We start from the raw sequence: 115,343 nt of genomic DNA, 5'->3' as shown, positions 1-115,343 counted from the left end.
GTCGGTCATTCAACGCGTACGTGTGCCCACGGGGCCGCGTGCTCGGCCGGGCGTGCGGCTCCGGCACTGGTCAGCGTGAGCGGGTAGGTGCCAGGCCGGGCGTCGCAGGCGATGGTGACGGCGGCCGTCAGCCGGGGTGCCGTCATCCGCATCCGCCCGGCCTTCTGCAATACCGGGGAGTTAATGGTGTCGCCGTTCACGGCCTGTCCACTCGCTGCCGTGACGGTCAGCGTGTCGCCGGGATGCACGGACCGGACACTGCCGAGCGGCAGCGGCAGCGGTGCCGGTTCGGCGGCAGAGGCCGGGCCGACGGCCAGGAGGGGCAGCAGGAGCGGTAGTGCCACCACTGCCGCGGTGCGAATCGGTCCATTGCCATGCCTGTCTGCCTTATGACGCCACGTCAAGCCGCATGTGACGCTACGCTACCAACCATCACACCGAACATATGTGCGATTATATGGGATCGACGTCGCCCGTCGTTCGGCTTCCTCCAAGACGGAAAGACACCTCGTTGCGTTCCAGTTCTAGATGGATTCCGGCCCTGGCGCTCGGTCTGTGCGCGGGCATACTCGGCACGGGCCAGGCGCCTGCCGCGACCGGTACTCCCGTGCCGTCGTCGCCTGCCCCCTCGGCGACGCCGACACCCGCGCAGCCCAGCCACCCGCCCGTAGCCCCGACCTCCTCCGGCGGCCCAAGCCTGAGCGAGGAGGAGAAGTACTGGACAGCCAACCGCATGGACAACGCGGTGCCGCTCGACAGCCCACCCCGCCGAGCCCCCGCAGCCTCGGCGGCGCGCATCGGCACGCGCAGCAGGCCGCCGGCCGGCACGCCCCGTCCCGAGCACTTCGGCGGCCACCCGATGGTGGGCACGTTCTTCTACGACGGCAAGCCCTTGGGCGGCAAGAGCACGTACTGCACGGGCAGCGTGGTGCACACGGCCGCCCATGACATCGTCCTGACCGCCGGGCACTGCGGCCGCGGTCTGCAGAGGGCCACCCACCGCATCTTCGTGCCGCAGTACCGCGACGGGCTGTCCGCCGCGAACCAGCCGCGCGGCGTCTTCGCGGTGTCGCAGATGTACATCGATCCGCGCTACGAGGCCAACACCAAGAAGCCCACCTCCGACCTGGACCTGGCCTTCGCGCAGGTCGATCCCAACAGCCGGGGCAAAGTGGAGGACGTGACGGGCGCTCTGACGTTCACTCCCACCACCAAATACACCCACAAGGTCACGGTGATCGGGTATCCCAGCTCCGAAAGCGTCAATTCGAAGCACCAGGCGATCCGCTGCCCCGTCACCACCTCGCGCCTGCCCGGCTACCGGCAGGTGCGCATGACCTGCACCGGCTTCTACGGAGGGGTCTCCGGCGGCCCGTGGATCGAGGACTACAACCGCTCCACCGGTACCGGCAAGGTCGTCGGCAACACCGGTGGGTACAACGGAGGTGGCAACGACGCCAACGACGCCTGGGTGACATACGCGCCCATCTACGGCAAGGACGCCAAGGACCTGTTCAACGACGCCGCCGCCCATCGCACGGTGGGCGCGAGACCGCCCTACCAACCGTCGACGGACAGCCCGGTCCTGCCCGGTTCGGCGGGCACCTGGACACACGCGCGAACCATCACGGCCGACGACTTCACCGGGTCCAACCGGTTCGACCTGATGGTGCGCTGGTCCGACACGGTATGCCGAAACCGAGCGTCATCCGTGCCGGGTCACTTCACGAAGCGGTACTTCACGTGGGTGGCAAGGGGCGTGTCAACCACCCTGACCGGCTCAAGGTTCCGCCGCCCGGTGCCCAGTCCCTCGAAGAGCAGCAGTCCCTCTCCGAGGAGCACGGGCACCACGTGCAGCTGAAGCTCGTCGATGAGCCCCTCCCCGAGATACTGCTGCACCGTGCTCGCCCCGCCCGCGATGTCGACGTTCCTGTCCCCGGCGGCGGCCTTCGCCCGGTCGAGGGCGCTGTGGATGCCGTCGGTGACGAAGGTGAAGGTGGTGCCGCCCTCCTTGACCAGGGTCGGCCGGGGACGGTGGGTGAGCACGAAGACCGGGGCCCTGAACGGCGGGTTGTCACCCCAGAACTCCTCACCCGTGTCGTACATCATCCGCCCCATGACCACCGCTCCGGTGGCATCGAACCACTCGCGCATCAGCGCGGAGTCACGGTTCTCCTCCCCGCCGGTCATGCCCTGCCGCTGCCGCCAGCTCGCCAGGTTGTGGATCCACTCGAAGAGCGGCTCGGCGCCGTCGCCTGCCGGGTTGTCGATGGCGACGTTGGTGCCGGCGATGCACCCGTCGAGGGAGATGGCCATGTCCGCGGTGACGGTCACGATGGGTTGCTCCTGAAGTCCTGGGATGTGCTGCCTTTACTCTCACGTCGATCGGGAGCCGACGTATTCGACATGCCCGGGGACATTCGACAGCTCCGCCCGCCAGAGGGTGCCGTCGCGGCGGTGGAACGCCAGGTCGGATTCCCGCCAGCTTCCGACACGGGTCCCAGCAATGCTCAACGTCATGAACCGACTTGAAGGAAACGTGGCCTTGATCACGGGCGGAAGCCGGGGTATCGGTGCCGCTGTGGCATTACGACTGGCCGAAGAAGGTGCCGACCTCGTCCTGACCTATGAGAACAACGCGGAACGCGCCGGCGAGGTCGTGGAGCAGATCAACGCCAGGGGGTGCCGAGCTCTTGCCGTCCGAGCCGACAGCGCGGTCCCTGAGGCACTCACCGCCGCGGTGGACGAGGCCGCCGCGCTGTTCGGCAGACTCGACATCCTGGTCAACAACGCCGGGGTCTTCCTCGTCGGCCCACTTGAAGACCTGGGGTCGGCAGAGATCGACCGCACTCTGGCGGTGAACGTCCGGGCGGCGTTCACCGCGTCCCAGGCCGCAGTGCGTCATATGGACCAGGGCGGCCGGATCATCAGCATCGGCAGCAATGTCGCCGAGCGTGCGGTCTTCCCCGGACTGGCGCTGTACTCGATGAGCAAGACGGCTCTGGTCGGGATGACGAAGGGCCTGGCCCGGGAACTCGGCCCGCGTGGAATCACCGTCAATCTGGTGCACCCCGGCCCCACCGACACGGACGCCAACCCCGCCGACGGGCCGAACGCCGAGATGATCGCCGGCTTCACCGCTGTTGGCCGCTATGCGGAAGCGGCCGAGATCGCGGCCACCGTCGCCCACCTGGCAAGTGCGGACGGCGCGTACATCACTGGAGCCTCGATCCACGTCGACGGCGGCTTCACCGCCTGACACGCGAGCTCTGCTCCAGCAACCAACTCTTCGCCGACCGCGGCCACGACACCAGGCTGGACATCCAAGAAACGTTCCTCGAACGGGCCTGCCCCTCATCACCCACCGACAACTTCCTTCGACGAAACGGGCCCGCGCTCCACGATCGGGTGTGCGCGGTGAGCGCGCGCCGATCGCGGAACCCGGGCAGGACCGGGCCAGGATGACGGGCAGCGGGACGGAACCCGCAAGATCCCGCCCCGTGGGGTCAGTTGACGCCCGTCGGGCACCGTCCGACGCCGGACGGCGCTACCGAGCATCCCGTGTCCGTGTTCACGCGTCGAGTGTCTTCTTCAGCGCGGCCAGACCCTCGGCGTAGATGCCGTGGAACAGGGTGATCGCTTCGTCTTCGCTTGTCCCTGCGGGTGTGAAGGTGCCGGACCACTCCACACGGCTCTGCCCGCTGGACACTTCGTGCACGGTGAGGGTGGAGCGGTAGTCGGTGACGGGGAACGGGGCCTGGAGAATGGAGTAGCTGTACGTGCGCGCCTGGTTGTCGAACGCTTCGAGGCGTTCGACGATGACGCCGCCTTCCTCGTTCTCGAGGCTGCGGACGCGGCCGCCCTCACTGAGCGCGCTCGTGGGAATGTAGGGCAGCCAGTCGGGCAGGGAGTCGAAGCCGCCGATGAGCTGCCAGACGCGCGCGGCGGGCACGGGGATGTCGATGGTTGCGGTCGTAGTTGCCATGGTCGTCTCCTGAACAGGTGAGGCAGAGGTCAGGCGCTGGGTACAGGGGCGTCCTGAGCGATCAGCCCCTCCGCGCGCAGAGCCGTCCAGAAGGCCGCCGGGACCCTCTCGCCGAGTGCGGCGACGTCCTCCACGATGCGGGTCGGCCGGGAGGCACCGGGAATGGCCGCGACGACCGCGGGGTGCGCGAGGGAGAACTGCAGCGCTGCCGCCTTGATGCCGACGCCGTGCTGCCCTGCGAGTGCCTTGATGCGCTCCACCTTGGTGATGATCGGGGCGGGGGCCTTCTGGTACTCGAAGTGCTGGCCGCCGGCCAGGACGCCGGAGCTGTACGGTCCGCCGACGACGATGTCGACGTTCTGGGCCTTCGCGGCCGGCAGCAGCCGCTGCAGGGCGCGCTCGTGGTCGAGCAGCGTGTAGCGGCCGGCGAGGAGGAACGCGTCCGGCTTCGGCTCGTCGAGGTCCAGCGTCAGCTCCAGGGGCTCGACCCGGTTGACCCCGAGGCCCCAGGCCCCGATGACGCCTTCGTCGCGCAGCTTCTGCAGTACCCGGAATGCGCCGGTACGGGCGGTCTCGTACGCGGCGAGCCACTCGTCGCCGTAGAAGTCCTGCGCGACGTCGTGCACCCACACGATGTCGAGGCGGTCCGTCTTCAGTCGCTTGAGGCTGTCCTCGATGGACCGCAGCGTGGCGTCGGCCGAGTAGTCGTTGACGATCTTGTTGGGGCGTCCGTGTTCGAACAGTCCGCCCTTCTCGCCCAGGTCGCGGGCGGAGGGGTCCTCGATCTCGTCGAGGATGACGCGGCCGACCTTCGTGCTCAGGACGAACTCGTCGCGGGGGCGGCCGGCCAGGGCTTCACCGAGCCGGATCTCGGACAGGCCCGCGCCATAGAAGGGCGCGGTGTCGAAGTAGCGGATGCCGTTGTCCCAGGCGGCATCCACGGTGGCCGCGGCCTCCTCGTCGGGTATGGCCCGGAACATGTTGCCCAGCGGTGCGGTGCCGAAGCCCAGGCGGCCGGGCAGGGAGGACTTGATGGCCATGGTGCGGATCCTTGCTGTACGAGTTGCGACGGATGTGACTTATGCGCTGTTCGCGCGATCCGTCGGTCTGACTCGTTCGAGGCTAGGATCTAAACTTGAGACTGTCCAAGACTTACTTGGACATACTTGAGTCCCTAGAGGTCTAACATGCTTGACCTGCGGCAACTCCGCTATTTCGTCGCCGTCGCCGAGACCGAACACGTCGGCCAGGCCGCCGAGCGGCTGCACATGTCCCAGTCACCGCTCAGCCGGCAGATCGCGCAACTCGAGCAGAACCTGGGCCTCGCCCTGTTCGAACGGGGCCAGCAAAGAATCCGGCTCACCCGGGACGGCCAGGTCTTCCTGGCCGAAGCCCGTGCGCTCCTGCGGCATGCTGATCGTCTGGAGAACCTGGGCCGACGGCTGGGCCGCGGAGAAGAGGGCGGCCTGTGCATCGGCTACGTCGCAGACGCCATGCACACCGGCATCCTGCCCGGCGCACTGCGCGCTCTGCACAACGAACGCCCCGGCATCCACATCGCTCTGTACAACCTTCCGCCCATCGAGCAGTTCGTAGGCCTGCGGCAGCGCAGCCTCGACATCGCGCTCGTCCATGAACCTCCGACCGCGGATGACCCTGACCTACTGGCCGCACCCCTGCTCGAGGACCCGCTGCTCCTGGCCCTGCCCGCGGGGCATCCACTCGCCGACCAGGAAAAGGTGACTCCCGGGGACCTCGATGGTCAGCCGTGGATCGCAGTCGAGAATGCCCAGGACCCCGCCTGGCGGGACACATTCGTCGCCACCTGCACGGCAGCCGGCTTCACCCCCGACATCCGCCTCGACGCCGCCGAGCCACTGACCGCGCTCGGCCTGGTCGCCTCCGGACTCGGACTCGCACTCGTGCAGAAAAGCATGGTGCGCGCCACCACCGAGGATGTCGCGGTGCGCGAGCTTCCCTGGTACGACACATGCATCCAGCTGTGGGCCGCATGGCACCGAGTCGACCTGCGGCCCCTGGTGACATCGTTCCGCGCCACGGTCCTGCGCACCAGCAGCACCGCCTAGTTCTAGGGCCTGCCTCCACCACCTCGGCACGCCGCCGCCGTACCCGAGCCACCCTTGCCACGAGTTCGGGCCGGGCCTCGGATACCGCCCGGAAGACGACATGCTCGGGACCGTACCGTTCTAGGACCTCGGAGAGCCGCTCGGCAGGGTCCGCTAGATCTCCGGCCGGAGTACTGGTCAGGTCGCAATAGGTGATCGCGTCTACCAACTCAGGCTCGGCGGGCCCAAACTCGGTGAGCGCATCGTCCAGCCCAAGTTCAGATGCTTCCCACGGAGAGGACGTGTGGAAGGCCACGATGCTGCACAGCCGCGGGTCACCCCCCATGACGTCGCGCAAGTACCGGGCCCCGTCGATCATGTGGTGTCCGGTATCGACGGCGGCCCGGGCATACCCGACGTCGTGCACGATGGCGGCGGCCGCCAACCGCTCGGCGTCCTCACCCAGCGCTGGTGCCAGGGTCAATGCCTGGGAGTAGACCCTCTGAGAGTGGGCCCACCGCCGCGGCAGACTGTCGGCCAACAGCGACTCAGCAAGGTCGTGGGCCCACTTGACCAGTTGCATTTTCCACTGCCTCCGAGGCAATCGGGAGTTCAAGAAGGAGAGCTGACGAACGACCAACACCGTGCCGCGCCTCGACGTGGCCGGCGGTCTCCAGTTCACGCACGGCGCGGCGAACCGTGCCGCGAGACACCCCGTACTTCTCGACGAGGTCCGCTTCGCTCGGAAGTCGCGTACCCGCAGGCAGGTCGCCCTTCCGGATCTGCTCCAACAAGTCCGCCATGATCTGTTCGTACGGTGCGGTCCCAGCGCTCCCGGCGACACTGCGTCCAACGCCAGCAACGGTCTTGATGTCCCCCGATTCTTCGAGGGCATGCAGAGCACGCCGCACCGTCGTACGGGCCACTCCGAACTCGCGCCCGATCTCGGCCTCGGACGGCAACCCGTCGAGGTAGGCCCCAGCGGCAATCCGCTCGCGCAACGCCTGAGAGATCACCTGATACGTCCCGCGTGGGCTGGGGCTCGGCACGCATTCCTCCTTCGGAGTCCGTTGTGTTCCAGCTTCCCACGCACACCAGTGCAGGTGGAGTGTCCCGGCTGTCCGGCTGTCCGGTTAGGCCTGTGAACTGCGAAGATGGACCGGACAGCCGAGATCGGAGCTGTCCGGTGTGTCCGGCCTTAGCAATCGCACTCTTTCGAGCCTAGGCAGTCTTTCCGATCATCAACGAACCTGTCACCGTGGGGACATGACGGGCCAGTTAGCGGTGCGCATCGTTGATGGACACGTAGTCAGAGAACCTGGCGTCGGGCCTGTGGCCATGGTGTGGCTCCCGCTGCACGGGCAGGTCAGCGCCGCCTCAGCGGCGCGTACCTCGGGGGCTCCGAGGATGGCGCCGAAGCCTCTTACGGAGCTGTTTGACCGTGAATCCCGTTGGGTTCTCCGCGCTGAGGAGGCATTCAAGGCGATGCACCAGGCCAAGGGCACTGCCAGTCTTGCGGACGCACTGGACGCCGTATTCCGCGGGGCGTACGAGGCAACGCCGCTGGAGGACGAGAGCTAGCGTCGTTTGCGCCGTGCTGCTCTTCTCCGCTGCTGCCGAGGCTGCGCCCGTAGCGTGCCGCACAGCGGCTGACCGGAGGTCTGGACGTGGCCGAACGCCGATCGTCCATCGCTGAAGGTGTGGTCGGCCGGGTCTTGGCGGTACGCGCGGGTCATGGCGCGGCAGAACTGGGCGGACGGCAGGGCGCCCTACCAGGTCGAGGTGGACTTACGCAGCGACACAATGGTCACGATCCGTACGTGCCAGTGGCCCCAGCCTGGCTTGAGGAAGGGGCGGGCGAGCGGCTCGGAGCCGTCCAGGGCAGCCGACGAGGGGCACCGGGGGGGGAGATGCCCCGTCGGGCGTAGGTGGGGTCGTCAGCGCGCCAGTCTGAGACGTGCCGTCTCTGCGGCATGGGACGCGGCTTCGATCAGCCCGAGTTCGCCGGCGAGCGTCGATACAAACGCATCAACCGCCTCGATGGCGCGGCCCTCCATGGTGTCGGGCTCAGCAAAGTACGCCGCGAACTCTCCGGCGCCGATGGTCGCCAGGGCGGGCCGACGAGCCTGATAGTCCGCCCACATCGGCCGATAGACGGCGCGCACCCGGTCGAGCTCCAGTTCGTCGATCTCCTCGTGCCGAAGGCGGCGGATCGTCTGCTGTCTGGCCTTCCATATCGCGATGTGGTACTGGACGGGGACGGGCCCGAACGGGCCCGGAAGGGCTCGTTCGATCCTCGGCATGCCGGGCTGAACTGGCCAGGGCGAGTACAACTCCGTGAGGACCGACGTCAGTCTGTCCACGTCGATCCGCCCGGTCCGCTCGCCTTCCTCGAGGACGAGCTGAGCGGCGCGCCGTTGCTTGAGGCTGGCTGAGGGGTGGGCGAGTTGCTCGACGATTGCGCGGACGTTCTCGCTTCGCCTGACGGCAGTCGTCTGGCCAGTGGCGCGCGCATGGGTACGCCAGGCTCGGCGCGCCTGCGGGGTGAGGACCACCGTGTCGTCGATCAGCCACAGGTACAGCACGACGCGGACCAGCGAGCGTTGCGGGATGCGCCCCAGCGGGGAGCGCTCTCGAGCTTCCAGAAGTCTGGTGAACAACTCGCGTTGCTCGGGGGAAAAGACCCGCGGATCGCTGCCGTGCGCGCTGGTCTTGCGTGGCTCGGGGTTGGCGAGCATCCCGTCCTCGACCCAGGAGGTCACCATCCTGGGACTGGCTTTCACTCCCAGGGCGAGCGCGTCGGCGACCAGATCGGCCGAAGTTCCCTCGACCCACGCGTTGGCCCGATTCCCGTTCATGGCGCCGAACTTACATCGAGATTCGAGCTCCGGGAGCTGCATTCAGCGGACGTCAGCCATAAGGCTTGGGGCAGCAGAAACTGCGCCCCGCACCGTATCCCGGCCAGGAACAAGCGGTGCGGGGGCAGTCGACTCATCCCCTGAACGGAGACCGTCATGTCCCACCGTACGCACCGCCCCGACGTGAAGCGGCAACGCACCCGCCATCGTCTTGTCCAGGGCTTCGGGCAAGCAGCGTTCTATGCCACTTCCACCACGTTGGCCGGTGTTCTGGCCCGCGCGCTGCTCCACCTGCTCCGTCTGTCTGTCTCGTCATGCTGACCGAGCGTCCGGCGCCTGTTACCGACGGGCGGGGAGTCGGCCACGCCGGAACCCGGGATCTGCCTTACCCGTGATCAGTATTTAGCTTCTTCAGAGCACGGGCGGTGAGCTCTACTGCGATCAAAACTGTGGCTGTGTTGGAAACGGTAACGGCAACTTTGTTGTCGTGCTTGACGTCAAGGAAGCGGACGCACTTCTCGCTGCGGAAGTCATTGGCGTCCTCATGTTCAAGGCGGATTTCGATCGTGCCAGGGCCGGGCATCGCGTAGGCGACGGCTGGCAGTGGCTTGGCAGCGCGGTAGATGCGGACGTAGGTCGGGTCGCGGGGTGCTTGCTCGTTGGGTTTACGTAGGTCGCCGCTGAGCTCTCCGCTCTCTAGGACCCGGCGTACATAGTCGTCTGTGTTGGCTGCTGCTTGTGTATCCGCTTTCTCTCGTCCCCATATGAGTTGCATGATTCGGTACTGCTGGTCTGCGGGAAGGTGTCTCAAGAGGGCCCCTGCTTCCTTGGTCGCCAGTGCAACGGGATTTTACTGATCAGTCAACTCATGAACCCCTCTCAGGGAAGAGTTCGTTCAGGTGTAGCGCATGGCGCTGACGGTGGGGGCGTCTCGGCTGGGTAGAAGCCGAGACGCCCCCGGGAACTGGACTACGTGGCTAGTAGGACTCCGTTAGGTTGCTCTGGCTCTTGAGTTTGGGCTGGTGGTGGCTGTTCTGGGCAGGGGGCGGTGGCAGGTGGTGCAGGTGCCGGTCCAGCAGTTCAGCAGGCCTTGGATGGCGTCGAGGATCTGGTAGAGGGTGAGTCCGCTGTATCGGCTTTTGGGGCCAGGCGCTGTTCGGTGAGGAACGCGTGGGCGGCGGTGACCAGGGTGACATGGTGATGCCACCCCGCCCAGGAACGTCCCTCGAAGTGGTCCAGGCCGAGGCCGTGTTTGAGTTCCCGGTAGTCGTGCTCGATCCGCCAGCGGATCTTGGCCAGACGGACCAGCTCGGGCAGCGGTGTGCTGGTGGGCAGGTTGGACAGCCAGTAGTCACTGGGTACTTCGGCTTCCTCGGGCCATTCGGCCAGGAGCGTCGCCTCGGGCAGGACACCGTCCCAGTGGCCGTGTTCGGCGGTGGCGGCGGCCCGGGCCAGACGGCGGGCCCTGACCCCAGCCGGCCGCACCCGCACTGCCAGCAAGTGCGAGCGCATCGGCCCGCGGGAGCCGTCACGCCAGGTCACCTCAGTGAACGCCTGCCGCCCCCGGCTGGCCGCCAGCGCGGACAGCGGGGACGGCTTGTCCCGGTAGCGGGGCTGCGGCTTGCGGCCGTGGCCCGACCACGGCGGCGCGAGGGGCTCGGCGCCGTGCGGGTGGACGGTCACGTCCGAACGGACCGCCACGACATAGCCGATGCCCCGCTCGCTCAGGCCGGCCCGGAAGTCAGCGTTCTGCCCGTAGGCGGCATCGGCCACCACCACCGGCGGCACCAGACCCCACCCGGCCAACTCGTCGATGGTGTCCAGGGCCAGGCGCCACTTCTCCCGATGCCCGACCTCCTGCGGAATCCCGGTCTTCTTCCGCCGTCCGGCATCGTGCGCCCACTGCTGGGGCACGAACAACCGCCACTGCAGCGGACAGGACGCGGTGTCGGAGACCGCGTGCACGCTCACCGCGACCTGGCAGTTGGCCTGTTTGCCCAAAGCCCCGCAGTACTGAGGGGCGACCGCCACCGACTGATTCCCGTCCTTGGGGAATGACACGTCGTCGACCGCCCACGCGTCCGGGCCGATCTGCGGCACCATCCGCTCCGCAATCCGCCGCCGCACAGGCACCGGATCCCAGGTCGACTGGTTCACGAACTGCTGCAGGTTCTGCTCGTTGCCGTCCGGCAGCCGCTCTGCCATGGCCTGGATGGACTTGCGCCGCCCGTCCAGCATCAGTCCGCGCAGATAGCAGTCACCCTTCGCCCGCTGATCCTTGCGCGGCACCGACGCGAACACATCAGCCACGAATAACGCCAACTTCGCCCGAGCACGGTTCACTTCATGTGCGTCCACACCCCCACCATGCCCTCAAACAGGACCGCGAGACAGACCTAACGGAGTCCTACTAGTGTCCTGCGCCAGTAGTTGATCGTTAGAAGTTGCGTGACTTCTACTGCTGGTGCGTCAGCTCCTCGTCGGGGCCCGAAGCTGGAACCGTTGCTGCTGTCTGATGACGAGCGGGCGGTGTTGGAGCGGTGGACGCGTCGGGCTACATCGGCCCAGGCGCTGGCCCTGCGCGCGCGGATCGTGCTGGCGTGCGCGGGCCCGGAGGTGCCGCCGATCGTCGCGGTCGCCCGGGAACTGCGGGTGACCGCGGACACCGTCCGCAAGTGGCGCCGACGCTTCCTCGCCGAGCGGCTGGACGGGCTGGCGGACGAGCCCCGGCCGGGCCGGCCGCCCACCATCAGCGTCGATCAGGTGGAAGCGGTGGTGGTCACCACGCTGGAACAGCTCCCGAAGAACGCCACCCACTGGTCGCGGACATCGATGGCGCAGCACAGTGGTCTGTCGAAGTCGACCGTGGGCCGGATCTGGCGGCAGTTCCAGCTCAAGCCGCATCTGGCGGACACCTTCAAGCTGTCGACGGACCCGTTGTTCGTGGAGAAGGTCTACGACGTCGTGGGCTTGTACTTCAACCCGCCCGAGGGTGCGGTGGTGCTGTCGGTGGACGAGAAGTCGCAGATCCAGGCACTGGACCGGTCCCAGCCGGTGCTGCCGATAATGCCGGGCATGCCCGAGCGGCGTACGCACGACTATGTGCGCAACGGCCTGACCACGTTGTTCGCCGCGTTCGATGTCGCCACGGGTGAAGTCATCACTGCCCTGCACCGCCGGCACCGGGCCGTGGAGTTCAAGAAGTTCCTGATCCGGATCGACAAGGAGGTGCCCGCGCACTTGCAGGTCCACCTGATCGTGGACAATTACGGCACCCACAAGACACCCGCGATCAAGGCTTGGCTGGCCAAACACCCGCGGTTCGAGCTGCACTTCACCCCGACCGGCTCGTCCTGGATCAACCAGGTCGAGCGGTGGTTCGGCTACCTCGCCCACCAGATGATCCGCCGCGGCGCACACAAAAACATCCAGGCCCTGGAAGCCGACATCCGGGCATGGGTCAAGGACTGGAACGAAGCCCCCAAGCCGTTCGTCTGGACCAAGACGGCCGAAGAAATCCTCGACTCCCTCGCCCGCTTCTGCCGACGGATCTCTGGCGCAGGACACTAGAAAATCTGTAGCAGTTGTCACCCCCATGTGTTTCCCCGTTGACGCATCTCCCCCGGCCCCGCGCCGAGGGCTCTCTTCGAGGCAAGCACACCACCATGCACAGGGTCAATCCCTAGAATTGAGTACAACTCGGGCACAACATCAGGCGTCCGCGAGGAGACGTCGTCCAGGACGTCCCGTACATGGCCGAAAACCTACGCCCGGTCCGTTGCAACCGGCGTGTGTCGGACCGCCGTTCGGGATCGCCCGCCACAAGTCCGAAAGCGGCCGGGCGGCATACCGCTGACACCCGAGTCCGGCGTTGGTCAGTCGGACTGTTCGGGCCCCGTGGACGGGGTGCTTTCGGCTGGCCCCCCGAAGTCCGGGCTGGTGAAGTCCGGGCTGGTGAAGCTCGGGCGCGGACCCGCCGCGGGTCCGCCGTCGGGGCTGCTGAAACCCGGCCGGTCGTAGCCGAGGTGCGGCATGCGGCCGGTGGTCGGTGTCGGTGACGGACGCGTCAGTGCCGCCGTGGCCGGATCGGCGAGGGCCTCCCGGAGGAACGGCATGATGCCGCGCTCCAGCAGGGCCTCGCGCCAGGCTTCCCTGGCCCGGGCCACCTCCGCGTCGAGCTCGCCGGGCGCTCCGGCCTGGAGCGAGGACGAGCCGTTGCGCAGAGCGGTGAGCAGCAGCCCGACCGCGGCGACCAGGATCGCGGCCGCCGTGACCGCGCCGAAGACCCACCCGGTGGTCAGCAGGGTCTGGGCGAACGCCAGCTCGGGGGTGAGGACCTTCAGGATGAATCCCACGAGCAGGAAGATCGCCGCGGCTGTTCCGGCGAGGACGGGCGCGAGCACCGCGACGACGGCGATCGCGCCGGCTCCGGCGGTCTCGTCGTGCTCTCCGAAAGTGGCCGCGAGCCCCGTCGCGCCCGCGTCCGGCTCTACGGAGGCGGGCGCGTCGGCGGACCATGGGGTGGACGGCGCCGGACGGCCCAGTTCCTCGCGGACGTTGGCATAGTGCTGGTACTCGGTCGCCGCGGCCGCCGTGATGAGTGCGGTGGCGTTGAGCGCCATGGTGCGCAGCTGTTCGGTGTTGAGCCGCTGGCCGACAGCGGCGAGTTCGGGGCGGTGTGGGGCGGAGCGCAGCGCCTCATCGAGGATCCGCTCGTATTCCTGGCGGTCCTCGCTCAGCAGATACTGCGGAGCCGGGTCCTCCCACCGCGAGCCGTGTCCCTGGCGGTCCTCGCCCGGCTCGCGGGGCGGCACGCCACCGCCTTTGTGCCCAGGGCGTCCCTCCTCTTGCGCGCGTGGTCGCGCGCTCGGTGTGTGCGGTGGTGGGACGGGGCTGCTCGTGCGGTCGGTGAACTGTGTTTTCGGCTCCCCTTCCGACTCACTCCGTACGGATGCGTCGGACGCCTTCGCCGGGTGCACCCGGATGCCCCGGACTGAAGTCAGCAGACGGCGTGCAAGGGGAGGTCGGCGCGGGCTCGCGACACCACTCGGCTTTGCCGCAGCGCGGTTCGTGTCGGTTCGGGTTCCTTCGGGCGGTTCGGAAGTGCTGGAGGGCGAAGGAGTTGGCGAGATGACGGTCCGTACCCGAGTGTCGACCGGCCTGAACGACCCGGTGGGCGGCCGAAAGCCTGGTGAGCGGCGCGAGATGACGGCCAGGACGCGGCCGGCGAAGGATTCAGCGGCCGGCGTCATACCTGCCCCCCTGTGGCGCGGTGATGCCTGTGTCCGGCTGCGCACTGTCTGCGGGAGGGCCTGCTGCCTGTGGCCGGAGAGGAACACCGTTGGCGTGGCCGTAACCGTACGTCTGCTGTGCTTGGCCCTGAAGGGCTTGCTGTTGTGCCTCCTCGGCCACACCGCCCAAGGCGGCCCGGCCGGCGCTCTTGACCGCCAGTGGCACCAGCGTGGCGAGCTGTTGGACGGCGGACAGTGCCCCTAAGCCGACCATGTAGGCCACGAGCGGGTTCACGCTGTGCGGGTAGGTCGCGGCGAGGGCGCCCGTGGGGGCCCCGCTCACGAACAACCGCAGCACCGCGGCGACGCAATAGCCCGGCCAGCCGGGCGCGGGCAACTGCTCCTCGCCGGGCCGTACATCGGGCCGGCGCCGAGGAGGCTCGATCGTGTCCGGCTGCACGTTCCATGGCATCTTGCGGTGCCACTTGACGGACTTGATGACGTCGACGGCCTCCATGGTGGCACCACCAGCCACCCCCACCCACGCGGCCATCAACCAGTCCATGAGCTGAGATTAGAAGGCCGCGCAGTGTCAGGGAACGACCTCGCAGTATTCGCCAAAGTCACACGGCATCTTCACCCTGCGTGATCACGACGGGCAACATCACCGGCCACGCCGACTACACGGAGCAGGGCAGCATGATGCGGTCCGCCGGGGATCATCGCCGTCCACGCAGCACCCGCGGGCGCCGTCCGCCGTGCTACGTCGATCCCGGCGACCAGCAGCTATTGAGGTTCCCTGGGTCGGTTGGACCTCGGCCCAGCCGGCGTGACAGGCCGGGCTCCAGCGCAGCGTCAGGGTCCGCCCGAGCGCCCGGAGACGGTGCACCGTGACCGCGTCCTGGTCGCACCGCTGCCGATACGGATCGAGTCCCCGGCAACCGACCGGACGGCACGGCGTACCCGACCGGGACGCCGTCGGGTGCAGCGGCCAGGGCCAGGTCGGCGCGCCGGCCGGCGCACCCTGCGGAACCGGCGCGTAGTCTCCACCCCAGTGATGCCATACCAAAACGGCCGCCAGCGCACACACCCGACCGCCGCGGCCGCCGCATGCCGTCGGCCGCGACGCCGCTTACTCCCCCGCAGGAACGGTCGCTTCCTGCCCCGCTCCGGTCTTCGGCGACGGGCCCCGGTCCAGTGCCCTACGGAGTCGGTCGGTATCCGCCCAGACGTCGGCAGCCGCTTCCCAGACCACCCGTAACCTGCCACGTTCCGCTTGCCCCAGCCGGCCCAGCGCGTCGACGGCTTCCCAGGGAGGCAGCGAGCGGCCGCCGAGGTAGCGAGCGACCGCCGAGGTAGCGCTGCCAGGAGCTGACGCTGAATCCGGTCTTGGCGGCGAGCGACGTCAGGCTCAGCTCACACCGGTCCTTGCACGGCCGCAACTCTCCCACCAGCCGCTGCAACTCCACCGGTGCGTCGTCGCGTTCGCGCCGCCGACGGGCTGCCGTCCGCTCCTCCCACCCCGCAACGGCAGCGGGCCTGCCCCACCGCGCCATCGTACGAGCGCGCCGAGCCACTGCCGTCCGGGTCCGCTTTCTGGCACCGCTCCCGATCACATGGAATGGGAGAGCTGTTGACGCACCCATTCAGGATCGGGGTTGACGTGCGGTCGGCCCGCCACGACGACGGTCGGCACGGTCTCATTGCCATCGTTGGCCGCCCTGACCGCTGCCGCTCCAGCCGGGTCACGCCAGATGTCGACCCAGTGCAACTGGCGGGCGCTACGGCCCAACCGGATGCGCAGCCGCAGGCAGTACTTGCAGCCCGACCGCCAGAAGACGACCGGCCGGCCGTCGACCGCGCTGCGGCGTTGTGCCTCCAGCGCACCGATCGACCTCGGGAAGATCAGAGGTGAGTTGACGCCTGCGAGCAACACAAACGCCAGCAGGAGCGCTGCGGCTGCGCCGGGTTTCCCCCTGAAGACCAGCCCCGTCGCAACGACTGAGCCACAGAGCACAAACAGCGTCGGCAAGATCCAAGCGCGCGTCATGAGGACTCAGGCTATCGGCGAGCCGAAATGCAGCTCCAACCAGGCCGCTCACCTGGGCGTTCGCCGGACGGCCGGGCGGCCTTCGGCCGATCGTGTGCTCCGACCAAGGATGCACGTGACCACGACGAAGGCCGTGAGGGTGAGTCTGCTTCCCGGGGCCGATCCGGGGGAAGCGTTCGCGGTGGCGGCACGCTTCGGACATTGGTGGCCGAGCATCGACGCGGGCACGGCGCCAGGTACGAGGCGTTGAACCGCAGGCTGCCAACGGACGCCTAGGGAGCGTCCTTTGATCATCTCGGATCAGGCCGCGGCGCATGGTGATCGTGATCCGAGAGAGGCGCGTCGGCGAGGGACGGCCGTTATTGCAGCCATATCCCGTCGCGCATGATGACTCTCCCGCGTAGTTCCGGCTCGCCGCGCCAAGCGCGCACGGTCCTCGGGACGACTCGTAGATACAGAAAGGAACCCTCTTCCACGCGTGGATCCCACCCGAACTTGTCGGCGAACGCCTCCGCTGCGCCTCCGGGCACCTCTTGGTCCGGGAAGCACTCCGCCTCACCTTGGAGGAGCACTACGTCGAAGGTGTCCGGTAGTGCCAGGCGCACGCGCGGCTCTTTGCGGACGTTCCGCGCAGTCACGGAAGTGGCGCTGGTGCACATCCACACTGCTCGCCCATCCCACAAGAACCACAGCGGCACCTGGTGCGGCCCGTGATCAGGGTGAGCCGTCGACACCCATACATCCCGCTCGGCAACGAGCCGCTCCAGAGCGTCGCGCATACGCTCCGCCGTCTGGCGGCGAACGATTCCCGTGGTCTCCATGAGGACCGACCCTAGCCAAGCAGGCACGAAGCGCGCCTGAGGCGCAGGACCTACTCCCAGCGACCGATGCCACCGAACTCGATGGGCAGGAAATCGGCGGTCCGCCTCCTGGGTGGCCGGGCCGGCTCGAGTGGGCCGCCGATCGGTGGCCGTCTTTCACATGGCTGTCCGGCCGAACTGGTGTGGCCCCGCCCGGGAGCGTGGCCGTCGGGAACAGTGGACTCGGCGGGGCAGCCCGTCCCCGGGAAGACACGGCTCGCTGACACCTCGTACCGGGGTCCGGCACTCGGCACCCGGTGGGCCGTGTTGATCGCCCACCACGGCATGTCGCCGATCCAGTCCCCGACACCGCCGGGAGGAGGGTGGGTCAACAGGCCCGGGAGACAAGCGCCTTGTACTCCACGTCGGACAGGTCTGTGGCCTGTACGTGGGCCTGGACACCGTCGAGCAGGTTCCGGAGCGTGCCGTAGCCGGAGGAGTGCGCGATCCTCTCCTCGGCGTTCGTCCCCGCCGGGCACCAGGAGATCAGCACCGTCTTCTCCTGACGGTTCCCGTCCGCTGTGGCGAAGTGCAGGTCGTGGACGACGTACCGGGGCTCGTCGGGCGGCAGGGCTTTCAGTAGTTCGTCGTGTGTCAGGTTTCCCTTGGCGTCGGGGATGACGGTCTCCAGGTTGTCGCTGAGCCGGTAGATCACTGTGTTGATGTCCCGCCTGCTTTTCAGCTCCTGGAAGGCGCTGATACAGCTGTCGTCCACTGGGATACCACCGCTCACGACGAGTCCTTCTGATCATTGGGAGAGCAGGCCAAGCGGATCAACGAACCGGCTCCCCGGGAGGTTCTGGCCCGCTTGCCCGGTTCGTTGCGAGGGACGATCGTGATCAAGCGGTCAGGCCCTGTCCCTCCTGGTCTGGCCGCACTCGCGGCGGTGGTCCAGACGCCCGGCGTCAGCGGCTTCTTCGGCCGTACGCCCCTGCTGTACGCCCCTGGGCCCCTAGGCCGGGCCCTCGCCCTCACCTCCGCGACCGAGCGAGGCCCCGGCCCTCGACCTCAGCCCTTGCCGAAGTGCTCCGCGGGGAAAGCGCCCGCTGCCCTGAGGGTTCTGGTGAAGGCGCCGGCCAGCTCGGTGAGGCGCGCGGTGGCGGCAGGGCCGAGGTGGTCGTACGGGGCGGCGTCGAGGCGGTCGGTGAGCGCTTCGGCCTCACCGCGCAGGGCCGCGCCCGCGTCCGTGAGGTCCCCCGCCTCATCCAACAGCCCGCGCTCGCACAGCCGGTCCCGGGTGGCGGACCACTGCTGCGCGGACCACCCGCGGGTCCGCATGAACAACGCCGACGTCGGCGCCGTACCGGTGGCGTTGTGCAGGACGAGGGCCTCGATCCCGGACAGTCCGGCCACCGCCAGAGCGGCGAGGTGGCCGTCGCCCCGGTGCTCGCGCAGCAGCGTCGCGGCGTGCCACAAGGCCAGGTGCGGTTGCTCGGGCACGGAAAGGACGGCGTTTGCGGCGTACAGCGGCCGCGCCTCGCGACGGCACGCCTCGGTGGCGCGCAGCGCCAGCTCGGCCGTCTCGACCATCTCCTTCGACATGAGGGCCTCCTCCCCGAGCAGCCGTCGTAGCGTCCCGTCCGCGCCGCGCAGCCGGGCCGCGAGGACCGCCTCCGGCGTGGTGACGGTCCACGCGGCGGGGATGTACCGGGCCACGTGCTCGTGGTTGAAGTTGTAGAACGTCGCTGTGACGGTGCCCGCGCCGACCTCTCCGAGTGGGGCCGCGCGGCCCGCGAAGTAGGCCATGGCGCCGCGCTCCAGTCCGAGCGCCGCGAGTTCGTCCTGCTGCTCCGGTGCGAAGTACACGGATGTGTGCACGGGATTGACGACGTTGTGGCAGCGGCGTCCCGCGCTGGCCTCGAATGCAGTCATCTCGAATGAAGTCATCAGGACGAGCCGCCCGGAAGGATCGGCCGACCGTACCCGGGCCTCACTGGCCGGCCCACGGTACGAGGACGGCTCGGGCGAGCGTGTGCTGGAGGATGAAGAAGCTGAGGGCGGCCGGGGTCGACTCCGGGGTGATGCCGAGGGCCGTCACGGACGGTATGTCGAGTGCGTTGACTGCGATGTAGTAGCGGTGTCTGCCGGTTCCCGGCGGTGGCGCGGCGCCGACGTAGGCGGTCGCGCGTACATCGTTCGAGACGTGGAAAGCGCCGTCCGGCAGGCCGCCGTTGCCGGGCGTGCCGGCGCCGGCGGCGAGGGACGTCACGTCGGCGGCGATGTCGGCCGCCGCCCAGTGCCAGAAACCGGACGGGGTCGGGGCGTCCGGGTCGTACATCGTGACGACGAAGCTGCGGGTGGCGGCCGGGAAGCCGCCCCACGACAGCTGGGGGGAGCGGTCCTCGGCTCCGGCGGCGCCGCTCATGGCGGCGAACTGAGCCACCGGCAACGGACCCCCGTCGGTGACGTCCGCGCTCGTGACGGCGAACTCGGGAACGGCGGGCGTGGTGTCGTACGGACTGCTCATCTGGTCTCCCAATCAAGCCAGGCTTGCACCTTCTGACTTTCAACAATCAACCATACTTTTAAAAATGCTGCCAGCTGTCAAATGTCGTAGGATCCGACCCGTGGCGAGAGAAGCCGGGCAGCAGACCCGCAGCGAGGTGGTACAGGACCGCATCCGGGCCGACATCCTGGGCGGCCGGCTCAGGCCTGGCCAGCGGTTGAAGTTCCCCGAGCTCAGCGAGCAGTACGGGGTGAGCACCGGCGCCGTACGCGAAGCCCTGCTCAAGCTGGTCGCCAAGAACCTGGTCAGCTCCGAGGCGCACCACGGTTTCCAGGTCACCGACGTCACCGCTCGCGGGCTGGCCGACCTGACCGACACCCGCACCGAGATCGAGTCCCTCACCCTGAGCCGCGCCATCAGCGAGGGCGGCCTCGCGTGGCAGGCTCAGGTGCTGGCCGCCCACCACACTTTCGAGCAGACCCCACGCGGCGACGGTGACCAGCCCAGCGAGGACTGGCTGATCGCCCACGCCAACTTCCACACCGCGCTCCTGGCCGGCTGCGCCAACCCCCGGCTACGCGACCTGGCCGCCTCCCTGAGAGAAGAGGCCGAACTGTACCGACGGTGGAGCCGACCCACACCGGCAGAGACGCAACGCTGGACCGACCAGGCCGTCCACAAAGAACACCGCGACCTGCTCGACGCGGTCATGGCCCGCGACAGCGAGCGGGCCGACGCCATCCTGCGCCGCATGATCAGCTCCACGTCCGGCATGGTCCTGGACACCGAGCCGCACACATGATGCCCGGCTGACGATCGTTGCGAGGTGGAGTGCGGCGGCCGTCCGCCGAAGCTCGACCCGGAGGACCGTGCCGGCCACGTATGAGGAGCGGTCACTGAGGGGCCAGGCTGCGGCCTGGACGATCTCCTGCGGGTCGGCCGTGCGGCGCAGCGGGGTGTGCGCCGTGAGTCGCGCTCGGAGACCTGGGGATCCCTCTCCCAGGTGCGTATCATCTCGGTCGCCGTGGCGCCGGGGGCGATGGCGTTGACACGAATGCCTTCCGCGCCGTAGGTGACGGCGGCCGACTCGGCGGGCTGTTGACCGTCCGTTTCATCGCACCATAGGCGGGCAGCTCGGGTGACCCATCAGGCTCCCGACGGACGAGCGAAGTCGCGACACAGGTGTTCTTCCAGATCATTTGAGCATGCGGACAGACTGAACTGTTGAGATCGCGGCATGATCGAAGAGAGCCGCGGGTTCGCACGACAGCCCAGGTGGTGCACGTCCAGCCCCATAACATCCGTCACCAGGGAACAGGGTGAACGGGGCAGCGAGCACCTCGCCGACAAAGAGGTCCCCCCAGGATCGCGCGCCGCTGGCCGTAGGGCCGGGCGAGCAGCTCGGTGCCCCCGGTCTCAATACGTCGAAAACGATCAGGTAGGCGGGGCGTTCGACCGCGGCCTGGACGGCGCTGCGGCCCAAGGCACCGAGCCCGGCGCTGCAGCTCCCCGAAACGCAGCCGTCCCTCGTGCAACCCAACGAGCTCACCGGGCTGGCGTCTGGGAGCCCGAATCCGGTTCCGGCTGCTCGACGGGGAGCAGCGCGCGCAGGCTGCCGAAGACCCAGGTGTCGACGGTCTCGGGGTAGCACTTGATCCAGTCCGTCGGCGGGAGCTCGTGCGGTTCGTCCAGCCCGTGGCACCACTGCGAGATGATGTTGCCGCCGTGCGCGAGGTCCTTCACTGCGGACCGCAGTTTGACGGCGTGTCGCAGGATGCGGTCGCTGTTCGGGGTACGACTCATGCTCTGTGCGCCGTGAACTTCGGCGCCGCCGGATTCTGCCGGTGATCTCCCGCAGGGGCCCCGAACATTAAGAGCCTGGGAAAGCTCCGCTACGTTGTCGAGCAGACCTTTGCCCTGCTGCACCAGTTCAAGCGCCTGGCCGTGCGGTGGGAGCGACGCCTCGACCTCCACAATGCCTTCGTCTCGCTGCGCTGCGGCCTCATCTGCTGGCGACGGCTCAACAAGGCTGCCGGACCGTGATCGCGGAAGCCCCCGTGGCGGCAAGTTCCCTTGTAGAGGGCGGCGAGTACGCCGGGGCACCCTTCGCGCGCTCGCTCGCTACTCACCTGTCTCGTGCTCCGAACGATCCATGGCCGGAGGCTCGTTGTAGGTGATCACGACCGGCGCGTTTGCCTCCGCCCGTACGCGGTCCGACGCCGTCGCGATCTCCTCGTAGGTCCATTCCCTGTACAGGCGCTCCCCGTGGGCATCGGTGATGTCGATGACCACGCTGGTCCACTCCTCGGCGGGCTGTTCGGGGACGAGTCCCAGCTCGTACGTAGCGTCCTGGAGGAGGGATTCGGTGACGCGTATACCGGTGAGCCTCTCGGCCAGAGCGAGGACCGCCGCCTTCCGGTCGACGTCCGGGGCGCTCTCGTCGTGCTCTCCCTCGGAGGTCAGAGGGAAGCCGACTTCCCGCAGCAGGGGGACCAGTTCATCGGGGGTGTTGCCGTCGCGCGACGAGGGGCCCTCGAACGTCGTACGGAGCTCACCGTCCTCGAACCAGTGGAAGAGGTGGATGGGCTTGCCGCCGTTGGTCGAGTGCGCCACGACCCGGCCGCCCTTCGACAACGTCTCCACGCACGGCGCCGCAATCCCCAGGCCACCGTCGAAGCCGAGGACGAGTGTCCAGTCGTCGTTCTCGCCCGGAGCGCTGAAGGCGCCCGCGACGTAAGACTCGTCCCAGTAGTCGTAATCCACCTCGGCGCGGTGAGCGTCGTCCGCCTCGATCAGCCCGGCCGTGCCCTCCCCGGTGCCGCGCGGCTCCGCCTCCATCGCGCGCAGCACCTCGCGCGGGGTCCGCCCCCGTATCAGTGTCAGGGTGTATCCGCTCTCCAGCATGTGGCGGAAGAGCGGCGAGGTGCGGATCCAGGCGTAGTCGCGCGCGGTCACCAAGTTCATACGGCGCAGTGTGCCTGATGCCTCTGACAACGCCCGGTACAAGCTGGTTCTTACAGCTGGAGCTGGTCCTCGGGTCGCGCCGCCAAGTCCGTGTCAGCAACATGATCGTGTTACGAGCTCTGAGCGCGGAGCCTCACCGGAGAGTTGGGAAGAGTCACTTCGAAGCGAACTCTTCGAGCGGTACTCTCACATCAACGCGGGCAATTCTCCGCGTGGTCGAGCCTCGGTGCAGCAAGTGACCGTGGAGGTTGCGGTGCCCGTTCGCGTACCTGAAATGAGAGGACCGCCGACAGTCCCGTGCTGCGGTACTCGACTCTTCCCATCCGAGAACCGCAAGGCTTCCTCTCTGGTGAGCGATCCCAAAGAGAGCCAGTGGAAGGCTGATTGGCCTGCCGGTGCATCCCCCGTCGCCGGCAGGCCATCCATCAGCCACTGACTCTCGTCCTGGAAGGCTCAACATGGAAGCTGCCGGGTGGGTGACGGCCGCCTTGGCCGGCATCGCAGGAGTGGTATCCCTTCTCGGCTACCTCTTCGATCAGGTGCCGCCGCTGTCGCAGAAGGCGATCCGGGCCGTCCGCTCCCTCCGTGCCCTTCGCGAGGAAGTGAAACGCAAGTAACGCAAGTGATGTGAGGCCGCCACACCGGGACCGGTGTAGCGGCCTCACCGTTGCGCGCCTCCAAGCCACCTACCAACTTCGATGTCAGATCAGCGACATCTGTTCGCCTTCGCCGGGCCTCTTCGGCGGTACGTACTCAGGCGGGGCATCCGGCGCGTTGCGCTCCGTCCGCAGCCGCTTCTTCCCTCGGATCGACCCGATGGTGTTCAGCGCGCGCGGTGTCGTCCCCATCGGCTATGCCGCCCTCGCCTTCGCCCTCGGCGTCCTCTTCCGCCGAACCCTGCCGGCGATGGCCACCACTCTCGCCGTCTTCACCGTGGTCCAGATCGCCATGCCCCTGTGGATCCGGCCCCACCTGGGCGAGGTCCGCGACCTCCGCCGTCAGCGTCGTCGGCAGCGCGGGGTACTGCGGTGCCGGCGCCGGTGGGACCTCCGTGCCAACAAGGCCCCTCGGATAGCTGTTGCCATCTTCTCGGTGCGGCTCACGTTTACCGGGAGTGTGGCGGTACCGCTCTCCGCTTCCGTGTCGTGACGTGCATCACCTGGTGGCGGGTGCGGAAAGTTGTCGGAGGCTTCAGCCGCCATTCCGCTTCACATGAATCACACAGGTCCCGCATGAGATGTGCACATGAACGACGTATTCCGGAATGGTTCTCGTCTCCCCGGAGCGGTGTGTGCGTGTGCCTGTAGGCCCTGAATTTTCCCTGTTCTGTTCACGTGTTCTGTGTCTATGGTGAGCGCCGTGTGCGGTGGATCTTGACCAATCCGGACACACGCGTCTGTCATTCGGCGACCGGGGGAACACCGTCGCCCACGGGGAGGGGCTGCTTCGCCATGCCGTCATACCGGCCGTCCGCGCACGCTGGTCCAGCCCGCGCTGTGCGCCCCTGACTCCCGCTCAGGACCGCTGTTCTCCCCTTGTCTTCGACCGGGCCTGACCGGGCCCGCCCCCCTTGAACGAAGAAGGAGATGCTCTGTTGCGCCCCAGACCGTGGTTCCGTATGCCCGGAACACGAAGATCCAGATTCTTCACTCCCGTCGTCACGTCCGTGGCCACCCTGGCCGTCCTCGGCGGCCTGGCTATCCAGCCCGACCTGCTCGGCCGTGGAGCGGACGCCGACCCGGCAGGCGCCTCCTACGACTGGAATGTGGACACGGCTGCCGAGCAGTTGCGGCAGGACCAGTGCCTCATGGCCGATGTACTGCGGCTGGGCGGCCCGTCCATGGCCACGACCGCGCAGGACGGCCTGAACCAGCCCGCGGACAAGCTTCATACGCTGGCCGACCGCAAGAGCTGGGAGAGGACCCCGCTCGCCACCGCGTACCAGACGGACCGGGACACGGCGGGCAAGGAGCTGGACGCCCTCCACGCTCTGCGGACCGGATGGCAGAAGCCTCTCGACGGTCTGACGAACCCGGCCGGTTTCACCGAGACCGACTTCCACTGGCCACCGGGGTCCCCGGGAGACGGCAAGGAGGACTTCTACGGCCAGACCGGTCTGACGAAGTGGACCGCCGACCGGTTCTGGAAGAACGACGGCGACTTCTACGCCGACTCCACGCCCACGGCGGACGCGGCGACCCTCAAGGCCGTCGACGACCTGGGCAGCCCCCTCTACGGCAAGGACCCCGACCCTGTCGGGCTGCCGACCGACGAGTGGAACCGGGCCCTCGCCGAGCGGGACGCGTTCAAGCAACTGCACGGTGTTCCAGGGGAGAACGCGGGCGCGGACAACGCCCGTATGTTCCTGGCGTCGGGGGGATTCCCCCGCACCGCCCCGCAGCCGGGCACGGCGGAGTACCGGATCGCGGTCGAGGACCTGAAGTCCCGGTTCGCCGCGTGCGCGTGGCGTGACCCGATCGATCCCGACAACGTCCTGGGCGACGTCTCCGGCACGGCCGCCACGGAGTGGCAGCAGGAGATCACCGCTCAGGCCACGCAGCGCAACCAGATCCTGAACGCCAACAAGGACGCCACCAAGTCCCTGGCGACCGGCGCCAAAGCGCTGGGTGACCTGCTGGGGTACTCGTGGGTCGCCGACCACCTCGCGCGCTGGCAGGACTACTGGTCCGCGGGCGGAGCCGGCTGGGTCGGCGACGCCCCGGCGGTGATCGAGGTGCACGCCGCGCAGGGCAAGTGCCTCGACGTCGAGGGCGCGAAGAAGGACAACGGCACCCCCGTCCAGCTGTACACGTGCAACGGTTCGGCGGCGCAGGAGTGGAAGGTCTACGGCGACGACCGGGGACTGCACCTGCAGAACGTCAACTCCCTCAAATGCCTGGACGTTTCGAACAACAACCCGGCCAACGGCACGAAGATCCAGATCTGGACGTGCAGCGGCTCCCCGGCGCAGACGTGGGAGTTCAACCTCCGCGCCACCGGCAGCCTGCGCAACGTCGGCACCGACAAGTGCCTTGACCTGCACGAGTACACCAACGGCTACAACTCGTGGCTGTACACGTGCAACGGCAGCGGGCCGCAGCAGTTCGACGTCACACCCTCCGGGCACACCGGCACCGTGCCGCCCAAGGCCCAGTTCGACAAGGCCAAGGCCGGCATCACGGCCGCCCAGACGGCGGCGAAAAAGCAGCTCGACGTCCTCAGGACCCAGCTCACCGCCGTGAAGAAGGCCGCCACCGCCTCGAACACCGCCGAGCAGGCCTCCTACACCATCGCCGACACCAACGGCGCGCCGCGGGGACGCGGTCTGCTGGTCGGGCAGCAGAAGGCACAGGTCACCCAGGGTGCTGCGGCCGCACTTGAGGCGATGGTGAAGGCCGGCGAGACCGCCGAGGCCGCCACCCGCGCCTCCGGCGGCGACAGCCAGACCATCGCCGAGCGCGCGCTCGCCCAGGCCGCGCAGGTGAAGGCGGAGTTCCGCAAGAAGGCCGCGGAGAAGGCCGAGTTGCAGGCCAAGGCCGCGGCCGACGCCGCGAAGGTGCACCGCGACAACGCCAAGAAGGACAAGGAGACCGCGGAGGCCAAGCTCACCGAAGCGGTCAAGGCGGAGGGGGATGCGAAGGCGGCCGCCGCCGACGCGCACGCCAAGCGGCTCGCGGCGGAGGCCGAGGAGAAGACGGCCAAGGCGGAGAAGGAGAACGCCGCCGCCAGCCGCGCCGAGGCCGCCGAACACCGCAAGAACGCAGAGTCCCAGGCGACGAAGGCGAAGGACGCCAAGGACAAGGCGGAAGCCTCCGAGAAGACCGCCGAGGACCGGCGCGACGACGCGGTCAAGGCGAAGGACCACGCCCAGTCCCTGCGGGACGACGCCTGGGACGCCGAACAGAAGGCCGACGCGGCCCGCGCCAAGGCCGACGCCAAGGACGCCTACGCCGACTCCCTCGACTCCGGTGACGCGGCGACCGCTGCCCGGGCCGCCGCGAACGACGCGGACAAGGCGGCCGACGACGCCGAGACCGCGGCGGGCAGGGCCCGCTCCGAGGCCGACGCCGCCACCCGGGCGGCAGCCGACGCGGATGCCGCGGCCACCCGCGCCGAGGCCGCCGCCAAACGGGCCCGCTCCGACGCCGACGCAGCCCAGGCCGACAAGCTGAAGGCCGACGCGGCGGTGAAGACCGCGACCAGCGCGGTCGCCGACGCCATCAAGGCCTCCCAGGACGCCGCCGCCGAGGCCAAGACCTCGGTCAAGCTGGCCAACGAGGCCCAACAGCACGCCAAGGACGCCAAGACCCAGGCCGACGCCGCCAACGCTGAAGCCGTCAAGGCCGTCGCCGCAGCCGCGAAGGCGGCCGGCTACGCCCACGTCACCGCCCAGGCGGCCGTGGACGCCGGCCAGGCAGCGGAGCAGGTCGCCAACCCTGCCAACGACGCCATCCAGCTCGGCTCCCCTTATATCGACACCGACTCCGCCGCCGGCCTGGTCGTCCTGACCGGACAGGCATCCAAGTCCATCGCCGGCCAGCAGCGGGCCGTCGCCGAAGCACACGCCAAGAACGCCGCCGCCGAGGCCCAGGCCGCGAAGAACCTCGCCGACCAGGCACAGGGCGACGCCAAGGAGGCCTACCAGCACGCGGCCAACGCCGCCCAGTACGCCGCCGACGCCCGCACCTACTCCAAGGACGCCCTCGGCTACGCCGCCGACGCCGCAACCGCCGCATCCAAGGCAGCCGCCTCACTCGCCCGCACCATCGACTACGACAAGCAGGCCGCCGAAGACGCCGCAGCCGCCGACAAGGCAGCCGGGAACGCCGAAAGCTACGCCAAGGACGCCCGCGCCTCCGCCGACCAGGCCGAACTCGACGCCTCCGCCGCACGGGCGGCAGCCTCCCAGGCCGAACAGGACGCCAAGGACGCCCGCGCCGCCGCCACCCGCGCCGACGCCGCCGCAACCGAAGCCGAACAAGCCGCCAAGGACGCCGACACATACGCCAGACAAGCCCAGCAAGCCGCAACTGAGACAGAGAACAAGAAGAACGGACAGCAGATCCAGACGGGGACCATCCTCGACTCGGACGGCCACATCGGCAACGTGTTCTATGTAGTCGACCACTACGAGAACGTCGGCGAGCCGGAAACCCTGTCCAAGACGTCGGCCTGCGACGACTGGAAAAGCAGGATCGTCTACACGGGCGACTGCACTATCACGGCGCAAATCACCTACAAGGCGATCCTCGACCTGTACCTGTGCGACACCGAAGACTTCAACCCGGAGTACAACATCTGCCCCTCCGAGGCGGCGGTGTATCTCGGCCAGCAGCCGTCCAAGGAGATGACCAAGGAAGTCACGCACAACATCACGATCGCGGAGTTCAACGCGAACGTCGACCCGATCGACATCCTCTTCGGCAGCTGGATTGACTGCGGCAAGAAGATCGGCTCGATGCTCAAGATCTCGGGCAGTGGAGGAAACTGGGGCGGATGCGGCTGGGCTGCTTTCGACGTCGCCAGCCTGTTCGCGGGCAAGATCGTCCGGCCGATCGCCGACGCGATGCGTGCCGTGGATGCCTCCCTGCGAACCGGCATCGGCATTGCTGACGCTGTGAAGGCGCTGCGTACGCTGAACCTCGACGCGCAAGCAATGGCGCGGATCGAACGTTGGGCGGAGATTGCAGAGAAGACGCGTACGGCGTGCCCGACTAAGACTCCCCCCAGCACCACACGCGGACTGATTGCTGGAGCCTCGGCCAAAAATGTCCAAGGCGGCAATGTTGGCTGCATTGTGACAGCCGTGGAGGGTCTCGAATCTGCGGCAGTAGCTGTTGGAAAGTTCAAAAAGCCGGGAAACATGAGCGGAGCCCTGTATCTGGAAGGGCTTGACGAATGGCTTGCCGTATCGAGTGGACGTGGAAATCTTCCCGCAGGCTACATTCGACCTTCGGGTGCAGGAGACTTCTACCACCATCTAGAGGCTCAAGCAGCAGCTGCAATGCACAGGACAGGAAGAAAGTTTGGGCGCCTCTTCATCAGTGGCGACTATATCTGTGGCGCATGCGCCGACAGGCTCCCGAAATGGCTTCCTAAAGATGCGGTTCTCGAAGTGACCTACCGCACGAGTGACGGAGCGATAGAGACTGTCCCATTCACCGGAGTAGGGTAGAAAAGCGACCGACCCCGACAGGTCTTCCTGTCGGGGTCGGAGCCGGTTACTCCCGATGACATCGCTTCGCTGCATCTACTCGATGCGTCCAGATTTCAACCAGTCGAGGTTGGAAATCTTGTCCAGATAGGTCATGGCGGCAGGCTCCTTGCTTCCGATTTGGATCTGCACATACCCGGACTTAAGGCCCCACGGAGCATGATCCTGAAGCGCTGGGCCGACATCCGCTATCAGCGAATCACCCATGAATACTCGATGTCCAGCACGCGGCACTCGCCACCCGCGGAAAGAAACTTCCGTCATAGGTGCCAAAATTTCTGAAAGCAGCTCCTCTTTCACTTCGTCGCACACCCTTCGGGATGTGGCATTGTGGGCTGCTTCATTGAGGGCGTTGTGAGTCAAGAATTCGGGAAGGCTCTCTGCGCACTTTCCCCATTCTTCGTAGAGCTGTCCCTCGTAGACGTCCGTGGGGCTGCCTGGATCGAAAGCCCATACCTCATCGCCAGCGTCTGTCATGAAGATGGCTTTTCCGTCTTCTATTGTGATTTCCTTTGGTGCCCTCATTCTTCTTAGAGTCATGAGCGGCCTTGTCCATTGAGAGGAGAGCTCATGCCAGTCCTTCAATGGCTCAGGCAGCCATGCATGCGGGCCCGACAAGCGGCTTGACGAGGCGTCGGGCGGCCCGTACCAACTGGTGAGAAATTGCGCCAAGTCGACGCTCACGGGATCAATCATGAGGTGATTGTCTCACGGATGGGATGGGGGATATGGGTCCTGCTTGATGCAACCGCATTCCAGTCAAGGTAAGTGGCAAAGTGGCCCTCCAGGCCTACCTACCCAGCCTGTGAATCTGGGCAACGCACGTCCCAGCCCTGCTCTGGGCAGTGGCGCTATGGAGAGCGCCATCGCTGGGACACTCGCAGAAGCAGCGGGCCCTGGAGACCACGTTTCTCAGCCTGGCTGTGGCGATGACCTTCGCGATACCTGCCGTCAGCGAGAGGGCGGACGCCCTCACGGGCGTAAGCAGCCTCGGCTACCTCATGAAGCACATGCTCGGAGTCGTCTCGGCAGCTGCCCTCCTCGACTTCATCATCGTGGTGAAGCGGCCCGAAGGATGGCATCAGCGGCTTCGGCACATCATCGCGGCCATGTGTCTGACGCTGATGTCCGTTGCCTTCGCCCTTGCGCCCAGTCAGGGTCGGGAACCGGACGAAAACTTCAGCGAACACCGTCCGTCCACCTGGGCACTTGCGCATGTCGGCCTCTTCGCCATGTACATCGGCATCGCGATGATCTTCACGACCATCCTCTTCGCGACTGCAGCCCGTCACTCCAAGGACCGATGGGTTCGCACCGGCCACTCGATGCTGAGCTTGGGCGGAGCACTTGGCGTCCTCTACGCACTCCAACGCTTGGGCTACCTTGGCCGTGTCGCCCGAGGGCCCATCACGGCGGCAGACTTCGAGCACGCCGCCATGGTCTCAACTGCCCTGAACCGGCGGGTCGCGCCGCCCACCGACGACCTGAAGCCACGCGTCGGCGCTGCGTACCCGCATCGCGGAGCTGGGCGGAGCCGCCGCCGTCAATCTCTCCGCCGGCGTCACGGACGTGATCCTCCTGGCCGACGGGGCAGGGGACCGCCGCATGCCCCACATCACGGCACGCGGGTTGCCGGTCCACGACGCCCACTGGCTCACCACGCTCACGTCGCCATCGGGCAACACCGAAGAGGCGGAGAGGAGCGACCCGGCATTCCTGGGACCCTTGCGGGCCGGGAGGGCGCGCATCCTGTCCGCGACCGTGCGGCACGAACGCGGTCGCTGGTTCGTCTCTTTCCAGGTCGAGACCGCGCGGGAGATCCGGCGCGTCACCCGCCCTGACGTCGCGGTCGGGATCGACCTCGGCGTGAAAACGCTCGCGGTCCTGGCCGACAGCACCGGTGAAATCCGCACCATTGCCAACCCCCGGCACCTCGACACAGCGCTCAGGCATCTGCGCCGGGCCTCCCACGTCGCTTCCCACCGCCGGACCGGCCAGAAGCCGTCGAAACGGTGGGAGAAGGCCGACCCGCCGCAACAAGGTGCATCACCGGGTGGCGAACCTGCGCACCGACGCCCTGCACAAGCTCACCACTGCCGTGACCGCCGAGTTCGGCAGCGTCGTGGTCGAGGACCTCAACGTCGCCGGGATGCTCCGCAACCGGCACCTGGCCCGCCGGATCGCCGACGCCGGGTTCGGGGAGATCCGCCGTCAGCTCACCTACAAGACCCTCAGGAACGGCTGCCGCGTCGTGGCCGCCGACCGCTGGTTCCCCTCCTCCAAGACCTGTTCCGGGTGCGGCGCGGTGAAAGCCAAACTGCCGCTGCACGTGCGGGCCTACGAATGCGACGCCTGCGGCCTGGTCATCGACCGGAACGACAACGCGGCCCGCAACCTCGCCGCCCTCGCAGCAACAACAGCACCAACTGGTACCGGAGTGGCCGCAGACCAGGACACCGCCAAGGTGTCGAAGCCTCGTGGAGCCGACCACAAGACCCGCACCACCCGCCCCCGCCGCACGACGGGGACGGGGCGGGCAGGCGGCGCAACCCTGCCGCACCAGCGGCAGACAGAAGCGAGAGACCGTACTCAAGCCCAAGCCCCCAGGCTTCGGTGATGTGACGGACCATCCAGGCCGAAATGCCCGGATTGCCGAGACCTGACTACAATCTCGGCAACGGCGTAGTCCAACAGCTGTGCCAGGGCTTCCCGGACGAACCGGCGGCTGCTGGCGCGTTTGGCCTCCACGACCTCGCTGCCGTCCGGCAGGGCCAGATGCAGGTCGGTGATCCCGGCGGGGGTGCGCAGTCGCTGCGGCCGGTCGACGCCCAGGAAGCCGACGTACTCCTGTACCAGGAACGCCTCCGTGCGATGGACGATCAGCTCGCGCTCCTCGAGGCGGTAGCGCGTGCTCGGTGTGCGCAGGACCTCGCCGTCGACGATGTCGGTGTGGGTGCGCAGGGCGCGGGCGACGGGTTCTTGAAGGCTGTCGTCGTCGCGAGCCTCGCTCTGTGTCTCGATGCCCAGGCCGTCCAGGACGGTGGCGGCCTTCTCGGGGTCCAGGATGCGAAGGCCCATGAAGTTGTCGCCTGCGTTGAATCCGGGGAGGTCCCAGATCTCGGTGTAGGGGATCTCGACAGGAGTGAACGACAGAAGGCTGTAGACGTTGTGCCAGCTGCCGTTGTCCTCGTCGGCGCCCCACATGCTGTCCGCGAAGGCCGCGTTGCGAAAGAGCGCGCCGATCTCGCCGATGCCGCGCACATGGTTCAGGCCGGTGAACAGGACGACGTCTCCCGGGCTCAGGCGCTCCATCTTCCGGTCCTGACGGCCCGTCGCCCCCCAGAACCGGGCGGATCCACCGGGGTGGAACCCCTGCAGTTGCTCGCGCTGCGAGGGGGTCAGAAGAGGTGCGCGCACGGTGTCGGTGAAGTCGACGACGTTGTCAAGCGTGTCGCGCCAGTGCTGGCGGGCTGCAGGGTTGCCGTAGGACGGTTGGATGACAACGAGCGGCACGCGAACCTCCGGTACATGACGGCGTATCCGATCAAGGATGTCATCCACCGTCGACAGGCGCCCGCGTGATCGTCGGGTCTTGCCGCCAACTGTCCCCAGCCGATGGTGCCCGGAGGGGGCATTTGGCGTGTGGGTGTTGCCGACGGCGCCGTCGGCAACACCGAATCGCGACTCGGTCCGGGCCTTCCCGATTCGTCGTCCGGCCGAGAAGTGCGTGAGGGTGTCGGCCTCCAGATCTCGCGGTGCCTGCCGAACAGCGCCGGCGCCGGGGAGCGGTCCGCCGCTGTTCGGCAGGTGCGCAGCCGCTCACGTCGCGGGCACCGTCCGACGCACCGAACACATTCAGCGCCGATCCCGAATGAATTGCAACATGCCCGGTCGGACCTGTCGGCGATCGGAGAACTCTTCGGTCGGCTTCTTCCGGATCTCGTCAATCCACCTTCTAGACACCGAAGTTCAAGGGATCCCAAGAATGCTCGGTGAACTTAGGATTTCGCGATCGCAGCCACGAACTCCGTCTCGATATGCAAATTTGCGACCGGTCGGAGAGGTCCGCATCGACGTGAGCGAGCGCATCCCGGCTAAGACAAAAGTGCATGAACTTCGCGATACCCGCACATCGCCCGAGTTTGCCATCAACCCGAAATATTACTCAACTGTGGGCCAATACTGACTGCCCGTCACAAGGCTGCCTATCAGGGTTGATTGAACCCCCTCCAAAGGTCCCGTCTGGCGTCGGTGACCGTTGTCAAGGGTCCTTGCTCGGATCGAATCGCATGGTTAGGGTGTGCTCCGATGGGAAACCAGCCACTTCACGGCCGGTTCCGTAAGCCCGGGGGGGCCGTCGCACATATAGAGCCGCGCTGCGCTTTTCTGTCGCCATGTCAGCGATAGGGAACGCCTTTCGAGTCGAGCCTTCCGACGGGGGTTATCACGTCCGGCATCGAGGGCTGTTTTTCCCATGCGATCGGGGTATTTTCTTTCATGTCTGATTTCGAGCTCGAGGCGGACGGCGTCGTCAAGGTCGTCGAGGAACTGTCGCAACGGGTTCTCAACGTCTACCGGGCCGATCCCGGCCATGTCCTGGAGCACGCGAACAACGAGCGGCGCATCACACAGGGCGGCTACGGCGAACGTCAGATCTATGAGCTCGTCCAGAACGGCGCGGACGAGAACATGGAGCGCCAGCCCGGCGTCGTAAGCACAATCCATGTCCTTCTCGCCGACAAACACCTGTACTGCGCCAACACCGGCACACCGATGACCCCGGGCGGCGCCGACACGATCCTGCGCATGGCCGTGTCACGGAAACGGACCGGGAAGATCGGACGCTTCGGGGTCGGTGTCAAGTCGGTGCTGAGCGTGTCGGACACCCCTCGCTTCTACAGCGCGTCCGGCTCGTTCGGCTTCGACAAGGACTGGTCGGCCCGTGTCATCCGGGAAACGGTCCCCGACCTCTCCAGGCTGGATCCCACCCCGGTGCTGCGGATGGCGCAGCCACTGGACCTGGAGGCGGAGCGTCGGCGTGACGAGCGACTCGACGAGCTGATGACGTGGGCGTCGACGACGGTGGTGCTCCCACTGCACGACGGGGCCGAGGACCGGCTGGGGCGGGACATCGTCAACTTCCCTGCACATTTCATGCTCTTCTCGCCCCACGTGGACCGCCTGGTCCTGGAGGACACCCGTACCGGCCACGAGGTGTGCCGGGAGATCACACAGGACACGCAGGGCGTCGAGCACCGTGTCGTGGAGCAGCGCGACGGTGCTCCACGCAGCAATGAGCGCTGGTTCGTCTTCAGCATCGACCACGAACCCAGTGCGAGCGCCGCACGGACGGCGGGAGAGCTGCACGATCGGCCTGTCGTCACCATCTCCTGGGCTGTCCCCGACAAGGGTGTCCCGCAGCGCGCGAAGCGTGGCACGTTCTGGGCCTACTTCCCGACCAACTACGACACGACTTTGACCGGCCTTCTCAACGCGCCGTGGAAGACCCCCGAGGATCGCCAGAATCTGACCAAGAGCGATTTCAACGAGGAGTTGGTGACCAGGGCCGCGGAGCTCGTGGTCGACTCGATCCCCGATCTGTACGAGGAGAAGGACCCGGGGGCCTTCCTGACCCTGCTCACGGCGCGTGGTCGCGAGGCCTCCCAGTGGGGCGACGAGATGCTCAGCCAAAAGGTGCTGCAGGCGGCCGCCCGTCGGGCCTCCCTGCCGGACCAGGACGGGATTCTCCGACTCCCCGGAAAGCTGCGGCTGCATCCGGAGAATCTCGCACCGGCCTGGCTCGAAGGGTGGGCGTCCCACCCGGGGCGTCCCAAGAACTGGTGCCACCACAGTGTGGAGGGTCGCGACAGGCGATCGAGGGCGAGGGACATCCTCGACCAGGCTGGCGTCGCTGCGTCCCCGCTGCGCAATTGGCTGGAGGCACTGGCCTCGGACCGCAGTGTGGAAGGTGCCAAGTGCGCGCTGCTGCTGGCGGCGTCTATCGTCGAGACCGGCAATTCGGCTCAGGCGGCCGAAGCGCGAAGCGCGAAGATCCTGCTCACCGAAGGCGGCGCCTTCCGTTCCCCTTCCGAGGGCACGGTGTTTCGTCGGCACGACGGCGTGCGGCTCGCCTACGACACGACGGTGTACCTGCACGACGCCATCGGACAGGACCCCGAGACAGTCCGCGCGTTGCGGATCCTGGGGGTGGAGGAGGCCAACGCGGCCGGACGTCTGCGGGCCGCCGTCACCGCGGGCTTCGACCGGTATCGGAACAACGACTGGGAGGACTTCTGGACGCTGACACGCACCGTCGAGCGCGACGAGGTGGTCAAGGTCGTCAAGGAGCGCCACCCCGCACCGGAGACGGTGCTCAAGGTGCGCACCGCCACCGGCCAGTTCCGCCTCGTGCGCAACTGCATCCTGGCGGGACCCGTCGTGCCCGCGGACGGACTGCGCGACGCCGCGGTCCTGATCGACCCGGCCTTCCACGCGGCCGACACGGAAGTGCTCAAGGCGCTCGGCGCGGTGGATCGTCCGGTGCCCCGGATGAACCCTCGCTCGGATCCCTGGTTCAACGACTACAGCGCTGTCATGTACAACCAGTTCTGCGCGTGTCTTCCACCCAACAGTTCCCGTCCTCGGCCGTCCTCCGTGAGCCTGATGGGTCAGGACCCTGCCGGGCCTCTGCACCTCCTGGCGGAGCTGTCCGCGGAAGGCAAGGCCGCCTTCGTACGAGAGCTGCCCGACCCTGGGCTCGTGCCCGACTGGCGATGTTCCCGAACCTCCGGTCAGGGGGGCGACCTGAGCGTCGAGTCGCCTTTGATCTGGATGCTCCGCGAGCGGGGCATGCTGGCCACCTCTCTTGGTGTGAGGCGGCCGAAGGCCGCAGTGAGTCCCGAGCTGGAGGTGGACGACAGGCTCCTGCCCGTCGCCGAGGTTGCTGCAGCCCACGCACGTGCGCTGCGGCTGCCCTCCAAGGTCCAGGACGTGCCCCCTGCCTTGTGGAGCGAACTGGCTCTGCGCGCGGACTCGGGGACCGACATCGGATTCGTCGGAAGCGCCTACGCGTTTCTCGCAGGCTCCGGCCCCTCGGACAACCTCGGAGACGGGGCACGCCTGTTCCGTTGCAGGGTGGGCGAGGACTGGGCGCTGAAGCAGCGCGAGAGCATCGCCGTCACGTTCGAGCAGGACCAGTTCGAGGTCCTGCTGCGTGAGCGTGTGCCGGCGCTCCTCGTCCCCGCTGACGTGGACGCGCAACTCCTGGTCGACCGGTTCGCTTTCCGGAACCCGTCCGATCTTCTGGTGGAGGAGATCCACTCCGTGCCGCTCACGGAACCGGTTCCTCTGACGGACGTCTTCCCTCGGCTGCGTCAGGTGCTTGCTCGGGGAGCGGCCTGGAAACTGGCGCACTGCACCGAGTTGGTCAGGATCGTCCGTGCCCCGGAGGGCAGACGAGAGCAGACACTGACCGAGACGCTCGACGGACTCACGGTGCTGCTGTGCGGGGAGCGCGACGACGAGTCGACCCTGCGGGCCGTCGATCGGCTCCTCGGGCTGCGGCTGGGAGCCGACGGATGCCGCGGCCTCCTGCGCCAGCAGGCGCGGGACCGGGACGACAAGAAGATGCTGAAGGTCCGCCAGGAGACCGATCCGACCAGAAAGCTGCTCCTGGCCATCGGCGAGGACCGGCTGACGGCCGAGCTGCCGCCGGGGCTGGCGCTGGCCGACGCACAGCTGCGCGGGCGACAGGTCAACGGCCTGCGAGCGGCCGAACTGCTGATCGCCGCTCACGGGGAGGACATCCTGCGCGTCCTGGCACCGGCGCTCGCCGACGCGGGCTTCGACGTGCCGCGGATCTGGACCGGCGCTTCGCCGGCACGACGCTTCGTGCGCACCTACGGCTTCCCGGAAGCGTGGGCCGGCGACCCGCAGACCCCCAGCAGCCCCAAGCCGTACGAGACGGTCCCGGGACCGCGAAAGCCGCTGAAGCTCCACCCTTACCAGGATGCGCTCGTGCAGCGGATGTACGAGCACCTCGCCCAGGGCGAGGAGAAGCGGGCCATGCTGCAGATCCCCACCGGGTCGGGCAAGACGCGGATCGCCGCCGAGGCCGGTGTCCGCGCGCTGCGCGACGGCCTGCTCGACGGCCCGATCCTGTGGATCTCCCAGAGCCAGGAGCTGGCCGAACAGGCCATCGAGACCTGGGCCTACGTCTGGCAGACCGTGGGAACGGACCAGCCGCTGCGCATCACCCGTCTGTGGGGCGGCATCCCGGACGCCGTTCCCGTCGTCGACGGGCCGCAGGTGGTGGTCGCCATCGACGACACGGCCGTCAAACGACTCCCGAAGGAGGACTACGCCTGGCTGCGTGAATGCTCCCTCGCCATCGTCGACGAGGCTCACTTCGCCGTGCCGAAGACTTACACACGGATCCTGGACGCTCTGGGCATCGACCAGTACCGGACCTCGCGCCACCTGATCGGTCTGACGGCCACCGCCTTCCGCGGGGACAGCGACGACGAGACGCGGACCCTGGCCTCCCGTTTCGGGCACAAGCGTCTCGACTTCGGGGTGTTCGACAACGACGACGCCTACGGGCACCTTCAGGCGTTGAAGGTCCTGGCCAAGGTCGAGCACGAGGAACTCCTCGGCGGCTCGTACACGCTGACGGCCCAGCAGGTGGCCGAGACGCGCAGCACGAACGCGATGACGCTGCCGGCCGAGGTCGTCAGTCGCCTCGCCCAGGACGTCGAACGCACCCGGCGCATCGTGGACCGGATCGAGGAACTGCCCGCCGACTGGCCGATCCTGGTCTTCGCCACCTCGGTGGAGCACGCCCAGGTCCTTGCCGCACTGCTGCAGGATCGCGGCATCACGGCGGCCTCGATCGACGGGAGGACGCCGCCGAGCATCAGGCGGCGCCGCATCGCCGCGTTCAAGGACAAGAAGATCCGAGTCCTGACCAACTACAAGGTGCTGACGCAGGGGTTCGACGCCCCTGCCGTGCGTGCCGTCGTGGTCGCCCGCCCCACGTTCAGCCCCAACACCTACATCCAGATGATCGGCCGGGGTCTGCGCGGCGAGCTCAACGGGGGCAAGGAGTCCTGCCGGATCCTCAACGTGGCCGACAACATCGAGAACTTCGGTCGTGGACTTGCCTACACACGCATGGAGCATCTGTGGCACAGGGCGAACCGGTGACCGGCTCCGTGACCGGCACGGTGGAACTCACGACGGCTCAGCGCCGCGTCGTCCAGGAGCCGGCGCAGTGCAAGGCGCTGGTCACCGCAGGCGCCGGAACCGGCAAGACCTTCACACTGGTCAGGCGGATCGAACACTTGGTCTCTGAAGGTCTCGCGGGCGGGGACCTCCTGGTGCTGACCTTCTCGCGCGCCGCCTCGGCCGAGATCCGCGACCGCCTGCACCTGTTGGGCGGCAGGTCCCGGCACGTGCGCGTGTCGACGTTCGACGCCTGGGCTCTGAGTCTGCTGCGTGAGGCCGCGCACGACGAGAACTGGCACGCCCGCTCCTTCGACGAACGGATCCGTGCGGCCATCGAACTCGTCGAGGACGAGAGCCGCGCACCGCAGTCGCTCGACGAGGTCCGACACGTCGTCATCGACGAGGTACAGGACCTGGTCGGTGATCGACGACGACTCGTTCAGGCCTTCCTGGAGGCCTACGAGTGCGGATTCACCGTGGTCGGCGACCCCGCCCAGGCCATCTACGGATTCCAGGTCAAGGATCCCGAGGAGCGGGCGGGCGAGACGGGCAGGTTCTTCTCCTGGCTGCGCGGGCGGTTCGCGGGCGAACTCGTGGAATGCACTCTCGAGGAGAATTTCCGTGCCGCTTGCGACGAGGCCGCCTGTGCCCGCCCCTACGAGGCCGCGGTGCGTGCCTGCACCACGCGTGCGCAGGCCGACGCGGTGCACGAGCAGCTGCGCACGGAGTTGGCCTCGAGGCTGGACTTCGGCGACCTGCAGGTTCCCTACCTGCGCGCCTCGCTGTGCGAGGCGGAGGTCAGCACCGGCGTCCTGTGCGCCACCAACGGCGACGCGCTGCTGATCTCGCGATGGTTGGCGGATCTGGGCATCGATCACCGTGTCCGCAGAGGTGCCGAGGACCACGCCGTGCCCGCGTGGGTGGCCCAGGTCGTGTCCCGGCTGCCGGACGCTGTCTCGATCCCTCAGGACCGGTTCCTCGAGGCCTGGCAGGCTCTGGCGCACGCACCCGATCCCGACCAGGGCCGCAGCGCGTGGCAGCTGCTCCTGCGGGCGGCGGGCGACCGCACCGGGCGCGTCGTCGAGCCGAGGCGGCTGCGTGAAGCCGTCGCCCGCGGGAATCTGCCGGACGCTCTCGTGACACCGCACGAGGGCGGGCTGCTCGTCTCCACGTTCCACCGGGCCAAGGGTCTGGAGTTCGATCGGGTGCTCGTCGTCGACCCGGGCCCGTTGGAGGACGAGCACGAGCAGGTGGACGCCGACCGCTGCGACGCCGCCCGGGCCCTCTACGTCGCGATGACCCGGGCCCGCCACGAGCTGTATCGCTTGCAGCCGCCCGAGGAACACCTCGCCCGTCGTCGTGGTTTCCCGCTGGTACGCAAGGTCAGGGGCGTGCAGCGGTGGGGACACTATGGCTACAACGCGAGCTGGCGATTGGGGCTCTCGTTGCTCGGTGGGGACGTCCATCGTGGCCATCCCGCAGGGCTCGAGCACGTCGCCTGCGACCCGCGGCAGATTCAGGAGTACCTGGCGGCCGAGGTGATGCCCGGCGACGAGGTGGTCTGGACGCGGCTGGACGACGTGCCCGCGGCCCATGACAGCCGAACGGCCCCCGGTTACGCCCTTGTGCACGACGAACAGATCGTCGCTGTCGCCTCCGAAGCCTTCCGCCGCGACCTCTACCGCTTCATGCAGCAACGGCCCGCGCATCGGCCGACGGCCTGGCCCGGCCGCATCACCGGAACGCGGATCGACCTCGTCGAGACCGTCGCCGGCGAGGACGCCGCGGCCGTCCGCGCCGGTCTGGGCCCCTGCGGGCTCTGGCTCGCACCGCGGCCGATGGGAATCGGCCGGTTCCACTACGACCGCAAGGACGACGACGCATGACGGACGATCACACGCAGCACTACCGGCTGCGTGGACAGTTGGCCCAGCAACTGAAGTCGGACCTGCTGGGCCCCCACGGCGAGCACCACCAGGACGTCGAGATCCTCGACGACTGGCCCGTCACCACCTACTCCACGGGGGTGCTGTTTCCCCGCGTCGTGGACCCGGCGCAGCAAGAGCACCCCGAACCGGACCCGGACGCCGCGGTGCAGGACCTCGACGACGCCGACTCCACCGTGACGGTGGACGAGACCCCCGACGGGGGCATCGTGCTCGCCAGGGTCGCCCGCCCCTCGGCGACCGGCCTCACCTTCGCCGTCGACCCCGCGCGCAGCCCTCACGTACTGGTGCACGCGTTCGCCGCCGTGTACGACCCGGTGGACGCCGCAGGCGAACCGGCCGCGCCCGAGCGAGCCGAACAGCGCAGCACCCGGCAACCCGAGGTGCGCTGGCGCCGCCGTCCCCTGCAGCTCACCGTCACGCCGGTGGATGTCCTGGACCCGCCCCGCAAGGCTGTGGAACTCGCCGAGGGCCTGTCCCTGCATCTGCGGGTCCGTCCCCCTCGCGGACCCCGCGGCACGATCTCCGTGACCGCCACCTTGATGAACACCCACACCGTGGAGCAGCAGGAGATCAAGGATCCCAGGTGCTTCTTCCAGGTGGGACTGCGGATCACGGTCCCGGACGGAGTCCCGGCACTCGTCGAGCGGCCCACGGTCCGCGATCTCGACGACGAGAGCCGGCTCGCCCTGCTCCTGCATCGTCATGCCCCGACCTTCGCCGTCGGCCACGGCTGTGCCGCGAACTGGTCCTGGTCCCCCTCACCGGTCGATCGACCCGAGCGGCACACCGCGCCCGCGGGAATCGCCTGCGTGTGGACCGAGCACGTCCCCGTGAGCGAGGTCCTCCTGTCCGACTCCAACTCCTCCGTCCCCGTGGAACTCCTGGGAATGCAGCACCTCGCCCAGGCCCCGAAGCACGAGCTGATCGGTTCTCTTCGCACCTTCGTCGCCCTGTACGAAGAGTGGATCATGGAGCGGAGCGCGGACGCGGATCTCCTGCGCGAGGGAATCTACGGCGATCCCGCCTATCTGCGCCTTGCGGAGGAGCAGCTGGAGCACTGCCGCACCGCACGGCAGCGCATGAGCGCGGGAGTCGACCTCCTGGAACGCGATCCCGATGCGTTGGAGGCGTTTCGGCTGGCCAACCGTGTCATGGCGGTGCAGCGCGGCAGAGGCCAGTGGATCAAACGGGAGCGGGCCGGTGCGCCCTCGCCCGAAGGCGCGTGGAGGCCGTTCCAGCTCGGGTTCGTGCTGCTGTGCCTGAACGGCACCGTGGACGCGGCCCATCCCGACCGGGCCGTCGCCGACCTGCTGTGGTTCCCCACCGGTGGCGGCAAGACGGAGGCCTACCTCGGGTTGATCGCCTTCACCGTCTTCCATCGCCGTCTGCGCCACGGCGCGGCCGGGGCCGGGGTGAGCGTGCTCATGCGCTACACCCTGCGTCTGCTGACCCTGCAGCAGTTCGAACGTGCGGCCCTTCTGATCTGCGCGATGGAGCGCGTGCGGGCCCAGCAACCCGAGCGGCTGGGGCAGGAACAGATCTCCATCGGCATGTGGGTGGGCAAGGCCGCAACACCCAACAGGCTCAAGAACGCCGACAAGGCACTGAAGAAGCTGGCGCGAGGCGAGAAGCTCCAGGAGGAAAACCCCGTCCAGCTCAAGAACTGCCCCTGGTGCGGCACTCCTTTGCTGGTCCGCAACCATACGGTCGACCTGGCCGCAAAGCGCATGGTCATACAGTGCGACGACCGGGCATGCGACTTCTCCGCCGGGCTGCCCGTGCACGTCGTGGACACGGAGCTCTACCGGGTGCGCCCCACGCTCGTGATCGCCACCGCCGACAAGTTCGCCCGCATCGCCTGGCGCGAGGACGTCGCGGCCCTATTCAACCGAGACGAGGACCGGCTCTGGCAGAAGACTCCACCGCCCGAGCTCGTCATCCAGGACGAACTGCACCTGATCTCCGGCCCGCTGGGAACTCTCGCCGGTCTCTACGAGGCGGCCGTGGACATCGCATGCGCCCAACCGAAGATCATCGCCTCCACCGCGACGATCCGCCGCGCCCAGGAGCAAGGACAGGCCCTTTTCGGCAGGGGCGTGGCGCAGTTCCCGCCGTCCGGCCTGGACGCCCGCGATTCGTGGTTCGCCGTCCAGGCACCCGCGGTAAGCAGGCCCTCGCGTCTCTATGTCGGCCTTCTCGCGCCCGGGCTCTCCCAAGCGACCCTCCTCATCCGCGCCTACGCGTCCCTGCTCCACAACGCCCAGCACCTGCCGTGCCCGGACGAGGAGGTACGAGACGCCTACTGGACGCTGGTGGGGTACTTCAATAGCCTGCGCCTGCTCGGCGCCGCCGAGCTGCAGGTCAACGCCGACGTCAACGAACGGCTGCGGACGCTCGCCGCGCGTGACGGGGTGGAGCCCCGGCAGGTCCTGCCGACCGAGATCACCAGCCGCGTTCCCTCCAGCGACCTTCCCGCACTGCTCGGCGCCCTCGGGCGATCCCTGCAAACCGGATCGGCGTTGGACGTGCCGTTGGCGACCAACATCATCTCCGTCGGTGTCGACTTCGACCGCCTGGGCCTGATGGCCGTGACGGGGCAGCCGCAGACCACTGCCGAGTACATCCAGGCCACCAGTCGTGTCGGTCGTGCCCACCCCGGTCTCGTCGTCACCCTGTTCAACGCGGCACGATCCAGGGACCTGTCCCACTACGAGAACTTCGTCAGCTACCACTCGGCCCTCTACCGACAGGTCGAGTCGACCAGCGTGACGCCGTTCGCCGCCCGCGCCCGCGACAAGGCCCTGCATGCCGCCTTCCTCGGACTCGCCCGCCTCCTGCATCCGGAGATCCGGGACAACACGGACGCCAAGAACGTGAACGAATTCGCCTCCCAACTGAACTCGACCCGCGAGCAGTTGGTCGAACGCATCCGCCGCGTCTCGCCTGCCGAGGCCGACCACGCGGATGCGGAGATCCGCGTCTTCGTCGACCAGTGGCGTCAACTCGTCGAGACCAACGAAAAGCTGGAGTACGAGGCCGCCTTCACGTTCAAGGCCAACCCCCGCCGCCGGCCGGACCTCGCCCTGCTGCGCACCCACGAGGACCACGACCTCACCAAAGCCCGTCCCACCCTGTGGAGCCTGCGCGACGTCGATGTCGAGTCCCACCTGTACCTGGAGAGCTGACATGCCTCGCAGAATCACCCCCGGCACCACTCCCCCCGGCGACGAGCGCAAGCGCCCCTCCGTAGGCTCTGTCCGGCGGGCTCAACAGATCACGACGTACGGCGTGGGTGGCCTGCTCGCCGTGGCCGACCAGTCCTACATCGTCAGCGGCCTGGACACCTGGGACGTCACGGGCGAACCCGACCTGCGAGACCAGCGCCTGGAACCGATGCTGCACGTCAACGGGTTCAGACGGCCGCCCGCGGCGCGCGTTGCCACCGGGCGTGGCGTGCGCGTGCGTCGTTTCCCGGACACCTACGCGTGCCCCCAATGCAAGGCGCTCAAGGCGTTCCGCGACCTGAGCGCGGCAGAGGGCGACAACCGTTGCGCGCAATGCGCGACCCTGCTGACGCCCTCGCGCTTCATGGTGGCCTGCGAGGACGGGCATCTCGACGAGTTCCCCTACGAGGCCTGGGTCCACGCCGACCCGGAACACAAGGACACTCACCCCCGTACGTGCTCGCAAGCCACCAGTGAGCTGACTTTGGAGACCGACGGTCGCACCGCCAGTCTCCGCAGCATCGTCATCAGCTGCAGCTGCGGGCGGAAGGCCTCGATGGAGGGTGCCTTCGGCAAGGCGGCTCTGCGCCGCCTGGGCCTTCGCTGCCGCGGCACCCGCCCGTGGCTGGGCCGCGGCGCCACGGAGCGCGGATGCAAGCGTCCCTTGCAAACCCTCCAGCGCGGTTCCTCGGCAGCCTGGTTCGCCGACCTGCGCTCAGCCCTGTCGATCCCGCCGTGGCACACGGAACTGATGGAACTCGTCGAGGCGCACCGCAGACACCTCGTCGGCAAGAGCGACGAGCGCATCGCGGAGTTCGCACAGGACGAAGGCTGGCTGACGCCCGGCGGATACTCCGCCTCCCAGGTACTGCGCACCGTCCGCACCCTTGAGAACGCAGTCCAACCCGAGCCTGCGGAGGACGACGAGGACGAGATCCGATTCGCCGCCGGCGAGCCGCTCCGGCAGGAGGAGTACGAGCAGCTTTCCAAGGTCACCGAGGACACTCCCGAGAACAAGCACTTCGTGTGCGAACCCCCACAGGACGCGCAGCGATCCGATGTCCCGGGCATCGACCGGGTGATGTTGGTCAAACGTCTCCGCGAGGTTCGGGTCCTCACCGGCTTCACCCGCATCCGCCCCCCGCAAGGCTCGAAGGCCGATCGTGATCGCATCGGTCGCCTGAGCCGGAACACGGACCTCGACTGGCTCCCGGCCATCGACGTCGTCGGCGAGGGCGTCTTCCTCACCCTGGACCAGGAGCGACTTCACCGGTGGGAGTCGGCAGTGCTCCGTATCGACTCCAACCGGACCGACCGCATGCGAGCCGCGCACGCGGACCTGCTCCGGGAACAGGAGTGGGAGAATCCGCGCTCGCCGCTGACGTCACGCTTCGTCCTCCTGCACACCCTGGCGCACGCGCTGATCAACGAGTGGAGCCTGGACTGCGGCTACCCTGCGGCGTCCCTGCGGGAACGGCTCTACGTCGACGACGAAATGTGCGGGGTCCTCCTCTACACGGCAACCAGCGACTCGGCAGGAAGTCTGGGCGGCATCGTCGCACGAGGAGAGGTCGCGGAGCTGTCGAGGAGCCTGTCGCTCGCCGTGGAACGCGCCGCCTGGTGCTCCTGCGACCCTTTGTGCATGGAGGCCGAAGCCAACGGTGTCGGGGGGCTCAACCTGGCCGCCTGCCACGCATGCCTCCTGCTGCCCGAGACAAGCTGCGAAATGAACAACACGTTCCTCGATCGTGCGCACCTCGTCGGAACACCCGCCAAGGACTTCCCCGGCTATTTCGCTTGAGCCGGCGACACGGCGCCCTCCCCCGGCGGACGTTGTGCAAGGTACGCGATGTCCACCGTCCGAAGCGGTGACGGCCCCGGCGAACCGGCCGGGGCGCACCGCGGTCCGGGTCGGTCTTCGCCAGCCTCACTGGAGCGCGACGTCCCCGACAGACTCCGGGAGCGCGGCAGAGCAGGGACGTGTCTCGATCGGAGGGGCACGGCCCGAACGTGATCGGGCCGGACCTGCGGCCTGGGCGGGGCCTGCGAGCCGACCGCGGCTGTGGCCCGTCCGTCGAGGACGGCCGGGGGTCGCCGAGCGACCCCGGGGAGGCATCACGGCTGCCGGGTCAGCCGGTGAGGTTGCGGGTGTAGAAGGAGAAGCGGGCCAGTTTGGGGCACCACTGCTGGTACACGGCGGTATCCATGATCACGGGCCGGCCGGTGGTCATCTGCTCGATCAGGTCGGCCGCTTGGGCTTGGCTCCTGCGGGGACATCGGCGGGGAGGTCGCGCAGTGCTTCGGTGATCTTGCTGGTGGGGGGGTGCCTCCAGGATGTGCCGGAAGACGGTGGCTGCCTGGTCCGGGCTGCCCACGAGCAGGGCCAGCAGAATCTGGACGACCTGGTGCTCGCCTCGAATCGCTTCCGTTCCCACGAAGGCGGCCAGGTCGCCCGGATCGACCCCGATGCGTGCCGGGCGGTAGAGGTTGACCAGCTTCTTGGCCGCCCTGGGAGTACGGGTCAGGCCGCCCATCTGGGACATGAACGCAATCTCCGCCTCCTCGAGCTGCAGTTGGACGGGGGTGGGGTCGGCGTCGGGGCCTGGCATCAGGTCGCCGACCGGCTCCGGTGCGGGGACGGAGGCGGTCCGCGGTGTCGGTGCTTCGGGCTCCTGCGCATCCGGCAGGCCCCCGGCGTCCGCAGGCTGTGCCGGGCCTTCGGGGCCGGGGATGTCGGGGTTGATCAGCAGCGCGCGGATGAGGCGTGCGGCCTTCTCCCGGTGGTCGGCGGGACCGCAAAGGGGATCTGGAAAATCTTGTCCAGGTAGTCGAGCGCCGTGGCGGTGTCCTTCCTGTGTGTCGGCCCAACCGGACGTGCTGTCGCGCGAGGTGAACAGTTCCCGGTCGTGGTGCTCGAGCGATGTGAGGAGCCAGCGCGGGTCGAACGCCACGACCACGACGAACAGCGGCAGCGCTAGCATCAGATGCACGGCGGCCAGCACCTCCACCACGCGTGCAGGCGGACACCGGTCGAGGTCGTCGATGTAGAGGACGATGCGTTCCAGGGGCGGCGCCTGCCGGGAGTGGGCGCCGGCCCATTCGGCGCGGGCCTCACGCAGTCGCTCGTCGAGCTGGACCAAGTCGTGGTGGACCGTACCCAACAGTCCCCGGTAGGGGTGTGACCGAGATACGCGCCAAAGGGGCAACGGGATGATCTTGAAGCCCTGATCCGCTCGGATATACGTGCGGCGACGTGCAGCGGGGTCGCGTTCGGCGACGTGCCGGGCGACCGAGTCGACGCCGGGGCGGGCGTACCGCTCCAGGGAGCGGACGGAGGCGTGGCGGGAGCGGGCCAGCAGCATCGGGGTCGAGGTGCCGTCCTCCGCGTCGTGCGTCAGGGCACTGTGACGTAGTCGGTGAAGCGTCCAGCCGTCCAGATCCTCGATGTCGTCGGGTGAGGCGAGGGGGTTGGCCAGCAGCCGGGTGTTCTCCTCGAAGATCTCCTCAGCGCGGCGGTAGGAGAGCCGGGCCCGGCGGGTCTCCGGGCACACGTCGAGCGTCGGTGTTCCGGCCGGGGCCTTGCGGTCGGTGAGGAACAGCGGGCCGCGGGTGCGGCGGGCCATGAGTCGGGGCAGCAGCTGGGCGGTGCCGGACTGCCAGTGAATCCACTCGGTCGCCCCGCCCTTGGCGGTGATCTTCCCCCGCTTGTCCTGCGGGTAGAGGTCTTCCACGTTGAGGCACAACACCTCGTCGGTCCGTGCGGCGGACTCGTAGAGCATCTTCCACTGCGTCTTCTCCCGCAGCGCGACGTCGAGGCGCCACAGGGCGGCGATCTGCTTCTCCGCGAGAGCCTTGGTGCGGTCCGGCGGTGCCGGCCGCCGCTCGATTCCGATCGTGGGATCGCCTTCGATCCAGCCCTGGCGCTGCCACCAGCCGATCGCCTTGCGCGCGATGGACAGCTCCCGGTTGACGGTGTCGGCGTCCATCTCGTCCGCCCGCGCCGCCGCCAGCTCGGCCAGGAGCTCCGGCAGCGCCGGGTCGTCGATCGCGGTGACGGGGAAGACGGGCGGCTTCGCGCCCCGGCGGGCGGGTCCGGTCGGCGCGAGTTCGCCGGCGAGCATCCATCCCCACGTCGTCAGCGAGATCCGGTAGATACGCGCGGAGGACTTCGCGATGCCCGCGCCGGTGAGGTAGCGCTCGACCGCCGCGGTGTACGACGCGGGCGGGCCGGACAGAGGTACGACCCGAGCGCGCGGCAACCGAAGTGCGCCCCCACTCCCGAGTTCGGTCACCGGTTCGATTGTCACGCTGCCCCACCCTTCCGGTACTGCCGCAGTAAATGCGCACATCTCGCCCCGACGGCCGGAATGGCTCGCCGCAGGTCGCGGTGATCACGGCAGGGGCTCCGTCGCAGTAAATCCGGCATTTACTGCGGCACCACCCTGACGGTCCGCCAATGAACGAAAGTCCGATAAGCCGCTCTTGAAGTGGAACAACTGCTACCGCTATCCGCCGCACCGCCGCCCCTCGCGCCGATCGCAGACCTGAGCGTTACGCAGCGCTACACGCCACCTGGCCGTAGCTATACGAGAACAGGGCCGAGACTTCGCCCCCACCCCCATGCCATGAGCGACTGGCCGCAGGAAACAACGGAGCAGCCGTTACCGCTAAGCGCTTGATCTTGGTCGTCTAGCAAAGCGGTTCGCGCTTACGAAGGGGACCGGACCGGCCTGTTCAGGCGGTTGCCCTACCTGGCGCTGTCCTCGTATAACTGCGGCGAACGGACATGTGGCTCTGCGTTGCGGCGGATCCTTGTGAGCGGCCGTCTGTCTGCAGATCCAGTTCAGGGGATGGACCTGACCACGCCCGGCGAGCAGTTGTACGTTAGCGCGTTGTCGAATGCCGCCGGGGACTCGCTGTCCGAGCCGTATCGGTTGCGGAACCAGATGTCGCTCTCGCCCTCGAGCTGGAAGTCGTAGCGAAGCGCCATCTGCAGGATGATCGAGACACCGCGCTGGCGGAGGTCCCCCATGTTCGCCGTGAACCTCAGGGTCGGGGCCCAGCCGCCGACACGGTGGGCATTCGCCTGGCCTACCGGAGGTTCGTCTTGGAGAGAGAAGATGTTGGTCTGCGACGAGTCCCCCGTCAACCGCTCGCCGGAGCTGAGCACGAGGGTCGCCTCGTGGGTCTCCCAGCACTTCGACCACTTGTCGTCCGCGGCAAAGAGCCGGTTGTAGTAACCGGTCCAGCCAGAGACAAAGCCGTCTACTTCCGCAAGGGAGTTGACCTCGAAGGTCGTCCGGTTCGTGTTCTCCATGCGCTCGGGCGGGAGGGTGAACGTCACCCCGAGGCCCACCGAGCCATTGAAGAGTTCGTCGCTGCTGTAGTTGACGTGTCCCCAGATCCGAAAAGGATCCTGAGTGTTGTCGTAGTTCATCTTCGGGGAGAACAGGAACCCGGACCGCGCGACCCTCCACAGTTCGCCCATGTTCGGGGGCTGCGTTGGCGCTACCACCACCTTTTCCGGGGGAGGTAGGGGATGGTAGGACGCGCCTCCCGGCCCCAAGAGGCTGCCTAGCGGGTATTCGTACCCGAGACCATCAGTTTTTTCCAGCGGCACCAAGCCATGCGTGGGCCACGCAGTGCCCTTGAGTCTTTCGAGCTCAGGCATGATCCGCTCTCTATGAGCGCGACCACGCTCCTCCAGATCCGAGATCGAGGACAGCAGCACCTCGCGGGTCTCCTTGGCGAGCGACTTCCGGAACTCTGTGAGAGCGCCGTAGCCCTCCGGCGTTCTATCGGCTGCGATGGAGGCGTTGAGGGCGTCGATCGTCGCTCTTTCCTCCTCGGTGACCTGTATCCGGCCGTTGTACACGGTTTTGACGGCCTGGCTCGCTGAGCTCATCGATGTCCCTTCCGGATCCCGCCGGATCTGGCGACCGGATCTGGCGACTCAAGGAAAATGGCGCTTAAAAATGACCATATAGGGCCAAATCTGGACCAGCCACCCAGCGGATGTGTCGCGCCTGCCCGGCGTACTCGCACAGAGCTGTCACACAGCGCCACGCGTCCCTTCGCCGTAGCTATACGAGAACAGGGCCTCCTACGAAGAGCTGGGCACCAAGCTGATCGCCGCCGAAGCGGGAGTCTCGGTGGGCGTGCTCTACCGGTACTTTGCCGACAAGGAAGCAATCGTCGCCTCCCTGGTTCACCGCTGGTTCCAGATGGACGTGCAGATTGCCGAGCGGATCACTGAGGAGCCCTTGCCCCAGCGCTCGCAGGAGCTGCTGGAGAAACTGCTCAGCGCCTACGCGGACCGCTTCCGCATGGAGCCCGGCTACCGGCGCGTCTGGTACCACGGGCCACGTATCGCCGCGCTGCGCGCGGATGGCCGGCAGACGGACCAGGCGATCGCTGAGCGGGTACACAAGGCACTCGTCCGCGGTTACGCGATGCCCGACACCGAGCAATTCCGGCGACGCGCTCGACTCGCCGTGGAAGTCGGGGGCAACCTGCTCGACCTTGCCTTCCGCGAGAGCGCCGAAGGCGACCCCGAGATCCTCGCCGACGCCGCGCTCATGATGGACCGCTACCTGTTCGCACCGTCCACCGACTCAGGGTCTCCAGGAACCGGGTGAAGCTGCGGCAGAACCCCTTCGGTGGACTGTCAGGCGGCCTGACCGAGAACAGCAACGGTCAGGCCCTGCTCACGCAGCGGGGCGAAGTCGACGTCCAGCTTCGGGTCGTACGCCTCGGGCTGAATTCCGAGCTCGTGGGTGCTGTACTCGCCGAGACGACGCTCAACATCACCACCAACGACACTGCACCGGCTGGACGTCACGTCGCCGAGGTGCCAGGCCGATCAGGGACTCGACGATCTCCCGCTCGGCGAGCCGGACCGGGCGACGCGGACATCCTCGTCGTCATGGGCACCGGCTACGACGTCACTCCGGCGCTGGCGCAACCACGATCTGGTCCGCGAGTTCCACGACCGGCTCCGCTGCGGACAGGGTTCCGCCGATCCGGCATCATCACCCGACCGAGTAGCGATTCCCCCGGCTCCGCGCCTTCACTGGTTCGTCGTCAACCGTTTTACTCGGCTGCCCTGTTGCGTATGGCGCTGCTGGCATCTCCCCGAACGAGTGAGTTCGGCGGTTCTCAAGCGCTTGGTGGGGCGTCTTGCCTAGGCTGCGGCGGCATGGAGGAGCGGCAGCTGGCGGCCGTTCGGCGGCGATGGGTGCGGGAGAGTGCGGGTGGACGGCAATAGCAAGCTGGTACGGGATCGGATCCCCGAGATCATCCGGTCTTCAGGCGCGGAGCCGGTCGTCTATACCGCCGGGTTGGTGGAATACCGGCGGCGGCTGCGGGACAAGCTCGGTGAGGAGGTCACCGAGTTCCTTGCCGCAGACGAGACGAAGGCGCCGGAAGAACTCGCGGACGTCCTGGAGGTCGTGCAGGCGCTCGCGACCGAGCTGGGAATCGATCCGGCACAGCTGGAGAAAATCCGTGCAGCTAAGGCGAGGGAGAGGGGCGGCTTCGCTGACCGGATCATTTGGACGGGTAACCGCTGACCAGCCGGTCGCCGAGGGGGCTCGGTGGCATACGGCTCCGCGCGGCGCGGCTGAGGGTGTTCAGCATCCTGCCTCATGTCTGCGGCTTGAATAGCACCGTGTGGCACACACCGGGCAGCGGCAGTACCGGGGTGTCGGCAGCGGGGACGAGTCCGGCCTTCCGTGCGAGCGCGATGATCTCGTCGGCGTCGATGCCTCGTTGGAAGGTGCCTTTGCTCTTGCTGGACCAGAAGCCGTCGTGGTGAGCGGTCCAGCCGCCGTCGGCAGCGGCTTTGGCGATCTCTTCGGCAGAGCGGGTGACGACCACGATATGGCCGCCGGGGCGGGTGAACGAGGCGGCGTCTTTGAGGGCCTGAATCCGCTGCCAGGGGTCGGGCAGCACGTTGAGGACGAACGCTGAGGTCACCAGGTCGAACCCGGTCCTCTCCGGCCGGGGCCAGCCGAAGGCGTCATGCGGGTCGAAGCCGTCGGCGTCCAGGCCGGTCGAGCGGTAGTGGGCCACGTCCGCGCCCCGGCCGCAGCCGTGGTCCAGGAGGCTTCTGACTCCGAGCGGGCCGGTCAGATGGCGGGTGACCGCCTGGGATGCTGGAGACGGAGTCTGGCGGCTCATGGCCGTTTTGTGGGGCTGGTACTCCCTCTTGGCGGAGGAAGTGGGGCCGTCGCTGATGAGTTCGTTCAGGGAGAACAGCACGTCGTGGGGTTCGGCGTTGTCCAAGGTGACTGGCACGTCGATCAGCAGGGCGGAGTGGTCGGTGAATGCCTGCGGGCCGGTTCGTACGGACGTGTCTGCGGTGACCGTGGTCGCCAGGGTCAGGTGGTCGCTGAGCAGGGCGAGGTCGCAGCGGAAGCGGCTGAGCTGGTTGGAGACGAGCCGTTCGAAGGTGAAGGCGGGTGGCTGGTCGGCGGTGGTGTCGGTCAGGCCGGCCGTCTGTATCAGGCTACGGAGGTGGCCGCGTTCGGTTTCGGTGGTGAAGGAGCTGGTCTCTTCGCCGAACAGGCCGTCCTCGGGGCGAGGAGCGAGGTTGAAGTCTCCGCAAATCAGGAGTGGGCGGTCGTTCTCGGCGGCGGCCAGCACGGTCAATTCGGCCAGCTGGGCGGTTCGGGAGGCTGCCGTATACGCGTTGAGGTGCACTTGATAGACGGCCAGCCAGTCCAGTTCGATCCGCAGGAGCCATGGCTTGGGTGAAGTGACCTGAGGCGGGGCGAGGTTTTCGCTGATCCAGGCGGCGAGGTGTCCGTCGCCGCCGGCGAAGGTGAAGCCGGGCAGCGTGGGCGGCGTGCGGTCGACGGGTTTGAAGGGTTCCTGGGCGAGCATGGCGTGGACGCGGTGCTCGCGTAGCCAGGAGGCGAGACGGGAGCGGGCGCTTGTGGCGCCGAGGCGCTTGTTGAGGTTGACCGAGGCCAGCAGCATCGAGGGTCCTCCAGGTTCACAGGGGCAGGGGCCTGCCGGAGGCGGCCTCGTCACGGAAGGCGTTCCACAGGATGTTCAGTGGGTGGGAGGCGTCGTAGGTCTCGCGTTCGCCCTTGCGGGCAAAGACGCCGGAGACCAGTTGGAGCATGGGGTCGAAGTCGTCGGCGAAATCGATCAGTCGGAAGTCGTCGCTGGTGGGCAGGCGCCCGTCCACGGCGGCCTGGCCGATGGAGCGGGCGCAGAGCATGCAGCCGTAGGTCATGCGGGATCTGAGCAGAGCGAGCCCGTAGTAGATGTCGTCGATCTCGGCGGCGAGCTGCAGTTGGGACCGGAAGTCGGGGCCGTACCAGCGTTCGACGAAGTCGGTGATGACGCCACGGGAGGGGATGATCAGAGGGAGAGTCCGCAGCCGGGCCACGCCGACGGTCTTGGCGGCCAGTTCGCGCACGGGAAGGTTGGTGAGCAGGGCCAGGCCCTCGCGATGCCATTCGAGGAAGTCGTAGTCGGGGGCAACCTGTTCTTCGGTTGTCTCGGCTGCTAGGCCTCCGCACAGCAGGTCGACCTGGTTGGAGTCCAGCCGGGACCAGAAGTCACGGGTGCGTACGTGCACGACCTTCAGTTCGATCTCCCGTTCCAGCAGTTGCGGGGCGACACGTTCCCATACCCGGCCAAGGAAGCCGAGGGTGAACTCGGTGGTGCCGATCGTCAGCGTTGAGCCAAGCCTGCGGCGGGAGTCGGCGACGCCCTGGAGCCATTCGGCGAAGGTGATTCTGGCCCGCTCGACGACCTCCAGCCCGGTGGGAGTGAACAGGAAGTCCTTGCCGCGGCCCTGTTTGACCACCAGTAGCTCGCCCGTAAGGGACTGGAAGTTGCGGTTGAGGATGTCGAGTTGCTTCTGCACGCTGGACTGCTCTCGGCCGAGGACTCTCGCCGCGGCCAGCGCGGTCCCGGCTTCCTGGACGATGATCAGCGTCCTCATCTGATCCCAGGTCAGGTCCAGCAGGTCCGGCGAACACGACAGCAGATCGGCGCGGAACCACTCGGGCCCTGGGATCCTCAACGGGCCTCCGGATGGCAGTGACGTCACCATCGCCTCTCCCTCCCTGACGCGTCCTCATCCAGCCTGCACTGTCCGCGCGGCCAGCAGAGCTGAACTTCTCCGCATTTCACCCCAAGAAAACCTTTAAATGCCCGATCGGACATATGGATATTCCGAGCTGGCCCAGAGAACATTCCAGCAGACGCCTTCGATCCGAAGGTGGCGAAAATCGTCGCTGCTGATTCCGGGGGTGAGCCATGCTTTCAGCCGAGTCGATCACCTCGCTGATGGGCCAGGGCGCGTTGGAGTGGCGAGGCCAGCTGCGGGACGACGGGCTGTTGCTGACGCTGGGATCGCCGTTGCAGCCGCTGGCGGCGCCGAGTTCGGGAGTGGTCGACCTGGCCGACCAGTCCAGCATCGACGGCCTCTACGGCGATCCGCTCGCCGAGTGGGTGAGTTACGAGCTGACGCCCGGGGAGATGCTGCTGGGAGCCGTCGAGGAGCCGCTGCGGTTCGGTGCCGGGCTGATGGGCATGATCGGCGGGCTGAGCCACCTGGCCCGCGTCGGACTCGCCGTCCACGTCACGAGCCCGTTCGTGCTGCCCGGCTGGAACGGGCACCTGACACTGGAGCTGGTCAACACCGGCCCGGCCGTCCTGCGGCTGCACCACGGCATGCCCCTGGCCCGCCTGCTCGTCTTCGCGCTTGACGGGGCCTGCGCCGCCGACACCGCATCCCACCCCTTCTACGGCCGCCAGGCCGACCTGAAGAGCCGCTACGCCGAGGAGTTTTCCATCGGCCCGTTCCGGAGGTGACCCATGGACTGCCAGTTCTGCACCGAATTCACCGCGTGCGAGACCACGACCCGGATCATCACCGAGACCGCCGGTGGCTGGGTCCTGCTGCCCACCATCGGCGCCCTCGCCGCCGGCTACTGCCTGTTCATGCCGCTTGAGCACCTGGATGCCGCCGCCGAGCTCACCTCCGCCGATCTGTCCGCGGTCGCCGCCGAGGCGGAGCGGATGCGCACGGTGATCGAGGCCCGCTACGGCCCGGTGATCCTGGCCGAGCACGGGCCGCGCGACTGCGAGTTGGGCGCCTCCTGCTGCAGCCACTGCCACCTGCACCTGATACCCGTCCCCGACCCGGATGCTGTCCTCGCCGCCTACGAGAAGACCGGCGGTACCGGGCGACGGATCACCTCCCTGGCTGATCTGCCGACGGTCGCGGACGGCTCCTACCTCTATCTGTCGCCCCGACCCGGCCAGCACTACTACTGGCCTTCGGCCGGCTTCGCCCGCCAGTTCGTCCGCCGCGTCTGCGCCGACCAGCTCGGCCTTGGCGAATTCTTCGACTGGCGCGACCATCCCTTCGCCCACAACCGTGAGCGCACGTTCAGCGAACTGTCCGCCGATCTGCGGCTCGCAGCCGCCTGAACCGGGAGGGGAAACACTCCGATGGCGACAGCCTTACCTCTGCCGTTACATGCGCTCAGCACGAGTGAGCTCACGGCGGCCGCCAAGGACCGGCGCTGGCCGAAGTGGCAGACCATGGCCCTGCTGCACTCCCTGAAGCTGCCCGTCCTCAACGCCTGCCTGATCCCGCCCGGCCAGAGCACCGCTTCCGTCCCCGTCGCCGCCCACGCTCTCGCCGCCGCCACTGGAACCGAACGGCTGATGATCCGCTCCGACGGAGGCGTGGAAAAGAAGCAGTACTACCGCGGCGGCAACACCTTTCCCCTCGATGAAGTCCCGCCCCGTGCCGCCGGACTGCTGGCCGACGGCCGCGCCGTGATTCTGGCCGAGCCCACCAACCGCTTCACCAACCGGCTCACCGTCCTGGTCCGCATGGACCGGCCCGCCCGCGGGTACCCCGGCTCGCTCACCCTGGAAGCCCTCGGCCCCGGCTACGACGTCGCCGACCTCACCCGCGGCCAGATCCCGCCGCAGGTCACCGCCCACCTCGACGACGCCGACTGGAACCGCTACCAGCCGCCCCGCTGGCACGAATGGAAGATCACCGGCGACCGCTGCCCCGGAGGCGAGGACGCCCGACGGCACCGCCGTCTTGAGCGGCTGGCCGCCCAACCCCTGAGCGACAGCGGCCACCTTCACGGCGCGGCCGGCGCCGAGCACGCCGAGGCATGGCTACGCGAGCGCGGCTTCCTCCAGCTGTTCAGGCCCCAGCCCACCCGCGAGGCCCTGGCGAGGCGCATCCGCCGCCTGTTCGACGACGCCTTCCTCCTCGCCCGCGCCCACCCGAACCAGAACTGGCACTGCCTGGCCACCGCGTTCTCCGTCCTCGACGAGCCCCGCACCATCTACTGGGACCTGGTCGACGGCGAACGCAAGTACGCCGCGATCAACCCGGCCGCCGCGCGGAACGAGGAGCGAGCCGCGTGACCACCAAGCCGATCTACCTCGATCACCAGGCCACCACCCCGCTGGACGAGCGGGTCCTGAAGGCGATGCTGCCGTTCCTCACCAGCGAGTACGGCAACCCCTCCAGCCCGCACGCCTACGGCCGCACCGCCGCGCAGGCCGTCCGCACCGCCCGCCGACACGTCGGCCGCCTGGTCGGCGCCCAGAACGAGACAGAGATCGTCTTCACCTCCGGCGCCACCGAGGCCAACCACCTCGCCATCCTTGGTGCTGCCCTGGCCGCCCGGCCCCACGGCGGACACGTCGTCACCACCGCAATCGAACACAAGGCCGTCCTGGCCGCCTGCCAGCTGCTGGCCGACCACCACGGCTACACCGTCACACGCGTCGGCGTCGACCTCCACGGCCGCGTCCACCCCGACGACATTGCCGCCTCCCTCACGCCGCACACCGTGCTCGTCTCCGTGATGCACGCCAACAATGAGATCGGCACCCTCCAGCGGCTGGCCGCCATCTGTGAGATCACGCGCCCACGCGGCATCCTTCTGCATACCGACGCCGCGCAAAGCGCCGGCTGCGGCCTGCTCGACGTCAACGAACTAGGCGTCGGCCTCGCTTCCCTGTCCGCACACAAACTGCACGGCCCCAAGGGGATCGGCGCCCTCTACGTTCGCGCCGGCACCCGCATCACCGCCCAGCAGACCGGCGGCGGTCAGGAACGCGGGCTGCGCGCCGGCACCCCCAACGTCCCCGCCATCGTCGGCTTCGGCGCCGCCGCCCACCTCATCACCAGCGCCCCCGCCCCGCCCCCGCCCCGCATCCGCGCCCTGCGCGATCGGCTCCAAACCCGCCTCCTGACCACCATCCCTACCGCCAGCGTCAACGGTCACCCCGACCAGCGGCTGCCCGGGAACCTCAGCCTCACCATCCCTGGCATCGAAGCCGCCGACCTGCTCGACCGTCTCCCGGGCATCGCGGCATCCACTGGCTCGGCCTGCACCACCGGAAGCGGTGAACCCTCCCACGTCCTCACCGCCATCGGCCTTACCCGCGGCCAGGCCCGCGCCACCCTCCGGCTCAGCATCGGCCGCACCACCACAGCAAGAGACGTCGATCAAGCCGCCGAGCTCATCACCAGCGCGGCCTGCACCTTCGCGGACTACGCGTAACAATGTCAGTGGCTCCTGATACAGCTGGGGTTGTGCAACGTCATTTGAGCTCATTGCCGTTGGCCGGTGTCGCAGGCTGGCGCGTCCCCTACGGTCGGGCGGGACGCGTGATGGAGGAGGACGAGTTGCCGGCCGTCGCCGGTGTCCGGTGGCGCAGGAAGCCGTTGCGGTTCTTGCGCAGGTGGCGTGGCTGTCGGCGGGGTCTTGCCGGTGGCGTGAATCTGCGCGGGAACAAGGGGCGTTGGCCGGTGCACCCGTGAATGCGCGTGTGGAGGCTGTGCTGTGCAATCCCTGCGAGAGGACCGAATGGAGAACTGGCATGCGTGACGGGGGACTTGCGCCGGGGTGGGTGTGGGTTCGTCTGGCGGACGTGTTGAGCGAACCGTTGGCGAACGGTCGGTCCGTGCGGACGAGGAAAGGGGGTCTTCCCGTTCTGCGGCTGACTGCCCTCACGCCACGGGGTGTCGACTTCTGCGAGGTGAAGGGCAGTGCATGGGCGTGGGAGGCGGTCGCTCCCTTTCTCGTTTCTGAGGGTGATTTTCTCGTGAGTCGCACGAACGGGTCGCGAACTCGGGTCGGACGAGGTGCCCTCGTGGGGTGTGTCCCCGCGCCGACGGCTTTCCCAGGCACCATGATTCGTGTTCGAGTGCACCCGGAGCTGATGTCTGCCGCATACCTGGCGCACGTCTGGGAATCGCCCGTCGTGCGACAGTTCCTGGAAGAGAATGCCGTGCGTACGGTCACCGGCATCCACACAGTCGGCCAGGAGGTCCTACGAGGTATCCGCTTCCCGCTGCCACCGCTCGCAGAGCAGCATCGCATTGTCGAAAGGCTGGAGAAGCACCTCTCTCGGCTGGAGGTCGGCCGACGTGCCGTCGAGCGCGTCATCGAGCGTGCGCCGGAGCTTCGTGGAGCCATTCGCCATACCGCAACGTCGGGAGATCATCCATCCGCGGGCGGCTGCGACGGTTGGAGGCGGGGAGCACTCCGCGACGTGCTCGAGCGGGTCGAGGCCGGTCGATCCATCCGCTGCGACCCTCGTCCGGCCGGGGACGCCGAATGGGGAATGATCAAAGCCAGTGCCATGACGTACGGAGAGTTCCGCGCCGATGAGCAGAAGGCCGTCCCGTCACGGACGAAGGTCGATCCGCGGCACGAGATCAAGCGGAACGACATCTTGGTGAGCCGCGCCAACACCGCCGCTCATGTGGGTGCCACGGTTCTTGTCGGGGACTGTCGTCAGAGGTTGCTGCTCAGTGACAAGAGTCTTCGTCTCGTTCCGCTGGCCGGAGTCGACAGGCAGTGGCTGGTCCAGGTTCTGTCGTCGCCGGGTGTGCGTGAGCAGATTTCGTCCAGGGCCACCGGGACCATCAGCTCCATGCGCAACATTTCGCAGCGCAATTTGATGGACATTCGCATCCTCATCCCACCGGCCCGGGAACAGTCCGGCATCGGCAAGTCGATCAGGGCTCAGTTGGAACGCATCGACCGACTGGCCGAGCAGCTGGCGGCGTCGCTCGATCGGTCGGACCGTCTACGAGAGTCTCTCCTGCAGGCGGCTTTCGCCGGCCGGCTCGTGTCTCAGGACCCGACTGACGAACCGGCCGGGATCCCGCTCGCGCGGCTGCGGGCCGAGCGGGAAGCTCGGGAGTGTTCGAGTCGGCCGGCCCCCCGTCCTCGCAGAGCAGCACGCGCCAGGGTGTCCTTGGCGACCGCCCCTGCCGTTCAACTGGAGTTCGAGCTGTGACAGACGCGTTCATGCCGCAGGCAAACGGTCGGGCCAATCCTGTGTCTGGTGCGTTGTGGAGGTGTTTCTGCGTTCTTCGTGACGGCGGTTTGTCCCCTCTCGAGTGTGTCGAGCAACTCACGTACCTGCTTTTCCTCAGGGAGGCCGACAGGGTTGCGCGCAGTGCCCGCGCGGCGGGCAGCGACTCCGCCGTCCTGCCGGTCGGTCGCGACTGGAGCTCACTGGCCGGCAGGAGTGGCCCGGACCTCGAGTTCCACTACCGTGAGCTCCTTTCCGAGCTCGCCGGGAGGTCTCCGAAGACCCTTGTGGGCGCTGTCTTTGCGGGGGCCCAGTACCGCATCCCCGGCCCCGCTGTGCTGCAGGGGGTGATCGTCGACCTGAGCCTCGACGACGGGATGCGACCCAATGCGGGGCTCACGGCCCAGGCCTACAGGGGCCTGCTGGACAGGTGCGCGGAGGACGTCCAAAGCGGTGCGGGGCAGTACGTGACGCCCCATCCGCTCGTCGAGGCGATGATCGAGGTGGTGCAGCCACGGCCGTCCGACACCATCACCGATCCGGCCTGTGGCACCGGTGGTTTCCTTGTCGCCGCACACCGCTACATCTGTGAGCATCACCTTCAGGACCTCTCCGTGGAAGGGATGCGAAGGCTTCACTCGCCCAGCAGCATCTGGGGACAGGAGATGGTCGCCAGCACCGGCCGTCTGGCCGCGATGAACATGCTGCTGCACGGCACCGGGTCCGCCGAAGGCCCCTCGCCCATCACGGTGGGCGACGCTCTCGCCCGTCCACCGAGCCGGCAGGCCTCCGTCGTCCTTGCGCACCCGCCCTTCGGAACACGCACCCCCGACACGGGTGACCGGGCCGCAACGGGTCACACGCCCCATCAGCGCGACGACTTCCCGGTGACCACCACCCACCAGCAGATCAATTTCCTTCAACACGTCATGTCGCTGATGCAGTTGAACGGCCGTGCTGCTGTCGTCCTTCCGGACAACGTCCTGTTCGCGAGCCAGGAATACGCCGTGGTGCGCCGCCGTCTGCTCGAAGACTTCGATCTGCACACGATTTTGCGGCTGCCGACCGGCATCTTCTACGCCACCGGAGTCAGGGCGAATGTTCTGTTCTTCGACAGGAGGCCGCCTCGCGCGGACGGCGGTGCGGGCACCTCGAAGTTGTGGATCTACGACCTGCGCACCCACCAGCAGTTCTCGCCGAAGCACACTCCACTGCGCCGGGCGGATCTGGAGGATTTCGTCGAAGCGTACCGACCGGGCAGGCCACGTACGGACCGGGAGGAGACGGAACGCTTCCGCTGCTTCGACTACTCCGAAGTGATCGCTCGTGAGCGGACGAATCTCGACATCTCCTGGGCGCAGGACTCGACGCCCCATTCCCCGGAGAGTCTGTTGCCGCCCGAGGTGATCGCCGCTGAGATCATCGAGGATCTTCAGACTGCTCTGCGCGAGTTCGCTGCTGTCGCCGAGGCCCTGGACGAGGCGACCTCGGCCGAGACAGACAGGAGGCAGCAGGAATCCGGGTGACCGTGCTCGGGCGGTGTCACGTCGGGAGGACACGTGGTGTCCCGGCAGCGAGAGGAGGCGGGCGGCGTCTGCCGGCCGCTCTTGGGGGCGGTTCGGGTGTGTCGCTCCGTGCTGCCCTCGGAGGCAACACGGTTGATGTGCACAGGACTTGATGCAGGGCGTCCGACTTCCGCGGAGTATGATCGATACGCAGTCCCATGTCGTCCGATGGCAGTCGAGTCGGGCCAGTTGAGGCTGCACACGATCTCAGCGTCTCCCCCAGCGTGGTTTCTGGTGGAGCTTTGGAGCGGAGTTTTCATGGCCCACACCGGCTACATCTATGTCCCGGCGCCCTCACGTAGCAATCTCGCCATCGGAATCGACCGCGGCGTGTGGGGATGGCGTTCCGCAGCTCTCGCCAAGGGTGGTGCGCGCGAGGCCGTTCGCTCACTGCGCAAGGGCGACTTCCTGATCCTGGGCCACAAGGGACCCAACAGCCGTGTCCAGCCGGGTGGATGGGCCGAGGCGACGCTACGGCGGGTTGTCGTCGCGCAGGTCACTCGACCGCTGTATCGCGATGACGAGCCCGTGTGGCCCGATGCTGCGTATCCCGAACGCCTGGGCATCGACGTCCTTGACGAGGAAGAACACGTGTCGGGCGTGGCTCTGGGCGCAGAGGCCATGGAGTGTCTGAGGCTGTCCGCGAACAAGCAGGGTGCCGCCGTTCTCCTACCGGGCGCTGCTCCCGTCGCCCGGCTGGTTGCTGAACTCCCGCCGGCCGACGGCAGCGTCGGACACGAGGGGCAGACGAACGCCGTCGCCCAGGTTCTGGTCCGTCGCGAGCAGGCCAAGCTGCGCAGGAGGATGCTGGGGAGCGCCGAGCAAGCTGCCTGCACGCTGTGCGGGCGGGTCTTGCCGGTGCGTTTCATCCGGGCTGCGCACATCAAGCGTCGCGCGGACGCCTCCGGTGCAGAGCGACTGCTGATGGCTAACGTCATGCCTGTCTGCCTGCTGGGTTGTGACGAGCTGTTCGAGCATGGCCACATTTATGTCACCGCTGAAGGGATCGTCGCCCGTCGCACCAAGTCCGGCGACACTCCGGACCTGGACGGCGCGGTGGCGGCGTTGGTGGGGCGCAGCGTTGCGGATTCCGGCGGTCATCGGGCGCCCTTCTTTGCCTGGCACCGCAGCCACGTGGCCTGCTGAGCCGCTGTGTTCGCAGCCTGTCCCGGCGTGGTGCAGGCACGCCGGGACAGGCAGCACCGTCGGCGCGACTGTCATGGATGCTCGGCGGGGAACGTGGAGCCGTCGAGCGCGCGAGGTCGAGGCGGGTGCGGACGGTCGAAAGCCGTGCTTGGCCGAACTACTGATGCAGGCCAGTGGTCGGTCGGGGGCGGCCGGGTGCTGGGGGCTTGTGACGTGGATGGGGCAAGGAGATCGGTCATGAGCGAGCATGACGTCATGCTCAACGAACTCGCCCGAGAGCTACCCCCGATGCCCCAGGACATCGAGCGGTATGACACCCCTCAAACCGCGAGCGCAGTCCAAGACAGTGCTGTTGCTGCGTCGCGACTGCATCCAGGCGCGCCATCACGGAAGACGGTCTGGGAGCATCCGCAGGGCCAGGCTCCGCCCGACGAACGCCGCCCCGTGGTCAAGGACCTCGGGGGTCCAACCATGAGGGCTGGGACAGGGTCAGCGGCAAGGCTCTGACGCGCCAGTTGCAGGTGGACCCGGACTGTGCTGGGGCTGATGCACGATTGTTTCTCACCCTCTTTGAGGTGCGTGCCGGGGCTCACAGCCAGCGAATCCTTCGCCGCTTTCGAGCCACCAGACTGCAGACCCGCAGGCACTCTCACTCTATGTGCGCCATACACAACCAACTTGCAGGACAGCAGGACAGCAGGACATGCCCTGCCCGTCGGCAAGGTACTCAAGCCTGCATCAGTCCATCTGTATGACTACAGATAGGAGACGTACAGCTGTCTCAACAACATTGAGACCTCACAGTGGCAGAAACCGAGAACTCACAGGGGCGGCTCGCCGGTGACGGTCTGCTTGGAACGCAGGTCCGCAACCTCGTCCAGGACCGCCATGATCTCAGTGTGGTTGGCTTTCGCTGCCTTCAGGTGTGCCCCCAAGGCGATGAGGGCGTCGGCCAGTTCCGGCTCGTAGGTCTGGGGATCGTTCAGCGCCAGGTGGCGGTAGTCGTCGACGGCCGCAGCCGAGGCGGCTACGGCTTCGGCAAGGCGGCCCGTCTCGGAGTTGCGCAGCCCAAAATTGTAGCGTGCCATGGCCTGTTCGGGACGCACGCGGGCCTGGACCTCGGCGGGAAGCGCCTCATACATCTGGACGACTTCCTCAGTGACGGACAGGGCCTCGTGTCGACGGCCAAGCGCAGCGAGCAACACCGAGTATTGGTTCAGGGTGCGGGCTAGCGTCGGGGTTGCGGTGGTTCCCGACTGCGTGGCCATCAGCCGCTCGACGGCAATGGCCTCGGCGCACACGGCCTGTGCCGCATCGAGGTGTCCGACCGGTTGCAGGAGGCTGGAGACGACCAGCAGGGCGTGCCCTGCTTCGGGCAGGGGCATCGCGGGCTGGTCCGCCACGTTGAGAGCGCGCAGCACTGAGGCGAGGCCGTCGACACAGCTCTCCAGTATGCGCACCGCGGCAATGTACAGCAGGCCCACCATGCGGAGCCACGGCGCGCGGTCAGTGCTCATCATGGCACGGTGCAGGCATGCCGCCCTGGACGCGGCCGTAATCGCCTCGTGGTCCAGAGACGCCTCAAGGTGTGCGACGGCCAGCTGCTCAAGCAGTCTGGTCAACCCCTGGGCGATTGCGCTGTCCATGGCGGCAGGGTTGTCGAGATACAACTCGGATGCCTTCACAGCATCCGCGAGTGCGTCCTCCACTCGTCCGTTGTTCGCCCGGAGACCGACCCTGGTGGCCAACGAGTTGGCCAGGCTAGGCGTGTGTGCGTCCGGGTCGTCGGCCGCCAGTTCGCTGCGCAGCGCGACTGCCTCGTCGATCGCCTCGAGCGCCTCGGCCTGAAGATCCGCCTGGACGAGACGGTTAGACAGGTTGTGCACCAGTCTGGCGAGGTGCGGGGTGTGTTCCGCCGCGTCGGTGGCAGCCTGGCTGCGGATGATCTCGACGGCCTCTCGGGTGAGGTCGAGTGCTTCTTCGAATAGTCCTGTCCCTGCCAGGGCCTGTGCCAGACGATTCAGGCCCTCGGCGAACTCCGTCTCGCCTCCCTGCTGCGGATCGTCGATGCCAGCCCGGCGTAGCGCTCGGCAGGTCGCCAGGGTCTGCTGTAGCAGCGGCAGGTCGCGGGTGTCGCCGCGCGGCCGTTCGGTCAGCACGCCCAGCAACCGGTGCAGCGAGGTGAGGTGTCCTGCCCGGTGGCGTTGGTCGGTGTCGGCCAGTGCGGCCAGTCGTTCGGTGCTGGTGCGTGCCTGCGTGACGGCCTCGTCCAGGCGTTCGGCCCGCGCCAGGCACCGCGCCGCGCGGTATTCCGCCTCTGCCAGCAGCTCACTGAAGCGGGCGGGATCGTGGGCCACGGGGGCACGAAGCCTGGTGATGAGGTGGTCAGCCCGAACGTGGCCCTCGTGGGGCCGATTCAGTGTCTCCAGCAGACCGATCCTGGCCAAGCCGAGGCCGGCCAATCTCTCCAGACCGTCTGGTTGCTCAGCGGCAGGGCCGTCGCTGAGGGTGTAGGCCTCGTCCGCAGCCTCGAGCGCCTCCGGGATTCGTCCCAGGGCGATCAGACGGCCGTGCAGCCGCGTCAGCGCTTGGACAAGGGCGGCGGGCTCGGCGTGGCCCCCTGCGTCCGCGTAGCGTCGCAGCACCTGGACCGACTGGCCCGCGGCGTCCAGGGCGGCCTTGTGGTCGCCGATGTCCGCGTATGTGTCGCACAGCAGCTGCCACCACAAGGACAGGCGCGGCAAATGGTGCGGCTCGTCGCGGACCGACAGCTCCTGCAGGACAGCACGTGCCTCGAACAGCAGGGGTGCGGTGCGGTCCGTCTGGCCGAGTGCGGCGTGGATGCCCGCCAGGCGGGTCAGAGCGACGGCCATGCCCTGGTGGTGGGCGTCGGGATCGTCGTCGGCGAGCCGGCGCAGCACTGCGACCGCTTCGAGAGCCATGGGGAGCACGGACGGCCCCTCGCCGGTCACGGCGAGGCAATTGGCCAGGTCCACCGTCGTACGGGCAAGGCGAGCCTGATAGAGAGGGTGGCGTCGGCTGTGCTGATGGTGCTGCACCAGTGTGTCCAGACAGTCCTGGGCCTCGCGGAGATGACCGAGGGCCTCTTGGTGGCGAACACGCTTGGCCAGCAGGGTGCCCAAGTTGTACACCACCATGCTGCGCAGCGAGACGTCGTCCTCATCGTCGGAGTCGGCGTAGTCGGCGCTGAGCGCTGCGGCCTGCTGCAGCACGGTGAGGGCCTTCGTCTCCCCACCCGACTCCAGATGGGCGGCGCCGAGATTGTTGAGTCCCAGCACCAGCGGAAATCGCACCGCCTCCTCCACCACGGGCAGGCGGCGGCAGAGAGTGACGGCGCGCTGGGTGGTTTGCGCTCCAAGGTCGTGGCGACCGGCGTCCGTCTGCCGTTTGCCAAGGCCGACGAGCCCGTTCACGAGGCGGGACATCCACCTGTCCGGGTCGCTGGGCAGCTTCAACTCACAGACCTGGACGTAGAGTTCGGCGCTGCGCACGGCGAACGACAGTAGGGCGGTAGTCTCCTGCGGCACGGCGTTCAGGATCTCGCCCAGCAACTCGAAGGGTTGATCGTCTTCCATCAGCCGGATCACAGGGTTCAGGAGCACGGCGGGCGACGGGCTACGCGTGGCGACGGTCACAGCGTCAGGGGCCAGCCGAGGAATCTTCAGAAGCAGTACCTCGGTGCCGGCGGCCACGTCCGGGCGGTGCTGGGCGGCTCGTGCCAGGACGGTCAGGGCGTTGGTGCTTTGGTCTGTGGAGGCCTCGTGCAGCAGGGCAGGCACCAGGCGGGGGCGTTGGGTCATGACGCTGGCAACGAGGTACTCACCGAGCCGGTCCGGCTGCAGTGAGCCCCAGAAGCGACGGGTGGTCGGATACAAGCTGCGCAGCCACCACGCAATGGTGGGCCGGTCGTGCACCGGCAGATCCAGGGCCTGCAGCAGACGGCCCAGGAGGGCCACGCCCTCCTCCTCGTCGGCGGCGCCGCACAGGACCGCTGCCGCCACGGCCCACCTTTGAGCGTTGCCCGTCAAAGGCACCGCCTGGACCTCAGCGGTGCCTCTCCAGTACCGGGCTTCGTGATCAAGGATGACTTCTTCGGCGCTGAGCGGTTCACCGGACGCCTTGATGTGCGGGCTGTCGACGGCGCCGAGGAGTGCTGCCAGTGCGGCCATCTGCACGCCCAGCGGGGAGCCGTGGCGTTCCCCGTTCAGGTCGGGCGGGTGGGCCTGGTCGGGTGGGCGGTGCGCCCAGCCGCCGGGCAGACGCTCCAGGCCTAGTGCCAGGTCCCGCACGGCTCGTCGGAACGACGCCGTGCGTGCTTCGGGTTCGTCCTCCAGATCCGGCAGGCTGTCGATCTGCGTGCTGGCGAGGGCCTGCCCTACGTCGTGGGAGGTGGAGCGCAAGGTGTTCCACCAGTCGTCGGCCGACCGGGCGAGGAGAAGCAGCCTGATGCGGGCACGGGGTCGTCGGCTGTGGCGGACCAATTCGGCGATCTGGTTCGGCCGCATCTCGGCGTAGTCCGCCACGACCAGCAGTCTTCGTCCGCAGCCCTGCAGTCGCGTGAACATCTGCCGGTCCGCCATGCCGTCGCCGAACGACTCGCCCACAAATCCGACCACCCAGCCGTCCGCGCCCAGCTCCGCGGCCAGTTGCCGAGCCAGTCGGGACTTGCCCTGGCCGCCCGGCCCGATCACCAGGCGGGCGGAGAATCCGTCGCCCGCACACCAGTCGTGCAGACTCCTCAACTCCTGCTGGCGGCCGTGGAAGCCGACGACCTCGGAGTCGGCCCGCAACAACGAGGCCGGCGAAAGGGCCGGGCGACGGATCGGGGAGTCGAGCAGGCCAGCGAGTTCCGCCGGTTCGGCGAGCGGTTCGCTGCCGCTCGCTCGGTGCACCAGCGCACGGAAGCGGGGATCGTCGAGGATGGCGTCAACCGGCACGATGGTCAGTCGCTGTGCTCCGTAGCGCGGCGCCTCTTCGACGATCACACCCGTGACGAGATCACCGTCCGGGTGCGTCACGCGCACGGCCGATCCGGACATGCCGCCCCAGCGCAGGCCGTCCGGCCGGCGATCCGGAACGGGGCCGTCGAGGTCACCGCTCAGCATGCCTCGCACCCGGCCGGTGCCCAGATTCACCGTCAACCGGACCTGCTCACTATCGCGCCAGCCGTGCGCGCTCTCCTGCGCCCAGGGAAACCCGCTCGACTCCGCATGATTGCCGCTGCTCGTGCCGACAAAGACTCCCCACCGGGCCGGGGCGACTCGACCATGGTCTGCCTCGTGGACGATCTCGAGCACCGCCACGTCCAGATCGTCGGTGGCCCGCCATGCCAACCGGCACTGCCGGTCCCGGCCGTCGTGCAGCAGACGCACCCTCGGTCCGTCCAGCACGCGCCCGTCCTCGCCGCACACCACATGGGCGGCGGTCAGCACGAGTGACGGCGCAATCAGCCGGCCTGACCCCCGTGACACCCTCATGTCGTCGAGGTCCGCGAGCACCTCAACGTCCGCCTCGTCCATCACACCCCCGCCTTGGTGCGGACCGGTCAGCGCCGGGCCTGAGGCCGTACGGGCGCCCCGTTCGACCGGTCGCTGATGCGCAACGGCAGCCCGCTCTCTCCGTCCACGGCCTCGAGCGTGACACTGATCCGATGCGACGAGCCCGTCGTCGCGGCGCCGTCGCCGGCGGTCACATAGAAATGCAGACTGTTCCCGGCAGGCCCCTCCCGGCGCACCTCACCGCCGAACTCGACCACGACCGAGGCCACATCGAACCGGATCCCCTGCCCGTCACCACCGACGCGAGCCTGAGCCAGCTCCGACCGCACGATCTCAATCGCCTCGGCAAGCCCGACGTAGTCGTCTCCCGGCACTGCACCCTCCCCACACGTCCTGCACGCTACGCCCACCGTAGAACATGCAAACAGTCAACATCCGGTTTCACCATAAAATGAACGCAGTTGACGGAAAGTCAGAGCATTCGGCGTGAGCATGGCCTCAAGCAAAGCGGCGCCGGTGGGGATAGGCGGTCCGTGGCACGGAGGAACCCGACCCCACCGGCCCCCTGTTGGCACCACCGATCCTCCCTCGCGCTGCCGAGCGACGGCCGGACACCCATCCGGGAACGCGGACCAACGCCCCCTGAGCTTGCGCCGGTGCACCAACCGGCCACGAACCCGACCAGGGCAGGTCACGACGTCCCACCGGCGGGCATCGACAGTGCATGGCAAGGGGTGTGCGGCGGGGCGGGGCGGTTCAGCCGGCGACGGGCCGGCCAGCCAAGCCCACCGTGCCGCCCACGGCCAGCAGCAAATGGTCCAGCGCGGCCAGAACTGCCGGCACCTCCTCGGTCGGCAGCTGCGCCGTCGACAGCTCGTGCAACAGCCCCTCGGTCACGTCCTCCCCTGCCGCGGCATAAGCGCTGTACCAGCCCTGTACCGCGTCATCGTCGCGGACCACGACGTGCCGTAGAGCCAGCGCCGCCAAGCCCGCCCCCTTGCCCCGCTCTGCAACGGTCTCCAGCACCTGCCCCAGATCTTCGGCCATCTGCACCCGCCACTCACCGGTCAGCAGCACCAGTTCGGAGCGGACACGCTTCTGCTTGCTCTTCGACAGCCCCCGGGCGAGCTCCACCGCCTCCAATGCGAAGGCATCGATGGCCCAGCCCGTGAATTTCTCTGCGCCGAACGTACCGGTCTGAGCCAGCCGGGCGTTGGCCAACCCGACCTCCCGGCGCAAGGCAAAGACAACGCGCCGCAGCGCGAGTTCCGCCGCGGCCTGGTGCTTGCCCATCTCCTGCCGTCGCGCAAGCAACACGGCAAGGAAGTATCCCAGGACGATCGTGGTGAGTGCGGCAACCGGGACCGCCTGTTCTGCAGTTGCCCATGCGGACTGTGCGCTGATCATGTGGTGCGTATTCCCCTTCCCGCGACAGAAGTAGAACTCTGCCCCATCCTGCGGGCAGTAGAGCAACCACGTCTCAATTCCTTCCGGGGGGGGCTCCCGCAGGTCCTCACCCGGGGCAGACTCCACGGTCGTCACCGGCTTTCCCGTCCCGCTACCGTCCGGTTGGGAGTCATCCCGTTCACGGCCTCGCTGAAGATCCCGCCGACCGGAGGCTTCTGGATCCATGACGAACGACTCGTCATGGTCGAGGTCTGGCACGCCGAGCTCTGGATCGAGGACGCCGACTCGATCGCGTTGTACCTGCACACCTGGCGGACCCTGCGGGAGTCGGCCGTCTTCGGCGCCGAAGTCCACAACCTGATCAGCCACGCGCGCCGGGGAATCAACATCACCTGATCTGTAGATCCGACCCGGAGTAAATCTGAGCCGGCGATCCCGCCAGTCTCGTACGCAGCGCCTTGGTGGAGTGACCACACTGCTCACCCCATGATGGCGGCAATCTCCGCATGTCTATCGCCGCTGCGGCCATCCCTCTGATGGGATGACTGGCTCAAGTTCACCCCAGGTTGACTGGCCTTTGCCAGGGCCCTTGGCAACGGCTCGACATCTGAAAGTGGCGGGACTATCAGGCTCGTGCCCGCCTATCCCCCGCTGACGTCCCGCGCACTACGGCGTCCGCCGGCCCGCGGCCGCTCGGTGGCGTTGGCGAGCATCCGGCGGACGGTCTTCGGTGCCCGTGATCACCGTGCTTCGGTGGAAGCCCTTCGGTGTCCCGGGTTGCGGGAATCTCTCGGTAGGGCAGCTCGTCCTGGTCGCCGAACCGGCAGGTGGAGAGACGAGGGCCGATGAGGAACCGCGGGTGAGGATGAGCGGACCGGTCTGCCGGCCATGCTGCAGCGGAGGCCGCCTGTGACACATCGTGCCCGGACAAGCCCCCCGGACCTGCCGGGCACGATGTGCCAGAGCTACGTCGGCGAGGAGCCATATCGACACCTCCGCGCTATCCAGCCTGGTCTTCAGCGCAGCTTCCCCTCCCTGACAGATCCACCCGAACTGGGCGCGGCGGAATTCGAAGGTGAGAGTCGACGAGCTGGTGCCTGCGGGGCTACAACCTGACCCAAGAATCGAATCACCAACGCAGGAAATGGGGTTTGATCAGGTCACCGCCAGGCCATGGCAGATACGGCCGTGAGTCACGGGCGGGGCTGCAGGAGTTTTTGATTCGTTGCCCTTGAAACGGGATCAGAAAACACATGGCCAAGGCATCGACCGCACTGATGCTTACGATTGACTGCTACACCGAACCCCCTTGCTGAGGTCAAGGAGAAACCCTCAGACATGGGTTTGCATTTCCAGAAGCGGGAATTCTGGGCCATTGAGACGTGCGGTGCGCGCACGGGTCAGCTCCCAGCCCCTCCTGTCAGTGATGCTCGCACACCGCCCAGCATCAGAAAATCACCAATTTCACTATGAATCAACATAATTGACACTCTCTCTTGTCACCGAAGCTTCACGCGTTCTAACCTGGTCCCGCACACTTCGAGCCTCCCCACGCGGCTCCGTGGCCAGCGAGGGAAGCCGCCATACCTGTGGGTTGACGCACGACCGCGCGTCCCCTGGGCGTGCGTGGTTGCCTGTGTCCATGTGTTGCGCAGCTCCTGCTTCACCTCATCGAACACGATGCCGACCCTGGCGATCCGGGGCCAAAGGAGTACGCGCACTATGCAGGCACCCGAGCCTCAGTTGCCGGAGTCTCAGTTGTCGGATGTCGTGACAGCTGTACGTGAGTTGTCACGGCGCAGTCTCAACGTCTATCGAGCCGATCCACGGCATGTTCTGGAGCATGCGAACCTGGAACGCGACATCTCCCGGGGCGGCTACAGCGACCGGCAGATCTACGAGTTGGTCCAGAACGGCGCCGACGAGATCGACGCAAAGAGTGAAGGGCGTATCCATGTCGTGCTGACGGATACTCATCTCTACTGTGCGAACACGGGCTTTCCGGTTTCTGCGCAGGGGGTGGACACGATTCTTCACATGAGTTCGTCGGCCAAGCGCGGGGGAAAGATCGGGCGTTTCGGCGTGGGCGTGAAATCCGTCCTGAGCGTCTGCGACACTCCTCGTTTTTTCAGCAGCAGCGGTAGTTTCGGCTTCGACAAGGTGTGGTCCTCCCAGCTCATCCGGGAGACCGTGCCGGTTCCGGAGAGTCAGGAGACGCCGGTCCTCCGCATGGCGCAAGTGTTGGACGAAGCCGCCGAGCGAAGATCGGACAGTCGTCTCGACTCTTTGATGGAGTGGGCCTCCACGGTGGTGGTGCTGCCGCTGAAGCCGGGCGCTGCCGACCGGCTCGGTGGGGATCTCCACAACTTCCCCGTGCACTTCCAGCTGTTCTCCTCCCACGTGGACACGGTCATGCTGGAGGACGGGCGGACCGGCCGTCAGCACCTGCGCGTCATCAATCAGAGTGCTCTCGGCGACGCACACACCATCCGTGAGCAGGTGGACGGGCGGCAGGTACGCACGGAGCAGTGGCACGTCTTCTCCCGCGATCATGCCCCCTCCCCCGAGGCGCTGGACGCGGCCGGGGACCAGCACGGCAGACCCACGATCCGGATCTCTTGGGCGGTGCCCGGCAGGGGCGTGAAGAATCGCTCCGAACGCGGCGACTTCTGGGCGTACTTCCCCACGCACTACAACACGACGCTCACCGGTGTGCTCAATGCGGCCTGGCAGACCAGCCCCGACCGCCAAAACCTCCAGACGAGCCCGTTCAACACCGAGCTGATCCGAGCAGCCGCGGAACTGATCGTCGATTCGGTGCCCCAGCTGCTCGAAGCGAACGATCCTGGTTCGTATCTGCCGTTGCTGACCGCGCGTGGACGAGAGGCCGCGCAGTGGGCCGACCGGCAGCTGAGCGCGGACGTGTTGGATGCCGCGGTCGCGCGTCCCTCGGTCCCGGATCAGTCGGGCACCCTGCGCGAGCCGAGGACGTTGCGTCTGCACCCTGAGAACCTGCAGCAGGAGTGGCTTCGGCTGTGGGCCGAACTTCCCGGTCGTCCGGTGGACTGGGTGCATCACAGCGCCGAGGCCCAAAATCGCCGCTCGCGCGTCCGCGACATCATGGAGCTGGCGGACAGACCGGTGGAGTCCGTCGAGAACTGGCTCGAGGCGCTGGTGTCGGACGGCAGCCCCCAAGCGAGCATCCTCGCTCTGCTGATCGCCGCCGACATGAAGTCCAAGGGTTCCTCACACGCTGCGGACGCAGCCCGTGCCCGCATCCTGCTGACCGAGGACGGCGAACGGCACGCGCCTCAGCCGGGAACCGTGTACCGGCGTGTCACGGGTACCGGCGCGCTCCACGACGGTCAGCGGTACGTGCACCCCGAGGTTGCCCTGGACCATGAAGCCGAAAAGGCCCTGTCCGTCCTGGGCATCACCGAAGCCAGTGCTGTCGGCCGTCTGGAAGCCGTGCTGGACATCGGCTTCTCCGGCTACGGGGACGGTGACTGGGCGCAGTTCTGGGAACTGACACGCCACGCCGGCGGCGCCCCCACCGTGGCGGCGATCCGAGCACGGTGCCAGGATTACCGAGAGACGATAAAGGTGCGGTGTTGTGACGGCCGTTTCCGGCCTCTGCACACTTGTCTCCTCCCCGGTCGTGTCGTCCCCTCCGATCTGTCGAGGGACGCGCATGCGACCATCGATCCGCGTTTCCACGGCCCCGACATGACCGTGCTCAAGGATTTGGGGGCAACTGAGGTCCCGGCTCTCGCGCGGGTCGACCGGGGGGCGTCATGGTTCGGCGACTACTTCGCCTACGCACTCGGTGTGTTCAACCGTTCTCTCGCCTCCGGTGCCCGACATGTCGGCGTCAAGGCGGTATCCCTGGAGGGCTCCGACACGGCAGGTCCTCTGGAACTGCTGCTGGGGCTGTCCGAGAAGGGGCAGGCCGCCTACGTCCGCGCTCTGCCCCGTCATGGCGTGCCGCACCACTGGACGGTGCGACGCCCGAGCACCGGCGCGCAGCAGACGGTCGCCTCCCCCATCGTGTGGCTCATCCGCAACAGGGTGAGCCTGCCGACCAGTCAGGGGCTGCGCGGTGTCAGCGAGTCGGTCGCTCCCGCGCTGCGCGCGCACGGCGACCTGCTACCGGTGGCCGAGGTGGACTCCGAACTCGGTGCGGCACTGGGTCTGGCCTCGACGGTCCACGACATCCCTGCCGGTGCCTGGGCAGGCCTGTTCGAACAACTCGCCATCAGTGACGACGATGCGCTCGTCGGCCGTGCCTTCGCTCTGCTTGCGCATGCGGTCGAGGACGGTTCGGACATCCCGTGGCCGAGCCAGGAGGAGACGCGGTGCCGCGTAGGTGAGGAGTGGGCGTTTCGGCAGGACAGCGAGATATATGTGACTCACGATCGTGCCAAGTACCGTGCGCTGCAGATCCATCGGCTGCCTGCGCTGCTGGCGCCTGCGTCGGAGGATGTCGGGCGTATGCGCGAGCTGTGGTCGATGCAGGACGGCGAGCACGCCATCAAGGAGGAGATCGAGCACGTACCCGCTGGTGATCCCATCCCTCTCTTCGACGTCTATCCCCGGCTCAAGCAGCGTCTGCCGCACGACTCGGACCTGCGGATCGTGCACTGCACGTCCCTGGCACGCGTGGTCACCACCGAGGGGCATGGAAGGGAGGAGGAATCGCTGCTGCAGACGCGCTCCGGTTCCGACATCCTGGTGTGCGGCCCCGAGGATGAATTGTCGGTCCTCATGGCCGTGGTCGCAGTGCTCGGTCTTCGACTTGATGCGTCTGCGTGTCGGGCGCTGTTGGCGCAGCAGGTCAAGGATCGGGAGAACGAGAAGTTCGTCGCGGTGCGCCGTGAGCCGGACATCGCCCGCAAACTGCTGCTGGCTGTCGGCGTCGAGCGGCTTCGAGATCGTCTCCCGGCAGGTCTGCTCCTGACCGACGCGGAACTGCGCGGTGCGCTGGCCGACGACCTGCGGGTGGCGCGCCTGGTGGTGGCGTCCTACGGTGCCGACGTCCTGCGTACCCTGGCGCCGGCGTTCCGCGAGGCGGGGTTCGACGACACGCCTTCGCAGTGGGTGGGTGGATCGCGGACCCGTGCGTTCCTGCGTAGCTATGGGTTTCCCGCCTCCTGGGCAGGCGACCCGGACGACACCCCTCCTCCCACCAGTTTCGCCGTCATGGGTCCTCGGACCGTCACCGATCTGCATGACTACCAGGTCACGGTCGTGGCGAACATGCGCCGCCTGCTGGCCCAGGAGGCCCCGCAACGGGCGATGCTGAGCCTGCCGACCGGAGCGGGCAAGACTCGTGTCGCAGCGGAGGCGGCCATCCGTGCCATGCGCGACGGCCATCTCGTCGGTCCGGTTCTGTGGATCGCGCAGAGCGAGGAGCTGTGCGAGCAGGCGATCGCCACCTGGGAGTTCCTCTGGCCCCATTTCGGGGCCTCCTCCAAGCTGCACATCAGCCGCATGCGGCAGGGCCATCACCCCGAGCCGTTCAACGACGGCCATCACCTGGTGGTGGCCATCGACGACACGCTCGTCCAGCGTCTGGCCGACGAGCAGTACGCGTGGCTCCGCTATGCCGCGGCGGTCATCATCGACGAGGCTCACTTCGCAATCCCCAAGACCTACACCAAGATCCTCGACCTGTTGGGTATCGACCAGTACCGGGTGTCCCGTCCTCTGATCGGTCTAACCGCGACCGCCTATCGCGGCCGCAACGACGAGGAGACCCGACGTCTGGTCAAGCGCTTCGGCGAGCGCCGCCTCGACTTCGGCGCGTTCGACGGCGATGACGAGAGTTCGGCGCACACACACCTGCAGCGCTTGGAGGTGCTGTCGCGGGTGGAGCAGCGTGAACTGCCCGGCGGCAGTGTCTCGCTGTCAGCGGCCCAGGCGGAGAAGGCGTTGCAGCACAACAGCATGGGCATCCCCGACGACATCACCAAGAAGCTGGCCGAAGACGTGTCCCGGACACGGCGCATCGTGGAGGAGATCGAAAGACTCGACGCGAGCTGGCCGGTCCTGGTCTTCGCGACCTCCGTGGAGCATTCCAAGGTCCTCGCGGCGCTCTTGAGCGACCGCGGTGTCCCGGCCGCCTACATCGAGTCGAAAACCAGATCCAGCATCCGGGCCCGACGGATCCAGGACTTCCGCGACGGGAAGATCCGAGTGCTGACGAACTACGGAGTCCTCACTCAGGGATTCGATGCACCGAAGGTCCGTGTCGTGGTGGTGGCCCGGCCCACCTACAGTCCGAACACCTATGTGCAGATGATCGGTCGTGGACTGCGTGGTCCCGCCAACGGTGGTGAGCCCGAGTGCCTGATCCTCAACGTCCGCGACAACATCGACAACTTCGGGCGCGACCTGGCGTACACGGAGTTCGAATACCTGTGGAAGAAGGCGTACTGACGGACGTGCGCGAGGCGCACAACGCGAAGCGGACACGGCGCTGCTGCGCGCGCACAACGACGACGACCTGACCCGTGCCATCGACACCATGTGGAACTTCCGCGACGTGGACGTCGAATCCGACCTGTACCTGGAGGCCTGAGGTGGGACTTCGTTCGGGCAGCCGCCGACGCCTCGACCAAGAGGCTGGAGCACAACCCCAGGGCGTGTTGGGACGGCTCGGCGCGGTGCGTCAGGCTCAACAGATCACCACCTACGGCGTCGGCTCGATGGTGGCCATCGGCGACCAGTCCTTCCTTGTCAGCGGACTCGACAGCTGGCACATGGGGTCGGATTTCGACATTCGCGAGCCCCGGCTCGAGAGCGACCTGGGCGTACGAGGAATCCACCTGCCACCGGCGTCCGATCCACCGGCCGGTGACGGGGTGCGCGTGCGCCGCTTCCCGATCACCTACTCCTGTCAGGAGTGCGGCACCCTGAAGCCCTACAGCGGCTTCAACTCGCCAAAGGGCCGCGGATACTGCGGTCAGTGCGACCGCACAACCACCCCCTCCCGTTTCATCGTGGCGTGCTCAAAGGGCCACCTGGCCGAGTTCCCCTACTGGGAGTGGACCCATCGGGGCCAGCACACCTCAACTCGCGGATCGGGCGAGCGATGCCGGATGCAGCTGACCTCCACCGGCCGCACCGCATCCCTGCGCTCCATCGTCATCCAGTGCAGCTGCGGCAAGAGAGCCTCCCTCGAGGGCGCCTTCGGCCGCAAGGCGATGGCCCGCCCGGCCATCAGCTGCAGGGGCGAGCGTCCCTGGCTGGGCGACGAGGCAACGCAACCCGGCTGCGGGGAGGGCCTGCAAGCTCTCCAGCGAGGCGCCTCTGCCGCCTGGTTCCCCGTGGTCCGCTCCGCCCTGACCATCCCACCGTGGCACAAGACGTTGATGCAACTCGTACTGCGACGCGAGCACCGCCGCCACCTGGTCGGCAAGGGCGATGCCCGTATCGCAGAGTACGCCGCGGACGCAGGCTGGTTGGCCGACGGCCGTTCCCCCCCCACCCCCCACCGACATCGTCGACGCCGTCCGCACCCTCGAGGCCGCCGAACGCCAGGAGGCCATCGACCCCGAGAACCCCGACGCCCTCGAGCTGGCGGACCGGCTGCGCACCGAGGAGTTCCGCCAGCTCAGCTCCACCACCGAGGACACCCCTGAGAACCAGCACTTCGTATGTGTCCCCGCAGGCGCCACCCCCGGTTCGCCGACGGTACCCGGCCTCGAACAGACGATGCTGGTCAAGCGGCTGCGTGAGGTGCGCGCCTTGACCGCGTTCACCCGGGTCACCGCTCCGATGCCGTCGGACCCGCCCGGGCGACGAGCCCGCCTGCACCGAGGCGGAGTGTCCTGGCTTCCCGCGATGGAGGTGATCGGAGAGGGCGTGTTTGTTCGACTGGACACCGCGCGTCTGCGCGCCTGGGAGGCCCATGTGGAGTCCGAACCTGCTGGCGCGCGGGTGGAAGGCCTGCGCCGGCGACATCTGAGAATGCTGCGCGAGCGCGGCGACACACAGCCCCGATCACCGGTGTCGGCCCGGCTGGTCCTGGTCCACACTCTGGCACACGCGATCATCAACGAGTGGAGCCTGGATTGCGGCTACCCTGCGGCCTCCCTGCGCGAGCGGCTGTACGTCTCGGACGAGATGGCGGGCTTCCTCCTGTACACGGCGACCAGTGACTCGGCCGGCAGTCTCGGCGGCACCATCGCCCAAGGAAAGCCCGAGCGGCTCGCCTCTTCACCCGACTCGGCGCTGCGCCGCATCTCCTGGTGCTCGGCCGACCCGCTCTGCATGGAAGCCGACGCAAGCGGCGTGGACGGCCTCAATCTCGCCGCATGCCATGCCTGCATCCTGCTCCCGGAGACCAGCTGCGAGTTGAACAACATCCTGCTCGACCGTGCTCTGCTCGTCGGCTCCCCGGAGCTGGGGATCACCGGCTACTACCCCCATACATCCGAGTGATCCGCCCACGTTCAGCGGCCCGGTGCCCCGTTCCCGTGCAGCGTTGCCGGCCAGGACGGGGCAGCAGCCTGGGTCGCGGTCGTGATCACGCCCGGCCCGTGGGGCGACGCCCTTGGTACTGGTTGGCCTGCTGGTCACAGTGGCCTCGCTATGGGAGCTCATCACTGCATATGAGACAGAGGACAAAGGTCATGTGTGGTGCGGGGGAAGCAGCCGGTCCAGGTACGCCTGAGTGGGTTCGTCGGTCGAGTAGAAGCGGGTGCCTCGGGTGCCTCGGGTGGCGAGGACACGGTAGCTGTTGAGTGCGTATCGCACGTAGCGCTGCGGTGGAAGGCCCCGAAGCTGAGGGTCCCGGCTCGCGTCGGGCTCGGCGATCCAACGCTCGCCTCGGCGGACGAGGTCGCCGCCCATGATCACTGCGTTGTAGGCATACTCCATGCCTTGGGCGGTGTAGATGCAGCCGACCTGGTGATGACCACCAGGGTCGGTGGCCCAGAACGGGCGGGCCGGTACCTCGGGATGGTCGAGGTCGGGTGCGTCGGCGCGGGAGTTCCAGGGGCGCGCCCAGATGCGGCGCTGGTCGGAATCGCCCCAGGCAATGTCGACCTCCGGAAGTAGGGGCGGTGTGGGCGGGGAGTCCCAGGGCCAGCAGAAACCGGCCGTGATCCGGGCGGTGGCACCGTGGCGGGTGTGTTCGCCGACCCAGGCGCTGAGCTGCTCGGGGTCGGACGCGACAGCCAGGTCGTAGTCGGATGCCGTCCATGCGGGGGCGGCTCCTTCGGGCGCAAAGAGCTGGTCGACCCACTGGTGGTAGGCGCGTGAGCCGTTGCAGCGGAACTGGGTGACGAGGTCGACGTGGGCGAAGGACAGGCCGCTGTGCAGGGCGTGCTGGCGCAGTTCCTCAAGGGTGATGCCCTCGGTGGGGCGTACGGTCTGGCGTTCGTCGAGGAAGAGCACGGTGACGGCGGCCTGATCGATGAGTTTGCCGAGGGTGAGGGGGAAGCCGGCGCGCCGGTGGTCGGGGTAGGTGCGGGCGCGGTGGGCCTCGTCGAGGAGGACCACGCTGGAGGGGGTGAGGGTGGCGGGGATCTTGTCGAGGAAGGTGGTGATGAGTCCGCGGAAGTCGTCGCCGACGGTCCGGCGCAGTTGGCGGGTGAGCGTGCCGGAGGGCGACAGCAGGCGTGGGTTGGCGTCCTGCTGTCGGCACAGGTCGCCCAGCAGGCGGCAGGCGATGACGGTCTTGCCGGTGCCGGGGCCGCCGGTGACGACGACGATGCTCTTCCTTCCCTGGTTTTGGGCGTCGGCGACGGCGTGCAGGACTTCCTGGCGGGCCAGGTCCTGGTCCCCGATGAGGGTGAAGGCGTCCCGTCCCTCGATGACGTCGCCTGCCCGGGCCAGCAGCGTAGGTGAGGGGCGGTGTTCGGTTCGTAGCAGCTCGTCCACCCGGTGCCGGCCAGTGGGGCGCAGGCCGGCGCAGCCCAACCGGGCGGCCAGGGCGTCGGCGGACGGGGTGGCGGTCAGATCGGCCTGCCCGAGGAGAGGGAAGGCGGCGGACGGCCCGTGGGCGGCTTGTGTCCGCAGGGATTCGATCAGTTCGGTGGGGGCGTCGTGCAGCACCGCCACGCCGCGCACGCTCAGGGGCAGCTCGTCGCGGCTGACCCATTGCTGCAGGTAGTGGACGTAGCCGCCGACCTGGCGGGCGGGATGGACAACGGTGCGCCGGCCGACACGGACCATGCCGGGCCGGGCAGACGTGAGGTAGGCGCGCGTCCACTGCTTGAGCTCGATGGCGACCATGCACAGACGTCCGTCGGTGTCCTCGCCGACGACCAGGGCGTCGATGCGTTCCCCTGTGGCGGGCAGGGAGTACTCCAGCAGCAGGTGCAGGCCCTCCAGTCCGGCGGCGCACAGGGCCCGGGTGAGGGCCGGCCAGCTGCGGCTCCAGCTGTGCACCTCCTGGGTGCCGGCGGGCACACCGAAGCGTTGCGCGAAGCGTTGCGCGGCCGTGGCGACGAAGGTGTCCTGGCCCACCTGGCGGGCGGCCTCAGCCACCGTGCCCCCGTAGAGATACATATACGATCTATACCAGCAACAACTGGCCGAGCGAGAAGGGTATTTGGCGGGCCGGTGGGGGTGTCGGAGGATTCTGATACAGCTGAGGTCATGACACTTCAGGTCCTGCAGGATGAGCTGGCCCGGTTTGCGGCCGAACGTGAGTGGGAGCAGTTCCACACTCCTAAGAATCTGGCGATGGCGCTGGCCGGTGAGAGCGGCGAACTGCTGGAAGTCTTCCAGTGGCTGACGCCGGAGCAGTCTGCCCAGGTAATGGAGGATCCCACGCGTGCCGTTCAGGTGCGTGAGGAGATGGCGGACGTGTTCGCCTACCTGCTGAGACTGGCCGATGTCCTTGGCCTCGACCTCGAGCAGGCGCTGACGGAGAAGATCGAGACGAACCGCCGCAAGTATCCGGTGCACCTCGCGCGGGGCCGGGCGGACAAGTACACACAACTGGGGGGATGATCTAGACCATGCTCATCGTGATGCAGCCGGCCCGGCGGTCGGAGAAGGACGTCGAGCAGCACTATCAGGACACGATCGTCCATCCCGTGGTCTTCGATGAGCACGCCGATCTGCTGGTTGCCGCGACCGTCGACCAGCTCAAGCAGCTCTTCCCCGACGGCAGCGCATCGATGTGGGGCGTCGTCCCGGGCAAGAAGGACGTCAACGTCTCCCGGATCAAGAAGATGCGTGCCGGGGACTGGGTGTTCTTCAGCGGCGACAAGCGCCTCTACTTCGGCGGCACGATCGCGCTGATGTGGCGTAACAAGGCGCTGGCGACGCGCCTTTGGGGAACCGACGCGGCCGGAAATACCTGGGAGTACATGTACGCCCTGTCCGGGACGCGCGGCTTCGACATCCCCATCGACGAGATCCGCACGCTGCTGGGCTGGAACCCGAACCGCCACATCATGGGGATCTCCGTCCTCGACGAGAACGACAGCGACACGCTCCAGACCCTGCTCACCCTCGATCCCGCCACCGCAGCGGCCGTCCCGGCCGACGTGGAGAACGACGAAGCCGCCGTTTCCGCCTTCGACGGGGAACTCGAGCGGACCGCTCAGCGGGCTCAGCGCGGCGAGCAGACCGCGCTCAAAAGGCGCCTCCTGCAGGGCTCCATGGGGCAGTGCGCCCTGTGCGGGCGCAGCCTGCCCGGCACCTTCCTCATTGCTGCGCACATCAAAAAGCGCGCCCTGTGCAGCGATGACGAGAAGCGCGATCTGGCCAATATCGCCATGCTCGCCTGCACCTTCGGCTGCGACGCCGTCTATGAGCACGGCTACGTCACCGTCGCTCCCGGCGGAGCGGTTCAGGTCAGCCCGCTGGCCGCGCACCTCCCCGAAGTCGACGCTTACATCCAGCAGAAACTGGCGGGACGGACCCTCCCCTGGTGGACTCCTGCCCGCGAGCCCTACTACCAGTGGCACCGCACCCATACCTACAAAGACACTCCCCCGTCCTAGCTGGCACACCCGGCGGGCCGCGGCAGATCCGGGGCGTGCGTGCGGCCAGGTGGAGTGCGTTTGATGCAGGCTCCGTCACCGCGACGGAGCACCCCGCGGGAAGTGCCGTCACGGTGGGCAAATACAGGGGGCTGCCGCGTCTGCCTCCCGCAGCAGGTGTCAGCCGAGTGGCCTGCGGCGCGGAGGCCCCGCCGACGCGCCGCTACCCGCAGGCCGCCCGGATCCGCCGAGGCAGCGCACCCTGCCCCGCCCTTCCCTTCTTCTCCTAGTTGCGTGTGTGAGGTGGGTGCAGGGGGTTGCTGAGGGGGATGTCAGATCCCCGACCACGGAAGAATCGTGCGGTGACCAGCGGTGATGGGAGCCGCAAATTCTGGTGAGGGCAGCCGAAGTCGAAAGAGCTGTAGCAAGAGATGGCGCATCCGATGGTGCAGGAGACGTGTGCCGGCTCATCAGCAAGCAGACGTCGCTTCGTCGGGCACAGACGGATGACTGCGACCGGCCGGGAGTTGGGTGGCGCCAAGGCGGCTCACGCCACGGCCCGAGCGAAGGTCGCCAAAGCAGAGGAGCCCGTAGCTCCTTGCGTTCAAGCACCCGGAACGGCCCACCACGCCACCCACTGCTGCCTCTGTCTGGCCACCCTCTCGAACAGGTGATCCCCGCGCATGCGACAGCAGCCGGGTCGGTCCTGATGGCCTTGTATAGGAGGCGAGTTGAGCCTCGTCCGCTGAGGAGCACATCGCCGTGGGCCGGAGCTGTGCACTGCGCGCGGACCAATACCGTGAGTCGGGTGCCTTCGGGCACGCCGGCTCCGGCCTGGGGTTCTTAACTGCTGTGGGCTTCGTCATCGAATCTCAGCGTTTCTCAACTTCCTTGATGATCGGGGTGTTGTCGGTGGCGGCCGGTAGCCTGACCGGGTGATCGTCAGGCATGCCTACCGGTTTGCACTGGACCCGACGCCTGGTCAGGTCGGGGCGCTGCTGCGGCATGCCGGTGCGGCCCGGGTGGCGTTCAACTGGGGTATCGCGCAGGTGAAAGCGAACCTCGGGCAGCGGGAGGCGGCCCAAGCGGATCGTGCCGGTGGTGAACCGAACCGACGGCGTGGTCTTCCGCTTCGACTTGTAGCGAGGAAAGCCCATCCGCGGGCCCTTGCGCTTGCCGCGCTTGGAATCGGACCAGTTCTTCAAGGCCCGGGCGAGCTGATCCAGCCCGGTGGCGCACGGAGACGACCGCAGGCATGTCACGCTCCCGGTCCTGGGAACGATCAGGGCGCATGAGTCCACACGGAAGCTGCCCCGCCGGATCGCGGCCGACACGGCGGTGGTGAAGTCGGCGACCGTCCGCCGCGAGGCGGGCCGCTGGTTCGGTCCTTCACCTGCGAAGCCGAGCGCACCGACCGTACCCCGTCCCGAGCGGATACGGTGATCGGCGTCGACCTGGGCATCAAGCACCTCGCGGTGTTCTCCGACGGCCGCCCGACCGCCGAGAACCCCAAACACTACGACACCGCGCGCCGCAAGCTCGGCCGCCTGTCCCGTACGATCGCCCGCCGCCTGGGCCCTGACCGGCGCACCGGGCAGCAGCCTTCGAAGCGTTGGCAGCGCGCGGATGCGGCCCGCAACCGGGTGCACTACCGCACCGCGAACCTGCGGCGGGACGCGCTCCACAAGCTCACCACCAGCCTGGCCCGCGAGTACGGCACGATCGTGGTGGAAGACCTCAACGTCTCGGGAATGCTCAGGAACCGCAGACTCGCCCGCGTCGTGGCCGACGCCGGGTTCGGCGAGATCCGGCGTCAACTCGCCTACAAAACCCGGTGGAACGGCGGAACGCTCGAAGTGGCGGACCGCTGGTTCCCCAGCAGCAAGACGTGTTCCGGATGCCAGGCAGTGACACCCAAACTGCCTCTCCGGATACGGATGTACGTATGCGACCACTGCGGACTCGTCCTCGACCGGGATGAGAACGCGGCACTGAACCTCGCCGCACTCGTGAAGCGGCACGTCGCCGGGAGTGGCCCGGAGACAGAAAACGGACGTGGAGCCGACCGTAAGACCCCGTCCTGCGGGGCCGGTGGCATTGAAGCGTCTACCCCGCATTGATACCTCCTGGTATCGAGTGAGACGGGGACCTTCGCCCAGCAACGGGCAAATCACCGAGATTCGCAGAAACTCGGTGAACGGTTCCTGGGATACGGCGATGTCGTAGGCGTGGCGTGGTTTCCTGCTGCCCTCGTCTCGGCGAGTTCTGCCTGCCGAGGCGAGGGCAGAGTGGGAACCAGCCGCACGGGGACCAGGTTTGACTCACCGCTCGGCCGTCTTCGGAGCGAGCCGCGAAATCCGCCCGCTCCTGGCGGCGTGCGGGTTCGTCGTATCCGGCCGTCCGGGCCTGCGGCTGCGCAGCCTGAAAGATCTGTCCGGCGTCGCGGGGGCAGTCGCCTTGCGCAGGCTCGACCGTTCGCCGTCCCGGGGCGGCCTCGGCGGTCTTCTTCAGGCGCCAGTGGCTGCTTCGGCGCATACCTTATGGGATGGTTCGCCCTGGTCGTCGAGGAGGTTGGTCGGCTTGGAGCAGTGCCGGCAAGGCTGGGGCTCGAAGGACCAGTGTGCGGAGGAGCTCCAGTCCAACAGTGGTGCAGGCATGTGCTGGGTGGACGGCGGCGGGACAGTGGCCGGCCGGCAGGTGGGCCGTCGTCGGCTCGCGCCGACGGGGCCGTCCTCCTTCTCGCTGTCGGGGAGGGGCGGGAGGTTGGTGTTGTCGTGACGGTGGTCCTGGAGCCGGTCGCGGTCGGTACTGGTCACCCAGAATCGGTGCGTGCTCGATCCGTCGCGGTGGTCGATGGGCACGATGAGTCCGGCTGCGGTCTGCCGGACAAGGTCGTCGAACAGTACGTCCTTTGGTTTGGGCGTGACATGCACGTTGCCGCACCGGCTCTGGGTGTCCGGGCAGCGGTACAGGGCGCGGCCGTCGCAGCGCCAGAAGTCCAGGGCGCGGAATCCGGAGATGACACGCAGGTCGCCGGTTCTGGCGATGACGTGAGCAGGCAGGTTGTTGCTGCGGGTCCAGTGAGTGTCGCGACGGCGGGCGTAGTCGGCGCGGTCGGTGTGCCAGGCGGGGGTGATGCCGTGCTTGGCCGCCCTGGCGGCGCGGGAGCGGACACTGCGGGGGCCGTGGGTGTCGGCCGTCGACAGCTGGACTTCCCAGCCGATACGCAGGCCGCTCTCGCCCTGGACGAGGGTGTCGGTCTGGATCCAGCCGCGCCGGCCGGTGCGGGTGCGGACCTCGCAGTCGGCGCTGAACCCGCCGATCTCCGCAGCTCGTACGATCCGCTCCTGGTACGCCCGATGCTCCGCCGTCATCGGCGCGGTGTGGCGTTCTTCGTCTTCGGCGCGTTCGTGGACCGCTTCGCGCCGACCGTTTGCGCGCTGGCGCAAGTACATCCAGGCGGTGACGCCAGCCTCCTGACAGATGCCGCCGCACTGCAGGTCCCGCTCGCGGACGGGGATGTCGCGTGCGGCGTAGAGACGGTCGGTGTCGTAAACAATGGACCACAGGTTCGGCAGGTTTGGATGGCCGAGGTCATCGAGCGTCAGGTCGAGGTGGATGCCGAACTTGGTGTGCCAGACGAGATTTGCCAAGACGTGCTGCCCTCCCCCTTGAAAGCACTATGGCTTTCACGATAAGGCGCGGCACTGACAATCCGGCAGACCGCACACCAGCCAAGCAAACACACGCTTTCCAGCAGCAGCCCCCAACCGTGGCGTCTGCAAGGCGGCGGGGTCGTCGGTCAGCTCTTCCTGCCCCTGACGCCTTTTCCGTTCTGCGTGGTAGCGCTGCCTGACCACCGTGAACACCTATGCCGCCGGCCGCGGGTGATCCTGGAGGCACTTCCAGTACTGCAATGCCTGCAACATCGCCTCTTGAGCCGCATCCTCCAGAACGTCGCCGCGCGCCCCGCGCGCGTACAGGTAGCGGCGCAGGCTGGGATCATAGCGGCGGAAGAACGCCTCGAAGCCGCAGGTCGCGGGTGGCTGCTGTTCTCCTGCGGGAGAGAATCCACGGCCGTCACCGGGCATTCCGTCGCTTCAGTGCCGCCGGGCGCAATGCGGTGAGCACATCCATGTGGCTGCGGTCGCCAAGGTTCTGACGCACGGTGGAGCGGCTGCCGGGCGGCACACCAAACTTCACCCAAGCCGCGCCCGACACAACACGCCGGTTGGTCCCAGGTTGCTTGGACATAGCGCTGTCGCCTGGGAAATGGCCTGTGAGTGCCAGGGTGCATGGAAGTCATCCCCGCACCCGTTAACCGACAGCCCACGGATCCAGCCGTCCGCAGGGACAACGCCGGGCTGCTTGTGACAAGTTGTCTGCATGACAAACCGGTTGATCCCCCTACGGGTGGGCGCGGTCGAGGTGCTGGTGGAAACCGTGCCCGTGCCGGGATCGCAGCCCACCTCACGGCTGCAGGAAGCAGGCCGCCAGGTCGTGGAGTCCTTCGATCATGCCCGCGACGCCGTAGTGGAGATCGCGACCTCCGCCGCCCAGGCGATCGACCGGCTGCACCAGCGCGCGGTCCGGCCCGAGCAGGTCGAGGTGGAGTTCGGGCTGAAGTTCTCGGCGCAGGGGAACGTCATCGTGGCCGGCGCCGCCGGTGAGGCGTCGCTGGTGGTCCGGATGACCTACCGGAGCGCCGCCGCCCCGGACGCCTCGGCGTAGCGCCGTCGGGGGGGGCGACGATGGAGGCGGCGACGCGCCATCCCCGGGTGCCGGGCAGTCTGGGACGCGTACTGAGCCCCGACGGCGCACCGGCGGGCACCTGTTTCCAGGTGGCGCCCGGCATTGTCGTCACCGCCTGGCACGTGCTGGCCGGACTCGGTTGCGGGTACCCCGGCGCACAGGTGCGGACCGACGCGCTCGGCGGTGCGGCGGCCGCCGAGTGGGCAAAGGTCACCGCGGTCGACGACGTACGCGATCTGGCGGTGCTGCGCCGGGCCCGGCCGCTGGAGGAGTCCGTCCCCGGGTGGGCACCCACGGACGCGGTGCGGCTGCTGACCGGTGTGGTGGTGAACGGCGTGGCCGGGGTGGACGATCCCGGGCACGACTACCGCTTCCTGCATGCCACCGGCAGCTGGCAGGGCTGGACGGTACGAGACGATGTCCCGCTGGGCCGGCTGTCCTCGTCCGCACTGCTGCCCGGGATGAGCGGCGCCCCCGTACTCCGGCTGACCGACGGAGTGGTGCTCGGCGTGGTGTCGGCCCGCTACAACAGCGCCGACGGCTGGCTGCGCGACTCCGTCTGGGTGGCCAGAACCGAGGACCTCACCCACCTGCTCGAAGGCCCGGCCGAGATCACCGTACGCAGCCGGCTGACCCTCGGCGACGAGCCGGGCACCCTCATCTCGGCCCACGACGCCACCCCCGCGCCCCGCACCACAGTGACCGGAGCAGCGGAAACGGCCCGCGAAGCCGCCCTGGTGCTCACCGCGATCGACGACACCTGCCGTGGCTCCGGCCCGCTCCAGGACCTGCTCGGCCAAATCCTGGAGCGGGCCGCCGCCGGCGCCTGGAGCCGACGGGAGACCGACGAGTTCCGCCGCCGGCTACGGCTGCGCGGCCTGGAACCACGCGTCCTGCTGCCCCGGCTCGCCGACCACGATGAGGCGCTGCACCGCTGGTCCGCACCGCTGCCGGGGCCGGAGCCGGCGGACGAGATGGCGGCGCACGCGGCGCGGGCCCTGCTCGGGAGTGTGCGGCGAATGCTGGCCGATGAGTTGCCCGGCGGCATGTTCACGGAGCTGTCCGACACCTGCCGGAGCTGTCTGCGTGAGGCGCTGCTGGACGGGGACGGCATCCCGCTGTCCGGTTTCCTGCACGCGCTGCTGGACCTGCTGCCGCCGATCCGTTCCGCATCGGTGGAAGCCGTACTCGTCCCGCCCCGCCCACCCGCCACCGGCGACACGGACAGCGCCCCCGCCGTCCCCGGACCGGCCCCCGGCCGCGCCGAACTCGCCGCCGTGGCCGTTCAGATGTGCCGGCTGCCCGCACCCGACCCGTGCGTCGCCGGACGCGAGGAGCTGGTGGCCCGTCTCGCCCGCGCGATCGACCGCCGGATGACGCGGTACGGATCGGCCACCGCGTTCCTCTCCGGCCAGCCCGGCGCCGGCACCTCCACCGTGGCTGTCGAGGCCGCCCGCGCCCTCATCCCCGCGTTCCCGGGCGGCGTGTACTACGTGGACCTGCGCGGCCTGATGCCCGAGGCTCGGCTGAATGCCCGCACGGTGGTACGCATCATCAGTGAGGCGCTGCGCTTGGACCTCGGCTCGGAACTGACGGACGACGCCCGGCAGCTCGCGGCACTCACCGCCGCCCTGCACGAGCGCCGCGTGCTGCTCGTCCTGGACAACGCCGCCGACGCCGCCCATGTCCGGCCGTTCGTCAAGGCACCGGCGGGCTGCGCCCTGATCGTCACCTCGCGCGACCGCGCCCAGGACTACGCCGACCCCGGGCTGGTCCTCGATGTAGGTCCGCTGGCCAGACCTGCTTCTGTCGCGGTGCTCATCCGCTGCTGCCAGGAACGCCCCGACGCCTGCGAACCCGCCGCGCTGGACCGGGTGGCGCAGCTGTGCGGCGATGTGCCGCTGGCGCTGCGGATCGCCGGGGCGCGGCTGGCCCATCCCTCGGGACCGCCCGCGTCGTATCTCGTCCAGCTCCTGGAGGAGGAGTCGGTCCGGCTGGACGCCCTCGCCTACGGGGACCGCGCCGTGCGCCTGGCCATCCGGCTCAGCCACGACGCCCTGGACCCGTCGGCCCAGCGGGTGTTCCGGCTGATCGCGGCGGCGCCGGGCGCGGCGGTCAGCGGGGCGGAGCTCGGGCACTGCCTCAAGGCGCCCGCGATGCGGCAGGAGTTGCTGCTGAACCGGCTGGTGGATCGAAGTCTGGCCCGGCAGGACCTCGTCCGGCTGCCCGCCGGTGCGCTGCTGGCCACCTTCCGCCTGTACGACCTGGTCCTGCTGTATGCCCGCGAGCAGCTGGACCTCACCGAACCGCCCGCGGAGATTCAGGAGTTCCAGCGGGCCGGGGTGGCGTATCTGGTCAACCGGCTGGCGGAGATCACCGACCAGCGGTACGGGGCGCAGCTGATCGGCGAGCTCGACCCGAGCCGATTTCACGCCGCGCTGTCCCTGGCCGAGCAGAACGGCTGGCTGGACATGGCCACAGAACTGATGATCGGGCTGCATGTCCTGTACTCGGCACGCGGTGAACTCGACGCGGTCGTCGACGTCAACGACGATCGCATCGCCCTGCATCTGCGCCGCGGGGATCCCGAGGAAGCCGTCAAGACCTGTCTGCTGAACGCGGACACGCTGCGGTCGGGCCAGGCGCTCAAGGCCGCGGTCGCAGCGGCACGGAAGGCCGTCGGGCTCGCCCGGGAGCACCGGCTGCCGGTCCGGGTCGCCGAGGCCGAGTTCAAGCTGAGCATGCTGTTGTGGGAGGCGGAGGACTGGGCCGGGGCGCTGAGCGCCGGGGAACGCGCCGTCGACACGCTCACCACGACCGGGCGGGCCGCGGCCGCCGTCCCCGTCGCGATCAACAACTTCCGTATCGCCCGCCGGGCCGACAACACCGACGAGGCGTTGCGCTGGGGCCGCAAGTCCGTGGAGCTGGCCGACCGCTGGGGCAGCAGCGAACACCGGGCGATGGCCTGCAACGAGTGCGGGGTCGCCGAGGAGGACGCGGGCAATCTGCAGCAGGCGCTCGGCCTCTACCGGCGCGGGGCTGCGCTGTGGGAGCAGGCCGAGGAACCCTGGAACACGGCCAACTGCCACACCAACGCGGCCCGCACCGCCGCGCTGCTCGACGACCCGGCCACGGCAGTCCATCTCTACCAGGTCGCAGCCGACTGGTGGGAGCGTGGCAACGACCGTCCTCGGGTGCTGGAAACGCTGATCGACCTGAGCGCCGTCTACGCCGCCGAGGACGCCCACCAGCAGGCCGTGAGCGTCCTGGCCCGCGCCGAGCGCCTGGCGCTGGGGGACGCGCCGGACGCACCCGCGATGCTGTGCGCGGAAGTGCTGATCCGCCATGCGGCGGCCCGCCTGTTCGCCGACGACCCGGCTGCGGGCGCCGAGGGTGACGCACCGGACACCGCGGAGGACGAGGAACTCGACCGGATCCGCACGATCCTGGCCCACCGCAAATCAGGCACGCTCACCACGCACCGGGCCCGCGAGGAAACCCGCTCCCTGCTCACCACCCGCACCCGCAACCAGGCCCCGCGCAACGCCCCGTGGATCTACGAGACGCTGGCGGCGGATCCGGCGGTGCGGACGGCGCTGGACGGGTAGCGAAGCCCTCGGCGAACCCGGAACTCACCGCGCAGCTACAGGCCACCGCGCGGCGCCGCACGCTCGCCCAACACACCCTGGCCAGGCCTACCAGCGCTCCGCCCGGCTATGCCGTGGCCGCCAGGATGGCGCAAAGTCCGGGTGCTCACGCCACCGCCGGGCAACCCAGACCAACAAGTTGAAGTCGTGGCCGAGGCTCTGAAGCAGGGCCTGCGCCAGTCCCGGCTCGTCGCCGCGACCATCGGCGACGGCCGGCCGCCAGGCGCTGATCTCCTCGGTGAGCCGCGTGCAACAGTCAAAGCATAGCGGTGGGCAGCAGCACGCCGGCGTCGATCTTCCCGCTGGTGCGCTGCCAAACCAGGTCCGGCTCGACGCCGACGATCTTCGCGCCGAGCACGTTGACGCGACGGTTCTTGGTGTCCTCCCGGGGCACCGCGGCCCGCCGTCCGATCCGCGACCAGGTGTAGCCGGTGAGCATCGTGGGAGCGAAGCCGGACTCGTCCAGGAAGATCAGGTCGCGCTCGCCCGCGTTCGCCTCCATCCGTAAGTCCGCAAGTCCCCCAGCTCGGCCCTCGCGGCCTGCTGGAGGACGGGATCGGCCTTGTGCCGCACGCTGTCGCGGGTGCGCTTCCATAGCGCCCCGGACGTCGACCGGAAGGCGGCGGTCCTCGCTCTGGCCGAGAGACTCACCGGCATACGCGTCACCGAATCCCTCCTCCAGGACGCTACGTACGAGCTGGGACTCGTCCCCGAACAGCCCGCCGAGGAGTGGACCAGCGTGGTCATCGACATCACCGATGCCCACGGGGAGCGCCTGTACAGGGAATGGACCTACGAGGAGATCGCGACGGCGTCGGACCGCGTACGGGCGGAGGCAAACGCGCCGGTCGTGATCACCTACAACGAGCCTCCGGCCATGGATCGTTCGGAGCACGAGACAGGTGAGTAGCGAGCGAGCGCGCGAAGGGTGCCCCGGCGCGGAGCCGAGCTGCTGTTCCAGGTGCTGACCGAGCGTGAGGAGAAGAACAGTATGGCGATCGCCTCCAACGAGTCCTTCTCCAAAGCGCACACGTTCCGGCGAACCTGTGCCAGGCGGTACCGAAAGTCAACGGGTTGGGCCTAACCGGGTACTGCGATCAGTCGTCAGAAAAGGACAGGCAGACCGCAGCTGGCTCGAAGGTCACCTGGTTTTGGGTATAACAATCCGCTTGCCGGGTGGCGACTTCGGCTCCGCAGTCCCTGCAGACCAGGTTCAGGCCATCGCCGCCTGCAGGGCCTTGGCAGCAGCCGATTGATCGCATGAGGTCGGGATGCTGTTCAGTGCCGATCACGTCGGTGGGGTGCACGATGAAGCCTGGGATGTCGTTGCTGAACTCGCTCAGCCGAAAATTAGGGGCATAAGTGCCGAGGGGCACGCGGGCCGGACGTGTCCGGACACCCGGGATCTCCGACATCGGCACCGAAGGCGGCACTTTCACCTTGGTGGCCGGTCCGGTGAGGGGGCGTCGGCAGTGGTCACACAAGAAGCGCGGCATTCTGCTGATTCTGCAGATCGAACACTGCCGTGCCCAGCGAATTTGTCGCGTCAGTCATGCATCAGGCAGACGGCCCGGGTCGATGCGGTCGGCGAGATAGATCATGGTGGCTTCCGGATCCATGCCGAACGCGGCGGCGACGAGCTTGGGATCGAGGGTGTTGACCAGGTCGGCCAGGCGGGTGCAGCGCAAGGTCCGGGGCGGGACGCCGTAGGGGTCCAGGATGTGGCTGATATAGCCCGTCGAGGCCGCTGCCCTGCCGGATTTGGTGATCTTGGTGACGATCACGTGGGGGTTGTCGGTGCGCTGGATTTCGCGGTGGGCCAGGCAGCGTTGCAGCACTGACCAACTGGCCGGGTCCAACGGCGGATGAGGGCGTTTGCCCAGGCGGACGGTGCGGTTGACCGGATCGAGGTCGTCCACGCGCAGGTGTCGGACTTCGCTGCTGGAGGCCGCGTGCAGGAGGGCCAGGACGCCGAGCAGAGCCTCGTGGGGGTGCGCGTCAGTGCCGGTGGTCCAGCGGCGGAAAAGTTGACGCTGCCGGCCGACGGCGACCGTGGTGCCGATGAACCCGGACGGGCCTTTCACCTGCAGGCCCCGGGTCGGGTCGGCGAGGACTACTTTGTGGGAGCGGGCGAAGCGGAAGAACTGCCGCAGCACCGTCAGTCGGCGCTGGCGGCCTTTGGGCCTGGTCGCCAGGAACGCTTCGATGTCGTGGACGTCTGCGAGGGCCCAGTCGTGCTTGCCGCAGTGGTCGGTCAGGAATCGGGCGAAGTCGCGGACGATGGCCAGGGCCGCGTCGATGGTGATGTCGGCGCGTGGCAGGGTTCCGGCCCGCAGGGCGCGTTCACGTGCTCGCAGCAGCGAGTCGGAGAACGCCTGGACCTGGGGTCGAAGCGGGAGCGGGGCGGCTTCGATGCGGCGTCGGCGGCGGCCGGCCGCGAGCCGGTCCGCGTGGTCGGTCGGCAGGGCCAGGGCGCGCTGGGTGAGGTAGTCCTCCAGCGCGCGGGCAAGAGAGCCCATCGAGCGGCCGGGGCGGCGGGCACGATCCAGGAGAGCTTGAGGATGGTTGGGGTGGCCGTCCTCCAGGAGCCGGCCCAAGGAGCTGATCATGGTGCAGGCTCGGCTGGCGCAGTGCCGGGCAGCGAGATGGCCGGCGAAGTCAACCAGCCACGGAGGTGGGTCGGCGAGCCGGTCCCGCAGGTTCGCGGCGGTGATGAGCGGCCGGTCGGGGTGTTTCTGCCAGCAAGGCCGTGCACAGTCCGAGCCCGGCATGGCGTCGGACCTGACCGCACCCGGCGCACTCGCGCGGTGGTTGCTTGGACTGCCGGATGCGTGAGCAGTGGCCGCACCAGCCGGTGCCAGTCTGCAAGAAGCCGGGTCGCTGGCAGCGCGGGCAGGTCCGTTTGGGGGCCACCCGTTCGGCTTCACGCCGGCAGGCATCGCAACTGGTGGTGGTCGCAGACCGCACTGGCCGGCCGCAGATGGTGCAGGCCCCCGAGCAGTTGATGCACTGTCCGGTGTCGGCCTGCACGACGCGTGACCTTCCACAGGTAGGGCAGGACGCGCGGGCAGCTTCATCTTTCATTCGGGCCGTGCAGCGGCAGCAGTGCTGCCGGTCGATGAAGCCGACCGGTGCCCCGCAGCCGATGCAGTCCCGCTGTCTTTTGCCCATGCTCGGTCCGTGCCCGTCGCGTCAGATCGGAGGCACAGCCGAAGTGCTCTAGCCACAACTGGGTTGGTGATGTCATGCGGGGCGGGTGGGCGAGGGCAGCGGGCCGTCGCCGGGCCAGAGGTCCTGCTCGGCCACGATGCAGGCGAGGAACTTCTCGACCTCGGCCAGGACGGCGGCGCGTTCCGTCGGCCCGTATGCGATGAACTGGTCGGCCGCCGCGTCGTAGGTGCGCACGTGACTGTGTGGTCCGGTGCAGATGAGAGTCCGCAGGATCTCGGGCAGGCCGAGGCTGAGGGCGTCGCACTCCCCTTCGCGGACGAGGTGCAGCAGGTCGGTGGTAACGCTCTCCCAGTCGCCGACCGTCGGCCAGTCGGCTCCGCCACGCAGTTCGTGAGTGAGGGTGGCCAGCGGGACGATCTCTCCCGGATGTCGTCCTTGGGTGAGGCGGTCGTGGATCTGGGCCCCGTCGGGCTGCCGTACCCGGGGGTGGAGCAGAGAGGCAGCAGCCACCAGGGTGGTGTTGATCTCCTGGGCGCCGGGGCCGGGGTAGTACGGCTCGTGCGCGAAGAGCAGGTAGACGTCCGCAATGCGGCCGGCGTGATCGGGCTGAGTCTGGAGCATGGGATGGAATCCCTTCAGTGGTGACGTGCCGGGTGTGCGTCGGAATGCTGGCTGTGCCGTCTGTTCGAAGCCGGGCGGGTACGGGCCTAACGGCCGCTCGTGCCAGCCGGGCTGGTCCGCGTCGGCTGGCCCGTCCTCGGCGTGGGTGCGGTTCAGGCTCGGAGTGATCTGGTCGGCGAGCTGGACCATCAGCCGCTCGCGGGCGATGAGGTCGGCGGAGCCCGAGCGGGTGTCCTGGGTCTGGAGCAGGCCGGCTGCGTCCCACAGCAGGTGCTGGCCGATCTCGGCCGCACGGCGCAGCTCGTAGCGGTCGCTGCCGGCGGCAGCCTGGACGAGGAAGGTGTGCAGGGAGGCGAGACGCTGCAAGTAGCGGCAGGCGCCGTCGCCTTCGACACTGCGGACGTGTTCGCGGGCCCGGGCATCCAGCTGGCGCGGCAGGTGCTCGGCGAGTATCGGAGCGAGCAGCATTCCCGGCAGTGCGGCGTCGACGGGAACGCTGTAACTCATCGCGAATAGGCCTGCGAGCAGGCTGATGAGGGCAACGGCAGCGGCGGAGAGCCGCAGGGACCCGGGGATGGTGGGGGCCAGGGCGAGGCGCTGGGCGGGGTGCCTGGTCAGCCAGCGCAGGGCCAGGCGTTGCATGCGGCTCGCGGTGGGGGTGAGAACCCCGATCTGATGGGGTTGATCGGGCGGCGTGCCGTCACCGGGAACCGTCCAGGCGAGCCAGCCCCACCAGGTGCGTTCGTACACGAGGACGGGTTCGCACTCGGCCGTGCAGGTGTGGTCGCGGACGTGGCCGGTCCGCAGGGCGCGTGAGCGTTCCGTCTCCCACCGGTCCGGGTCGAGGGCGAAGGGGCGCTGGTGCTGCGCGGCCGCGGTCGGCGGTGGTGGTGTGCGGAGCGTGTCCGTCACGGGCTTCTTCCTTCCAGTGGGTCGGTCAGGCGGAGGCGCACGTCCTGCAGCGGCCGTCGCCGTCGGGGTGGGCCCGCCGGGGCGTCGGGCCCGGGCAGGTGCGGCACAGCGGCCAGCCGAGGCAGGCCGGGCAGAGGTCTTCGCCGGGGGCGGTTGCGGGCACGCCGCAGCCGGCGCACTCGACGAGGGCCCGGTAGGTCAGGGCCTCGGGCACGCTGCGGGCGGCGGCCCCCATCGATGATCGCTCGGTTGTCGCCGACGCGTACGGCTCGTCCCACGGGGGCGGATCGTGGTGGTCTGCTGCGGTGGCGGGTGGCGGGTAGGCCTGGGCGGCGCGGAGCCGGGCGGCAATGATCGCGCCGACCGAGGTGCGCACCAGGTGCGGCAGGGGCCGGTCGGTGATGACGTGGCGCAGCTGCTCGCTGCTCCAGCCGGACTCCAGCATCACCGTGGCCACGCGGCCCTGGTCGGTCAGCACCTTGCCGGTCAGCAGGAGGTTCGGACGGCTCGCTCCGATCTCGAGCAGCAGCTGGATCCCCGGATGCATCTCGTCCGCCGGGAGCGCAGTCGGCGGGGACGCTGGTGTGTCGGGCTGGTCCGTCCCTTCGGGTGTGCGCGCGATGTCGCTGCGGTCGCACGGAGGGACGGTGCTGGTCTTCTGCTTGTTGGTCTTCTTTCTGTTGGTGTTCTTAGTGGGGCGATTAACCGACGTCGGGTTATCCACCGGTGGAAAACCCGACATCGGTTGCGACCTGCTGTTTTGCAGGCTGGGCAGATCGGTGATGAAGTACGCGGCCGCGCCGAGAGCGCCGTCGGGGCGGCGCTCACGTTCCCGGAGCAGGAAGCTGTGCTTCTCCAGCTCCTTGAGGCCGCTCTTGACGGCCGCCTCGCCGTCGCGGCTGCAGCGCACCAGGTCCGTGACGCTCATCCGCCAGCCGTCCCGGTGCGTGCTGATGAGCCCGAAGATTCCCTTCGCCTTGAAGGAGATCTTGGGGTCGCGGAACAGGGCGTTGGCGATCTGGGTGAACTGGTCCGCCGCCATCACCCCACGACGGATCCCCGCCCCGAAGCCGGGCGGCGCCTCACCCGCCGGCGGGGAGGCGAACGCCGAACCAGCCGCCGCGGCAAGGTCGGCGTCGACGGGAGCGGGACGGTCCGTGATCGAGTACACGACCTCGCCGAGGATCCCGTCGTCGTGCCTCAACTGTTCGCGGATGAGATAGCCGTGCCGCTGCAGTTCGCTCAGGCCGCCGCGCACGGCGTCGCGTCCGTCGGGTCCGGCGCGCACGAGGTCGGCGACCGTCACGTGCCAGCCGACACGGTGGGTGCTGATGCAGCCGAAGGTTCCCTTCGCCTTGAAGGAGATCTTGGGGTCGCGGAACAGGGCGTTGGCGATCTGGGTGTACTGGTCCGCCGCCATCACCCCACGTCGGATTCCCGCCCCGAAGCGGCTCATCGTGCTTCCTCGCGCGCCGTGTACGCGCGGCCGCCGATGCCCTGGAGCGGACGTGCGGGAGCGAGGTGGCCGGGACCGCTGTGTGAGGTGACGTGGGCGAGATCCATTCCGTCAGCTCACCCGGCGCCCCCGACCAGGCTGACGGCCACAGCCCCCGACCACCGGTCACGATCCGGCAACATGCGCACTGGGCTGGCATGGTCGGGCTGATGGTCGGGCCGACCACGGGCCTTTCCCGGTGTCAGCCGAAGGATGCGCAGTCGCGGTTGCGCAGCGGCAGGGGCGCTCATTGCGCAGTCGGCTGCGCAACGATTCCGGGTCCTGCGCATTCGGCATGTGCAGCCGACTGCGCACAGCGGGGAAGGCGCCGTCGACGTTGGTCTGCGCACTCGGCCAAGTCGTGCGCAACCGGGCCTTCCACGGCCTCCTTCCTGGAGCCGGCGCGGGACCGATCCTTCGGCCGCATCTCCCTGTGTTTCCCCTGGGCCCGCTGGGCCAGTTCCCCGTCCCCACCGCCTTCACGGCGGTGCTCGGTTCAGGCGTGCCCGCTCGCCGTCTGGGGCCATGGTCGGGGCTGTGGTCGGGCCGACCATGACCCCGACCACGGGCTTTGTGTCCCCATCGTGACCGTGGTCGGGGTCTCATGGTCGGTGGTCGGGTCGGGGTCGGCGGGTTGTCTCAAGGTCAGCAAGTACACGTACTGACCTGGGAGTTTGACCATGTCCCCTGGCAAGCAGGCCTCGGAGAGCGACGCGGCTCCCCCGATGGCCGCAGGCGCCCGGCTGGAGAAGATGAGACGGCGCGTCCGCCTGTCGCGCCTGGCCCTGTTCACCGCGATCGCGGCCGGCCCCGTCGCCCTGGGCATCGCGGTGATGTCCGGCCCGACCACCGTCGCGGCCGCCCCCTCGGACAAGCCGGCCACCGTGCGCAGCGCGGCCGCTGCGGCCGACCCTGCGGGCTATGCGCAGGTGTTCGTCGACGCGTGGTTGCGCAGCAGCGCCGACGACGCGAACAGTGCGCAGGCGCGGCTTGCGCAGTCCCTCGCGCCGGACGTCGATCTGCCGGACCCGGTCGCCAGTGCGCAGCCGGACCCGGCGGCGGTGACCGCCGTGCGCAGTGCGCAGCGCGAGGACGGCGAGTGGTCGGTGACCGTGGCTGCGCAGTACGCCGACGGACGGCTGCGCTACTTCGTCGTCCCCGTGACCGCCGACGCGAGCGGCGCCTCGTTCACGGTGACCGGCGCCCCCGGGGCGGTGGCCGGCCCGGCGCGCGCCGGGGTGGGCAAGTCGCCGTACGGCGTGAGCGTGCCGTCCGACGGCGATCTGTCCTTGGCAGTCGGCGAGTTCTTCGGCGCGTACCTGACGGGGGCCGGGGAGGTGGACCGCTACCTCGCACCCGGGGTGAAGCTGTCACCCGTCTCCCCCGCCCCGTACACGGCGGTCGCGGTGCAGCGGGTGTCCGCCGTCGAGGAGGCCGCGGCCGCCGGGAAGGTGCCGGCCGACGGCACGGCGGTGCGTGTCCTCGTCCAGGTGGAAGCCCGGGACTCCGGCGGTCGCTGGCCGCTGGGGTACGAGCTCACGCTCAAGGCCCGTTCGGGCCGGTGGGAAGTCGCGGCGCTGGAGTCCGGGACCGCCCAGGACGGGGGTGTCCGGTGAACACGGTGCACAGCCTGATGCTCGCGGGGCAGCTCAACGACCTCGGCAACTCGTGGATCAACATGTTCAAGGAGTGGGCGACCAAGGGCCTGCAGGCCGGTCTGGTCTGCCTCGTGGTCGTCATCATGATCCAGAAGTTCAGCCTCAAGGCCGGGATCGGCGCCCTGCTCCTGATGGTGATCGCGCTGGGCCTGTACAACTCGCGTAACGACCTGGCGAACATGTTCACCGACGAGGTGAAGAACCCGGCCAAGGGCGCACCCGCAATCCCCGGGATCGTGCGCAGTACCGATCCCCTCGTACGTGACCACTCCGCCGGCGCGGGAGGCTGGCTGTGAGCGCCGCCGCCCCGGTGCGGATGGGACGCTTTTACACCTCCGCCCGCCGCCACCCCTGGGTACTGGGCAAGGTCGCCGACTGGAAGATTCCCCTCGGCCCGTACACCCCTGCGCAGATCGCGGTAGCCGTCGGTGGCGGCTTCCTTCTGGTCAAGTCCATCAGCTGGTGGTCGTGGATGGGCCCCGTCCCGATCGCGGCCTGGCTACTGGCGGTCTGGGCGGTACGCCGGGCGAAGATCAACGGCCGCGCTCCGATGCAGGCCGCGTTGGGCTGGGTGCTGCTCGGCTGGCAGCCGCGCGGCGGGCGGATCGGCGGCAGGGCCGCCCGCGACCGCGCGCCCCACGCGCTGCTTGGCGGCTTCACTCTCGAGGAGGCGCTCGCCCCCACCGCAGTGCTCGCCCCCACCGTCGCGGCCGCACCCGCCCGCGCCCCGGAGTGGCCTGCCCGCCGGACACCGCACCGGAGCACGGCAGCACCGCGCCCGTCCGCTCGTCGGCGCCCGGCGCCGGCTGCTCCCGCAGCGCCGGTGCGGCCGGTGTCCGGTGTGCAGCAGCTGCTCGCGCTCGCCCAGCAGGGGGGTGTGCGATGAGGGTGCCGATCCGTCACATCGCAGGGCACCTGGTCTGGTCGACGCACGGCAGCGTGTGGGCGCTCTACCGGCTGCACCCCGGACCGGATGCGCGCGGCCGCCGCGAGGAGACCGTCCAGGGCACCTACGTCCCGGCCGCGGTCCGCGACGAGCAACTCGCGAAGATCACGCACTTGATCCGTTCCCTGACGGGGGCGCCGCGCCTGTTCGGGCTGTGCGCACAGGTCGACCCGGGCGAGATCGCCCTGCGCATGATCGAGGGCATCGAGCCCGGCGACCAGCCCCCCGGCAGTACGCATCCGTGGGTGGAGAACGTCGAGGCCACCCTGGACCTGCTGGGCGAGCAGGAGATGCACCGCCGCACGCTCTGGCTGGCGGTGCCGCTGCAAAACGACGCCGCCGGCGGGCAGGTGACCGCGTCGCTCGGCGCGGTGTGGGCGGACGTCGCGCCGATGCTGGGCATGCGGGCCGCCCCCGTGGTACGACGCGAGGTGAGCGCCTACCGCGAGCGGGCCTCCCGGGTGGAAGCCGCGCTCGCCGGCGGCGTCGCCTTCCGCCCGGCCCGCCCGGCGGAGGTCGTGTGGATGATCCAGCACGCCCTCCACCGCGGGCTGCCGGAGCCCCTGCTGGCCGAGGCCGAGACCAGCGAGCTGTACGGCGGGCAGATCCGGGAGGGCGTGCTGCGCTCCCCCAGCTACGCCGACCTCGGCCAGGTCCGCCTGCAGGAAGGCGGCATCGACCCCGGGCTCGACGACGTCGACGAGCTCAAGAGCGCGGGCCGGATCACGCGGTCGGGTCGCAAGGCCTGGTGGCGGCTGAACACCGGTTCGCCGCTGGGGCGGCGCTGGCTGCAAGTCGAAACGGGCACAGGAGTTGGCTACCAGGCGCAGTTGGCGCTGGCCGAGTGCCCGCCCGCGGTCAGCCAGGATGCCGCGGATCTGTTCGCGCAGCTGGAGATGCTCGACTTTCCCGTCGACTACACCGTCGACCTCGCCTTGGTACCGGCGGAGAAGGCCCGCGATCAGGTGCGGCGCAAGAAGAACGAGCTGATCGACCAGGCTGACCAATACGACGCCCGCCCCACCGGCATGCCCGTCTCCCTGACCGACGCCGCCCGCGACCTGGGAGAGCTGGACGCACGCCTGTCGCGCACCAGCGTGGAGGTCGAGGTCCAGTCGGTGACGGTCCTGACCGTGTGGGGGCCGACCGCCGCAGTCTGCGACGCCCGCACCCGGGCCCTGGCCGCCCTGCTCGGCGGCGCCGACTACCGGGCCGTGCGTCCGGCCGGGCTGCAGGAGGCCTTGTTCACCCTCGGGCTGCCCGGCACCGTACGGCCCGGTGTGGTGCGGGAGTTCACGCAGCACCAGATCAGCGAGGACTGGGCGCTTTCCGGGGCCTTCACCACCGCGGAGGTCGGCGACCCGAACGGGATGTTCCTCGGTATCGACCTGGACAGCGGCACAACCCGCCCGGTGATGATCAACGTGGCGGACGCGCCCAAGGTGGATGCGTCCGCGTCGATGGGGATCGTCGGGGATCTCGGTGCGGGCAAGAGCGTGATGCAGAAGCTGATCGCGGAGGCGGTGTGGGCGCGCGGCGGCTGCGCGATCTGCATCGACCGCACCCCGGTCCGCGAGTGGGCCACCTTCGCCCGCACCGCGGCCAAGGGCCGCGTCCAGATCATCGACGCCGCCCAGGCCGAGGTGTCCATCGACCCGCTGCGCATGTTCGACGGCCCCGAAGGCCGCCACTACGCCCTGTCCTACCTGACCCTGCAGCTCGGCATCGGTCCGATGAGCACCAGCGGCGAGGTCCTCCACCATGCCGTCGAGCAGGCCGCCGCCAGCGACGCCCCTTCCATGCACCGCGTCCTCGAGGTCCTGGAGAGGATGGCCACGAGCGAGGCGGGCAAGCGGCAGGACGCGGCCGCCACCCTCGCCGGCCTCATCCGCGTCGTCGCCACCAATTCCCTGGCCCGTATGGTGTTCGACCCGGCGCTGCCGCCGGTACGGCTGGACGCCTCCAGCACCACCGACATGATCGTGATCACCACGACCGGGCTGAAGCTGCCCCCGAAGGCCGCGTTCGACAAGCCCGAGGTCCTGCACCAGCAGCCGCTGGAAGCGCTCATCGGCCGCGCAGTGCTCTATCTGATCGCCGCACTCGCCCGGCAGACCGCGTTCGAAGACCCCGAGCGGTTCACCCAGGTGGTCACGGACGAACTGTACTGGCTGACCTCGTCCGCCGAGGGCACCGCCCTGGTCCACGAGATCCTCCACGACGGACGCAAACACGGCGCAGGGCTCCTGGCGGGCTCGCACGACGCCGCCGAACTCGGCCCCGACCGCGGCCTGATGGCCTACCGGGCGCTCGCCCGCACCGCCGACCGCGAACGCGCCCGCCGCGGACTGGAGTTCCTCGGTCTCGACCCGAACGACCCCGAGCTGCTACGGCTGGTGACCACCGGCCTGTCCCCTGTCGGACAACGCGGCCGCGAAGGCGAGTTCCTCATCGCGTGCCCACGGCAGAACACCGGCCGCATCAAGGTCGTCATCCCCCGCATCGAGCGGATCTCCTCCTCCATCACCACCACGCCAGGACGCCGCACGAGCGCCGCCCCGCCCTCCGTACCTGTTGCCGGTGAGGCCGTGGATGCGCGCCCCAAGGAGCACATCTCATGACCACCTCTTCCTGGGACCGCTCCCGGCACATCACCGCGACCGCCAGCATCCTCATGGTGATCGCCGTCGCCGTCGGCGTGCTCGTCCTGGCCCTCGGGACGAACATGCCGGAGCCGTGGTGGCCGCACACCGGCCAGGCCTTCGCCACCGACACCCACTCCGGCCACCAGAACCCGTGCGACCGGATCGTGGGGCCCGCCAAGGAGTACTGCGAGCGCGGCACCACGAACTCCGCCCCCACCGGACACCACGGTGCCGCCGGGGCGGTGTGGCGGCTGGGAACGGCCGGCGCGGGGATAGCCGCCCTCGTCATCTGGCGGCGCCGGAGTACCGCTGGGCAAGGGCGGCGCTGACACATGTGGCGCCCAGACCGCGGCACCCTCCACTCGGCCGGCTTCGTCCTGCTGCTCACCAGCGTGTTCGTCATGGTCAACAGCCAGGTCGTGTATGCGGCGAGCAGCAGCAGTGAGACCGGTGACCTGCTCTCACCGCTGAACATCACCTCCTCCGAGGGGGTGCCTATCAACGGCTACGAGCTGAACGCCGAAGGCGGCTCCATCGTCGCCTTCAGGTCCCAGGCGCTCGCGTTCGCCCTGTCCGGCCTATTCACCCTGATCCGGCTGCTGGTCGGCTTGGCCGGGTGGGCCATCGAGCTGGCCTTCCGCTTCCCGCTGCTGAAGATCCTCATCCAGCCGGCGCAGAAGGTCGCCGACTCCTACACCCACGTGGTCGTCGACACGCTCGGGCTGAAGGGGCTACTGCTGGCCTGGGCGTTCGTGTTCGCGTGTTTCATGATTGTGCGCGGCCGTGTCGGCCGCGGTCTGGGCGAGATCTTCCTGACCCTGCTCATCGGGGCGCTCGCCGCGTCCGCGTTCGTCCGCCCCGACTACCTGCTCACCCAGGACGGCCCGCTGAGCCAGGCCCAGCAGGTGGCCGCCGAGGTGGCCCAGCAGAGCGTCAACTCCTACGACTGGGGCGGGAAACTCGCCAGCCGCGGCCCGTGCGACGGCATGGCCGGCAACCAGGAGCTCAAATGCCTTCAACAGGAGTACGAAGGCCCCGTCTCCGCGGCGGAGGTGGCCCGCCCGATCCAGGACTCGATCACCAACGCGCTGATCGTCAAGCCCTACATGCTGCTGGAATACGGGCGCATCCTCGACCCCGCCAAGGCCGCCGACCGGACGGCGTATGCGGTCCACCTGAAGTGGATCACCGGCGGGTACAAGGCGAGCGCGCAGAACAAGGGCAAGGGCGCCAAGAACGATGCCTGCCGGCTGATCAAGGGGGAGGCGAAGAAGTACTGCGAGCGCTCCACCAGCGATGTCCCCAGCGGAAGCGGCACTCTTCCAGCTCTCACCCCCGGGGGCGAACTACTGGACGCCTCCAACGCCATCGTCACCGACGAAGACCGCGAGTTCTCCTCCTTCCTGGCCGACATGAAGCGGGCCGGCCCGGTCGGCAAGGCATGTGCCGCCTACGCAGAGAAGCCCACCTGGTGGCGGGTCAGCGGCGCCGGACTGCTGCTCATCGCCGTGCTGTTCATCTGCGGCATGCTGCTGTCGAGCGCGATCGTCCTGCTCGGCACCCAGGGCATCTGCGTCGCCGCCGCGGCCGCCGGCGGTGTCACCTTCATCGCCGGGATGCTGCCCGGGCCTGCCCGCCAGTCGGTGTGGAAGTGGCTGTCCCTGTGGGGCATCTCGATCCTCGCGCTGGTCGGGATCTGCGCGTTCGTGCCGTTCTTCGGCATCGCCGTCGACGCCACCGTCACCAATGGCCCCGACCTGGTGGTCGAGCGGATCCTGCTGATCGACGTGCTGGCCATCGCCGGTGCGGCCGGGCACCGCAGGCTGCTGACCGGCATCACCTCCTTCGGCCGGCGCATGGCCATGCGGATGCGCTACGCCAAGGTGGGCGGCACCCACATGCCCGGCGACACCTCCGAGCTCGGCGCCGCCCTCGCCATGAACTCCCCCGCAGCGATGGGCGGCTACGGCGGCGGGCTGCGCGCCTTCACCGGAGGTGGTGGCCGGTTCGGGATGCTCGGCACCCGGCAGCGGCTGATGGGCGCCCTCGGCTCTCTGGTCGACGGCGCGGGCATGCCGGTGGACACCGGGGGGCTGCTCGCCGACGCCACGGCCGAAGCCGGACGCGGGCTTGCATCGCTGACTGCCGCTGCGGCCGTCGGCGGACTCGGAACACGGCTCGGCGCAAAGGGGGCGCACTGGCTGCTCATCGGCCGGCGGCCCGACAGAGACAAGCTCCTCAAGTGGCGCAAGCCCACCGCCGACGGCGACCCACACACGGGCGGCGCGTCCGGAGGCGGACCGGGCGGGGGCGGACCGTCCGGGGGCGGACCGGGCGGTTCAGGCAGCGGCGGGTCGCTCAGGCCCGGCGGCCCGCCCGACCGGTACCGCAACGAGGACGGCCAGGTCGTCGACCGCAACTCGGGGCAGGTGCTGCACGACCAGAACACCGACCGCACCCTGCTGTCCACCCGCGCGCACAACCGGCTCGTCCGCTTCCGCGGTTACCGCCTCCTGCACCGCGGCGGCCGCGTCGCCTACGGAGCGACGGTCGGCCTGCCGGCCACCGTCCGCGCGACGCGGACAGGCGGCTCGCGCTACTCCCAGGACGCCCGCCAGCAAGTGCAGGTATGGGGCAACACCGTCCGCCAGGACCTTCACGCCTGGGGAGACGCCGGACGGCTGATCCGCCGCAACAACACCCCTGCCGTCCGTACCCAACCGCCGCCACCCAGGCCACCGTTCCCGCCCGGCCCTTCATCGCCCCCCAGCCCTTCGTCACCCCCAGGGCCGTCCTCACCTCCCAGGCTGCCCCGGTCCGGTGGACCCGCAGGCGGTACGGGCCAGGCCTCCGCGTCGCCCGGCGCGCCGGCTTCCCCGGCCCCGCGGCCCACCGCTCCGGGGAGAATCAGCGACAACACGCGCAGCCAGGCACAGGCCCGGTTCCAGGAGCTGCTGCGGCGTACCGCGCCCGATGCCGAAAGGCTCCGCCAGGAGCAGGAGCAGGCGCGGCGGGCGCGGGCCTATGAGGAGGCGCGGCGCATGGGGGCCGAGGTCGACTGGCTGGCCCCTGCAGAGCCCGAGGACGGTGACGGCTCGTGATCCGCCGCCGTGGCCGGAAGGCCAAGTGGGGCTGCCTGACCGTGATGCTGCTGTTCGCCGTCGTGTGCTGCGCCGCGCCCATTTCCGGAGCGATCAGCGCGGTCGTCGCGCTGCAGAGCGCCGCGAGAGACGATGGTGGGATCGCCGAGGGCGGCACGGCCGCGGACATCCCGCCGCGCATGCTCACCGCCTACAAGAAGGCCGTCCAGCTCGTCGGCCGGTATGTGCCCCGGTGCCGCGGCATGCGCTGGCCCATCCTTGCCGGGATCGCCAAGGTCGAGTCCAACCACGCCATCGGCCGCACCATCGCCGGCAACGGCGACATCCGCCCGCGCATCTACGGCGTACTGCTCAACGGCTCCGGCGCGGGCGGCAACACCAGTGCCTTCCCGGACACCGACAACGGCAGGTGGGACGGCACCGCCAGCGGTGAACGCGCGGTCGGCCCCTTCCAGTTCCTCCCCTCCACCTGGGTGTCGATTGGCAAGGACGCGAACGGTGACAAGACCGCTGACCCGCACAACGCCGACGACGCCGCCCTCGGCGCCGCCGTCTACCTCTGTGGCAACGGCCGCGACCTGGCGAAGCGGTCTCAGCTGGAGGCGGCGATCCTGCAGTACAACCACTCCACCGAGTACCTCTCGAATGTGCTGGGCTGGATCGACCAGTACACGGCGGCCGCCAAGGACCCGGATCTGAAGAACGTGTCCGGGAGGGTCCGCGCCGTCCTCGAGGCGGCGCTCTCCCAGCGGGGTGTCCCGTACTCGTGGGGTGGAGGCAACGCGAGCGGGAAGTCGTACGGGATCTGTTGCTCGCCGAGTGGGAAGAGCGGCGCGGGCATCAAGGGCTTCGACTGCTCGGGGCTGACCGTGTACGCGTACGCCAAGGCCAGCATCAGCCTGCCGCGCACCGCGGCCGCCCAGGCCTCCGTTGGCCGGCGGATTCCTGCCGGCCTCGGCAAGAGCGCCCTCAAGCCCGGTGACCTCGTCTTCTACGCCTACGCCCCAGGCCGGGATTCCACGATCTACCACGTCGGCATCTACGTCGGCAGCGGCCGGATGGTCAACGCCGCCCGCCCGGGCACCCTGGTCCGTCTGGACGCGGTCGATGCGATGTCCGGCTACGCGGGAGGGGCCCGATTGCTGTGACTACTTCCATGCCGCGCTCACCTCGCATTCTGGCCATCGCCACCATCCTGCTGGCCGTGTGCGGGCTGGGTCTGCTGGCCGTCCCCCAAGCCCGGGAGCCGTCGGGCTCGCCGAAGGCGCCGGGCTCCTCAGCACCGGTGCCGCGCTCTCCGGCGGCCTCCCCTGCCAAAGGCTCTGCGGCGAACGACGTGCCCGCGCCGGCCCACGCAGCAAGCAATCCCACCGGGGGCGCTGCCGTGTCCGCGCTGCCGCCGCACGGCGAAGGCGTGGCAGGCGACCTCGCTATTCAGGAGGCACTGGACGCTGCCTGGCCCGCGGATCTCCCGCCGGGTGATGCGCGGCAGCTGCTGGCGATGGGCCGGTCCCTGCTGCGGGCGGACGCCACCGGCGCCGGCCGCGGGAGGTGGCCCACGGTCTTCACCGCCGAAGGCCGGGCGCTGGCACCGGCGTTCGCCCGGTTCCGCATCCAGGCCGCGATCGCCCGCCGCGACAGCGGAGGCGGCCGGGCCGTGGTCCACCTGGTGTGGGCCGGGGCCGACCGCGGCGGCACCTATACCGACGGCCGCATCACCGACTGGCGCTTCACCCACACCACAAGGAAGGGATCACCCACGTGGACTCCGCTGCCCCGTACCTGAACGCCGCTGAGACGGCGTCCGGGCAGGTGCCCGGCCTGCTCACCACGCTTGCCCACGGCGCCGGATGGCTCACCGGCCACTGGTATCTGTTCGTGCTGGCCCTTGCCCTGGTCTGGGGGGTGGGCGAGATCGTCGTACAGCGGCTGGCGCTGAAGGCGTCGGCCCAGCGGATGGCGCTCGAACTCGCCGCGTCCCGGCACTTCGACCCGGGCCTGGAGGAGATCTTCCGCTGCGGGGTGCAGCTGGCCCGCGCCTCCACCAGCATGCCCTGGTGGGCGCCGCGAAGGTCGAAGGCGGTGCAGATCAGGCTGCGCGCCGACGGCTCCAGCCCGCTCCGCTACCGGATCGAAGGGCCGGCCGGTGCGCAGCGTCTGCTGTCCATCACGCCGTTCGGCCCGGATGTCACCGTCAGCCGGGCCCGGCCGATCACCGACGCGCCGCGCGAGCACACCGTGCGGGCGGAGTTCATCCTGCGGGGCCGGCCCACCGCTCCGCTGCGTGAGGTGCCGCTGGATCCGGACCCGCTGCAGCCCCTCGTGGACGCGGTGTCCGATCTGCGGGCTGATCTCGGTGACCTCGCCGAAGTCCGCCTGGACATTCAGCGGGCCCCGAAGTGGGCGCTGCGGGCGCGCCGTCTGCAGCTGATGCAGGCCGCGCGGAGCGCGGAGCGGCGCGAGACCGCGCGTGCTGCCCGCTGGGTGCGGCGCGACGCAGCGGGGTTCGAGGACTCGCTCGGCTGGCATCTGCAGCAGCTCGTCAGCGGCAGACAGGGCGGGGCCGCCGGGCGGCGGCTGGTCATGCCGCCGGTGCCGCGCCGGGTGGACCGGGCCGAGGCGCTGGGCAAGCTCGCCGAGGACGACCACCTGGTGCGGGTGCAGCTGCTGATCATGTGCGCGTCCAGGATGGAAGGCCGCGCTCAGGCCCGGCTCGCGCAACTCCAGGCCGCTCTGGACGTGTTCGGCGGGCGCTCCCGGTGGGCGATGCGCGGGCTGCGAGTGGGTCCGTGGCGGCTGGGCGCCGATCACTGGCCCAGCCGCCGTGCTTTCGAGCGGCGCTGGAGGCATGGGTACTGCCAGCCGCCGCGGGCCAACTGGGTCCGGCTGGAAGAGCTCACCGGTCTGCTCAAGCCGCCGACCGTGCACTGCCGGCTGCCGCTGCTCGCCGGTGACCTGCCGTCATTCACCTTCGGTGACCCCGAGTTGTTGTTGCAGGGCCTCTACCGGGGCCCGGACGGGCGCCGTCGCATGGTGGCCACCTACGCGGCCGAGACCCTCTTCGAGTGCGCCGTAGGCAAGGCGGGCGGCGGCAAAACCGAACGCGCCCTCGCCCAGGCCATCGGCTGGGCCCACACCGGTGGCGGGCTGATGTTCCTCGATCCGCACCGCGACTCCTGGCCGCGCGCCGCGCCGTTCCTCGCCCACGACCACCTCATGGACCGGATCGCGCTGATCGACCTCAACGCCAACGGCCCAGCGCCCAAGGTCAGTTCGTGGAATCCACTGGGCATGCAGCACGGACCGGCCCCGCACGAGGTCGTCGAGGCCCTCACCGATGCCTTCGCCGCCGCCCTGGGATGGGACGACGCGAACGCACCCCGCGCGATCACCATCCTCACGGCCGCACTGTCGGTGCTCGTCGCCGTCAACCAGGCCACCTGCCAGGCAGGCCGCCCCGAGGACCAGGCCACGGTCTTTCACACGCGGGCCCTGCTCACCGACCCCGACTTCCGCGCTGCAGCACTCGCCGCCACCGCCGACCGACTCGACGAAGAGAACCGCTCCTGGTGGAAGACCGTATTCCCGGCCCTGCCCGCCGACGCCTTCGCCGTCGTCCTCAACCCCCTCGCCCGACTGGCTGCCAACCCCGTCACCCGAGCCTTCCTCGGCCAGGGTGCCGGCGTCCACAACGCCCGCGCCGCGATGGACCACCGGATGATCGTGTGGGTGTGCCCGGCCGGGAACGGGCCCACCGACCGGCTGCTGACCGCCCTGCTCGCCCGGGACCTATTACGCGCGGTGCGCTCGCGCCGCGACACCCCCGAGAACGACCGGGTGCCCTTCCGGCTGTACTTCGACGAACTGATCACCCTGACCGGCGCAGCCCCGGAAACCATCGCGTCGATGTTCGAGGACTTCCGCAAGTACAAGGCCACCGTCCACGGCATGACACAGCTCCTCGCCCGCCTCCCGGCCCCAGTGCGCCTGTCGCTGACCCAGAACGCCTCCACGCTGGCCAGCACGGCCGGCTCCACATCAGCCATCGCGCCCATCACCGCCGAGTGGGGCGACAGCCCCACCCCCGCCCAGGTCGCCGTCCTGGACCGCTTCGAGCACTACGTGTCACTGACCGTCCGCGGCCGCCGTATCGGACCGCTGCGCCTCACCGGACCCCATCTCGACGAGGTGTTCGCCGACCAGGCCCGCCCCGGCAAAGTCGCCGCGCTCGAACACGCCGCCCGGGCCAGCGCCAGCGCGCTTCCCCTCGATCAGCTCACCGCCCGCGCGGCCGGCCAACTCGGCCGCGTGACCGCCTTCCTCGCCCAGCACACCCCCGCCAGCGCGCCAGCGCGCCTGAACAAGTCGAACGGATACCAGTGACCACCACCCCGCTCTCCGCCCAGTCCAAGCCGTCCGGGCTCGTGCCCAGCCCCATGGAGCCGCTGCCGCACCAGCTCCTGGCCGCGCTCGCCCAGCACCGCATGGCCACCACCAGCCAGCTCCACACCCTGCTGCGACCCCACGCGACCCGGCAGACCCTCTCCAACCCGCTCAACAAGCTGCGCCGCAAAGGCCTGCTCGACTACACGGTGCTGCCGCAGTCCAACCGGTCCCGCGCCTGGTTCCTGACCCCCGACGGCGCCCGCCTCACCCGGGACTGGCCGGCGCTGCGCGGCCGTCCCCCCTACCCCATCACCTCGGCAACGGCCGCCTCCCTGCGCACCCCACACACCCTCACCGTGGTCCGCTCCCACCTGGCCTTCGTCACCGACGCCCGCCGCCGCGGTGACGAACACGGCCACCTGGACTGGACACCCGAGGTCTCCCACCCCCTCAGCGACGGCGAGAAAGTCATCGCCGACGCAGTCATGCACTACACCCTCGCCGGCAGTGAACAACGCACGAAACTACGGGCATTCATCGAAGTCGACCGCACCACCATGGGCAGCGAACGCCTGGCGTCCAAGCTGATCGAGTACGCGCGGCTGTGGTCGTACGAACCGCAGCTCATCGGCCGCGCACGCTCCCGACGCCAGCAAGCCGGAGCAGGAGCGGCCTGGCTGCGCTGGTATCCGGTCTTCCCACGCGTGCTGTTCATCCTGACCGGCGCGACACCACGCGTACTCGCCAACCGGATCCACGACCTGCAGGCCATGGCCACACAGCATCCACTCGTCGCTGCCCTGGCCCGGGAAGTGCCCCTCGGCGCCGCAGTCCTCGACGACCTCGAAACCCACGGCTCGACCGCACCGCGGTGGGTACCACTAGCCGGCGGGAAGCCACGGCCTTGGACCGAGCTGTGATGTTCCAAAGTGCACGATCAGGGCCGCTTGAGGCGCCACATACATGGCTGACGCACACCAGCACCAAAAGGCCGGGCTGGGAGAACGCCGACAAGGATGATTGGCGATTACAAAGACAGGATGTGACTGAAATTAAGCCAAGTTACCCATGTTGTTGGCTAATTCAGACAGAAACCATCTGGCATATGCGTAACCTTCTCGCTACGCAAACGCACCATGGCAGCTTGATCACGCTGCCCACCGGGGTGGTCCAATGCGGCACGCCTCCGCCAGCAGTGAATCGAACCATACGGGGAGGAAGAGTGGCAGGCTCCGCACGACCGACTGCTCATTCGGCGGTTCGCGTCCGGAATCATCACCGGACCGCGGTTTTGCTTCTGGCCCTGGCCGTGCTCACGGTCACAACCGGTTGTTCCTCGGGCAGCAATGATGCCAGTCCGAAGCAGTCGGCCACCCCGTCGGCAACGCAGTCAGTCGATCCCAATGCCGCGGAGAAAACGGCGGTCCTCGACACCTACCGCAACATGTGGAAGGCACGAAACCGGACGTACGCCACGGCGAAGCTCGACTCGAGGCTCGAGGACTACGCCGGCAACAAGGCGCTGTCCAACATCAAGGCGACGCTTATCTATTACCAGGACCACGGCACGGTATTGAAGGGCGAGCCCGTTAACTCGCCTGAGATCACCGGTATCGACACCGCAGCGAAGCCGATGAAGGCGACCATCGCTGACTGCGTGGACACCAGTCACTACGACGAAGTGAACGTGAAGACAGGCAAGAAGGTCCCGGTCGGGACGGCGCCCGTCCGGGTGGTGTACAACGCGACCGCGATCAACTCGAACGGCAAGTGGATCATCTGGACGACCGAAATCGACCGGGGGCGCACATGCTGAGAGCACGTCGTACAACCTCCTTAGGGAAGCTGGTCCTTGTCCTGCTGGGCGCTTCGGCCGGCGTCGCGGCAGCCGGGGGCCCTGGAGGCGGCGTGGACTGCCCCCCGGACCAGCTGAAATGCGACATCACCGCCCAGGACCCTGGTTCACCCGCAGGCAGCAAACCGTCCGGTTCCGGCACGACGAGCGGCGGGAAGCGTGTCTGCGAGGTCCGCGGTCAGACGGTCCCGTGTTCGAGGCCCGGCATGGGCAACTTCAACTCGGCAGACGGCTGCTATTGGCTACTCATGAACCCGCAGCCCGATCCGGCCAGAGCGCGGCTGGCGACTGGCGTGCCCGCCGACTGGAAGCCGGGCGACAAAGGCGCGTTTTACAACGTCACATGCCCGGGGAACCCGTTGGCGGGCGGCACGGTGTACTCGGCAACCGACCCGACCGCCGCAGCCGTCGACCCGGACCAGCTGGCCCAACAAGCCGTGAAACAGATGACCCTCCTGGGCCCTGAAATCGGCATAACTCCCAAACCGGGTGGCAAAGGCGTTGTCGGCATGCCGGTCTACCTATGGGACACGAAATCAGCGGAGACATACGGCCCACAGAGCAAGAGCGCCTCCGCGGGCGCTGTCACCGTCACCGCGACCGCCCACGTCACGAAGATCGTGTGGACGATGGGCGACGGCAACACCGTCACCTGCGCCACCGCCGGAACCCCGTACAAGGCGGCATACGGAAAACAGCCCTCCCCGGACTGCGGCCACCTCTACGAACAGCCGTCCTCCGCCCAGTACTCGGGCAAGTACCACGTCACCGCGACCTCCACCTGGACGATCGACTGGCAGGGCGGCGGGCAGACCGGCCAGCTCACCGAGATCCGTAGCAGCGCCGTGGACATCACGGTGGCCGAGGTCCAGGTCCTCAACAACTGACTGGCCACGCGTCCCTCGAACCCCTGGAAGGCCCCACCGTCATGGAAACCCCCGCCGCGCCGACAGTGCCACGTCCGCAAGGCACGGCAGCCCGCCCCGAGATCCCGATCACCACGACCCCACCGGTCAAGCGGGAGCGGCGTTGGTCGGTAGCCGCCCTGTGCATTGTGCTTGCGGTAGTCGCAGCGCTGGGCGCGGCGGCGGCCGTCAACTCGGCGAGCGACCGTACGAAGGTGCTGGCCGTCGCCCGTGACGTGCCGGCCGGACAGGCCCTGACAGCGGCGGATGTGACCGTGGCCGAGGTCTCCACTGACTCCGCCCTGTCCCCATTGCAGGCATCCGACAAGGCCTCCGTGCTCGGCAAGCGGACGGCCGTCGACCTGCGCAAGGGCGGACTGCTTCTCGCCTCGCAGCTTGCAGCGGGCACCGGTCTGGGTGACACCAGGCAGCAGGTGGGCGTACTGGTCAAACGCGGCCAGGCCCCGGCCGGAACTCTGGCCGCTGGCGACAAGGTCCTCGCCGTCACCACTCCGGCTCAGGGCGATAGCACCAGCACGAAGGACGACGCGGCAGCCCCGTCCTCGATCAACGCGGTTGTCGTGTCGCTGTCCCGTCCGGACGCCACCGGGTCCGTCGTCGTCAACCTTGCCGTCGCCACCACCGACGGCCCTGTCCTGGCCACCCGCGCCTCCCAGGGGCGCATCGCGCTGGTCCGTGAACCGCGGAGCAACTGACATGCCCGTCACCTGTATCGTCTCCGCGAAGTCCTGTGGCGTGACCACCGCGGCGCTCGCCCTCACCCTGGCCTCCAGCCGTCCGTCCCTGCTCGCCGAGTGCGACCCGGCCGGCGGCACCATCCGGGCCGGGCTGCTGCAAGGCCAGATCAGTGCCGGATACGGCCTCTACCACTTGGCGGCCGCCGACCGCGTCGGACCGGTCGAGCTGGCCAATGCGTTCGCGTCGCACCTGTGGCCGCTGGACGGCCAGGCCGGACACCGCAAGGTGCTGCCCGGGCTGACCGATCCGGCCCAGGCCGGATCCCTGAGCCGGACCTGGCCGGCGCTCGCTGACGTCCTGCATGTCATGGCCGAATCCGCCGGCCACGACGTGTTCGTCGACGCCGGGCGCCTGGCCCTGGAATCCGGGCACCTGCACCCCACTCTCACCCCGGCGCCGCTCCTGCACCGAGCCGACCTTGTGCTGCTTGCCGTCCGTGGCACCGAGCAGGGCCTCACCCTGGCCCGCCACCTGATGCGGCCCCTGCGCGCCGAACTCGACGAGCACGGTTCCGGATCCGACGCGCTCGGCCTGCTCCTCATCGAGGACGGACCCTTCCGCTCGCACCAGGTCGCCGAGGCCCTCGAGGCCCCAGTACTGGCGTCGTTGCCGTGGGACCCGGAGACTGCCGCCTACCTCACCACCGGGGGGAAGCCGTCGCGCGGCTTTGCCCGCAGCCCGCTGCTGCGCTACGCCCGCACCGCCACCGAGCAGTTCGAGGCGCTCGCCTCACGCCGCCACATTCAGCAGCACTACGCCAGCGCCCCGGCCCACCCGCAGCTCTCGGGCCTCCTGGACCGGCTGGCCCAGCGAGGAGGCGGCCGTGGCTGACACGCACCAGCGCGCCGGCGTCAACGGGCAGATCCCAACGCCGATGGGCCGCGACGACATCGCCCATCTGCTCACCGGAAAGCTCGGCGACCGGCGGCCCGCTCCGCCCACGGCTCCTACCGCGGCTGCGCCGCCCGCGGGGCCCGGCGGCACCGTCAGTCCCACGGCCGTTCCCCGGCTGGCCGGACTGCCGACGGAACTCCTGCCGGTCGGCTGGGAGGTCATCGAAGCCCTGCAGGCCGACGTGTCCGCCGAGCTGAGCAAGAAGGACCCCGAGCGCACCATGGCCGAGCCGGACCGGCGCGCCCTGGCCCGCTCGCTCGCCAACACCGCCGTCGCCGACTGGGCCGCCAAATACGCGCAGGGCAACACCCCGCTGACTCAGGACGAGGAAGGCCGCATCGCCACCGCGGTCTACGACGCCATGTTCCGCGGCGGACGCCTGCAGTCTCTCCTCGACGAGGATGGCGTCGAAGACGTCATGGTCGACGGGCTGACTGCGCACGTGGAGTACTACGACCGCCCGCGTCGCACGATCGACAAGGTCGCCGACTCCCACGACGAGCTCATCACGTGGGTCAATCGGATGGCACGCCAGTCCGGCCAGGGTGAGCGTGCCCTGACGCAGGCGACGCCGATGGTCGGCTTCCGGATGCCCGACGGCTCCCGTGTCACCGCGAGCCTGCTCACCAGCCGCCCCTCCGTCGTCATCCGCAAGCACCGCATCCGCCAGCACGGCATCGGCGAGCTCGTGCAGTGGCAGTCGATCAACCCGCTGCTGGAGCGGTTCCTCACCGCGTGCGTCCAGGCGCGGATGAACGTCCTCGTGGTCGGCGACATGGGCGCCGGCAAAACCAGCCTGCTGCGCGCCCTGGGCCGGGAAATCCCGCCCGCTGAACGGCTGGTGACCCTCGAATCCGACCGTGAGCTCTACCTGGACGAGCCCGGCCCGAAGCCCGGCCCCGTGACTTTCGCCTTCGAAGCACGCCAGTCCAACGGTGAACGAAGCACGGGTGACCGGCTCGCCGGGGAGGTCAGCATCGCGGACATGTTCGCGACGGCGCTGCGCTACAACGCCACCCGCGTCATCGTCGGCGAGGTCCGCTCCACCGAGATCGTCCCCATGCTGCAGGCGATGTCCGCCGGCGGATCCGGGTCGATGTGCACCATGCACGTGCGCCGCCCGCACGCCATCGTCTCCCGCCTGGTGCAGCTGTGCACCGAGGCCGGCATGGCCACCGAGGCCGCCCACCACCTCATCGCCTCCGCGATCGACGTCGTCGTCTACCTCACCTACCTCGACGAAACCGGCGTCGGCGGCCGCAAGCACCGCTTCGTCTCCCACATCTACGAGATTCACGACGTCGTCGGCGAGGCCGGACGGCCCACCACCACCGAGCTGTTCGCCCCGGGCGGTGGCGACCCGCGCGCGATCTACCAGAACATGCCGTCCTTCATCGACGAACTGGAGCGCACCGGCCTGATCGCCCGCTCGTGGCTGGCCGAGAACCCGCACGGCTGGTGGGGAGAGCCCCTGCAGACGGTGGGACGACAATGACCGGCCGCCACCTTGCCCCGTACCGGATCACGCCGCCCCGGAGGGACCAGTGACCACGTCTCAGCTCGCCCTGGTCGCGGCCTGCTGCGCCGTGCTGGCAGTCATCGCCGCGGTCGCCACCGCCCGCGAACTCCGCGGCCGTATCCCCGACCCCGTCAAACCGCCCTCCCGCATCGCCGCCCGGATGCGCCGCGCCAAGGACGAACTGCCCGAGAGCTGGCAGCGCCGCTGGCGCCACCTCGTCATCACAGCCGCCGTCGTCACCCTGCTGGTATGGGCGTACACGGGCTGGCCCGTGCATGGCCTGCTCGCCGGCGCCGCCGTCCTGGGCTTGCCGTTCGTGCTGCACCCTGGAGGCGCGGCGCAGGCCCGCATCGAACGCCTTGAAGCGCTCGCCCAGTGGCTCAACCACCTCGCGGGCGTCCATACCGCGGGCATCTCGCTGACCCAGACCGTGCGGGCCTCCGCGAAGAACGCACCCGGCCCGATCGCGGGCAACGTGCAACGCCTGGCCGACCGGCTGCGCACCGGCATGGACGCCCATCTCGCGTTCGCGATGTTCGCGGACGAGCTCGCCGACGGCGTCTCCGACCACGTGGTCCTGCTCTTCCAGAGCCACGCCGTCTACAAGGGCCCCGGCCTGGCCGACGCTCTCGAAGCGCTCGCGGTGACCATCCACCAGCAGGCCGCCGACGCCCGTGACGTCGAAGCCGACCGCGCCTCCGTCCGCAAGTCCTCCCGCCAGGTCTCGCTCGTCATCTGCATCGTGGTCATGGGCTGCATGCTGAACAACGCCTGGTCCGGCTGGTACGCCAGCCCGGTCGGACAGGTCGCGCTGATTGTCTTGGGCGGCCTGTTCGCATGGACCCTGTCGTGGCTGCGCCGCATCGCCCGCACGAAGCCCGACCCACGACTGCTCGACCCGCTGCCCTCCCACCTGGCCGTCCTGGAAGGGGACACCCGATGATCCCCATGAACGCGGTGCTGCCCGCGGCCGCGGCGGGCGTGATGATCGGCCTCGCCGTACGCGCCGCCCTGCCCACCAAGCCGGACCTGGCCAGCGTCCTGGACCGCCTCGACGCCGCCCACTTCACCAACGCCATGCCCGTCGCCGCGCCACCCGGCGCGCGCGGCGTGCCGGAACGCGTCGGCGCCCGGCTGCTCGACGAGTTCGGCGTCCGTATCCGCCTGCCGCTCAGCGACCTCAGACTGCTGCGGATCTCCCCGGCCGAACACCTCGGCAAGCGCGTCCTGTTCGCCCTGTACGGTCTGCTCGCCCCCCAGCTGCTGCAGGCGATGCTCGCCTTCGCCGGCACCCCACTCCCGTTCGCCATCCCGGCCGGCGTCTCTCTCCTCCTCGGGGCGCTGTTCTGGTTCAGCCCCCGGCAGGACGTCAAACGCGACGCGGCCGCCGCCCGCCTCATCGTGCGGCATGCCGCCGCCTCCTACCTCGAGCGCGTCGCCCTGGCCCGCGTCGCCAACAGCGGCGCCGGGCAGGCACTCACCCAGACCGCCGAGGTCGGCGACGGCTGGATCTTCCAGCGGATGCGCCAGGTCTTCGACCACGCCGAGCTCGCCGGCGTCACCCCATGGGACGCCCTCAAGCAGCTCGGCGACGAACTCGACATCCCCGAACTGACACGGCCCGCCGACACCCTGGCCCTGGCCGGAGACGGCGCCGCCGTCTACACCACCCTGCAGTCCCAGGCCCGCCAGCTGCGCATCGCGCTGCTGAGCGACGCCAAAGCACAGGCCAACGAGGCCTCCGCGGCAATGGTCCTCCCGGTCACCCTCGCCGTGATCCTCATGCTCGCCTTCGTCATGATCCCAATCGTCAACACGATCCTCGCCAGCTGAGCTGGCGCCCGAAAGGAAACGGACCCCATGGACATCCAGCTCCTCACCGTATGGATCCGCGCCCGCGCCGAGCAGCTGCGCACCGCCCGTGACAGAGGCGCCACCAGCACCGAACTCGCCGTCCTCGCCGGCGCCCTGCTCGTCGGCGCGGGCCTGCTCGTCACAGCCATCCGCGCCAAACTCCTGGAGAAGATCGGCATCATCGACGGCGGCTGAGGACGGCCGCACACAGATACGACACCGACGACGATCGA

General features: G+C 68.7%; 85 protein-coding genes and 6 pseudogenes. 51 read left to right on the top strand and 40 right to left on the bottom strand.

What is annotated here, in order from left to right; all coding sequences use genetic code 11:
* Positions 1 to 5: 5 nt before the first annotated feature.
* Positions 6 to 344 carry a hypothetical protein gene (locus OG798_RS47995; protein WP_328759290.1) on the bottom strand — a complete coding sequence of 113 codons (339 nt, stop codon included), beginning with the start codon at positions 342 to 344 and terminating at the stop codon, positions 6 to 8.
* A 101-nt stretch (positions 345 to 445) separates the two neighbouring features.
* On the opposite strand from OG798_RS47995, the pseudogene OG798_RS47990 reads away from it, so the two are divergent.
* Positions 446 to 1,417, top strand: a pseudogene (locus OG798_RS47990) (trypsin-like serine protease); the annotation flags it as partial.
* A 302-nt stretch (positions 1,418 to 1,719) separates the two neighbouring features.
* Here OG798_RS47990 and OG798_RS47985 read toward each other — a convergent pair.
* A complete protein-coding gene (locus OG798_RS47985; RefSeq protein WP_328759289.1) occupies positions 1,720 to 2,334 on the bottom strand; it encodes a dihydrofolate reductase family protein in 615 nt (204 codons plus the stop codon).
* A 184-nt stretch (positions 2,335 to 2,518) separates the two neighbouring features.
* Here OG798_RS47985 and OG798_RS47980 point away from each other — a divergent pair, with 184 nt between their 5' ends.
* Positions 2,519 to 3,259, top strand: coding sequence for an SDR family NAD(P)-dependent oxidoreductase (locus tag OG798_RS47980; RefSeq protein ID WP_328759288.1), 741 nt, complete (start codon positions 2,519 to 2,521; stop codon positions 3,257 to 3,259).
* A 312-nt stretch (positions 3,260 to 3,571) separates the two neighbouring features.
* Here the strand turns inward: OG798_RS47980 and OG798_RS47975 are convergent, their stop codons facing one another.
* Positions 3,572 to 3,985, bottom strand: a complete 414-nt coding sequence (locus OG798_RS47975; protein WP_328759287.1) for an SRPBCC family protein — start codon at positions 3,983 to 3,985, stop codon at positions 3,572 to 3,574.
* Between the two features lie 29 nt (positions 3,986 to 4,014).
* On the bottom strand, positions 4,015 to 5,025 hold the full coding sequence (locus OG798_RS47970; protein WP_328759286.1) for an aldo/keto reductase: 1,011 nt from the start codon (positions 5,023 to 5,025) through the stop codon (positions 4,015 to 4,017).
* A 147-nt stretch (positions 5,026 to 5,172) separates the two neighbouring features.
* On the opposite strand from OG798_RS47970, the gene OG798_RS47965 reads away from it, so the two are divergent.
* Positions 5,173 to 6,072: a LysR substrate-binding domain-containing protein gene (locus OG798_RS47965; RefSeq protein ID WP_097223582.1), complete on the top strand. Its 900-nt coding sequence runs from the start codon at positions 5,173 to 5,175 to the stop codon at positions 6,070 to 6,072.
* A 274-nt stretch (positions 6,073 to 6,346) separates the two neighbouring features.
* Here OG798_RS47965 and OG798_RS47960 read toward each other — a convergent pair.
* The 5 genes and pseudogenes from OG798_RS47960 to OG798_RS47940 all read right to left on the bottom strand — a co-directional run.
* Positions 6,347 to 6,634, bottom strand: a pseudogene (locus OG798_RS47960) (HD domain-containing protein); the annotation flags it as partial.
* Positions 6,600 to 7,100: a GntR family transcriptional regulator gene (locus tag OG798_RS47955; protein ID WP_328759285.1), complete on the bottom strand. Its 501-nt coding sequence runs from the start codon at positions 7,098 to 7,100 to the stop codon at positions 6,600 to 6,602. The pseudogene OG798_RS47960 and the gene OG798_RS47955, both read right to left, overlap by 35 nt.
* 888 nt (positions 7,101 to 7,988) lie before the next feature.
* Complete coding sequence (locus OG798_RS47950; RefSeq protein ID WP_328759284.1) at positions 7,989 to 8,951, bottom strand: hypothetical protein; 963 nt, start codon at positions 8,949 to 8,951, stop codon at positions 7,989 to 7,991.
* A 343-nt stretch (positions 8,952 to 9,294) separates the two neighbouring features.
* Complete coding sequence (locus OG798_RS47945; protein ID WP_328759283.1) at positions 9,295 to 9,684, bottom strand: hypothetical protein; 390 nt, start codon at positions 9,682 to 9,684, stop codon at positions 9,295 to 9,297.
* Positions 9,685 to 9,989: 305 nt separating this feature from the next.
* A complete protein-coding gene (locus OG798_RS47940; protein WP_328759282.1) occupies positions 9,990 to 11,267 on the bottom strand; it encodes an IS701 family transposase in 1,278 nt (425 codons plus the stop codon).
* Between the two features lie 90 nt (positions 11,268 to 11,357).
* Here OG798_RS47940 and OG798_RS47935 point away from each other — a divergent pair, with 90 nt between their 5' ends.
* On the top strand, positions 11,358 to 12,479 hold the full coding sequence (locus tag OG798_RS47935; protein WP_438948367.1) for an IS630 family transposase: 1,122 nt from the start codon (positions 11,358 to 11,360) through the stop codon (positions 12,477 to 12,479).
* Between the two features lie 305 nt (positions 12,480 to 12,784).
* Here OG798_RS47935 and OG798_RS47930 read toward each other — a convergent pair whose 3' ends face one another.
* The 9 genes from OG798_RS47930 to OG798_RS47895 all read right to left on the bottom strand — a co-directional run bounded on the left by OG798_RS47930 (position 12,785) and on the right by OG798_RS47895 (position 19,517).
* Positions 12,785 to 13,651 (bottom strand): hypothetical protein, encoded by an 867-nt coding sequence (locus OG798_RS47930; RefSeq protein WP_328760175.1) that lies wholly within the window; start codon positions 13,649 to 13,651, stop codon positions 12,785 to 12,787.
* Between the two features lie 493 nt (positions 13,652 to 14,144).
* Positions 14,145 to 14,705, bottom strand: coding sequence for a hypothetical protein (locus OG798_RS47925; protein ID WP_328759281.1), 561 nt, complete (start codon positions 14,703 to 14,705; stop codon positions 14,145 to 14,147).
* A 99-nt stretch (positions 14,706 to 14,804) separates the two neighbouring features.
* On the bottom strand, positions 14,805 to 15,230 hold the full coding sequence (locus OG798_RS56785; RefSeq protein WP_443054118.1) for a DUF2690 domain-containing protein: 426 nt from the start codon (positions 15,228 to 15,230) through the stop codon (positions 14,805 to 14,807).
* 112 nt (positions 15,231 to 15,342) lie between these two features.
* Positions 15,343 to 15,696: a helix-turn-helix domain-containing protein gene (locus tag OG798_RS47920; RefSeq protein WP_328760174.1), complete on the bottom strand. Its 354-nt coding sequence runs from the start codon at positions 15,694 to 15,696 to the stop codon at positions 15,343 to 15,345.
* A gap of 56 nt (positions 15,697 to 15,752) precedes the next feature.
* Positions 15,753 to 16,190: a glutaredoxin domain-containing protein gene (locus OG798_RS47915; RefSeq protein WP_121413908.1), complete on the bottom strand. Its 438-nt coding sequence runs from the start codon at positions 16,188 to 16,190 to the stop codon at positions 15,753 to 15,755.
* Positions 16,191 to 16,549: 359 nt separating this feature from the next.
* Positions 16,550 to 17,011 carry a pyridoxamine 5'-phosphate oxidase family protein gene (locus tag OG798_RS47910; RefSeq protein WP_097223591.1) on the bottom strand — a complete coding sequence of 154 codons (462 nt, stop codon included), beginning with the start codon at positions 17,009 to 17,011 and terminating at the stop codon, positions 16,550 to 16,552.
* Positions 17,012 to 17,378: 367 nt separating this feature from the next.
* Entirely contained in the window at positions 17,379 to 17,783 is a 405-nt protein-coding gene (locus OG798_RS47905; RefSeq protein ID WP_095850653.1) for an actin-binding ADF family protein, read from the bottom strand.
* A gap of 275 nt (positions 17,784 to 18,058) precedes the next feature.
* Positions 18,059 to 18,922 carry an SCO6745 family protein gene (locus OG798_RS47900; RefSeq protein ID WP_328759280.1) on the bottom strand — a complete coding sequence of 288 codons (864 nt, stop codon included), beginning with the start codon at positions 18,920 to 18,922 and terminating at the stop codon, positions 18,059 to 18,061.
* 58 nt (positions 18,923 to 18,980) lie between these two features.
* On the bottom strand, positions 18,981 to 19,517 hold the full coding sequence (locus tag OG798_RS47895; protein ID WP_328759279.1) for a YbhB/YbcL family Raf kinase inhibitor-like protein: 537 nt from the start codon (positions 19,515 to 19,517) through the stop codon (positions 18,981 to 18,983).
* A 100-nt stretch (positions 19,518 to 19,617) separates the two neighbouring features.
* On the opposite strand from OG798_RS47895, the gene OG798_RS47890 reads away from it, so the two are divergent.
* Positions 19,618 to 20,298: a GntR family transcriptional regulator gene (locus OG798_RS47890; RefSeq protein WP_328759278.1), complete on the top strand. Its 681-nt coding sequence runs from the start codon at positions 19,618 to 19,620 to the stop codon at positions 20,296 to 20,298.
* Positions 20,299 to 20,349: 51 nt separating this feature from the next.
* Here the strand turns inward: OG798_RS47890 and OG798_RS47885 are convergent.
* The 3 genes and pseudogenes from OG798_RS47885 to OG798_RS47875 form a co-directional block, all read right to left on the bottom strand.
* Positions 20,350 to 20,661: pseudogene (locus OG798_RS47885) on the bottom strand (SDR family NAD(P)-dependent oxidoreductase); the annotation flags it as partial.
* Positions 20,662 to 21,041: 380 nt separating this feature from the next.
* Positions 21,042 to 21,299: a hypothetical protein gene (locus OG798_RS47880; protein WP_261687369.1), complete on the bottom strand. Its 258-nt coding sequence runs from the start codon at positions 21,297 to 21,299 to the stop codon at positions 21,042 to 21,044.
* A 318-nt stretch (positions 21,300 to 21,617) separates the two neighbouring features.
* Positions 21,618 to 22,460 carry a DUF6461 domain-containing protein gene (locus OG798_RS47875; protein WP_328759277.1) on the bottom strand — a complete coding sequence of 281 codons (843 nt, stop codon included), beginning with the start codon at positions 22,458 to 22,460 and terminating at the stop codon, positions 21,618 to 21,620.
* Between the two features lie 458 nt (positions 22,461 to 22,918).
* Here OG798_RS47875 and OG798_RS47870 point away from each other — a divergent pair, with 458 nt between their 5' ends.
* The 3 genes from OG798_RS47870 to OG798_RS47860 all read left to right on the top strand — a co-directional run bounded on the left by OG798_RS47870 (position 22,919) and on the right by OG798_RS47860 (position 28,635).
* Positions 22,919 to 23,077, top strand: a complete 159-nt coding sequence (locus OG798_RS47870) for a hypothetical protein (protein ID WP_179436306.1) — start codon at positions 22,919 to 22,921, stop codon at positions 23,075 to 23,077.
* Positions 23,078 to 23,276: 199 nt separating this feature from the next.
* Entirely contained in the window at positions 23,277 to 23,609 is a 333-nt protein-coding gene (locus OG798_RS47865) for a hypothetical protein (RefSeq protein WP_328759276.1), read from the top strand.
* Positions 23,610 to 24,078: 469 nt separating this feature from the next.
* Positions 24,079 to 28,635, top strand: a complete 4,557-nt coding sequence (locus OG798_RS47860) for an RICIN domain-containing protein (RefSeq protein WP_328759275.1) — start codon at positions 24,079 to 24,081, stop codon at positions 28,633 to 28,635.
* A gap of 75 nt (positions 28,636 to 28,710) precedes the next feature.
* On the opposite strand, the gene OG798_RS47855 is transcribed toward OG798_RS47860, so the two are convergent.
* Complete coding sequence (locus OG798_RS47855) at positions 28,711 to 29,370, bottom strand: hypothetical protein (RefSeq protein ID WP_328759274.1); 660 nt, start codon at positions 29,368 to 29,370, stop codon at positions 28,711 to 28,713.
* 909 nt (positions 29,371 to 30,279) lie between these two features.
* Between OG798_RS47855 and OG798_RS47850 the strand changes: the two are divergent.
* Positions 30,280 to 30,615, top strand: a pseudogene (locus OG798_RS47850) (hypothetical protein); the annotation flags it as partial.
* Positions 30,616 to 30,727: 112 nt separating this feature from the next.
* On the top strand, positions 30,728 to 31,291 hold the full coding sequence (locus tag OG798_RS47845) for an RNA-guided endonuclease InsQ/TnpB family protein (protein WP_328759273.1): 564 nt from the start codon (positions 30,728 to 30,730) through the stop codon (positions 31,289 to 31,291).
* Here OG798_RS47845 and OG798_RS47840 read toward each other — a convergent pair.
* Complete coding sequence (locus OG798_RS47840) at positions 31,264 to 32,187, bottom strand: hypothetical protein (protein WP_328759272.1); 924 nt, start codon at positions 32,185 to 32,187, stop codon at positions 31,264 to 31,266. The genes OG798_RS47845 and OG798_RS47840 overlap by 28 nt on opposite strands.
* Before the next feature lie 984 nt (positions 32,188 to 33,171).
* On the opposite strand from OG798_RS47840, the gene OG798_RS47835 reads away from it, so the two are divergent.
* Genes OG798_RS47835 through OG798_RS47820 form a run of 4 tightly spaced genes read left to right on the top strand, consistent with a single transcriptional unit; the run spans position 33,172 to position 44,873 of the window.
* On the top strand, positions 33,172 to 37,878 hold the full coding sequence (locus OG798_RS47835; protein WP_328759271.1) for a DEAD/DEAH box helicase: 4,707 nt from the start codon (positions 33,172 to 33,174) through the stop codon (positions 37,876 to 37,878).
* Positions 37,857 to 39,785: a UvrD-helicase domain-containing protein gene (locus OG798_RS47830; protein WP_328759270.1), complete on the top strand. Its 1,929-nt coding sequence runs from the start codon at positions 37,857 to 37,859 to the stop codon at positions 39,783 to 39,785. Before OG798_RS47835 ends, OG798_RS47830 begins: the two co-directional genes overlap by 22 nt.
* Entirely contained in the window at positions 39,782 to 43,033 is a 3,252-nt protein-coding gene (locus tag OG798_RS47825) for a DNA helicase (protein WP_328759269.1), read from the top strand. Before OG798_RS47830 ends, OG798_RS47825 begins: the two co-directional genes overlap by 4 nt.
* Before the next feature lies 1 nt (position 43,034).
* Positions 43,035 to 44,873, top strand: a complete 1,839-nt coding sequence (locus OG798_RS47820; RefSeq protein WP_328759268.1) for a DUF1998 domain-containing protein — start codon at positions 43,035 to 43,037, stop codon at positions 44,871 to 44,873.
* Between the two features lie 328 nt (positions 44,874 to 45,201).
* On the opposite strand, the gene OG798_RS47815 is transcribed toward OG798_RS47820, so the two are convergent.
* A complete protein-coding gene (locus OG798_RS47815) occupies positions 45,202 to 47,379 on the bottom strand; it encodes a P-loop NTPase fold protein (RefSeq protein WP_328759267.1) in 2,178 nt (725 codons plus the stop codon).
* 536 nt (positions 47,380 to 47,915) lie between these two features.
* Positions 47,916 to 48,977 (bottom strand): hypothetical protein, encoded by a 1,062-nt coding sequence (locus OG798_RS47810; RefSeq protein ID WP_328759266.1) that lies wholly within the window; start codon positions 48,975 to 48,977, stop codon positions 47,916 to 47,918.
* A gap of 208 nt (positions 48,978 to 49,185) precedes the next feature.
* On the opposite strand from OG798_RS47810, the gene OG798_RS47805 reads away from it, so the two are divergent.
* A complete protein-coding gene (locus OG798_RS47805) occupies positions 49,186 to 49,710 on the top strand; it encodes a TetR/AcrR family transcriptional regulator (protein ID WP_328760173.1) in 525 nt (174 codons plus the stop codon).
* A 29-nt stretch (positions 49,711 to 49,739) separates the two neighbouring features.
* On the opposite strand, the gene OG798_RS47800 is transcribed toward OG798_RS47805, so the two are convergent.
* Entirely contained in the window at positions 49,740 to 49,913 is a 174-nt protein-coding gene (locus OG798_RS47800) for a hypothetical protein (RefSeq protein WP_328759265.1), read from the bottom strand.
* 412 nt (positions 49,914 to 50,325) lie between these two features.
* Between OG798_RS47800 and OG798_RS47795 the strand changes: the two genes are divergently transcribed.
* Positions 50,326 to 50,643 (top strand): nucleoside triphosphate pyrophosphohydrolase, encoded by a 318-nt coding sequence (locus OG798_RS47795; protein ID WP_328759264.1) that lies wholly within the window; start codon positions 50,326 to 50,328, stop codon positions 50,641 to 50,643.
* A 73-nt stretch (positions 50,644 to 50,716) separates the two neighbouring features.
* On the opposite strand, the gene OG798_RS47790 is transcribed toward OG798_RS47795, so the two are convergent.
* Together OG798_RS47790 and OG798_RS47785 are read right to left on the bottom strand one after the other, a co-directional pair.
* A complete protein-coding gene (locus OG798_RS47790; RefSeq protein WP_328759263.1) occupies positions 50,717 to 52,054 on the bottom strand; it encodes a methyltransferase domain-containing protein in 1,338 nt (445 codons plus the stop codon).
* Between the two features lie 16 nt (positions 52,055 to 52,070).
* Positions 52,071 to 53,114, bottom strand: coding sequence for a LysR family transcriptional regulator (locus OG798_RS47785; RefSeq protein ID WP_328759262.1), 1,044 nt, complete (start codon positions 53,112 to 53,114; stop codon positions 52,071 to 52,073).
* A 236-nt stretch (positions 53,115 to 53,350) separates the two neighbouring features.
* Between OG798_RS47785 and OG798_RS47780 the strand changes: the two genes are divergently transcribed.
* The 7 genes from OG798_RS47780 to OG798_RS47750 all read left to right on the top strand — a co-directional run bounded on the left by OG798_RS47780 (position 53,351) and on the right by OG798_RS47750 (position 61,119).
* Entirely contained in the window at positions 53,351 to 53,908 is a 558-nt protein-coding gene (locus OG798_RS47780) for a dCTP deaminase (RefSeq protein ID WP_328759261.1), read from the top strand.
* 3 nt (positions 53,909 to 53,911) lie between these two features.
* Positions 53,912 to 54,529, top strand: coding sequence for a hypothetical protein (locus OG798_RS47775; protein WP_328759260.1), 618 nt, complete (start codon positions 53,912 to 53,914; stop codon positions 54,527 to 54,529).
* A 21-nt stretch (positions 54,530 to 54,550) separates the two neighbouring features.
* On the top strand, positions 54,551 to 55,495 hold the full coding sequence (locus tag OG798_RS47770) for a hypothetical protein (RefSeq protein ID WP_328759259.1): 945 nt from the start codon (positions 54,551 to 54,553) through the stop codon (positions 55,493 to 55,495).
* Positions 55,492 to 56,643: a cysteine desulfurase family protein gene (locus tag OG798_RS47765; protein ID WP_328759258.1), complete on the top strand. Its 1,152-nt coding sequence runs from the start codon at positions 55,492 to 55,494 to the stop codon at positions 56,641 to 56,643. Before OG798_RS47770 ends, OG798_RS47765 begins: the two co-directional genes overlap by 4 nt.
* Before the next feature lie 646 nt (positions 56,644 to 57,289).
* On the top strand, positions 57,290 to 58,390 hold the full coding sequence (locus OG798_RS47760) for a hypothetical protein (RefSeq protein ID WP_328759257.1): 1,101 nt from the start codon (positions 57,290 to 57,292) through the stop codon (positions 58,388 to 58,390).
* Complete coding sequence (locus OG798_RS47755) at positions 58,294 to 59,934, top strand: HsdM family class I SAM-dependent methyltransferase (RefSeq protein WP_328759256.1); 1,641 nt, start codon at positions 58,294 to 58,296, stop codon at positions 59,932 to 59,934. Before OG798_RS47760 ends, OG798_RS47755 begins: the two co-directional genes overlap by 97 nt.
* A gap of 297 nt (positions 59,935 to 60,231) precedes the next feature.
* Positions 60,232 to 61,119, top strand: a complete 888-nt coding sequence (locus tag OG798_RS47750) for a hypothetical protein (RefSeq protein WP_328759255.1) — start codon at positions 60,232 to 60,234, stop codon at positions 61,117 to 61,119.
* Positions 61,120 to 61,940: 821 nt separating this feature from the next.
* Here the strand turns inward: OG798_RS47750 and OG798_RS47745 are convergent.
* From OG798_RS47745 to OG798_RS47735, 3 genes are all read right to left on the bottom strand, one after another.
* Entirely contained in the window at positions 61,941 to 66,659 is a 4,719-nt protein-coding gene (locus OG798_RS47745; RefSeq protein WP_328759254.1) for a trypsin-like peptidase domain-containing protein, read from the bottom strand.
* Between the two features lie 26 nt (positions 66,660 to 66,685).
* Complete coding sequence (locus tag OG798_RS47740; protein ID WP_328759253.1) at positions 66,686 to 67,012, bottom strand: trypco2 family protein; 327 nt, start codon at positions 67,010 to 67,012, stop codon at positions 66,686 to 66,688.
* Positions 67,013 to 67,394: 382 nt separating this feature from the next.
* Positions 67,395 to 68,045 carry a hypothetical protein gene (locus OG798_RS47735; RefSeq protein WP_328759252.1) on the bottom strand — a complete coding sequence of 217 codons (651 nt, stop codon included), beginning with the start codon at positions 68,043 to 68,045 and terminating at the stop codon, positions 67,395 to 67,397.
* Here OG798_RS47735 and OG798_RS47730 point away from each other — a divergent pair, their 5' ends adjacent.
* The 3 genes from OG798_RS47730 (at position 68,046) to OG798_RS47720 (ending at position 76,490) form a co-directional block, all read left to right on the top strand.
* Positions 68,046 to 68,441 carry a Scr1 family TA system antitoxin-like transcriptional regulator gene (locus OG798_RS47730; protein ID WP_328759251.1) on the top strand — a complete coding sequence of 132 codons (396 nt, stop codon included), beginning with the start codon at positions 68,046 to 68,048 and terminating at the stop codon, positions 68,439 to 68,441. It abuts the gene before it with no gap.
* Between the two features lie 1,374 nt (positions 68,442 to 69,815).
* Positions 69,816 to 74,483: a DEAD/DEAH box helicase gene (locus tag OG798_RS47725; RefSeq protein ID WP_328759250.1), complete on the top strand. Its 4,668-nt coding sequence runs from the start codon at positions 69,816 to 69,818 to the stop codon at positions 74,481 to 74,483.
* 987 nt (positions 74,484 to 75,470) lie between these two features.
* Complete coding sequence (locus tag OG798_RS47720; protein WP_328759249.1) at positions 75,471 to 76,490, top strand: DUF1998 domain-containing protein; 1,020 nt, start codon at positions 75,471 to 75,473, stop codon at positions 76,488 to 76,490.
* A gap of 189 nt (positions 76,491 to 76,679) precedes the next feature.
* Here OG798_RS47720 and OG798_RS47715 read toward each other — a convergent pair whose 3' ends face one another.
* Positions 76,680 to 78,563, bottom strand: coding sequence for a DNA/RNA helicase domain-containing protein (locus OG798_RS47715; RefSeq protein WP_328759248.1), 1,884 nt, complete (start codon positions 78,561 to 78,563; stop codon positions 76,680 to 76,682).
* 90 nt (positions 78,564 to 78,653) lie between these two features.
* Between OG798_RS47715 and OG798_RS47710 the strand changes: the two genes are divergently transcribed.
* Together OG798_RS47710 and OG798_RS47705 are read left to right on the top strand one after the other, a co-directional pair.
* Positions 78,654 to 79,010, top strand: a complete 357-nt coding sequence (locus OG798_RS47710) for a nucleotide pyrophosphohydrolase (protein WP_328759247.1) — start codon at positions 78,654 to 78,656, stop codon at positions 79,008 to 79,010.
* 8 nt (positions 79,011 to 79,018) lie between these two features.
* Complete coding sequence (locus tag OG798_RS47705) at positions 79,019 to 80,011, top strand: hypothetical protein (RefSeq protein WP_328759246.1); 993 nt, start codon at positions 79,019 to 79,021, stop codon at positions 80,009 to 80,011.
* A gap of 851 nt (positions 80,012 to 80,862) precedes the next feature.
* On the opposite strand, the gene OG798_RS47700 is transcribed toward OG798_RS47705, so the two are convergent.
* Positions 80,863 to 81,459 (bottom strand): hypothetical protein, encoded by a 597-nt coding sequence (locus OG798_RS47700; protein ID WP_328759245.1) that lies wholly within the window; start codon positions 81,457 to 81,459, stop codon positions 80,863 to 80,865.
* Here OG798_RS47700 and OG798_RS47695 point away from each other — a divergent pair.
* On the top strand, positions 81,430 to 82,110 hold the full coding sequence (locus tag OG798_RS47695) for an RNA-guided endonuclease TnpB family protein (protein ID WP_328759244.1): 681 nt from the start codon (positions 81,430 to 81,432) through the stop codon (positions 82,108 to 82,110). The genes OG798_RS47700 and OG798_RS47695 overlap by 30 nt on opposite strands.
* 387 nt (positions 82,111 to 82,497) lie before the next feature.
* Here the strand turns inward: OG798_RS47695 and OG798_RS47690 are convergent, their stop codons facing one another.
* Both OG798_RS47690 and OG798_RS47685 read right to left on the bottom strand, forming a co-directional pair.
* Positions 82,498 to 83,643 (bottom strand): hypothetical protein, encoded by a 1,146-nt coding sequence (locus OG798_RS47690; protein ID WP_328759243.1) that lies wholly within the window; start codon positions 83,641 to 83,643, stop codon positions 82,498 to 82,500.
* Between the two features lie 216 nt (positions 83,644 to 83,859).
* On the bottom strand, positions 83,860 to 84,081 hold the full coding sequence (locus OG798_RS47685; protein WP_328759242.1) for an RNA polymerase sigma factor: 222 nt from the start codon (positions 84,079 to 84,081) through the stop codon (positions 83,860 to 83,862).
* Positions 84,082 to 84,376: 295 nt separating this feature from the next.
* Here OG798_RS47685 and OG798_RS47680 point away from each other — a divergent pair, with 295 nt between their 5' ends.
* Both OG798_RS47680 and OG798_RS47675 read left to right on the top strand, forming a co-directional pair.
* Entirely contained in the window at positions 84,377 to 84,721 is a 345-nt protein-coding gene (locus tag OG798_RS47680) for a CU044_2847 family protein (protein WP_307710761.1), read from the top strand.
* A gap of 20 nt (positions 84,722 to 84,741) precedes the next feature.
* Positions 84,742 to 88,350: a trypsin-like peptidase domain-containing protein gene (locus tag OG798_RS47675; RefSeq protein ID WP_328759241.1), complete on the top strand. Its 3,609-nt coding sequence runs from the start codon at positions 84,742 to 84,744 to the stop codon at positions 88,348 to 88,350.
* 295 nt (positions 88,351 to 88,645) lie between these two features.
* Here OG798_RS47675 and OG798_RS47670 read toward each other — a convergent pair whose 3' ends face one another.
* Positions 88,646 to 88,891 (bottom strand): hypothetical protein, encoded by a 246-nt coding sequence (locus OG798_RS47670; protein WP_328759240.1) that lies wholly within the window; start codon positions 88,889 to 88,891, stop codon positions 88,646 to 88,648.
* 93 nt (positions 88,892 to 88,984) lie between these two features.
* On the opposite strand from OG798_RS47670, the pseudogene OG798_RS47665 reads away from it, so the two are divergent.
* A pseudogene (locus OG798_RS47665) lies at positions 88,985 to 89,299 on the top strand (DUF6461 domain-containing protein); the annotation flags it as partial.
* 24 nt (positions 89,300 to 89,323) lie between these two features.
* Positions 89,324 to 89,440, top strand: a pseudogene (locus OG798_RS47660) (IS21-like element helper ATPase IstB); the annotation flags it as partial.
* A gap of 46 nt (positions 89,441 to 89,486) precedes the next feature.
* On the opposite strand, the gene OG798_RS47655 reads toward OG798_RS47660, so the two are convergent.
* From OG798_RS47655 to OG798_RS47640, 4 genes are all read right to left on the bottom strand, one after another.
* Entirely contained in the window at positions 89,487 to 89,885 is a 399-nt protein-coding gene (locus OG798_RS47655; protein ID WP_328759239.1) for a hypothetical protein, read from the bottom strand.
* 54 nt (positions 89,886 to 89,939) lie between these two features.
* Positions 89,940 to 90,998, bottom strand: a complete 1,059-nt coding sequence (locus OG798_RS47650; protein ID WP_328759238.1) for an integrase — start codon at positions 90,996 to 90,998, stop codon at positions 89,940 to 89,942.
* A 634-nt stretch (positions 90,999 to 91,632) separates the two neighbouring features.
* Positions 91,633 to 93,093, bottom strand: a complete 1,461-nt coding sequence (locus OG798_RS47645) for a hypothetical protein (protein ID WP_328759237.1) — start codon at positions 93,091 to 93,093, stop codon at positions 91,633 to 91,635.
* Between the two features lie 25 nt (positions 93,094 to 93,118).
* Complete coding sequence (locus OG798_RS47640) at positions 93,119 to 94,549, bottom strand: hypothetical protein (RefSeq protein WP_328759236.1); 1,431 nt, start codon at positions 94,547 to 94,549, stop codon at positions 93,119 to 93,121.
* Between the two features lie 719 nt (positions 94,550 to 95,268).
* On the opposite strand from OG798_RS47640, the gene OG798_RS47635 reads away from it, so the two are divergent.
* The 18 genes from OG798_RS47635 (at position 95,269) to OG798_RS47550 (ending at position 115,305) form a co-directional block, all read left to right on the top strand.
* On the top strand, positions 95,269 to 96,204 hold the full coding sequence (locus OG798_RS47635) for a conjugal transfer protein (protein WP_328759235.1): 936 nt from the start codon (positions 95,269 to 95,271) through the stop codon (positions 96,202 to 96,204).
* The gene (locus tag OG798_RS47630) at positions 96,201 to 96,542 is read left to right on the top strand and encodes a hypothetical protein (RefSeq protein WP_266647304.1); all 342 of its coding nucleotides are present in this window, start codon (positions 96,201 to 96,203) and stop codon (positions 96,540 to 96,542) included. Before OG798_RS47635 ends, OG798_RS47630 begins: the two co-directional genes overlap by 4 nt.
* Entirely contained in the window at positions 96,539 to 97,132 is a 594-nt protein-coding gene (locus tag OG798_RS47625; protein WP_328759234.1) for a hypothetical protein, read from the top strand. Before OG798_RS47630 ends, OG798_RS47625 begins: the two co-directional genes overlap by 4 nt.
* A complete protein-coding gene (locus OG798_RS47620; RefSeq protein WP_328759233.1) occupies positions 97,129 to 99,813 on the top strand; it encodes an ATP-binding protein in 2,685 nt (894 codons plus the stop codon). Before OG798_RS47625 ends, OG798_RS47620 begins: the two co-directional genes overlap by 4 nt.
* Complete coding sequence (locus tag OG798_RS47615) at positions 99,810 to 100,166, top strand: hypothetical protein (protein ID WP_328759232.1); 357 nt, start codon at positions 99,810 to 99,812, stop codon at positions 100,164 to 100,166. The genes OG798_RS47620 and OG798_RS47615 overlap by 4 nt, the downstream gene beginning before the upstream one ends.
* A gap of 3 nt (positions 100,167 to 100,169) precedes the next feature.
* Positions 100,170 to 102,938, top strand: a complete 2,769-nt coding sequence (locus OG798_RS47610) for a hypothetical protein (protein WP_328759231.1) — start codon at positions 100,170 to 100,172, stop codon at positions 102,936 to 102,938.
* Positions 102,935 to 104,086, top strand: a complete 1,152-nt coding sequence (locus OG798_RS47605; protein WP_328759230.1) for a C40 family peptidase — start codon at positions 102,935 to 102,937, stop codon at positions 104,084 to 104,086. The genes OG798_RS47610 and OG798_RS47605 overlap by 4 nt, the downstream gene beginning before the upstream one ends.
* Before the next feature lie 8 nt (positions 104,087 to 104,094).
* Entirely contained in the window at positions 104,095 to 104,724 is a 630-nt protein-coding gene (locus tag OG798_RS47600) for a hypothetical protein (RefSeq protein WP_328759229.1), read from the top strand.
* On the top strand, positions 104,700 to 107,321 hold the full coding sequence (locus OG798_RS47595) for an ATP/GTP-binding protein (protein ID WP_328759228.1): 2,622 nt from the start codon (positions 104,700 to 104,702) through the stop codon (positions 107,319 to 107,321). The genes OG798_RS47600 and OG798_RS47595 overlap by 25 nt, the downstream gene beginning before the upstream one ends.
* Before the next feature lie 53 nt (positions 107,322 to 107,374).
* Positions 107,375 to 108,244 carry a replication-relaxation family protein gene (locus tag OG798_RS47590; RefSeq protein WP_328760172.1) on the top strand — a complete coding sequence of 290 codons (870 nt, stop codon included), beginning with the start codon at positions 107,375 to 107,377 and terminating at the stop codon, positions 108,242 to 108,244.
* A 302-nt stretch (positions 108,245 to 108,546) separates the two neighbouring features.
* Positions 108,547 to 109,140 (top strand): hypothetical protein, encoded by a 594-nt coding sequence (locus tag OG798_RS47585; protein ID WP_328759227.1) that lies wholly within the window; start codon positions 108,547 to 108,549, stop codon positions 109,138 to 109,140.
* A 287-nt stretch (positions 109,141 to 109,427) separates the two neighbouring features.
* Positions 109,428 to 110,066, top strand: a complete 639-nt coding sequence (locus OG798_RS47580) for an ATP/GTP-binding protein (protein WP_328759226.1) — start codon at positions 109,428 to 109,430, stop codon at positions 110,064 to 110,066.
* Positions 110,067 to 110,233: 167 nt separating this feature from the next.
* Entirely contained in the window at positions 110,234 to 110,800 is a 567-nt protein-coding gene (locus OG798_RS47575) for an SAF domain-containing protein (protein WP_328759225.1), read from the top strand.
* Position 110,801: 1 nt separating this feature from the next.
* Positions 110,802 to 111,674 (top strand): hypothetical protein, encoded by an 873-nt coding sequence (locus OG798_RS47570; protein WP_328759224.1) that lies wholly within the window; start codon positions 110,802 to 110,804, stop codon positions 111,672 to 111,674.
* Positions 111,667 to 113,232: a CpaF family protein gene (locus OG798_RS47565; RefSeq protein ID WP_328759223.1), complete on the top strand. Its 1,566-nt coding sequence runs from the start codon at positions 111,667 to 111,669 to the stop codon at positions 113,230 to 113,232. Before OG798_RS47570 ends, OG798_RS47565 begins: the two co-directional genes overlap by 8 nt.
* Before the next feature lie 49 nt (positions 113,233 to 113,281).
* Entirely contained in the window at positions 113,282 to 114,199 is a 918-nt protein-coding gene (locus OG798_RS47560) for a type II secretion system F family protein (protein WP_328759222.1), read from the top strand.
* Positions 114,196 to 115,089, top strand: coding sequence for a type II secretion system F family protein (locus OG798_RS47555; RefSeq protein ID WP_328759221.1), 894 nt, complete (start codon positions 114,196 to 114,198; stop codon positions 115,087 to 115,089). The genes OG798_RS47560 and OG798_RS47555 overlap by 4 nt, the downstream gene beginning before the upstream one ends.
* Positions 115,090 to 115,116: 27 nt before the next feature.
* Positions 115,117 to 115,305, top strand: a complete 189-nt coding sequence (locus OG798_RS47550; protein WP_060898280.1) for a hypothetical protein — start codon at positions 115,117 to 115,119, stop codon at positions 115,303 to 115,305.
* Positions 115,306 to 115,343 lie beyond the last annotated feature (38 nt).

The sequence above is a fragment of the Streptomyces sp. NBC_00271 genome, from assembly GCF_036178845.1.
Classification (GTDB): Bacteria; Actinomycetota; Actinomycetes; order Streptomycetales; family Streptomycetaceae; genus Streptomyces.
This window is presented reverse-complemented; position numbering and strand designations above follow the sequence as displayed.

Bases quoted from the DNA above. Each gene is read 5' to 3' on its own strand.
- OG798_RS47980 (WP_328759288.1), top strand. From the start codon at position 2,519: ATGAACCGACTTGAAGGAAACGTGGCCTTGATCACGGGCGGAAGCCGG.
- OG798_RS47975 (WP_328759287.1), bottom strand. From the start codon at position 3,985: ATGGCAACTACGACCGCAACCATCGACATCCCCGTGCCCGCCGCGCGC.
- OG798_RS47710 (WP_328759247.1), top strand. From the start codon at position 78,654: ATGACACTTCAGGTCCTGCAGGATGAGCTGGCCCGGTTTGCGGCCGAA.
- OG798_RS47640 (WP_328759236.1), bottom strand. From the start codon at position 94,549: ATGAGCCGCTTCGGGGCGGGAATCCGACGTGGGGTGATGGCGGCGGAC.
- OG798_RS47910 (WP_097223591.1), bottom strand. From the start codon at position 17,011: ATGGAGACCACGGGAATCGTTCGCCGCCAGACGGCGGAGCGTATGCGC.
- OG798_RS47790 (WP_328759263.1), bottom strand. From the start codon at position 52,054: ATGCTGCTGGCCTCGGTCAACCTCAACAAGCGCCTCGGCGCCACAAGC.
- OG798_RS47675 (WP_328759241.1), top strand. From the start codon at position 84,742: ATGGAGGCGGCGACGCGCCATCCCCGGGTGCCGGGCAGTCTGGGACGC.
- OG798_RS47590 (WP_328760172.1), top strand. From the start codon at position 107,375: ATGGAGCCGCTGCCGCACCAGCTCCTGGCCGCGCTCGCCCAGCACCGC.
- OG798_RS47835 (WP_328759271.1), top strand. From the start codon at position 33,172: ATGTCTGATTTCGAGCTCGAGGCGGACGGCGTCGTCAAGGTCGTCGAG.
- OG798_RS47715 (WP_328759248.1), bottom strand. From the start codon at position 78,563: ATGTATCTCTACGGGGGCACGGTGGCTGAGGCCGCCCGCCAGGTGGGC.
- OG798_RS47915 (WP_121413908.1), bottom strand. From the start codon at position 16,190: ATGACGCGCGCTTGGATCTTGCCGACGCTGTTTGTGCTCTGTGGCTCA.
- OG798_RS47650 (WP_328759238.1), bottom strand. From the start codon at position 90,998: ATGATCAGCTCCTTGGGCCGGCTCCTGGAGGACGGCCACCCCAACCAT.
- OG798_RS47670 (WP_328759240.1), bottom strand. From the start codon at position 88,891: ATGGAGGCGAACGCGGGCGAGCGCGACCTGATCTTCCTGGACGAGTCC.
- OG798_RS47900 (WP_328759280.1), bottom strand. From the start codon at position 18,922: ATGACTGCATTCGAGGCCAGCGCGGGACGCCGCTGCCACAACGTCGTC.
- OG798_RS47970 (WP_328759286.1), bottom strand. From the start codon at position 5,025: ATGGCCATCAAGTCCTCCCTGCCCGGCCGCCTGGGCTTCGGCACCGCA.
- OG798_RS47825 (WP_328759269.1), top strand. From the start codon at position 39,782: ATGACGGACGATCACACGCAGCACTACCGGCTGCGTGGACAGTTGGCC.
- OG798_RS47580 (WP_328759226.1), top strand. From the start codon at position 109,428: ATGAACCCGCAGCCCGATCCGGCCAGAGCGCGGCTGGCGACTGGCGTG.
- OG798_RS47865 (WP_328759276.1), top strand. From the start codon at position 23,277: ATGGTGTTCAGCGCGCGCGGTGTCGTCCCCATCGGCTATGCCGCCCTC.
- OG798_RS47705 (WP_328759246.1), top strand. From the start codon at position 79,019: ATGCTCATCGTGATGCAGCCGGCCCGGCGGTCGGAGAAGGACGTCGAG.
- OG798_RS47875 (WP_328759277.1), bottom strand. From the start codon at position 22,460: ATGAACTTGGTGACCGCGCGCGACTACGCCTGGATCCGCACCTCGCCG.
- OG798_RS47555 (WP_328759221.1), top strand. From the start codon at position 114,196: ATGATCCCCATGAACGCGGTGCTGCCCGCGGCCGCGGCGGGCGTGATG.
- OG798_RS47680 (WP_307710761.1), top strand. From the start codon at position 84,377: ATGACAAACCGGTTGATCCCCCTACGGGTGGGCGCGGTCGAGGTGCTG.
- OG798_RS47880 (WP_261687369.1), bottom strand. From the start codon at position 21,299: ATGAGTCGTACCCCGAACAGCGACCGCATCCTGCGACACGCCGTCAAA.
- OG798_RS47895 (WP_328759279.1), bottom strand. From the start codon at position 19,517: ATGAGCAGTCCGTACGACACCACGCCCGCCGTTCCCGAGTTCGCCGTC.
- OG798_RS47810 (WP_328759266.1), bottom strand. From the start codon at position 48,977: ATGAGCTCAGCGAGCCAGGCCGTCAAAACCGTGTACAACGGCCGGATA.
- OG798_RS47720 (WP_328759249.1), top strand. From the start codon at position 75,471: ATGCCCGTATCGCAGAGTACGCCGCGGACGCAGGCTGGTTGGCCGACG.
- OG798_RS47780 (WP_328759261.1), top strand. From the start codon at position 53,351: ATGCTTTCAGCCGAGTCGATCACCTCGCTGATGGGCCAGGGCGCGTTG.
- OG798_RS47570 (WP_328759224.1), top strand. From the start codon at position 110,802: ATGCCCGTCACCTGTATCGTCTCCGCGAAGTCCTGTGGCGTGACCACC.
- OG798_RS47860 (WP_328759275.1), top strand. From the start codon at position 24,079: ATGCCCGGAACACGAAGATCCAGATTCTTCACTCCCGTCGTCACGTCC.
- OG798_RS47745 (WP_328759254.1), bottom strand. From the start codon at position 66,659: ATGGACGAGGCGGACGTTGAGGTGCTCGCGGACCTCGACGACATGAGG.
- OG798_RS47775 (WP_328759260.1), top strand. From the start codon at position 53,912: ATGGACTGCCAGTTCTGCACCGAATTCACCGCGTGCGAGACCACGACC.
- OG798_RS47920 (WP_328760174.1), bottom strand. From the start codon at position 15,696: ATGGCGCGGTGGGGCAGGCCCGCTGCCGTTGCGGGGTGGGAGGAGCGG.
- OG798_RS47620 (WP_328759233.1), top strand. From the start codon at position 97,129: ATGAGGGTGCCGATCCGTCACATCGCAGGGCACCTGGTCTGGTCGACG.
- OG798_RS47925 (WP_328759281.1), bottom strand. From the start codon at position 14,705: ATGGACTGGTTGATGGCCGCGTGGGTGGGGGTGGCTGGTGGTGCCACC.
- OG798_RS47820 (WP_328759268.1), top strand. From the start codon at position 43,035: ATGCCTCGCAGAATCACCCCCGGCACCACTCCCCCCGGCGACGAGCGC.
- OG798_RS47855 (WP_328759274.1), bottom strand. From the start codon at position 29,370: ATGATTGATCCCGTGAGCGTCGACTTGGCGCAATTTCTCACCAGTTGG.
- OG798_RS47945 (WP_328759283.1), bottom strand. From the start codon at position 9,684: ATGCAACTCATATGGGGACGAGAGAAAGCGGATACACAAGCAGCAGCC.
- OG798_RS47770 (WP_328759259.1), top strand. From the start codon at position 54,551: ATGGCGACAGCCTTACCTCTGCCGTTACATGCGCTCAGCACGAGTGAG.
- OG798_RS47550 (WP_060898280.1), top strand. From the start codon at position 115,117: ATGGACATCCAGCTCCTCACCGTATGGATCCGCGCCCGCGCCGAGCAG.
- OG798_RS47635 (WP_328759235.1), top strand. From the start codon at position 95,269: ATGTCCCCTGGCAAGCAGGCCTCGGAGAGCGACGCGGCTCCCCCGATG.
- OG798_RS47870 (WP_179436306.1), top strand. From the start codon at position 22,919: ATGGAAGCTGCCGGGTGGGTGACGGCCGCCTTGGCCGGCATCGCAGGA.
- OG798_RS47655 (WP_328759239.1), bottom strand. From the start codon at position 89,885: ATGCCGCGCTTCTTGTGTGACCACTGCCGACGCCCCCTCACCGGACCG.
- OG798_RS47615 (WP_328759232.1), top strand. From the start codon at position 99,810: ATGACCACCTCTTCCTGGGACCGCTCCCGGCACATCACCGCGACCGCC.
- OG798_RS47750 (WP_328759255.1), top strand. From the start codon at position 60,232: ATGGCCCACACCGGCTACATCTATGTCCCGGCGCCCTCACGTAGCAAT.
- OG798_RS47610 (WP_328759231.1), top strand. From the start codon at position 100,170: ATGTGGCGCCCAGACCGCGGCACCCTCCACTCGGCCGGCTTCGTCCTG.
- OG798_RS47685 (WP_328759242.1), bottom strand. From the start codon at position 84,081: ATGCCCGGTGACGGCCGTGGATTCTCTCCCGCAGGAGAACAGCAGCCA.
- OG798_RS47950 (WP_328759284.1), bottom strand. From the start codon at position 8,951: ATGCAGCTCCCGGAGCTCGAATCTCGATGTAAGTTCGGCGCCATGAAC.
- OG798_RS47735 (WP_328759252.1), bottom strand. From the start codon at position 68,045: ATGATCAGCGCACAGTCCGCATGGGCAACTGCAGAACAGGCGGTCCCG.
- OG798_RS47965 (WP_097223582.1), top strand. From the start codon at position 5,173: ATGCTTGACCTGCGGCAACTCCGCTATTTCGTCGCCGTCGCCGAGACC.
- OG798_RS47600 (WP_328759229.1), top strand. From the start codon at position 104,095: ATGCCGCGCTCACCTCGCATTCTGGCCATCGCCACCATCCTGCTGGCC.